At 45.1% G+C, this 115,343-nt stretch carries 106 protein-coding genes and 1 CRISPR repeat array (1 of these 107 running past the window's edge); of the genes, 46 read left to right on the top strand and 60 right to left on the bottom strand.

The features are described from left to right. The 3 genes in view from FW767_RS02425 to tsaB are tightly spaced (at most 43 nt apart) and all read right to left on the bottom strand, a layout consistent with a single transcriptional unit that may run on beyond the window. Nucleotides 1-183: the beginning of a DNA polymerase III subunit gene (locus FW767_RS02425; RefSeq protein ID WP_121698103.1), read on the bottom strand. The gene continues 942 nt to the left of window position 1, outside the view; 183 of the gene's 1,125 nt are visible here — the first part of the coding sequence; its start codon is at nt 181-183; the stop codon falls past the left edge of the window. A gap of 16 nt (nt 184-199) precedes the next feature. After that, nucleotides 200-1,156 carry a methylenetetrahydrofolate reductase [NAD(P)H] gene (gene metF / locus FW767_RS02420; RefSeq protein WP_121698104.1) on the bottom strand — a complete coding sequence of 319 codons (957 nt, stop codon included), beginning with the start codon at nt 1,154-1,156 and terminating at the stop codon, nt 200-202. 43 nt (nt 1,157-1,199) lie between these two features. Continuing rightward, on the bottom strand, nt 1,200-1,892 hold the full coding sequence (gene tsaB / locus FW767_RS02415; protein WP_121698105.1) for a tRNA (adenosine(37)-N6)-threonylcarbamoyltransferase complex dimerization subunit type 1 TsaB: 693 nt from the start codon (nt 1,890-1,892) through the stop codon (nt 1,200-1,202). 93 nt (nt 1,893-1,985) lie between these two features. On the opposite strand from tsaB, the gene FW767_RS02410 reads away from it, so the two are divergent. From FW767_RS02410 to FW767_RS02395, 4 genes are read left to right on the top strand one after another with little or no spacing between them, the layout of a single operon-like run. Then, nucleotides 1,986-2,861, top strand: coding sequence for a YicC/YloC family endoribonuclease (locus tag FW767_RS02410; protein ID WP_121698106.1), 876 nt, complete (start codon nt 1,986-1,988; stop codon nt 2,859-2,861). Nucleotides 2,862-2,869: 8 nt separating this feature from the next. Further along, nucleotides 2,870-3,439 carry a guanylate kinase gene (gene gmk / locus FW767_RS02405; RefSeq protein WP_121698142.1) on the top strand — a complete coding sequence of 190 codons (570 nt, stop codon included), beginning with the start codon at nt 2,870-2,872 and terminating at the stop codon, nt 3,437-3,439. After that, nucleotides 3,436-4,038 (top strand): nicotinate (nicotinamide) nucleotide adenylyltransferase, encoded by a 603-nt coding sequence (gene nadD, locus FW767_RS02400; protein ID WP_235897986.1) that lies wholly within the window; start codon nt 3,436-3,438, stop codon nt 4,036-4,038. Before gmk ends, nadD begins: the two co-directional genes overlap by 4 nt. Continuing rightward, nucleotides 4,016-4,525 carry a DUF5063 domain-containing protein gene (locus FW767_RS02395; RefSeq protein WP_121698107.1) on the top strand — a complete coding sequence of 170 codons (510 nt, stop codon included), beginning with the start codon at nt 4,016-4,018 and terminating at the stop codon, nt 4,523-4,525. Before nadD ends, FW767_RS02395 begins: the two co-directional genes overlap by 23 nt. A 101-nt stretch (nt 4,526-4,626) precedes the next feature. On the opposite strand, the gene FW767_RS02390 is transcribed toward FW767_RS02395, so the two are convergent. Continuing rightward, nucleotides 4,627-4,992: a YccF domain-containing protein gene (locus FW767_RS02390; protein ID WP_121698108.1), complete on the bottom strand. Its 366-nt coding sequence runs from the start codon at nt 4,990-4,992 to the stop codon at nt 4,627-4,629. A 145-nt stretch (nt 4,993-5,137) separates the two neighbouring features. Between FW767_RS02390 and rfbA the strand changes: the two genes are divergently transcribed. The 3 genes from rfbA to FW767_RS02375 are packed head-to-tail and all read left to right on the top strand — an operon-like array spanning nt 5,138 to nt 7,569. Then, nucleotides 5,138-6,022, top strand: a complete 885-nt coding sequence (gene rfbA / locus FW767_RS02385; protein WP_121698109.1) for a glucose-1-phosphate thymidylyltransferase RfbA — start codon at nt 5,138-5,140, stop codon at nt 6,020-6,022. Further along, nucleotides 6,009-7,136, top strand: coding sequence for a DegT/DnrJ/EryC1/StrS family aminotransferase (locus FW767_RS02380; protein ID WP_121698110.1), 1,128 nt, complete (start codon nt 6,009-6,011; stop codon nt 7,134-7,136). The genes rfbA and FW767_RS02380 overlap by 14 nt, the downstream gene beginning before the upstream one ends. Beyond that, the gene (locus tag FW767_RS02375; RefSeq protein WP_121698144.1) at nt 7,126-7,569 is read left to right on the top strand and encodes a sugar 3,4-ketoisomerase; all 444 of its coding nucleotides are present in this window, start codon (nt 7,126-7,128) and stop codon (nt 7,567-7,569) included. Before FW767_RS02380 ends, FW767_RS02375 begins: the two co-directional genes overlap by 11 nt. A 7-nt stretch (nt 7,570-7,576) precedes the next feature. On the opposite strand, the gene tpx is transcribed toward FW767_RS02375, so the two are convergent. Genes tpx through ychF form a run of 3 tightly spaced genes read right to left on the bottom strand, consistent with a single transcriptional unit; the run spans nt 7,577 to nt 10,452 of the window. After that, nucleotides 7,577-8,074 carry a thiol peroxidase gene (tpx, locus tag FW767_RS02370; RefSeq protein ID WP_121698111.1) on the bottom strand — a complete coding sequence of 166 codons (498 nt, stop codon included), beginning with the start codon at nt 8,072-8,074 and terminating at the stop codon, nt 7,577-7,579. 27 nt (nt 8,075-8,101) lie between these two features. Continuing rightward, nucleotides 8,102-9,295, bottom strand: a complete 1,194-nt coding sequence (locus tag FW767_RS02365; protein ID WP_121698112.1) for a hypothetical protein — start codon at nt 9,293-9,295, stop codon at nt 8,102-8,104. A 53-nt stretch (nt 9,296-9,348) separates the two neighbouring features. After that, complete coding sequence (gene ychF, locus FW767_RS02360; protein WP_121698113.1) at nt 9,349-10,452, bottom strand: redox-regulated ATPase YchF; 1,104 nt, start codon at nt 10,450-10,452, stop codon at nt 9,349-9,351. A 312-nt stretch (nt 10,453-10,764) separates the two neighbouring features. Between ychF and FW767_RS02355 the strand changes: the two genes are divergently transcribed. Beyond that, nucleotides 10,765-12,135, top strand: a complete 1,371-nt coding sequence (locus tag FW767_RS02355; RefSeq protein WP_150980316.1) for an SLC45 family MFS transporter — start codon at nt 10,765-10,767, stop codon at nt 12,133-12,135. Nucleotides 12,136-12,205: 70 nt separating this feature from the next. Here the strand turns inward: FW767_RS02355 and FW767_RS02350 are convergent, their stop codons facing one another. Further along, complete coding sequence (locus FW767_RS02350; RefSeq protein ID WP_121698115.1) at nt 12,206-13,819, bottom strand: family 43 glycosylhydrolase; 1,614 nt, start codon at nt 13,817-13,819, stop codon at nt 12,206-12,208. 143 nt (nt 13,820-13,962) lie between these two features. Here FW767_RS02350 and FW767_RS02345 point away from each other — a divergent pair, with 143 nt between their 5' ends. Continuing rightward, complete coding sequence (locus tag FW767_RS02345) at nt 13,963-14,772, top strand: TrmH family RNA methyltransferase (protein WP_121698116.1); 810 nt, start codon at nt 13,963-13,965, stop codon at nt 14,770-14,772. Nucleotides 14,773-15,246: 474 nt separating this feature from the next. Continuing rightward, nucleotides 15,247-17,067 carry an AAA family ATPase gene (locus FW767_RS02340; protein WP_121698117.1) on the top strand — a complete coding sequence of 607 codons (1,821 nt, stop codon included), beginning with the start codon at nt 15,247-15,249 and terminating at the stop codon, nt 17,065-17,067. A 1,010-nt stretch (nt 17,068-18,077) separates the two neighbouring features. Here FW767_RS02340 and rpmA read toward each other — a convergent pair. The 3 genes from rpmA to FW767_RS13105 form a co-directional block, all read right to left on the bottom strand. Next, nucleotides 18,078-18,341, bottom strand: a complete 264-nt coding sequence (gene rpmA / locus FW767_RS02335) for a 50S ribosomal protein L27 (protein WP_121698118.1) — start codon at nt 18,339-18,341, stop codon at nt 18,078-18,080. 21 nt (nt 18,342-18,362) lie between these two features. After that, nucleotides 18,363-18,683: a 50S ribosomal protein L21 gene (gene rplU / locus FW767_RS02330; protein ID WP_121698119.1), complete on the bottom strand. Its 321-nt coding sequence runs from the start codon at nt 18,681-18,683 to the stop codon at nt 18,363-18,365. Between the two features lie 251 nt (nt 18,684-18,934). Beyond that, nucleotides 18,935-19,078 carry a hypothetical protein gene (locus FW767_RS13105; protein ID WP_205523784.1) on the bottom strand — a complete coding sequence of 48 codons (144 nt, stop codon included), beginning with the start codon at nt 19,076-19,078 and terminating at the stop codon, nt 18,935-18,937. Between the two features lie 240 nt (nt 19,079-19,318). Between FW767_RS13105 and FW767_RS13285 the strand changes: the two genes are divergently transcribed. Further along, the gene (locus tag FW767_RS13285; RefSeq protein ID WP_235897984.1) at nt 19,319-21,904 is read left to right on the top strand and encodes an alpha/beta fold hydrolase; all 2,586 of its coding nucleotides are present in this window, start codon (nt 19,319-19,321) and stop codon (nt 21,902-21,904) included. A 22-nt stretch (nt 21,905-21,926) separates the two neighbouring features. Here FW767_RS13285 and FW767_RS02315 read toward each other — a convergent pair whose 3' ends face one another. The 7 genes from FW767_RS02315 to FW767_RS02285 all read right to left on the bottom strand — a co-directional run bounded on the left by FW767_RS02315 (nt 21,927) and on the right by FW767_RS02285 (nt 30,330). After that, nucleotides 21,927-23,573 (bottom strand): tetratricopeptide repeat protein, encoded by a 1,647-nt coding sequence (locus tag FW767_RS02315; RefSeq protein ID WP_147438686.1) that lies wholly within the window; start codon nt 23,571-23,573, stop codon nt 21,927-21,929. 125 nt (nt 23,574-23,698) lie between these two features. Further along, nucleotides 23,699-24,121: a hypothetical protein gene (locus FW767_RS02310; protein ID WP_147438687.1), complete on the bottom strand. Its 423-nt coding sequence runs from the start codon at nt 24,119-24,121 to the stop codon at nt 23,699-23,701. Nucleotides 24,122-24,356: 235 nt separating this feature from the next. After that, a complete protein-coding gene (locus FW767_RS02305) occupies nt 24,357-25,640 on the bottom strand; it encodes an O-antigen ligase family protein (protein WP_205523783.1) in 1,284 nt (427 codons plus the stop codon). A gap of 386 nt (nt 25,641-26,026) precedes the next feature. Beyond that, nucleotides 26,027-27,865, bottom strand: a complete 1,839-nt coding sequence (locus FW767_RS02300) for a transglutaminase domain-containing protein (RefSeq protein WP_121698122.1) — start codon at nt 27,863-27,865, stop codon at nt 26,027-26,029. 149 nt (nt 27,866-28,014) lie between these two features. Continuing rightward, the gene (locus FW767_RS02295) at nt 28,015-28,380 is read right to left on the bottom strand and encodes a hypothetical protein (protein ID WP_147438688.1); all 366 of its coding nucleotides are present in this window, start codon (nt 28,378-28,380) and stop codon (nt 28,015-28,017) included. Nucleotides 28,381-28,465: 85 nt separating this feature from the next. Further along, on the bottom strand, nt 28,466-28,909 hold the full coding sequence (locus FW767_RS02290) for a hypothetical protein (protein ID WP_147438689.1): 444 nt from the start codon (nt 28,907-28,909) through the stop codon (nt 28,466-28,468). Further along, nucleotides 28,906-30,330, bottom strand: coding sequence for a C39 family peptidase (locus FW767_RS02285; RefSeq protein ID WP_121698125.1), 1,425 nt, complete (start codon nt 30,328-30,330; stop codon nt 28,906-28,908). The genes FW767_RS02290 and FW767_RS02285 overlap by 4 nt, the downstream gene beginning before the upstream one ends. Before the next feature lie 418 nt (nt 30,331-30,748). Between FW767_RS02285 and FW767_RS02280 the strand changes: the two genes are divergently transcribed. The 4 genes from FW767_RS02280 to FW767_RS02265 all read left to right on the top strand — a co-directional run bounded on the left by FW767_RS02280 (nt 30,749) and on the right by FW767_RS02265 (nt 34,962). Further along, entirely contained in the window at nt 30,749-31,399 is a 651-nt protein-coding gene (locus tag FW767_RS02280; protein ID WP_121698126.1) for a MarC family protein, read from the top strand. 23 nt (nt 31,400-31,422) lie between these two features. Next, complete coding sequence (locus tag FW767_RS02275; RefSeq protein ID WP_121698127.1) at nt 31,423-32,838, top strand: MATE family efflux transporter; 1,416 nt, start codon at nt 31,423-31,425, stop codon at nt 32,836-32,838. Nucleotides 32,839-32,944: 106 nt separating this feature from the next. Next, a complete protein-coding gene (locus FW767_RS02270; protein ID WP_121698128.1) occupies nt 32,945-33,790 on the top strand; it encodes a DUF3737 family protein in 846 nt (281 codons plus the stop codon). 2 nt (nt 33,791-33,792) lie between these two features. Further along, a complete protein-coding gene (locus FW767_RS02265; protein WP_121698129.1) occupies nt 33,793-34,962 on the top strand; it encodes a MalY/PatB family protein in 1,170 nt (389 codons plus the stop codon). Between the two features lie 95 nt (nt 34,963-35,057). On the opposite strand, the gene FW767_RS02260 is transcribed toward FW767_RS02265, so the two are convergent. The 9 genes from FW767_RS02260 to FW767_RS02220 form a co-directional block, all read right to left on the bottom strand. Next, nucleotides 35,058-37,265, bottom strand: a complete 2,208-nt coding sequence (locus FW767_RS02260; RefSeq protein ID WP_121698130.1) for a HEAT repeat domain-containing protein — start codon at nt 37,263-37,265, stop codon at nt 35,058-35,060. A gap of 15 nt (nt 37,266-37,280) precedes the next feature. Further along, nucleotides 37,281-39,416, bottom strand: a complete 2,136-nt coding sequence (locus FW767_RS02255; RefSeq protein WP_235897980.1) for a HEAT repeat domain-containing protein — start codon at nt 39,414-39,416, stop codon at nt 37,281-37,283. A 52-nt stretch (nt 39,417-39,468) separates the two neighbouring features. Beyond that, nucleotides 39,469-41,022, bottom strand: coding sequence for a DUF6850 family outer membrane beta-barrel protein (locus FW767_RS02250; protein WP_121698132.1), 1,554 nt, complete (start codon nt 41,020-41,022; stop codon nt 39,469-39,471). A gap of 27 nt (nt 41,023-41,049) precedes the next feature. After that, the gene (locus tag FW767_RS02245; protein WP_121698133.1) at nt 41,050-42,312 is read right to left on the bottom strand and encodes a DUF4876 domain-containing protein; all 1,263 of its coding nucleotides are present in this window, start codon (nt 42,310-42,312) and stop codon (nt 41,050-41,052) included. Between the two features lie 12 nt (nt 42,313-42,324). Beyond that, on the bottom strand, nt 42,325-45,147 hold the full coding sequence (locus tag FW767_RS02240) for a TonB-dependent receptor (protein ID WP_150980314.1): 2,823 nt from the start codon (nt 45,145-45,147) through the stop codon (nt 42,325-42,327). 343 nt (nt 45,148-45,490) lie between these two features. Beyond that, on the bottom strand, nt 45,491-46,126 hold the full coding sequence (ruvC, locus tag FW767_RS02235) for a crossover junction endodeoxyribonuclease RuvC (RefSeq protein WP_121698135.1): 636 nt from the start codon (nt 46,124-46,126) through the stop codon (nt 45,491-45,493). After that, nucleotides 46,072-46,350, bottom strand: coding sequence for a DUF4286 family protein (locus tag FW767_RS02230; protein ID WP_205523782.1), 279 nt, complete (start codon nt 46,348-46,350; stop codon nt 46,072-46,074). The genes ruvC and FW767_RS02230 overlap by 55 nt, the downstream gene beginning before the upstream one ends. Before the next feature lie 20 nt (nt 46,351-46,370). Next, nucleotides 46,371-46,925 (bottom strand): CD225/dispanin family protein, encoded by a 555-nt coding sequence (locus tag FW767_RS02225; RefSeq protein WP_121698137.1) that lies wholly within the window; start codon nt 46,923-46,925, stop codon nt 46,371-46,373. A 50-nt stretch (nt 46,926-46,975) separates the two neighbouring features. Beyond that, nucleotides 46,976-47,743: a glycosyltransferase family 2 protein gene (locus FW767_RS02220; protein ID WP_121698138.1), complete on the bottom strand. Its 768-nt coding sequence runs from the start codon at nt 47,741-47,743 to the stop codon at nt 46,976-46,978. 323 nt (nt 47,744-48,066) lie between these two features. Here FW767_RS02220 and cas9 point away from each other — a divergent pair, with 323 nt between their 5' ends. From cas9 to FW767_RS02200, 4 genes are all read left to right on the top strand, one after another. Continuing rightward, a complete protein-coding gene (cas9, locus tag FW767_RS02215) occupies nt 48,067-51,813 on the top strand; it encodes a type II CRISPR RNA-guided endonuclease Cas9 (protein ID WP_121698139.1) in 3,747 nt (1,248 codons plus the stop codon). 2 nt (nt 51,814-51,815) lie between these two features. Continuing rightward, the gene (gene cas1 / locus FW767_RS02210; protein ID WP_121698140.1) at nt 51,816-52,715 is read left to right on the top strand and encodes a type II CRISPR-associated endonuclease Cas1; all 900 of its coding nucleotides are present in this window, start codon (nt 51,816-51,818) and stop codon (nt 52,713-52,715) included. Between the two features lie 2 nt (nt 52,716-52,717). Beyond that, entirely contained in the window at nt 52,718-53,050 is a 333-nt protein-coding gene (cas2, locus tag FW767_RS02205; protein WP_121698146.1) for a CRISPR-associated endonuclease Cas2, read from the top strand. A 106-nt stretch (nt 53,051-53,156) separates the two neighbouring features. Next, nucleotides 53,157-54,435: direct repeats of the CRISPR family, unit length 47 nt; unit sequence GCTGTATCCTATAGTACAAAAGTAATAAAAAGTAAGCAAATTACAAC. Between the two features lie 403 nt (nt 54,436-54,838). Further along, a complete protein-coding gene (locus FW767_RS02200; protein ID WP_121698147.1) occupies nt 54,839-55,063 on the top strand; it encodes a fibronectin type III-like domain-contianing protein in 225 nt (74 codons plus the stop codon). 24 nt (nt 55,064-55,087) lie between these two features. Here the strand turns inward: FW767_RS02200 and FW767_RS02195 are convergent, their stop codons facing one another. Next, nucleotides 55,088-55,759, bottom strand: coding sequence for a hypothetical protein (locus FW767_RS02195; RefSeq protein WP_121698148.1), 672 nt, complete (start codon nt 55,757-55,759; stop codon nt 55,088-55,090). A 141-nt stretch (nt 55,760-55,900) separates the two neighbouring features. Here FW767_RS02195 and FW767_RS02190 point away from each other — a divergent pair, with 141 nt between their 5' ends. Further along, on the top strand, nt 55,901-56,278 hold the full coding sequence (locus FW767_RS02190) for a hypothetical protein (RefSeq protein WP_121698149.1): 378 nt from the start codon (nt 55,901-55,903) through the stop codon (nt 56,276-56,278). A gap of 253 nt (nt 56,279-56,531) precedes the next feature. Beyond that, complete coding sequence (locus FW767_RS02185) at nt 56,532-57,005, top strand: META domain-containing protein (protein WP_205523781.1); 474 nt, start codon at nt 56,532-56,534, stop codon at nt 57,003-57,005. Between the two features lie 18 nt (nt 57,006-57,023). Here FW767_RS02185 and FW767_RS02180 read toward each other — a convergent pair whose 3' ends face one another. The 13 genes from FW767_RS02180 to FW767_RS02120 form a co-directional block, all read right to left on the bottom strand. Continuing rightward, nucleotides 57,024-58,256, bottom strand: a complete 1,233-nt coding sequence (locus FW767_RS02180; RefSeq protein ID WP_121698151.1) for an acyloxyacyl hydrolase — start codon at nt 58,254-58,256, stop codon at nt 57,024-57,026. Continuing rightward, a complete protein-coding gene (locus FW767_RS02175) occupies nt 58,243-59,259 on the bottom strand; it encodes a hypothetical protein (RefSeq protein WP_121698152.1) in 1,017 nt (338 codons plus the stop codon). The genes FW767_RS02180 and FW767_RS02175 overlap by 14 nt, the downstream gene beginning before the upstream one ends. Nucleotides 59,260-59,376: 117 nt before the next feature. After that, nucleotides 59,377-59,955: an electron transport complex protein RnfA gene (locus tag FW767_RS02170; RefSeq protein WP_121698230.1), complete on the bottom strand. Its 579-nt coding sequence runs from the start codon at nt 59,953-59,955 to the stop codon at nt 59,377-59,379. Further along, nucleotides 59,955-60,548: an electron transport complex subunit RsxE gene (gene rsxE, locus FW767_RS02165; RefSeq protein ID WP_121698153.1), complete on the bottom strand. Its 594-nt coding sequence runs from the start codon at nt 60,546-60,548 to the stop codon at nt 59,955-59,957. The genes FW767_RS02170 and rsxE overlap by 1 nt, the downstream gene beginning before the upstream one ends. After that, the gene (locus tag FW767_RS02160; RefSeq protein WP_121698154.1) at nt 60,541-61,152 is read right to left on the bottom strand and encodes an RnfABCDGE type electron transport complex subunit G; all 612 of its coding nucleotides are present in this window, start codon (nt 61,150-61,152) and stop codon (nt 60,541-60,543) included. The genes rsxE and FW767_RS02160 overlap by 8 nt, the downstream gene beginning before the upstream one ends. After that, a complete protein-coding gene (locus tag FW767_RS02155; RefSeq protein ID WP_121698155.1) occupies nt 61,149-62,105 on the bottom strand; it encodes an RnfABCDGE type electron transport complex subunit D in 957 nt (318 codons plus the stop codon). The genes FW767_RS02160 and FW767_RS02155 overlap by 4 nt, the downstream gene beginning before the upstream one ends. Nucleotides 62,106-62,109: 4 nt before the next feature. Beyond that, nucleotides 62,110-63,465 (bottom strand): electron transport complex subunit RsxC, encoded by a 1,356-nt coding sequence (gene rsxC, locus FW767_RS02150; RefSeq protein ID WP_121698156.1) that lies wholly within the window; start codon nt 63,463-63,465, stop codon nt 62,110-62,112. Nucleotides 63,466-63,471: 6 nt separating this feature from the next. After that, a complete protein-coding gene (locus FW767_RS02145; RefSeq protein WP_121698157.1) occupies nt 63,472-64,338 on the bottom strand; it encodes an RnfABCDGE type electron transport complex subunit B in 867 nt (288 codons plus the stop codon). After that, complete coding sequence (locus tag FW767_RS02140) at nt 64,320-64,760, bottom strand: SoxR reducing system RseC family protein (RefSeq protein ID WP_121698158.1); 441 nt, start codon at nt 64,758-64,760, stop codon at nt 64,320-64,322. The genes FW767_RS02145 and FW767_RS02140 overlap by 19 nt, the downstream gene beginning before the upstream one ends. 4 nt (nt 64,761-64,764) lie before the next feature. Continuing rightward, nucleotides 64,765-66,012 carry a DUF1015 domain-containing protein gene (locus FW767_RS02135; RefSeq protein WP_121698159.1) on the bottom strand — a complete coding sequence of 416 codons (1,248 nt, stop codon included), beginning with the start codon at nt 66,010-66,012 and terminating at the stop codon, nt 64,765-64,767. Nucleotides 66,013-66,027: 15 nt separating this feature from the next. After that, nucleotides 66,028-67,296, bottom strand: coding sequence for an adenylosuccinate synthase (locus tag FW767_RS02130; protein WP_148464204.1), 1,269 nt, complete (start codon nt 67,294-67,296; stop codon nt 66,028-66,030). Nucleotides 67,297-67,308: 12 nt separating this feature from the next. Continuing rightward, nucleotides 67,309-67,782 (bottom strand): Fur family transcriptional regulator, encoded by a 474-nt coding sequence (locus FW767_RS02125; protein ID WP_121698161.1) that lies wholly within the window; start codon nt 67,780-67,782, stop codon nt 67,309-67,311. A gap of 126 nt (nt 67,783-67,908) precedes the next feature. Beyond that, nucleotides 67,909-69,402 (bottom strand): potassium/proton antiporter, encoded by a 1,494-nt coding sequence (locus tag FW767_RS02120; protein ID WP_121698162.1) that lies wholly within the window; start codon nt 69,400-69,402, stop codon nt 67,909-67,911. 188 nt (nt 69,403-69,590) lie between these two features. Between FW767_RS02120 and FW767_RS02115 the strand changes: the two genes are divergently transcribed. After that, a complete protein-coding gene (locus tag FW767_RS02115; RefSeq protein WP_205523780.1) occupies nt 69,591-70,982 on the top strand; it encodes a YihY/virulence factor BrkB family protein in 1,392 nt (463 codons plus the stop codon). A 35-nt stretch (nt 70,983-71,017) separates the two neighbouring features. Continuing rightward, complete coding sequence (locus tag FW767_RS02110) at nt 71,018-71,392, top strand: RidA family protein (protein WP_121698164.1); 375 nt, start codon at nt 71,018-71,020, stop codon at nt 71,390-71,392. A gap of 71 nt (nt 71,393-71,463) precedes the next feature. Here the strand turns inward: FW767_RS02110 and FW767_RS02105 are convergent, their stop codons facing one another. Genes FW767_RS02105 through FW767_RS02095 form a run of 3 tightly spaced genes read right to left on the bottom strand, consistent with a single transcriptional unit; the run spans nt 71,464 to nt 73,866 of the window. Next, nucleotides 71,464-72,744: a bifunctional folylpolyglutamate synthase/dihydrofolate synthase gene (locus FW767_RS02105; protein ID WP_121698165.1), complete on the bottom strand. Its 1,281-nt coding sequence runs from the start codon at nt 72,742-72,744 to the stop codon at nt 71,464-71,466. A gap of 7 nt (nt 72,745-72,751) precedes the next feature. After that, nucleotides 72,752-73,279, bottom strand: coding sequence for a chromate transporter (locus FW767_RS02100; protein WP_121698166.1), 528 nt, complete (start codon nt 73,277-73,279; stop codon nt 72,752-72,754). Further along, nucleotides 73,276-73,866: a chromate transporter gene (locus tag FW767_RS02095; RefSeq protein ID WP_121698167.1), complete on the bottom strand. Its 591-nt coding sequence runs from the start codon at nt 73,864-73,866 to the stop codon at nt 73,276-73,278. Before FW767_RS02095 ends, FW767_RS02100 begins: the two co-directional genes overlap by 4 nt. A 160-nt stretch (nt 73,867-74,026) precedes the next feature. Between FW767_RS02095 and dgt the strand changes: the two genes are divergently transcribed. Further along, nucleotides 74,027-75,361: a dGTP triphosphohydrolase gene (gene dgt / locus FW767_RS02090; protein ID WP_121698231.1), complete on the top strand. Its 1,335-nt coding sequence runs from the start codon at nt 74,027-74,029 to the stop codon at nt 75,359-75,361. A gap of 15 nt (nt 75,362-75,376) precedes the next feature. Next, nucleotides 75,377-76,636 (top strand): TPM domain-containing protein, encoded by a 1,260-nt coding sequence (locus FW767_RS13100; RefSeq protein WP_205523779.1) that lies wholly within the window; start codon nt 75,377-75,379, stop codon nt 76,634-76,636. Between the two features lie 169 nt (nt 76,637-76,805). Here FW767_RS13100 and FW767_RS02080 read toward each other — a convergent pair whose 3' ends face one another. Both FW767_RS02080 and rpsA read right to left on the bottom strand, forming a co-directional pair. Beyond that, nucleotides 76,806-77,147 carry a DUF4491 family protein gene (locus tag FW767_RS02080; RefSeq protein ID WP_121698232.1) on the bottom strand — a complete coding sequence of 114 codons (342 nt, stop codon included), beginning with the start codon at nt 77,145-77,147 and terminating at the stop codon, nt 76,806-76,808. 85 nt (nt 77,148-77,232) lie between these two features. Beyond that, the gene (gene rpsA / locus FW767_RS02075; RefSeq protein ID WP_121698168.1) at nt 77,233-79,014 is read right to left on the bottom strand and encodes a 30S ribosomal protein S1; all 1,782 of its coding nucleotides are present in this window, start codon (nt 79,012-79,014) and stop codon (nt 77,233-77,235) included. 484 nt (nt 79,015-79,498) lie between these two features. Here rpsA and FW767_RS02070 point away from each other — a divergent pair, with 484 nt between their 5' ends. Beyond that, nucleotides 79,499-80,545, top strand: a complete 1,047-nt coding sequence (locus FW767_RS02070) for an alpha/beta hydrolase-fold protein (RefSeq protein WP_235897978.1) — start codon at nt 79,499-79,501, stop codon at nt 80,543-80,545. 74 nt (nt 80,546-80,619) lie between these two features. On the opposite strand, the gene FW767_RS02065 is transcribed toward FW767_RS02070, so the two are convergent. Further along, nucleotides 80,620-81,615, bottom strand: coding sequence for a class II fructose-bisphosphate aldolase (locus FW767_RS02065; RefSeq protein ID WP_121698170.1), 996 nt, complete (start codon nt 81,613-81,615; stop codon nt 80,620-80,622). Between the two features lie 162 nt (nt 81,616-81,777). Between FW767_RS02065 and FW767_RS02060 the strand changes: the two genes are divergently transcribed. After that, nucleotides 81,778-82,158, top strand: coding sequence for an START-like domain-containing protein (locus FW767_RS02060; protein WP_121698171.1), 381 nt, complete (start codon nt 81,778-81,780; stop codon nt 82,156-82,158). 261 nt (nt 82,159-82,419) lie between these two features. Beyond that, nucleotides 82,420-82,695, top strand: a complete 276-nt coding sequence (locus FW767_RS02055) for a GlsB/YeaQ/YmgE family stress response membrane protein (protein WP_121698172.1) — start codon at nt 82,420-82,422, stop codon at nt 82,693-82,695. A gap of 76 nt (nt 82,696-82,771) precedes the next feature. Here FW767_RS02055 and rplS read toward each other — a convergent pair whose 3' ends face one another. Continuing rightward, entirely contained in the window at nt 82,772-83,122 is a 351-nt protein-coding gene (gene rplS, locus FW767_RS02050; RefSeq protein WP_121698173.1) for a 50S ribosomal protein L19, read from the bottom strand. A 312-nt stretch (nt 83,123-83,434) separates the two neighbouring features. On the opposite strand from rplS, the gene FW767_RS02045 reads away from it, so the two are divergent. Continuing rightward, the gene (locus FW767_RS02045) at nt 83,435-83,686 is read left to right on the top strand and encodes a GlsB/YeaQ/YmgE family stress response membrane protein (RefSeq protein WP_121698174.1); all 252 of its coding nucleotides are present in this window, start codon (nt 83,435-83,437) and stop codon (nt 83,684-83,686) included. Nucleotides 83,687-83,777: 91 nt separating this feature from the next. Here the strand turns inward: FW767_RS02045 and FW767_RS02040 are convergent, their stop codons facing one another. Next, on the bottom strand, nt 83,778-84,050 hold the full coding sequence (locus FW767_RS02040) for a tetratricopeptide repeat protein (protein WP_147438690.1): 273 nt from the start codon (nt 84,048-84,050) through the stop codon (nt 83,778-83,780). Nucleotides 84,051-84,081: 31 nt separating this feature from the next. On the opposite strand from FW767_RS02040, the gene FW767_RS02035 reads away from it, so the two are divergent. Continuing rightward, nucleotides 84,082-85,335: a histidine-type phosphatase gene (locus tag FW767_RS02035; protein WP_205523778.1), complete on the top strand. Its 1,254-nt coding sequence runs from the start codon at nt 84,082-84,084 to the stop codon at nt 85,333-85,335. 12 nt (nt 85,336-85,347) lie between these two features. On the opposite strand, the gene FW767_RS02030 is transcribed toward FW767_RS02035, so the two are convergent. From FW767_RS02030 to mtaB, 5 genes are all read right to left on the bottom strand, one after another. After that, nucleotides 85,348-86,091: an MIP/aquaporin family protein gene (locus FW767_RS02030; RefSeq protein ID WP_121698176.1), complete on the bottom strand. Its 744-nt coding sequence runs from the start codon at nt 86,089-86,091 to the stop codon at nt 85,348-85,350. A gap of 14 nt (nt 86,092-86,105) precedes the next feature. Beyond that, the gene (glpK, locus tag FW767_RS02025; RefSeq protein WP_121698177.1) at nt 86,106-87,620 is read right to left on the bottom strand and encodes a glycerol kinase GlpK; all 1,515 of its coding nucleotides are present in this window, start codon (nt 87,618-87,620) and stop codon (nt 86,106-86,108) included. Between the two features lie 105 nt (nt 87,621-87,725). Next, the gene (locus tag FW767_RS02020) at nt 87,726-88,724 is read right to left on the bottom strand and encodes a glycosyltransferase family 2 protein (protein ID WP_121698178.1); all 999 of its coding nucleotides are present in this window, start codon (nt 88,722-88,724) and stop codon (nt 87,726-87,728) included. Beyond that, nucleotides 88,721-89,635, bottom strand: coding sequence for a lysophospholipid acyltransferase family protein (locus FW767_RS02015; protein ID WP_121698179.1), 915 nt, complete (start codon nt 89,633-89,635; stop codon nt 88,721-88,723). The genes FW767_RS02020 and FW767_RS02015 overlap by 4 nt, the downstream gene beginning before the upstream one ends. Beyond that, entirely contained in the window at nt 89,632-90,954 is a 1,323-nt protein-coding gene (gene mtaB, locus FW767_RS02010; RefSeq protein ID WP_121698180.1) for a tRNA (N(6)-L-threonylcarbamoyladenosine(37)-C(2))-methylthiotransferase MtaB, read from the bottom strand. Before mtaB ends, FW767_RS02015 begins: the two co-directional genes overlap by 4 nt. A 136-nt stretch (nt 90,955-91,090) precedes the next feature. Here mtaB and FW767_RS02005 point away from each other — a divergent pair, with 136 nt between their 5' ends. After that, nucleotides 91,091-92,761 (top strand): AMP-binding protein, encoded by a 1,671-nt coding sequence (locus tag FW767_RS02005; protein ID WP_121698181.1) that lies wholly within the window; start codon nt 91,091-91,093, stop codon nt 92,759-92,761. Here the strand turns inward: FW767_RS02005 and FW767_RS02000 are convergent. The 5 genes from FW767_RS02000 to FW767_RS01980 form a co-directional block, all read right to left on the bottom strand. Continuing rightward, nucleotides 92,749-94,098, bottom strand: a complete 1,350-nt coding sequence (locus FW767_RS02000) for an O-antigen ligase family protein (protein WP_205523777.1) — start codon at nt 94,096-94,098, stop codon at nt 92,749-92,751. The two genes, FW767_RS02005 and FW767_RS02000, sit on opposite strands and share 13 nt — an antisense overlap. Before the next feature lie 60 nt (nt 94,099-94,158). After that, nucleotides 94,159-94,596 carry a hypothetical protein gene (locus tag FW767_RS01995; protein WP_147438691.1) on the bottom strand — a complete coding sequence of 146 codons (438 nt, stop codon included), beginning with the start codon at nt 94,594-94,596 and terminating at the stop codon, nt 94,159-94,161. Between the two features lie 8 nt (nt 94,597-94,604). Then, on the bottom strand, nt 94,605-95,345 hold the full coding sequence (locus FW767_RS01990) for a bacteriocin fulvocin C-related protein (RefSeq protein ID WP_121698184.1): 741 nt from the start codon (nt 95,343-95,345) through the stop codon (nt 94,605-94,607). Beyond that, entirely contained in the window at nt 95,332-95,694 is a 363-nt protein-coding gene (locus tag FW767_RS01985; RefSeq protein WP_205523776.1) for a DUF1573 domain-containing protein, read from the bottom strand. Before FW767_RS01985 ends, FW767_RS01990 begins: the two co-directional genes overlap by 14 nt. A gap of 1,072 nt (nt 95,695-96,766) precedes the next feature. Further along, complete coding sequence (locus tag FW767_RS01980) at nt 96,767-97,792, bottom strand: transglutaminase domain-containing protein (protein ID WP_121698187.1); 1,026 nt, start codon at nt 97,790-97,792, stop codon at nt 96,767-96,769. 302 nt (nt 97,793-98,094) lie between these two features. Between FW767_RS01980 and FW767_RS01975 the strand changes: the two genes are divergently transcribed. Next, nucleotides 98,095-98,280 (top strand): hypothetical protein, encoded by a 186-nt coding sequence (locus tag FW767_RS01975; RefSeq protein WP_121698188.1) that lies wholly within the window; start codon nt 98,095-98,097, stop codon nt 98,278-98,280. Between the two features lie 243 nt (nt 98,281-98,523). Here FW767_RS01975 and FW767_RS01970 read toward each other — a convergent pair whose 3' ends face one another. Then, the gene (locus FW767_RS01970; protein WP_121698189.1) at nt 98,524-99,393 is read right to left on the bottom strand and encodes an SPFH domain-containing protein; all 870 of its coding nucleotides are present in this window, start codon (nt 99,391-99,393) and stop codon (nt 98,524-98,526) included. Nucleotides 99,394-99,584: 191 nt separating this feature from the next. Here FW767_RS01970 and FW767_RS01965 point away from each other — a divergent pair, with 191 nt between their 5' ends. The 14 genes from FW767_RS01965 (at nt 99,585) to FW767_RS01900 (ending at nt 115,230) form a co-directional block, all read left to right on the top strand. Next, a complete protein-coding gene (locus tag FW767_RS01965) occupies nt 99,585-101,090 on the top strand; it encodes a catalase (RefSeq protein WP_121698190.1) in 1,506 nt (501 codons plus the stop codon). A gap of 139 nt (nt 101,091-101,229) precedes the next feature. Beyond that, entirely contained in the window at nt 101,230-101,940 is a 711-nt protein-coding gene (locus FW767_RS01960; protein ID WP_121698191.1) for a tRNA1(Val) (adenine(37)-N6)-methyltransferase, read from the top strand. A gap of 102 nt (nt 101,941-102,042) precedes the next feature. Further along, entirely contained in the window at nt 102,043-102,612 is a 570-nt protein-coding gene (locus tag FW767_RS01955; RefSeq protein ID WP_121698192.1) for an HdeD family acid-resistance protein, read from the top strand. Nucleotides 102,613-103,301: 689 nt separating this feature from the next. After that, complete coding sequence (locus FW767_RS01950; protein WP_235897994.1) at nt 103,302-103,814, top strand: UpxY family transcription antiterminator; 513 nt, start codon at nt 103,302-103,304, stop codon at nt 103,812-103,814. 86 nt (nt 103,815-103,900) lie between these two features. Further along, nucleotides 103,901-104,770 (top strand): acyltransferase family protein, encoded by an 870-nt coding sequence (locus FW767_RS01945; RefSeq protein WP_150980311.1) that lies wholly within the window; start codon nt 103,901-103,903, stop codon nt 104,768-104,770. A 180-nt stretch (nt 104,771-104,950) separates the two neighbouring features. Continuing rightward, nucleotides 104,951-106,384, top strand: coding sequence for a lipopolysaccharide biosynthesis protein (locus tag FW767_RS01940; RefSeq protein ID WP_121698195.1), 1,434 nt, complete (start codon nt 104,951-104,953; stop codon nt 106,382-106,384). A gap of 12 nt (nt 106,385-106,396) precedes the next feature. Then, the gene (locus tag FW767_RS01935) at nt 106,397-107,509 is read left to right on the top strand and encodes a DegT/DnrJ/EryC1/StrS family aminotransferase (RefSeq protein ID WP_121698196.1); all 1,113 of its coding nucleotides are present in this window, start codon (nt 106,397-106,399) and stop codon (nt 107,507-107,509) included. Continuing rightward, complete coding sequence (locus FW767_RS01930; protein ID WP_205523775.1) at nt 107,506-108,729, top strand: ATP-grasp domain-containing protein; 1,224 nt, start codon at nt 107,506-107,508, stop codon at nt 108,727-108,729. Before FW767_RS01935 ends, FW767_RS01930 begins: the two co-directional genes overlap by 4 nt. Continuing rightward, nucleotides 108,726-109,793: an NAD/NADP octopine/nopaline dehydrogenase family protein gene (locus tag FW767_RS01925; protein WP_121698198.1), complete on the top strand. Its 1,068-nt coding sequence runs from the start codon at nt 108,726-108,728 to the stop codon at nt 109,791-109,793. The genes FW767_RS01930 and FW767_RS01925 overlap by 4 nt, the downstream gene beginning before the upstream one ends. Further along, nucleotides 109,793-111,655 carry a cobalamin-binding protein gene (locus FW767_RS01920; RefSeq protein ID WP_121698199.1) on the top strand — a complete coding sequence of 621 codons (1,863 nt, stop codon included), beginning with the start codon at nt 109,793-109,795 and terminating at the stop codon, nt 111,653-111,655. Before FW767_RS01925 ends, FW767_RS01920 begins: the two co-directional genes overlap by 1 nt. A gap of 55 nt (nt 111,656-111,710) precedes the next feature. Next, nucleotides 111,711-112,661, top strand: a complete 951-nt coding sequence (locus FW767_RS01915; RefSeq protein ID WP_205523774.1) for a glycosyltransferase — start codon at nt 111,711-111,713, stop codon at nt 112,659-112,661. Beyond that, a complete protein-coding gene (locus tag FW767_RS01910; RefSeq protein WP_150980308.1) occupies nt 112,652-113,875 on the top strand; it encodes a hypothetical protein in 1,224 nt (407 codons plus the stop codon). Before FW767_RS01915 ends, FW767_RS01910 begins: the two co-directional genes overlap by 10 nt. After that, a complete protein-coding gene (locus FW767_RS01905) occupies nt 113,847-114,575 on the top strand; it encodes a glycosyltransferase family 2 protein (RefSeq protein WP_121698202.1) in 729 nt (242 codons plus the stop codon). The genes FW767_RS01910 and FW767_RS01905 overlap by 29 nt, the downstream gene beginning before the upstream one ends. Nucleotide 114,576: 1 nt before the next feature. Then, nucleotides 114,577-115,230, top strand: coding sequence for a glycosyltransferase (locus tag FW767_RS01900; RefSeq protein ID WP_150980305.1), 654 nt, complete (start codon nt 114,577-114,579; stop codon nt 115,228-115,230). Nucleotides 115,231-115,343: the final 113 nt, after the last annotated feature.

Genomic DNA, 115,343 nt, shown 5'->3' with positions numbered 1-115,343 from the left:
GCAACTGTCACCATCGGTGCGGTTTTCGCAGTGTATGTATTGGGCAGTAGCGCGTGCAAGAGCGAATTTACCGATTCCGGCCGGACCCTCAAGCAGAACGGCGTGTGGTATACGGTCGTTGTCAATCATTGCCCGCAGACGTTCTTTGGCGGTCTGATGTGATGGTATGTCACTGAATTTCATGGAGAAAATAATTTAATCAATAAACGGCGCGGGCTACGGTCTCTACGCTTTTTGTGGCGTTTAATGAGTAAAAGTGTATACTTGGCACATTGTGGGCAATAAGGTCGGCGGCCTGTCCTTTGCACCATTCGATACCGATCTCCTTTGCCTGTGCGTCGTTTTCGCAGGCTATAAGTTCTTTGGCAAGTTCCATGGGGAGATCGACATGAAAGACTTTGGGCAGAAGGGTAAGTTGGCTTTTTGTCGTGATGGGTTTTAAACCCGGAATAACCGGAACATTTATGCCCGCCCTACGACACCTGTCGACAAAATTGTAGTACTTTTCGTTGTCAAAAAACATTTGGGTCACGATATATTCGGCCCCGTTATCGACCTTGTGTTTAAGATATTGCAGATCTATGTCTGGGTTGGGCGCTTCTTCATGCTTTTCCGGATAGCCGGCCACTCCATACGAAAACTGTTCTCCGGTGACGATGTCCATCTTTGTGCCGTCGATGAAGTAGCCCCTGTTAAACTCATTTACCTGCATCTGCAATTCCGATGCATGGGCATATCCGTTGTCGTTCGGTATGAACCGATTGTCGTGTTTCGCTTTATCACCGCGTAAAATGAGCAGGTTGGTTATGCCGAGAAAGTTGAGGTCTATGAGGGCATACTCGGTTTCTATTTTTGAGAAACCACTACATATTATATGAGGCACAGCCGGTATGCCGTACTTTTGCTGGATGGCGGCTGCCACAGCCACGGTACCGGGGCGGCTTCGTTCACTTACTTTCTGGTAAAGTCCGTCAGGAGTGTTTTTGTACACCATTTCACTGCGATGAGTGGTTATATTGATATACAGCGGATTGAATTCCTTAAGTGAATCTATGTTGCGAAACAATTGTGCTATACCGCGTCCTTTGAGCGGAGGCAGTACCTCAAATGAAAATCCGGTGCGGCCGTTGGCCGCTATGAAATCGGTTATTTTCATCGGTTATATTTTATGATTGGATTGTTTAAGCGGGTGTGACCGGTTAGAAAATCGATTTTGGTTTGGTAGCTTGAAACTCTTTCAGATACTGTGGAGTGGAGTAGGCGAGATCAAGAAAATCGCGGTTTCTGTAGGCACGTTCCGAAAGAGCCGTCATGTTGACAGCCAATGGATGTATCTCTGTTATGAAGTTGGCGTTTTTGTGCTTCTCAAGAAGAGGCTTGGCTTTGTCGCTTCCGTTTCCGAAGAATATTACAGGGCCGCGGTCAAGATACCGGTCATAGCTGTTTTCGTCAAGGATGAGCGGTGTTGGGGCGAGCAAGGTTTCCAACGCATAATTGTAGACGGCCGTATAAACTTCCATACGACGGGCATCAATCATCGGTGCAAACATTACGTCACTGTCAAAAAAATCGCTGAACATCACCGTCACTGCCATTATGGCCAATGTATCGACACCTATCAGGGGCACGTCAAGAGCATAGGCAAGTCCTTTGGCTTCCGAAAGCCCTATGCGCAGACCTGTATAGCTTCCCGGACCTATGCTTACCGCTATGGCGTCAAGTTTCAGGTTTTTGTTCTTTGCTTCATCCATGCAGTCCTTGATGTAACCGCTTAACAGTGTGGCGTGGTTATGTCCGCGATAATCCTCCCGTTGTGCCACTACTTGGCCGTCGTAGGTTAGCGCTACGGAGCATACGTCGGTCGATGTTTCGATATTTAAAATTGCCGCCATTTACTTTTATCATTGAATAATTTATTACAAAGTTACGATTTAATTCCGTTAATGTCGGGAGTTTTTTTTAATTTTGTGAGAAAATAACAGCCCATGATACTTTCCATGACAGGGTTTGGCAAGTCGATTGCCGCTATCCCGAATAAAAAAATAACAGTCGAGATAAAATCGCTTAACAGTAAGCAACTTGATATAACGTCGCGTGTGCCTGCGGCATTCCGCGAAAAAGAGCTGTCGTTCCGCAACATGATAGCGGCGCGACTTGAACGTGGTAAGGTAGACTTTCAGATTTATGCCGAGTCGATAGGAGCGGAGCCTACTGTGTCGCTCAATGTCCCGCTTATGGCCTCATACAAGGGTCAGGTGGAAGAGATGGCTCGTCAGCTTGGTATAGCTTGGCCTGATGATTGGTACAGCGTATTGCTCAGATTTCCCGAGACAATCAAAAGCGAACTTCCGGCAGCGATATCGGAAGAGGATGCCAATGTGCTTTTTGACGCGGTAAGCAACGCTATAGAGGCTCTTATGCAGTTTCGGGAGAAAGAGGGTCGTAAACTTTACGAGTTCTTTACAAAAAAGATTGATAATATAAGAGAACTTCTGACTGCGGTGGAGCCTTATGAAAAGGAGCGGGTGAACAAGATACGTGCTCGAATCATGGATAACCTGTCAAAACTTGATGGTGTGGCATTTGACAAGAACCGGCTTGAGCAGGAGATGATTTTTTATATAGAAAAGTTGGATGTAAACGAAGAGAAGCAGCGTCTTGCACAGCATCTCAATTATTTTATGGAGACTATGGAAAGCGGTTCGGGGCAAGGCAAGAAGTTAGGTTTCATAAGTCAGGAGATGGGGCGTGAAATCAATACATTGGGTTCTAAATCCAACCATGCCGAGATGCAGAAGATAGTCGTTAAGATGAAAGACGAGCTTGAGCAGATAAAGGAACAGGTGCTTAATGTAATGTGATGGAGAGTATGTCCGGTAAGATTATTATTGTATCGGCGCCGTCGGGCTGCGGTAAGTCGACCATTATAAACGCGTTGTTTGAAAAAGGCGATATAGACATGCGTTTCTCCGTATCGGCTACAAGCCGTGCGCCACGAGAAGGAGAGGAGCATGGTGTCCACTACTACTTCCTTACCGAAGACGAATTCAGGCGTAAGATTGATACCGGTGATTTTGTCGAATACGAAGAAGTCTATCAGGGCCGGTTTTATGGCACTTTGCGTAGCGAAATAGACCGGGTGATCAATAGCGGACATAATATCGTGCTTGACATTGACGTTAAAGGCGCCATGAACGTGAAGCGTATATATGGAGACAGGGCATTGTCTGTTTTTATAATGCCACCGTCTATTGATGAGTTGCGTACAAGACTGGAGAAGCGTGCTACAGATGCTCCGGAAGTAATCGAGGAGCGTGTTGGCAAAGCCGCATATGAATTGACATTTGCCCCTGAATATGATGTCACGGTGGTAAATGATGTCCTTTCCGAGGCTATAGCGGAAGTACACAAGGTCATAACCGATTTCTTATCCAAGTGAAAGAAGTTATAGGTGTATTGGGCGGGTCATTCAATCCTATTCATTCGGGGCACCTTATGCTTGCGTCCTACATCGCGCAATACGGTCCTGTCGACAGGGTATGGCTTGTATTGTCACCTCGTAGCCCGTTTAAGTCCGATAAGATGCTGGCCCTCGACAGTCACAGGTTTGCCATGCTTGAAATAGCTTGTGGACTCTCTTCCGTGATAGACAGTTGTGACATAGAGTTGTCGCTCCCGCGGCCATCTTATACTATAACTACTTTGCGAACTCTTGCAACTCGTTATCCAGATAAAAGTTTCAGACTGATTATAGGCAGCGATAATTGGGGCGGTTTCAGCGGATGGAGAGATAGTGAGGCTATCCTTGATGAATTCGGACTGATGATTTATCCGCGTCCCGGTTACGAACTTGGAGATATCGATGACCCGCGTGTGATTCAGATTAAAGCTCCTGTCATTGAGTTGTCATCGTCATTTGTCCGCGAAGGCATATCGGAGGGAAAGGACATGAACTTTTTCTTGCCTTCGCAGGTATATGAATATATCATAAACAACAAACTGTATATAAACAACGATGGACCGGAAATCGATAAATAATAATGCTCTTGCCTTTATTGCGCTTTGCAACGAGTATTGTCAGGCTCTTGAACGGGCTCGTGAAGCTGATCGTGACAATTTTGTGGCTTCGATGTTGAGGCTGTTGCCACGTATATACATTTCGGCGTCTGACCTTAAGATAGACAGTGTGCTCGAGGATGCATATATAGACGGAAAACTCGAAGAAGATTATTATGACGCGATTCGTCGCGGCGTTGAGAATCTGCTTGGTCCTGATGATACATATCTTGAAGTGTTTGAGGAGGATATGAAGTATTCCGACACACCCATAGCCGCATCTATTTCGGAGGGACTTGCCGACATATTTCAGGTGTTTTACAACTTTCTCGAAACCGTGAAGGATGTGCCTGAAGAACTTGTCATTCTCGGCCTTATCGCTGTAAAAGAAGACTTTGAGGTCTATTGGAGCCGTATTTTATGCAACGTATTAAGGGCTCTTAACCAATTGCGCTACTCTGACGTTTAGACAATACGATGTACTCGGCCATACCGTTAGCGTCCTGACTGCACCGTGATGCCGGCGTGTCTGTTGATAAGGCCGTCATGATGTATTTTTACATTGCCTCGTTATACAGTCTTGCCGAAAGGATTCAATGCAAGCCGGGCAAGTTTGAAGTGTTGTACTCCGAAAGGTATACCCACTATGGTGATGAAAAACAGCAGTCCGAAGCCTACATGTGTAAGCGCGATGGGTATGCCTCCGACAAACCACCAGATTACGTTGAGTATGGCGTTCAGGCATCCGTTGGAAGGAGACGACGGCAATACTTTGGTGCCAAACGGCACGAGAGCCACTGCCGCAAGTTTAAGTGTTTGCAGCCCGAAAGGTATGCCGATTATGGTACACATCATCGCCACACTTGATACTATATACTCTATGGCTATGGCGAAGCCGCCGAATACGATCCAGATGATATTTAAAAACAGATTCATTTTCTGATAACGTTGTATGCAAAGATATTGTTTTTAATCGGTATGTACAAATATTGATTTCTGTCGTCTTTTAATTAGTTGCGGCTAATAATGCCGGTTTGATAAAAAATTAGTAAATTGCGCAACAAATACAATAAGTACGAAAATGAAAGGAATAGTTCTTGCCGGTGGAAGCGGTACCCGGCTGTACCCGATTACAAAAGGTGTATCCAAACAGCTTCTGCCGGTCTATGACAAGCCAATGATATATTATCCGATATCGGTATTGATGCTTGCCGGAATTCGAGATATCCTGATCATATCGACTCCCGATGACCTTCCCGGCTTTAAAAGGTTGCTTGGAGATGGAGCAGCTATAGGAGTCAAGTTCAGTTATGCCGAGCAACCCAAGCCGGAAGGGCTCGCGCAGGCTTTTATTATCGGAGAGCGTTTTATCGGAGATGATGACGTATGTCTCGTACTTGGCGACAACATATTTTACGGACAAGGCTTTACCGGCATGCTTCTTGATGCCGCACGCATTACTGCACAACAGAGAAAGAGCGTTATATTTGCTTATAAGGTTAAAGATCCACAGCGTTACGGTGTAGTTGATTTTGACAAAGAGGGAAATGCGGTGGATATTCAGGAAAAACCGGAGTTCCCGGTATCGGACTATGCGGTTGTAGGCCTATATTTTTATCCCAACGATGTCGTGAAGATAGCCAAGGGAGTGAAGCCTTCGGCTCGGGGTGAGCTGGAAATAACTTCTGTAAACCTTGAATATCTTGAACGCAGATCATTGGCGGTTAAGCTGCTCGGGCGAGGATTCGCATGGCTTGATACTGGTACTGTGGACTCGCTGCAGGAAGCGTCGGCTTTTATAGAGTCGGTAGAGAAGCGTCAGGGTTTTCATGTTGCCGCGCTTGAGGAGATCGCATTCAGGAAAGGTTATATAACCGGCTCACAACTGCTTGCTCTTGCCGCACCTATGGCTAATAACGCTTACGGAGCATATCTTATGCAACTTGCTGAAAATGGATTGCAGTAAAAGCGTTCGTAAATATCCTTTTCTTGATCTCGGGCTGGTCAATGAACCCTATGCCGCCCGACTGCGCGATGTATGTTCACATGTTATAGCCGGTGGCCGCTATGTAGGCGGTCGTGAGGTCGAGGAGTTTGAATGTGAACTTGCCGCATTCTGCGGTTGCCGGTATGCTGTAGGCACAGCCAACGGGCTTGACGCATTACGTCTCATACTGCTGTCATATATCGCTCTCGGAGTTATGTCACCCGGTGACGAAGTTATTGTGCCGGCCAATACATATATCGCTACATTCCTTGCTGTGACTCATGCAGGGCTTGTGCCGGTTCCGGTAGAGTCCGACATGATGTCTTACAATATCGATGTTAATGCAATTGCCGATGCCGTGACTCCGCGCACTCGTGCCATAATGCCGGTACATCTCTATGGCAGACCGTGTGAAATGGAGGTCATACGCGAAATCGCCAATAATTACGGATTGAAAATTATAGAGGATAATGCTCAGGCCATAGGCGCCTTTGTCGGAGCAGAACGTACCGGCCATCTTGGCGATGCTGCGGCATTCAGTTTTTACCCTACGAAAAATCTCGGGGCGCTCGGCGATGCCGGTGCCGTGACCACCGATGACGCCGCGTTGGCCGATACGGTAAGGGCCTTGGGAAATTATGGCGGTAATGACCGGTATGACAAGATTTATTGCGGTTACAACAGTAGGCTCGACCCTATACAGGCTGCCATGCTCCGTATAAAACTTCAGGATATAGATGCTTTGAATGAAAGACGGAGAGCTATAGCCGCTATATACCGAAGTAGAATCGTAAATAAGCTTGTGATGCTCCCTGATTATGGCTCTGCCGGACATGTATGGCATCAATATGTCGTGCGTGTTGGCGATCGTGAGCATTTTCGTCGTTATATGTTGCGATGTGGAGTGGAGACAGACGTACACTATCCGGTGCCCCCTCACTTGCAGTCTTGTTATAAAAACGGCGTTTTTAGCCGTTATCCGATAACTGAGGCTCTTGCACGCGAGGTAGTGAGTCTTCCGGTCAATCCGGTATGTATCTCTTTGGCCGATGCCGGTGATATATCTGAAATAATCAATGATTATGCATGCTGATAAAGAACAAGACGATAGACGTATTGCCTCGATTGACAGTTGTCGGCTGATAACTCTTGACACTCACGGTGATTCATCGACCGGTACTATCGCTGTCATCGAAAATGGATCGATAGAAGGATTCGTAATAAAGCGGGTATATTTTATATATGATGTGCCGGCCGGTGTGTCGCGCGGACATCATTCTCATAAAAGCCTTGATCAGATAATAGTGGCTTTACATGGTAGTTTCGATATAACTGTCGATGACGGGTGTAATAAGCGCACTTACCATATGAGCGAGCCTGCCGAAGGACTTTTGGTAGTTTCGGGCATATGGCGTTCTATCGATAACTTTTCGCCCGGAGCCGTGTGTATGGTTCTTGCTTCCGACATATATGAAGAGGCGGACTATATCCGCCTCTACAGTGAGTTTTTAGATACAAAGTGTTAGTCTTGCGTCAGATCATTTTCAATGCTGCCTCATAATCTGGCTCGTGAGTTATCTCGTCGACCAGCTCGCGATATATGACATTGCGGTTCTCGTCTATGATTATGACTGCACGTGCGAGCAGCCCTTTCAACGGACCGTCAACGAGTTCAACGCCATATTCTTTGACAAACTCGGGCGAGCGGAATGCTGATGCAGGATATACGTCGGCTATATTCTCTACAGTGCAGAAGCGCTTGGCTGCAAACGGCAGGTCCATTGACACACATAGTACCACAGCTCCTTTTTTGCCTGCTGCTTTTTCGTTGAATTTTCGTACGCTCATGGCGCATACGGCTGTGTCGAGGCTGGGAAATATATTGAGAACTATCTTTTTGCCGGGAAACGACTCAAGATTGACCTCTTTAAGATCGGCATCAACAAGAGTGAAGTCGGGGGCTTTTGTTCCTACTTCGGGAAGATTGCATGATGTGTGACACGCGTTTCCGGTGAAATATACGGTTTCCATAATTACATAAAGTTTGTTAGATAATTTTTATTTTACGGCCAATGCCGCTTTTTGTATAACAACCGGAGTGAGGTCATTGTTGTATCCGATCACCACGTCGGCTACGGTACCGTCGGCACGTGTTATGACAGTAACCGGAAATGCGGCGGCTCCGCAATCGCGGGCAAGCGACTTGGCGCTGGTCAAGAGGTGTTCGCCCGGGCGCACCGACGGTATCACGCTTTCAATTTCGTCGGTATTGTTGCTTACAAATGCCCATATGACGTCGGCATTATATGGAAGTGAGTCTACGGCCGAACGTATGGCTTTGACTGTGGCTTCAGCAAAAGATGAGGTCGGATCAAGAAGCACAAGCAGGGTAGGGCAGCGAAATGAATCGCCGAGACGTCTTGAGTAACGTTCGCGTGTTGTGGTCGGTAGTGCGAAACCGGGCAGACGTTGTCCGGGAAGATTTTCTATCGCATAATTGCTTTCCCTGTATTTTTCGAAAATTTCAGGGTAAGTGTTTTTAAGGACATCTTCTCCAAGCGTCTGGCATCGTTCTGCTGTATTGCTGTAGGCTGCCGTTATGGTTTGTTCGGCAAGTGCCCCCGGATTATTCTCCAGTTCGATATATACCGGCATCATGGTCGTGTGGTCAAAAGCATACATGAATTCCTTGTATGTGACTCCGCTCATGACCATCTCTCCGTCAACAGCAACACATCGTATGTCATTCACCGTTGTGTCGGTGTGACATGTGTAGCGGAAATCTTCATTTTGTGCTATATTTGACAACTCTTCGGCTATAAACTGCGGAAGCAGTCCGGTAAATTGGGCCTGACGCTGTACTCCGGGCAAGGCGGCCGCCGACATTCCTCTGGGTTTAAACGGTATGGAATCCCATGAATAATGATATTCAAGCAACCGGTCGCCTCGAAAGTTGTAGGCATTGCCATCGAAGTAGGCCGAGAAGCCTGACGTGTTTCCAGATGGAGTCTCTAAGGTCCAATCGATCAGGTAATCGCAAGGCGCGAGAGTGTCGCCTTGCGCCTGCATTGAATTTAACCTGATTTTATAGGCCACATCGTCTTGAAGCGACATCAATACCTGATAGTCGACTGTCGCTTCATAACAATCGGCCGACTTTAAGGCAGCAATAATCTCATCTATCCCCTGAGCTGCCGACCCCAGAGGATAAATGATAAGTATTGCAATAAATATTTGCAATTTCCCGCTCATATCTAAAATCGTTGAAACATTCATTTAAATAACGCGGACTTTTACTGAAAAGTTTACACGTTGAAGCGGAAGTGCATTATGTCGCCGTCTTGGACTACATATTCTTTTCCTTCGATGCCGAGTTTACCGGCTTCTTTAACTCCGTTTTCGCCACCAAGTGTAACGTAGTCGTCATATTTGATGACTTCAGCCCGTATGAACCCTTTTTCAAAGTCGGTGTGTATTATGCCGGCACATTGAGGCGCTTTGGATCCACGCATGAAGGTCCAAGCTCTTACCTCGTCGGGACCTGCTGTAAAATATGTCTGCAGATTAAGCAGCGCATAAGCCGAGCGTATCAATCGGCTGACACCCGACTCTTCAAGGCCTATTTCATTTAGAAATTCCTGACGCTCCTCCCAAGTGTCGAGTTCCGCTATGTCCGCTTCGGTTTGTGCGGCTACTATAAGAAGCTGCGCGTTTTCATCTTTTATCGCCTCTTTTACCGCTTCCACGTAGCTGTTGCCTGTCGCAGCCGATGCGTCGTCTACATTACATACATATAATACCGGTTTGTTGGTAAGCAGAAACAAGTCGCGGGCGAAACGCTGCTCGTCCACGCTGTCAAATGTCACTGAGCGTGCTGGTTTTCCTTGGTCAAGTGACTCTTTGAACCGGCACAGTACTTCATATTGCATCTTGGCCGTTTTATCGCCGCCGGTCTGTGCCTGTTTCTGAGTTTTGGCTATACGCGCTTCTACAGTCTCAAGGTCCTTGAGTTGCAGTTCGTAGTCTATTATTTCTTTATCGCGTACGGGATCCACGTTTCCGTCTACATGTGTTATGTTGTCGTCGTCAAAGCAGCGCAGTACATGTATTATGGCATCGGTCTCTCGTATGTTGGCAAGAAATTTGTTGCCGAGACCCTCGCCTTTGCTTGCGCCCTTTACGAGGCCGGCTATATCCACTATCTCCACTGTCGCGGGTACCACGCTCTTCGGCTGACACATCTCCACAAGTTTTGTAAGACGTTCGTCAGGCACTGTTATCACGCCTACGTTTGGCTCGATGGTACAGAAAGGGAAATTGGCTGACTGAGCCTTTGCATTGGAGAGACAGTTGAATAGTGTAGACTTGCCTACGTTGGGCAGTCCTACTATGCCGCATTGAAGTGCCATAATCGTTATTGTTTCTTATTTTATTAATTCCGGTTGCAAAAGTACATAAAACTTGGGAGATTTTATACCGCTACGGACTGTGGAATAGTATTTTTACATGTTAGAGGTATTAAATGATTAGTTTTTTGTTTTTTATTATATTTAAAAGAAAATATTTCTCGGTTCTACATTGCCGGTTGAACAGACAAATTATAAAATTATGACGTTATGCCGGTTTTTAAATTATAAAATCAAGGATATAAGCAAAAAATGTGTTATATTTGCCGTTAGAATTCTAAAGATATTGTAAAATACAAAACCACTTGTCTACTCATGAAAGCAAAAGTCAAGCCCGACTTGAGTTTCTGGAAGTTATGGAACTTGAGTTTCGGATTTTTCGGCGTTCAGATAGCCTATGCGCTTCAGAGTGCCAACATCTCGCGTATTTTCGCCACTCTTGGTGCCGACCCGCACGAGCTTAGTTATTTCTGGATATTGCCTCCGCTTGCGGGGCTTGTCATCCAGCCTATAGTCGGTACACTGAGCGACCGTACATGGAACCGTTTCGGCCGCCGGTTGCCTTATCTGCTTTTCGGCTCGATATTGGCGGTTGTCGTAATGGCGCTATTGCCTAATGCCGGCAGTTTCCATCTTGCCGTAGGTGCGGCTCTTATATTCGGCGCGTTTGCGCTTATGTTTCTTGACCTGTCGATCAACATATCTATGCAACCTTTCAAGATGCTTGTCGGCGATATGGTGAACGAGCGGCAGAAAGGTCTCGCGTATTCAATACAGAGCTTTTTATGTAATGCCGGTTCGGTAGTCGGCTTTATCGTTCCTTTTGTTCTTGCTTGGATAGGTATCAGTAATGTGGCCGAAGGTAACAAAGTCCCTGACTCGGTAACATACTCCTTTTACGGCGGAGCTGCTATACTTATCGCTTGTGTCATATACACGTTCTGTAAGGTAAAAGAGATGCCGCCCAAAGAATATGCCGAATACCATGGCATAACTCAGAGTGATGACAACGAAAAGAGCGGTTTCATACACCTGCTCATCAAGGCTCCCAAAGTGTTCTGGACGGTGGGTCTCGTGCAGTTTTTCTGTTGGGCTGCGTTTATGTACATGTGGACCTACAATACTGGTGGAGTGGCTGAGCAGGCTTATGGCTGGGACGCCTCACAGGGCACGCAGACAGCCAACTATCAGGAGGCAGCTAACTGGAACGGCATACTGTTTGCTGTACAGGCCATAGGCTCTGTCGTATGGGCTGCCATATTGCCTAATTTCAAGAACCGGCGCATGGCTTATTGTATAAGTCTTGTAATTGGGGGCATCGGATTTATTTCCACTTTGTTTTTCCATGACAAGTGGTTGCTTTTCATCAGCTACTTCTTGGTCGGTACTGCATGGGCCGCTATGTTGGCTATGCCCTTTACCATACTTACCAATTCTATAAGCGGTAAGCATATGGGTGCTTATCTCGGCCTTTTCAACGGTACTATAACCATACCTCAGATTGTGGCTGCTGCTCTCGGAGGTATTGTGTTCGGACTGCTTGGCGGACACTCGCAGCTCAACATGATAGTGCTTGCAGGCGTACTTCTGTTAATAGGCGCGTTTTGTGTGTTCTTTATTAAGGAGACTTATGCGGAGAAGCATGATATAGCTGTCGATTCTTTTGCTGAAGAAGAGCCGTTTTAATACCAAAGATATATAAATAAAGGGGATAGCTGTTACAGCTATCCCCTTTATTTATATATTCAAATGATGATTATTTTGAAAAGACGAAATTGTTAAGCGTACATGTTGACTTACCTTTTGTCGGAGAGTCAAATACAAAGAACAACGCATGCTTGCCTTTGACGTTTTTGCCAATCTTGACAGGAGTGCTTAACTCTATAGCTTCCTGTGGTAGCGCACCGGAAATGTCAAGACGGCCTATTTCCTTGCCCTTTACCGGATCATCTATCATGATTCTGATTGATGAGTCAATGCCTCCCGGTGTAAGGCTTACAAGCAGTTTGGCATTACTATCTCCTGACAGAGCGTCAAAATTGAAGTACTTATATCCTACCGTTGATCCGGCTGTGTTGTTTACTACCGGAGCATGGTTGACACGCAGGTCATAAGGCTTGTCATAGCCCTCTATTTTAGGACGCAGTGCGTCGACATACGAGCCTGTGAACAGGAAGTTGGGGAACGACGCACGCGCAGGCTCAGGGCCTGTGTAGTAGCACGCTATACCTGCCGAGTGGCGTTCAAGCGGGTTCAGGCCGTTGAGCTCAAACCCTTCCGAAGTATATTCACCTTCCGATATCTCCACCTTGCCTCCCGGTCCTTCCGTGACTTTGACCTCTATGGGTGCCACCATGGCCTGACGTGAGAATTCATTTGTGCCGGTCTGACGATGATAGAATACATACCATTGTCCGTTTATTTCGACTATGCTGCCGTGCGTGTTGCCTCCCGGCGTCGCTGTGGCTATGGTCTTTCCGTCAGGGGTCGTGAGCCGTCCTCGTCCGTCTATTATTGTGCCGCCATAAGTGAAAGGTCCGAGAGGATTGTCGGAGTATGCGTAGGCGAGCGTGTAGTTGGATTGAGGTAGCCCGAATTCGCCGTCATTTGTCCAGCGGCTGTATACAAGTACATATTTGTCTTTGATTTTACGCATCGACGATGCTTCGAAAAAGCGGAAGAGTTCATCCTGCTTGTTGCTCGGTATCATGTTTTTGACCGCTTTGGTTCCGGCTTTTACCGTAGCCATATTTTCGGGATCCATCTCTGCTCCCCATGATTCCTCGAAGCCCCAGTAGCCGTATACTTTGCCGTCATCGTCTACAAACACGGCCGGGTCAAAGCGCAGGTCGCCAACTGCGAGCTTCGGGTCATCGCTGCTCCAGTTGCATACTTCAAACGGTCCGTCGGGCCGCGATGACTTCGCTATCATGCCCTGTCGCCCTCCGGCCTGATTGTTTGGATATAAATAATATGTCTTGTTGCCGTTCGCGTCGGTTTTCATAGTCACGTCGGGTGCATAGAGCACATCGCTTTGGCCGTTGGCGTACAACGGTTTGCCGTTCGCATCTCTGCGCGATTCAAATATTATGCCGTCGCAGCGCCAGTTGTTAAGATCCTCGACCGGGGCTGACCACACGACTTGGTCGCGTCCGCAGTATTCGGTCACGAGGTTGTCGTGTGAGCCGTAAAGATATACTCTGAACTTTCCGGGGTTGTCGGGGTCCTCGAATACGTAAGGCTCTCCGTCAGGTATATACTCCCACATAGGCAGAATAGGGTTGGCCGCCTGTGTTTCCATGATAACGCCCGAGGCACTGATCAGTATTACCGCGAGTGCCGCCGTTTTTAATTTACAGTTTGGATTCATTATAATTATATATGTGATGATTAAAATGTATAGTGACAAATTTACTAAATTAACATATACAATCCAAGCCTTAGGTAATCAGGTTGCTTTGTGCCGGATAAAATCGTTATCTTTGCAGCCTTAATAGTAATATATACTTCATTATGCCGGTCATAGAGATATCATCGTTATCGCAGGATGGTGTGGAGGTTTTCTCTGCACTAACCGAGGCGCAGCTGCGCAACCGACTTCATAGCGAGCAAGGGTTGTTTGTCGCTGAAAGTCCTAAAGTAATAGATGTGGCGCTCAATGCAGGCTATGTTCCGGTATCATTGCTTTGCGAGCGTCGTCACATAGCCGGTGACGCTGCCGCCATCATCGACCGGTGTGGTGACATCCCTATATATACCGGCGACCGTCAACTGCTCGCCTCGTTGACCGGTTATAAGCTTACACGTGGAGTATTGTGTGCCATGCGTAGACCAGAACTCCCCTCTGTAGAAGAAGTGTGTCGCGATGCACGGCGCATAGTTGTCATTGACGGCGTGGTCGATACGACCAATATCGGAGCCATATTCCGCTCGGCAGCCGCTCTCGGCATCGACAGCGTGCTGCTGACCCCGTCATCGTGCGACCCTCTTAACCGCAGAGCCGTCAGGGTGTCGATGGGTTCGGTGTTTCTTGTGCCATGGACATGGCTTGACCGACCCGTGGCCGATCTCGGCACTCTTGGGCTACGCACTGCCGCAATGGCTCTGTCCGATGACTCCGTTTCGCTTGATGACCCTGCACTTATGGCCGAGCCGCGGCTTGCTATAGTCATGGGCACTGAGGGCGACGGCCTTGCGGCTCATACCATAGCCTCGACCGATTATGTAGTGCGTATACCTATGGCCCACAATGTCGACTCGCTCAATGTGGCCGCTGCAGCCGCTGTCGCATTCTGGCAACTTCGGTACCGCAATCTCCGATAACCGCCGGTATTTCTGTCAGGATTTTTTATGTAGTGATGATAAAGAAAATTTGGAAATTTATCAGGCATTGGTTATATTTGCCGCATAATCGTCATTTCATGATATGGAATGACCGGTTTTAATTCTTTTTAGATCAACTAAAAACACAAGGTCAACACAATGACACGTAACTCCCTACAACATCTTAAGGTGCAGGATCCGCCTCCTGAGGCAGGTCTTGGATGGGCGTTGCGTTGACAACTCCCCTTAGACATTTTTAATCACCGAGGTCAAGGATGACAGGGTGTGCTGTGTCTGCACGGTTGCAGATGCCGGCGCATGGTCAGCCTCAAGGGAGTACTTTGACATTGTGGACTCGGGGTCTGCGGCAAAGGCGATGCAGGCATCGCGGCAGGACTCCGGTATGTGTGTTAACCGACTGTGACATGCCATGCGTGTCACAGCTCTTATATATTAATCTAAAAAGAAACAATTATGGATATAAATGATAAGATTTCAGTAGGTGACCTCAAGATACGTCCCTACGATTCAACAAGTAAAATCGCTTCCGAAATACCGGGAGCCGAACTGTTTGACAACCGCAATCACTTCATCCTGTTCGCTCACCAGACCCATGTGGCCGTCTATATGTCGATTATCAATAAATTGGCGTTGAAGAGTACCTCTCGCGGCGTAAAGGTAGGCATACTTGCGGTGACTCTCCGCGATATTGATGACGATGACCGCGCGGTGGGTGCACGCAATATCGTTAATTTCGCTATGTCACGCTCGGAGTTCATGCGCTATGAGCGTCTTGACGTTTATGTGCCCGCTACTGATATCAATCCCTACCATCGCTATCGGGTGACGGTAGAAGCCGGCCGCATGGAATTGGAGTCGCGCGAGATACGCTTCTTCGCCCTGAAGGAATTGCGTCTGCCCACCAAGTGGTACTCTCCGTTGAAGGGTAGCGTGCTTATTGGTTGGCCCGAGTACTATGGTGTCGCTTCTCCCGGCTCCGGACTCGGCAATGAGGCTGTTGTAGAGTTTCAGCTCGAAAACATGCTGCCTGTCGAGATCCATAGCCTTCCTGAAGTGGAGATAGCTCTGATACGACCTGACGGAGTGGAAGAGAGGCAGCTGCTCATACCCTCGCGGCTGTCGGCCGATGATGACGACAGGAAGTTATTGTCGGTGAGGTGGAGCTTTGATATAAATCATGAAGTGAAAGGCGTCTATTGTGCGTGTCTTCGTTGTATGACCTATGTTTTTGCCACTTTCCTGTTTTCCAATGAAGGGGCCGTTGTTGAGAATCCGTGGACTGCGGAAGAGCTGAAGCAGCGCACCGTGACCGATGCCTCAATGTTCGGGAGGGCCTTTGGCGATATGGTCGAGAAACACGGTTCCGTTCCTGATGAAATGCCTGACACTACTGAAGAAGCGCCCGATGGTAATAAGGCTCCGGGACTTGACGACCTTGTAGGGCTCGCATCGCTCAAGCAGCGCATGGCGCAGTACACGGCTCTCGTGCGTTTCAACAGACTACGCGAGGATGCCGGATTTTCAAGTCTGTCACTCCCGCTTCATTCCATGTTTCTCGGATCGCCGGGAACAGGTAAGACTACCGTAGCCAAGATACTCGGCAGTAAGCTTCGGGAGCTTGGTGTGCTGTCAAAGGGCCATGTCGTGGTGCGCGAACGGGCTACTCTTATAGGTAAATACTACAGTTCCGAATCGGAGAATACTCTGGCTGCCATCGAGGAAGCTGAAGGCGGCATACTGTTTATTGACGAGGCGTATCAGCTTTGCCAGCCCGATGACCCGAAAGATCCGGGACGTTTCGTCATCGAGACTCTTATGACGGCCCTTGCCGATGAGTCGAAACGCGACTGGATGCTTATATTGGCCGGCTATACCGAGCCGATGCAGCGGTTGTTTGACATTAATCCCGGACTGCGTTCACGCATACCTCAGAGCAATATCTTTACCTTCGAGGATTTTAATGGACCGGAGCTTATGGAGATTGCCGAGGGCTATCTGCGACGTAATCACTTCACTCTTGACGAGCAGGCGCGTCATCGGCTGTGCCGCCGCCTTTCCGCCGATTATGCCAATCGCGACGCCGATTTCGGCAACGCACGTCATGTCATCAATCTGATTACGACGTCGATTATCCCTGCCGTGGCCTCGCGTGTGTCGCAGTTGTCTGATCCTGACAAGGAGCAGCTGACTACTATATTGCCGGCCGACATCCCCGCCGATGTCCCGCAGCCTACATACCTCCGCGCCTACCGGCGCATCGGCTTTGCCGTGTGAGGCTGCCGCCGGTTATTTGATTTATTGAGCGGGTTTTATTAAATATGCATATTCCGTGTATTTACAAAAATATGGATTTATAAGACAATAGTAGCCTTATAGTATGCGAGTAATGTGACCTGATGGAGGTTTTCCTACGCAAAGTTGTGTTACGAATGGTCTTGTCAGGGTGTTTGCAAGGCTATTTGATAGTGTGGAGAGAGTCTGTTATGTCTCTGACATGTGGCGGGATGATAGTGAGTGTATCAGAGGCGCTTGATGTGTGTAGCTCCACGATAAGCGCGTTAGCGCGGTTCGTGGGATAGGTTGTCCGTCGGTCAATGACATCGCGTCGGGGACGCGAGACATGTCCGTAGGGGATTCGCCTGTGAGCCTGCAAAGGCTCCTGCCAAATGTAAGCCGGGGACAAGGCATACGTAGGATGCCGCAGTCTCCGGTTGTCAGGGTCTCATCGCATCAATGATGAGTCTGCAAAGACTCATGCCTGCATCGTGCAGTCAGTAGCCATAAGCACGAGTCTTGTCAGACTCGCAGCCATTTGACACCAAATTTCCAATCCGGACACTTCGTGCCCGGCTAACAAACAGCACGAGCCTTTACAGGCTCGCAGGATGAATAGGGCAATGTTGAATGAGTCAGTTGGTTGTTACTGCTAATGTAGGTAGGGACGCCAGTATCACGGCGTCCGGCTGCGACCGTATGGTCTTCTACAATTGCTCTGCCATAGGCCATCCGGATTTGCGGGCGCCACTATTGTATGTCGTGTTCCGGGTATGCGACCTGTATGGCCATCCGGATTTGCGGGCGCCGTACTACTGGCGCCCCTACCAATCTGCTGTATTTGACACTTCAACCGGTTTTTGCAGCTAATCCCTTATAACGCCCTGCTTGTATGGCCCTCCGGGTGTGCGGGGTGTACTCGCGGGGCCGACGTTGTGTGTAGACATAAAAAAGCAGCTTCCGGATACCGGAAACTGCTTTTTTTGTTGTCGTTGTTGAGCGCTTGGGCGTTATGCCTTTGCGTCGGGAGTGACATTGATGTACTGGCGGCCGCCTTTACCCTCGGTAAAGAGCACTACACCGTCAACAAGAGCGTAGATGGTATGATCCTTGCCCATGCCTACGTTTTCACCCGGATGGTGCACTGTACCGCGCTGGCGCTTGATGATGTTGCCTGCTTTAGCGTGCTGGCCACCAAAAATCTTAACTCCGAGTCGTTTGCTTTCCGACTCACGTCCGTTCTTCGAACTACCTACACCTTTCTTATGTGCCATTTCTTTAAGATTTTAATGGGGTTAAGCTACCAAATCTTTAATCACTATCTTGGTGAAGCACTGGCGATGGCCGTTTTTGCGGCGATAGCCTTTACGTCTTTTCTTCTTGAAGACGATTACTTTGTCACCTTTTACGAGCGGCTCGGCCACTTCGCATACTACTTTGGCTCCTTCAACGGTAGGAGCGCCAACTTTAACGTTACCGTCGGCATCAAGGAGGAGCACGCGGTCAAATTCTACTGCGTCGCCCGCTTTTTTGTCCTCGCCGAGAAAGTGAACATACAAGAACTTGCCGGCTTCTGCCTTGAACTGCTGTCCTTGGATTTCTACAATAGCGTACATTTTATTTGATAATGTTACTTGTTAACTCCGTCAGGCGAGCGGCTCGGGCCACTGCTTCTTCATGCCTGTGCGGAAAAATTGCCCACAAAGTTAAAAAAAATATTCCATATAGCCGCTATATGGAATAAAATTCCATGAAATTATTTTGCTGTTAAGAAAGTCTCAACCGCTTTTAACCGGCCCAAGTTCTTATTGGCGTCCGGTACCGTGGCAATTGAAGCAACGTCCTGTGCCGTGGCATGACGGGTAGTCTATCCAGCTCTTGGAGTCGCTGCCTGTATAGTAGCTGGTATATCTGACTCCATCAAAATGATGTTTTTGGAATCCGGCTTGACCGGCTGATATCCCGAAAGCAGAATTACAACAAGCAATAATACTTTTTTCCAGTGTGCCATAATTTGATTGTTTTATATAGGGCAAAAATACGGAATATTCTTTGTCGGACTGAAATATCGGCCCTGCTATTTGCCGGGTTCGGGTTGAATATCTAAATATTTAACGCTAAGGGAAGAGCATTTTTGCGGTCGGAATATTTTTTAGCGGTCAAACGGGCTATTATTGCGATTTATTGACTAAATTAGTTGGGCCGTTGTATACCGACGGTACGTTATTGATAATTATATAAACCAATCAATATGAATCGATTATTTGTAACATTTATGCTGACACTGTTGACTGTTACAGTGTCGGCAGCGCCGTCAAGAAAAGTCATCGATGACGGTGGAAGCGGCCCTTATAAGGCCGAAGCTGTTTCCGAGGCATCTCTGCCCGGTTTTGTTGTATATCGTCCTTGCGACATGTCTGCCGCAGTGACTCATGAAGGCCCTCTGCCGCTTTTTGTATTTGCCAACGGAGCGTGCAACGACACATCGTTGCCTTATGAACGTATGCTTAATGACCTTGCCTCCTACGGGTATTTTGTGATAGCTCTCGGGGAAATGCAAGATAGTATAAATGACCGCGAACTTCGTAAGTCACCTACCGAGGACATGAAGTTGGCTATGGATTGGGCCGAAGCGCAGAACGGTGATAAAAAGAGTCCGTATTATGGTTATATCGATATGGAGTTTGTTGCACTCGGCGGTCATAGTTGCGGAGGTGCGCAGACGCTTGCCAACTGTGCTGACAACCGGGTGAAAAGCTGTATTATGTTCAATGCCGGCATGGGCGACATGGAGATGGCCGGCGCGAGCCCCGAGTCGCTTAAAAATCTTCATGGCCCAATTTTATATCTTGTCGGGGGTGATAGCGATATGGCTTACCGCAATGCACTGTCGGATTATGACCGTATCGATAATGTGCCTGTGGCGTTTGCCAATCATCTCCGTGCCGGGCACGGAGGCACATTTCATGAACCTTACGGAGGCTCATTCTCCCGCATGCTGAGGGCGTGGCTTAGCTGGCAGTTCAAGGATCAGCGCGCTAATATAGACGTATTTTTGCGTAATCGCCTCAATGACTTTCCCGACTATACGATGAAGGCCAAGAATTTCCCTGACAGTAACGACCCGTTTACCGTCAGGGAAATAAACTGCAAGAGCCGCGACGGTAAAAACATATGGGGAAAGGCGTATATTCCCAATACCGCCGAGGCCAAAAAACCGTTGGTGATAATGGCCCACGGCTATAACAGCAGCCATTATGAGCCGCAGGACTACGCAGCTACTCTGGCCATGCGCGGAGTGGCAAGTTATGTATTTGACTTCTGCGGTGGCGGCAATAATAGCCGTAGTGATGGAAAGACTACCGAAATGACTGTGTTTGCCGAGCAGGAAAATGTGGAGGACATAGCACGTCAGGCCAAGACTTGGGATTTTGTCGACACTACCCGCATGGCTCTTCTCGGATGCAGTCAGGGCGGGCTCGTGGCAGGTCTTACTACGGCTGCCAATCCCGACCTTTTCAAGGCGCTTGTACTGGTCTATCCGGCATTGACAATCCCCGATACCGCTCCCATGATGCTCAAGCGCTTTGACGCCGACGGCGGACGTCCGCAGGATGTTATGGGCATGAAGCTCGGCCGTGTCTACTATGAGAAGATCAACGGCCTCGACATGCTCGATACGATAGGCGCGTTCAAGGGAAAGGTGTTTATTGTCTACGGCGACAAGGATATGATAGCCGTAGGCGGTACTATGGATAAGGCCAAGTCGCGTTACACCGACTGCGAGACGATGACAGTGAAAGACGGTACCCACGGCTTCCCTTCGTATGAGCATCACGAGCAGGCATGCGGAGGCATAGCTGATTTTCTTACTCGCGTGCTTGCCAAGCCCCGGGAGCGGGGGCGCTATGTATTTGACTCTAAGTACCCCGATGTCCATGACCCTGTCATGGCTTATGAGGACGGTAAGTACTACATGTTTACTACCGGATATGGTGTGGGCATGATGTCGTCGCCCGACATGATAGAGTGGAAGCAGGAGAAGGCTCCGCTCGACCCTATCCCCGAATGGCCTAAAAATCCGGTACCGGCCTATGGTGGTCACACTTGGGCTCCGGATATAATTAAGGTGGGTGACAAGTGGTATCTGTATTACAGCTGTTCTACATTCTACAAAAATATATCGGCTATAGGTGTGGCCGTAAACAACACTCTCAATCCCGATTCGCCCGATTACAAATGGGAGGATCTCGGCATGGTCATCATGTCGCAGCCCGGAGTAAATGACTGGAATGCCATCGACCCCAACATCATCATAGACAAAAAAGGCCGTCCGTGGTTCACATTCGGCTCTTTCTGGGATGGCATACAGCTCGTGCAGCTTAAAAAAGACATGAAGACCCCCGTTGGAGAGCCCAAGACTATAGCACGCCGACGCAATCCCGCATCGATGGCGCACTTGCAGCCCACGGCCAACAACAATGCCATCGAAGCGCCATTTATCACGTATCATGACGGTTACTATTACCTTTTTGCCAGCCACGATTTCTGCTGCAAGGGATTGAGCAGCAACTACAAGACGGTTGTGGGCCGAAGCAAAAACGTTACCGGCCCTTATCTTGACAAGGAGGGGAAGGACATGGCCGCTACAGGCGGCACACTGCTTGTTGGCGAAAGCGACAAATACAGTGGAGTAGGGCACTGCAGCGTCTATGAATTCGACGGCAAATGGTACATTGCCGCCCACGCCTACGACAAGAGCCGTAACGGTGCGAGCAAGCTCTTCCTCCGCGAGATACGTTGGGACGACGGCTGGCCCGTCATCCTCGACAAATAAAATTAAGCAGGAAAATATATATTTATAGCCGACAAAGAAACATGTCGCTATCGGCGGCGCGGCTGCGTTCTATCTGGGAGCGCAGTCTGCGCCGTCTGACGTAAAAATTGCCTTTTGACATGCCGGTGAACAAGCACACCGCTTTGGCCGAGAAGCCTGCATATAAGTATGTCAGAAATGCCACGTCGTCAGCATCAAGTTCAGGGAGTTGCGACTCAAGCCGGGCGATTATGCCATTCATATGTTCGTTTACAATATCTTTCAGCTTTGACAGTTCTGACGGGCATCGCAACTCCGTAAGCATCTTGACTATATTGTTATAAACCGACTTTTGTAGTTGTGGCGAAGGCGCATTTAGGGCCTCGTAATACTGGTCGCATAATCTGTTCAGTGTTCTGAACCGTTCGCGAAATAGTGTATCGACCCTGTCATGCAGTCGGGAGGTTTCAGTACGGGTGTCATTGAGCTGACGACTTATCTCGCGTATGTCATTGACATGCTTTCTTATTTCCGCATTTTTCATTGACAACTGTAGTCGCGCCACTGTTGCTACTCCTATTGTCAGCGCAAGCAGTCCGCATGCTATGATTATACCTGTTCGTCTTGCCCGTTTTGTATTGTCGGTCGCAGCTTCAGTCTGTATGTCGGCATACTCGAGTTCTGCCCCGGTCACGGTATGTCGCAGTGCTTCCGACAGTATTCTGTCTTGTCGGCTTACCATGCGCCGGTAGTCGGCTATCATGCTGTCGTGCCGGCCCTCCATGAGGTGCATCTTGTAGCGCGCCATATCCACCTGTATGGCTTCAGCGCTTGCCGTCGAGCCGCGTTCTATGCAGGCTTGGGCTTTTTCAAGATTACCGTTGTGCATATGTATTTCCGCAATGTTGGCATAGTCCTGCCCGGTAAGCGTGTATACCTGACGGTATTTGGCAAGCTCTGTCGCGGTCTCGGCTGCTCTTTGATAGTCATCGGTATATAGCAGTGGTCTTACAAGTGCACTTAGGCAATGGGCCCTGAAAAGAGAGTCGCCTGACGGCAATTCGAGCAGACTGTCGAGCAATGCTATGCTGCGTTGGTGTTGGCGGTCATTGTAGTATGCGATGGCAAGGTCAAGTTCCGCATAGGTGGTCTCGCGCGGCAGTCCCGCCTTGCGGTAATACTCACGGGCAAGGAGGCGATAACGTAGCGCGCGGCTTGCGCTGTAAGTGGCGTTATACAGGTCGGCCATCAGCTCATAGGCCCGTGCGGTCTCGCGGTCATCTGTTATGGCGAGCGCTATGCGCAGGGCTTCTGACGCGGCTTTCATGCTTGCCGCATAGTCACGTGAATTGCACTTTATGCAGGCAAGATAGTAGTACGACATCTCTTTATAGAGGTCATCATTACGGTCGGCATAGTAGTCTATGGATATATTTATGAGCGAGTCGTCGGTAACGTCGATATAGTTCTTGTCAAGTGCGCGGGAGTACATCAGAGCGTAGACGGCACGGTCTCTGTCATCGGTCAGGCTGGGGGAGTCTATACTGTCAAGTAGCGAAAGAGCCGCCTTCGGATTGTCATCCATCAGCCGATCCGCCTTGTCGAGTATTGCACGTTGGCTATCATGGCCTGTGCAACTGTATAGTAATAGCGAAAACAGAGTCAGTAACTTTGCGATATGTAGGTTCATGCCGCAAAGTTACTATATCCTGACGGCATAATCTACCAATATAATACCCTATTATTACATCACCCGATAAAAAATGCAGAAGGACGTTTGGCAACACCTCGGTTTTGTTTGTTGAGATAATTCAGTTAATCAGAAGTGAAGTTTAGAATTGAGTTGTAGTACAAATTTCTAATACACATTCGTGTTGGCGAGATAGAAATAATTTCGAGATTATTGATATAGTTTGCTTTATTGATAGTGACAATGTATTTACCCTGTGGGGTTTTACCGACTTTATTATAATCAAAGTTTGTCACGGGTGCATTTGACAAATAGAAGTTTACAATGCCTTCATGTCTTCCGTTTTCACTGTATATGAAAGATGTGACTTCTCCATTCTCAGAAAATCGCCACCCTTGTTTAGGTGGTATGGGATAGGTGTCAGTAGAAAATTCGGCATACCATTCTTTATTACTAAAATCGGATAAATTGAACGTTTTTGTTTGTGATGTTGCCGAAGTATAAAACCCTATTATTAGGGAAATAATAATTGTTGTAACCTGTTTCATAATTAATGGAAATTAAAGTTTAATGTTTTATGTATGGTGTTAGTTGCAGTTGCGTACTTAATTTCTTGGGATGTGCCAATAATAAGCTGTTGTCTGAAGTATTAAATACCTGATAAATGACTGTGATGTGTTCCCACGGGCTATCAACGGTCAGGCGTGTTTCTTTTTTTGACATTAGTTATTAATAATTTAAGTGATATATAATGTGAAAAAATGATTGATAATAGCTGAATATTCAGCTATTATTGGTGTCAATGAACTGCCGCATTTTCTTTTTTATTGAAAGCGTGTAGGTGCTTTCTATTTTTTCTTTCGTCGATATTATGTCGTGTGCCACTTTCAGCGCCTTTTCCGTCATACCGATGTCGGAATATAATTCCCACAATTTATAACGTGGAATTATCCTGTTTGGCAGCATTGCCGATGCTTGCTTAAAGTAATACTCTGCCGATACGAACTCCAGTTTTGCATAATGAAATGTTCCGATGGCGACAAAATTTTCACAAGAAGGAAATGCGTCGTTAATGCGCGGATTGGATATCATATTTTTATCTCGCGACAGTTGTGCCATATAATAATCATTAAAGTTGCGATTACCGACATATTTATTATATAAATCATCTTCAATGTCTTTTCCTGACTTATATAACTCGTTAACTGCATTGTTGAGTTTTAGTAGACTGTGGTATTCACCTGATGATACTATTATTGCAGAAAGTGATATAAATGTAATGCCGGCTTTTATTGGCATATTGAACTTAAATCTATATATCGAGGGTAATTCCAATCTTCCTGATAATACTGAAATGAGTATTAATAGCGGTAAAGATTCTGACGGGTAAGAAAAACCGGCAAATACCATAAATGCCACAATGCATGACAATAAAAAAGAGTTTTTCTGACCGGATGCTTTGAATGTCAATATAATAACTCCTGCCGTCAGCACTATTCCAAAAAGTCCGTATCCTACAATGATACCTATATATTCATTAAAAGGGTATATTATATTGTCGGCAACGGATATGTAGGGCGATTTCATATGCTCTGTAAAATATTGTGCCTGTACCAACATATATTCCCTGTGAAAGGCTCCTTCTCCAAGACCGAAGACTGGATTCCGGAGCATAAGGGGTATTGATATATCCCATATCATCATTCGGCCTTTAGCCGATGGACTATGGCTTCCGATTATTATAAGCAGCAAAATGCCGGCGCATATTAGCGTTGTTATCACCTTGCCTAATATGACAATTGATCCGACATGCATGTAAATGACGTATAAAATACCGGCTATCAGTGCTGCCCATGCTGCTGTGGAGCTAAGTATATATAACGCCGAGAGCTGTAACAGTATGCATATTGATGTTATGTGTCGATAATGCTTTATGAACAATAGGGAGGCAGTTATACCCAGAACGATATAGCATGCTGCGGGTGCGGGATTGTCAAATGATCCGGTACACGGATATACAATGTTGCCGCTCGGTATTAAGCCTGTGTGTTGTGCAAAAATTATCATTGATTGTAGCATGGATGAGATTAATACGCCGATTACAATTATATTTGTTGATGAACTCATTCGGGAAAATATGTAACACAATGCCACGGCTGAAATCAATAGAAATACGGTATAGTCAACATGCTCTCTGCCGGTCAGCAGTATTCTGATAACATAATAAATGATGCATACCGTAAGGCCTATATCTGTCACGGACAGTTTTATGACTCTGTTGTTATGCCGACTGAAGACCACCACAATCGCGATGCAACACAGTGCTGCTGTAGATATGTAAGCGGCTGCAATCTCCCTGTTCATCGGGGCATTGATATATCCGCATAACAATGGGCCTGTTATTACCATACAAGTGGTAAACAGAGAAATGAACACTCCGGTTTTATTTCTAATTACAGCCATATCTGTTTGCCGTTTCGGATTATAAAATAGCGGTAGCTTTCCATGTCGCGTACAGTATCGCGTATATATAGAGGCGTGTTGCCCGGTAACGATGCTTCTATACTTTGTCCGTGAGCTTTGAAGCGGCCTATCAGTTCATGCGAGCCGTTGATTAGACCGAATATTTCATAAGTACGTCCTTCAACCGGGCGGCAATCCTCTATTCTCGGATGATATGATATCTCTGCGATAGTGCTTTTATGCCCTAAATCAAGTCCGGCCCAAGCATAATCGCCATACCCTTGTGGTGCGTCAAAAGCCGTATATACGTCACCGTCAAAAACTTTGTCACATGTCGAGCCGGAGTTATACCATGAACCTGCCGTACCAATGCATTGCCCGCTCAGCTTATGGCCGGCATCGTCATAAAACATTATTTCGGCTACATTACCGTTGGCACCATTGGGTGCTACATAGCGTACGTAGCGATATTTATTGCAGTCAGGAATTCTTACTCTGCTGAAAGCGGCAGTCGGTATATCGGTTATCGTATATAATACTTTTCTGTCGCTGAAGTCGGCATTGTCAGCGCCTTCAAATACTCCTCCCTGCATCCTGAAAAGCATTGATTGTTCGAAGCCTATATCTTTTATTTCCAATAACTCGTATCCGTTATTGCCTGAAAGCACATTTATGCGACCCGATGCTTCCATCATAAATGGATGTCCGACGATATTGTATTGTCCGTTTATTAGAACCGCCGGAGCGTACAATATATCTTTACCTATATTCCGGAATCGTGCCGTATCATTCTCTGCATTGGTTATTGCTACGGAGGTTGTAGCTCGTTTGCCTGCGGAAAGTAAGTGTATCTCGCTATTACCGTATGATTTGTCTACCGGTACTGATGCCGAATAGCGGCAGTCGTTATATTCATCGGATACATCAGTTGTTGAGGCGAAATCATCACGGTAAACTTTTGCTTTCTTCAGTCGTGTGCCGAGATGCTCTTCCCCCGGAGCATACTCCGTACCCATAAAAGATGTGTGTTTGCCGTCACCGATGTAAACGCTGTTCCATGCGTGGCCTCCGGTACTGTTGGGCCATGCGGGAGTGAAATCGCGGGTAACCGGTATGGCAAGTGCACGCATGGCAAACATTGCCAATGCACACATTTCATCGCAAGTGCCCCGAGGAGTAGCCATGCACATGGAGTAGTTCATCGGCGGTACGGGGTACGTTACCCAAGTGAAGCGTGGAAGCAATCTGTTCACCATAGAGCATGCTTCGGCTATTGTTATGTCGGGATTGGTGTCGAAAAACTTCTGTAAATCGCTGAATGTCATTGTAGCTTTTTGACGCCAGTTTTCAAGAGGCTCATGACCTATGCGGTAGGGCAATATCTCTTCGCAGAATGTCTCGAAATCTATCTGCTCTTTCCACGGCGCTTTATCCCATGAATCAAATGAACGGTCGATGTTGTCAATCAGATATTTAGCTGATATATGCTTTACGTCCTCCTTAATATGCGGTTTCCCTATGCCATGACTGTGCAGCAATGAATCTTTATCCTTAATGTCATACCATCTGTATAGAGCAGCGGCGACATCTTCCCACGGAGCATCGTATTCTTCGGTATATTTACCCGGCATGTTTATGATAAGAAATTCGGCGGCACGCAGCTTCATACTGTCATCTTTGTTTGTCGAATAGTGGTTGAGCACAGTTTCAAGCTCAGTGCGGTTATCTCCCGCAAGCTCAAGAACATATTCGATTTCGGCGGAGTATCGGCCGCCTGAACAGCATGACAATATTGTGGCCAATGCGATAGCAAATATATATCGTAGCATATTTATAGGGCATTATAAGAGGCTGTGCCGTTAACCTTAATTACGACACAGTCTCTTGAGTATAATCAAATTACATGGTAGTCCATAAAAGATGATGATATAATGGATATAGAAATGGCTTGTACTATATCATGATAATTATTGACTCATCATTCTTCTTGACGTATTTTTAGTGTTTTGGGGTATCTTGGATTGTTTATATCAACAATTTGAAGGACAGTGTCATTTAGAACTATTATTTTAAAGACAACGGTAAGTCTTTTCCATGGGTCATTTGGCGTTGGCCTAAATCGTGGATTTGCTATTATGTACTTCCCGTTTTTTGATTTTCCTATTTTTGAATTGTCAAAAACTTTATCAATAGTATCCGATAGATAATATGGTGTAGTTGTCTCTCTTCGTCCATAATAATATGTGAAATATAATGATTCTGTTTCAGTGAAGTGTATTCCTTCTGATGGATGGTTCCCGCTACTGAATTGCAATTCCCAGTCTTTTCCTATAAGTTTGTCCATCGTTGTTTGTGCATTTGTCGGCAAAAACGACATTATGCCAAAGATAATGAAGACAGGCCATTTCATAATAAATGTAAATCAATGTCTAATTTTTAAAGTATGGTGTTAATCGCAGTTGCTGACTTAACTTCTTGGGATGTGCCAATAATAAACTATTGTCTGAAGCATCAAGTACCTGATAAATTACTGTGATGTGTTCCCACGGACTATCAACGGTCAGACGAGTTTCCCAATCGACAATTATATATTTACCTGATTTGTTTTTCCCTACCTTAGACTTGTCAAAAACTGTGTCAGGAGTGCCGGATAAATAATATGGTGCAGAAACTTCAGCACGACCGTCATAATCAACAAACGTATATATGTTTTTATCATCGAATCGGTAACCTTCGTAAAGATTTTCCGATGGTTTTTCAATGAATAGCCATTCATGTTTGGTGAGTTGGCTTGTAGTTATTATTGTCGTTTGAGCCGACATCATTGAGTAGCAAAACGAAATTGCAATTATTAAACAATGTATAGTTTTCATCTTTTTTTGACTTTAGTTATTGTAATGTTTAAATCGTAGAAGTAATCAGTAGGTGCAGTGTATATTTTTGCATCAGTTGGATCGACATATATTAAATGTTGTTTTTCTGTATAACCAATGATTAGTACGCAATGATAAGAATTATCTCCTCCTGATATGGTACCTAATATTGGTATGTTGTTGGTTAGTGCCTCATGAAATGTAAAGAATGGTCGCACCTCGAAGAAATGACTAACAAAATCACGTTCTCTTTCGAAAAAAGAAACCCCCGTTTGATTATAATATGTAGTAATTTTTATAGGTTCGCCATCTGGCCCTTTATAAAATTGTATATAAAATTTGTCTAATTTACCTTGATCCAGAGGGTCTTCTAAAAGTATTGATGCATTGACCATTGAAGTTGAAACGCATGTATTGCTTAGTTGGCTCTCAAATGTCATTGATTCAATATTGGGCCTTATTAGTTTGTCGGTAGAGGACTTTACATATGGCTTAGGCTTACTATCATCTGTCCCGTCATTGTTGTTACCACCGTTACCTATATTTCCGTTGCCGGGCCGATCGTATCCGGGAGGGAATACGGGTGGGGTGTTGTTGCCGCCGGGATATGAGGGTCCGGGAGGCTGATATGGAGGAGGAAGTGTCGGCACCCCACCGCCGGGGTTGGAGCCGCCACCGTTACCACCACCGTTGCCTACTACGTCTACATTGGGCAGTGTGATGCCGGAGCCGAACTCGCCGCCACTTCGGGAAGTGGCAACGAGTTGACGTGAAATGTTTTTTGCTCCGATCATACGCCTCATTTCATCAATAAGCGCGTTATAATCATCATAGGGCTCGTACAGCGACAGACGCCTTACCCCCTTCCCGTCGCGATACTGCTCGATCATGACGGTGTAGTTGGTTGTTACAGTCGCGTACGTTACGATGCCGGAGAAGCCCCGCTCACCATTGTCGCCGCACATGAACATGTCGCTGATTTTTTCGCGGTTCATCGTGGCGCAGTCGGCTGCCGGTATTATTGAAGCGAGGAAGCATGCATAGTATCCGGCGGGGTAGCGGCACACAATCAACCGTTGGTAAATGGCTGTCGAGTATGACTCCTCGCTTACTTCCGGGTCAATGTAGAACGAGCCTGAATACCGGGCCTCGGTAAACAGCGCGACATTGTAGACAGTCATGTCATCGCGCACCACGGTGGTAACGTCGGTCCAGTCGGCGGCGATTGCACCCGGGTGCATGCCGATGAGTTCATACTCGACCTCCTGTGATGCATACTCGTTGAAATACTCGCGCGCCGCCTCGATGTCGGGAGGCAGATGTTCGTCGACTGCCTCGGGCGGCCGCTCATCGGTGTCGCATGCCGTGAACAGCATCAGCGACAGGGCCAAAACAGGCCATAGCTTTTTTAAGTGATACATGATGTAAATAAATTAATGTATTAATAGGCCGCGAAGTGTCGAAAATGACCCTGTCGGACATAGGCAAAGTTATGGCCCGCGCAAGAAATACGACGAAAATCAACCCGATTCAATATTGAACAAGCTCCTTCGCAATTGTTTGAAATACAGAGCGATATGGCGGTGTGGATTTTTAATTTTTGAACAAAAAATAGCCTTTTGCGTAACAGGCTGATTATCAGCGCATTGCTTGCGATGTTATATGTGATGGTATAAGATGTTATGCATGATAAATGCTTCTCTTTGATTATCAATAAGTTAAACTAAGGAGCGGTCAGCCGCCGGCAATTGTTTGGCGCTTGCTGATTCAATGTGCTGATAAAAGTGATATTGTGAAAAATAAGTAGTAACTTTGCGGCGACTATAAACCGATTATTGTATGGACAGTCTGCTTCCGTTCGCATTTATTTGCTTGACGTCGTTTTTTACATTGACCAATCCGCTCGGCACCATGCCGGTATTTCTTTCGATGACCAAAGGCATTGACAATGAACAGCGTGCACGCATTGTCAAGCGTGCCACGATAGTGTCGTTTGTCATTCTCATCAGTTTTACCGTGTGCGGTCAGGTGCTGTTCAGTCTTTTCGGCATTTCGACCAACGGCTTCCGTATTGCCGCCGGCTTCATTATCATGAAGATTGGCTTTGACATGCTTCAGGCCAAGTATTCACATACGAAGCTGAAGGATGACGAGGTGAAAGTGTATGCCAACGACATATCGATAACACCGTTGTCGATACCGATGCTGTGCGGCCCCGGGGCCATAGCCAACGGCATCATGCTCATGGAGAATGCCGCCACATGGGAGATGAAGGCCACGCTTATAGGCAGCATCGCCATCATATATCTGCTGACATACCTCATACTTCGGGCGTCGACACGGCTTGTGCCTATACTCGGCGAGACGGGCAACAACGTCATGATGCGTCTTATGGGACTGATACTTATGGTGATAGCCGTGGAGTGCTTCGTGGGAGGCCTGAAACCTATAATGGTCGACATCATCAAGGCGGGCAACGGACTGTTATGATGCCAGTCATGCAGGTGTGACCTATGAAACTTACTGAAGGCACCGAACTGTTAGGGCTTATAAGGTCGGGTGGTGAACTTGACGGCCGCCGTAAACTGCTCCTTACCGTGAAGCTGAGCGCTCCCGCGATTGTGGCGCAACTGTCGTCGATAGTCATGCAGTTTATCGATGCTTCGATGGTGGGGCATCTCGGCGCCGAGGCATCGGCTTCGATAGGTATCGTGTCGACCACCACATGGCTCTTCTGGGGCATGCTCACTGCGCTTGCCACGGGATTTTCGGTTCAGGTGGCCCATGCCATAGGAGCCGGCGAGTTTTCACGCGCACGCTCCATATTTCGTCAGGCCATAACCTCAACGGTTGTGTTCAGTCTGTTGCTGGCCGCCGTAGGGTGCGGCATAAGCGGCGGTCTGCCGCGATGGCTCGGGGGCGCCGATGACATATGCCACGACGCGAGTCTGTACTTCTTTGTGTTTGCACTGTTTCTTCCCGCTCTGCAGCTCAACTTCTTGGGCGGGGCCATGCTGCGTTGCAGCGGCAACATGCACGTGCCGAGTCTGCTTAACATGCTCATGTGTGCGATGGATGTGGTATTTAACTTCTTTCTGATATTTCCAGCTCGTGACATAGATATATTCGGCGTGAGTATGTCTATGCCGGGAGCAGGTCTCGGAGTGCTTGGTGCCGCGCTCGGCACGGTACTTGCCGAGACTGTGACTGCAGTGCTGATGATGTGGTATGCTTGTGTACGTTCCAAGGACCTGAGCATTTTAGGGGTCAAGGGCGGTTTTCTGCCTACGCGCGACTGTCTGAGAAAGGCTGCGCGTATATCGCTTCCAATGGGTACCGAGCATGCCGTGCTGTGTGGCGCACAGATATTTCTTACAGTCATCGTGGCCCCGCTCGGCACCTTCGCTATCGCAGCCAATGCCTTTGCCATAACAGCCGAGAGTCTGTGTTACATGCCGGGCTACGGCATAGCCGACGCGGCCACCACGCTTGTGGGGCAGAGCCTCGGCGCCGGACGTCGTGAGCTCACCCGCAGTTTTGCGTGGATATCGGTGTGGCTCGGTATGGCGGTCATGACTGTCATGGGTGTAATTATGTATATTGCAGCTCCATCGATAATGGGTGTTATGACCGAGGTAGTGCCGATACGGGAGCTCGGTGCCGCCGCATTGAGGATAGAGGCTTTTGCCGAGCCTATGTTTGCGGCGTCGATAGTGGCTTACGGTGTTTTTGTCGGTGCAGGTGACACTCTTGTGCCGAGTGTGATGAACCTTGGCAGTATGTGGGTGGTACGTATCACTCTTGCCGCCATATTGGCTCCGGCCATGGGGCTTCAGGGTGTATGGCTGGCTATGTGTATCGAATTGTGTTTCCGAGGTGCCATATTTCTTATTCGTTTGCGCTACGGACGCTGGATGCGACGGATTTGACATAACCCTGCAAAAATGGTATGTACTTGAATAAAAATGGTAATCGTACATAGGACCGGAACTTGTAACTTTGTACCCTACGAAAAAATATACAATACTAAATGATATGGAACTTATAAAGGATAGAGAGTTTGGCGGCGAACGTCCGTTGTTCGCATCACACGGTCTGATGCTTGAGAATGTCACTGTACATGCCGGCGAGTCGGCTGTCAAGGAGTGCCGCGACATTACGGCTGTCAACTGCCGGTTTGAGGGCAAGTATCCGTTTTGGCATGTCGACGGTTTTGTTATAAAAAACTGTCTGTTCACTTCGGGCGCGCGTGCGGCGCTGTGGTACTCGCGCGGGCTTCAGATGAGCGATACTCTTGTCGAAGCGCCGAAAATGTTTCGCGAGATGGACGGTATAAGTCTCGAAAACGTGACTATTCCTGATGCGCAGGAGACTTTGTGGCACTGCCGTAATGTGAAATTACGCGACGTGCGTGTCGACAATGCCGATTATCTTTTTATGCATAGCGAGAATATCGATATAGACCGCTACGTACAGAACGGCAATTACTCCTTTCAATATTGCCGCAATGTCACCATACGCAATGCGGTTATAAACTCCAAAGATGCTTTCTGGGGAACTGAAAATGTCACGGTCTATGACTCGGAGATAAACGGGGAATACCTCGGCTGGCATTCGCGTAATCTGCGACTCGTAAACTGCCGCATATCAGGCACGCAGGCATTGTGCTATGCGAGCGGACTTGTTATGGAAAACTGTACGATGGATGCCGACGCCGACCTGTGTTTTGAGTACAGCACTGTAAATGCACGGCTTACCGGACACATTACAAGTATAAAGAATCCGACTTCAGGACACATTGTCGCCGATAGCATAGGCGATATAATAATAGATGGAAACGTCAAGGCTCCGGCCGATTGTATAATCGACATAAGGAAGTGATTATGCGATATGACTTTGACGAGATAGTGGACCGTCGCGGCTCAGGCTCCTACAAGTGGGATAGCGCGGCCGAACGTGACACGCTACCGATGTGGGTGGCCGACATGGACTTCCGTACCGCTCCTGCTGTCGTGGAAGCCTTGCGGAGGCGAGTGGAACACGGAGTATTCGGCTACACGCTGGTGTCTGAGGAGTACTACACGGCTGTCATAAACTGGTTTGGCCGGCGGCATGGACTGGAGTTGAAGCGTGAATGGTTTATCTACACGTCAGGTGTGGTGCCGGCTGTGTCGGCTATAATAAAGGCTTTGGCTTCACCGGGTGACGGTGTTCTTCTACTTACTCCTGTATACAATTGTTTCTTCTCATCGATAAGAAACAACGGTTGCCATGCGGTGGAAAGCGCATTGCTGTATAATGACGGAAAGTATACCGTAGACTTCGATGACTTCGAGCGCAAGGCTTCCGATAAGGCCGTAAAGCTGTTTGTATTATGTAACCCTCATAATCCCGGAGGCCGGGTATGGAGTGCCGACGAGTTGCGTCGGCTCGGTGATATATGTAGCCGTCACGGAGTTATTGTCGTGGCCGACGAGATACACTGTGAACTCGTCTTTCCGGGATATCGCTATGTGCCTTTTGCTTCCTTAGGGCCGGAGTATCGTGACAACTCGGTGACATGTGTGTCGCCGAGCAAAGCGTTCAACACGGCAGGGCTTCAGATAGCCAATATAATAGTTTCCGATACTGCACGGCGTGCGCTTATAGACAGAGCCATAAATGATAATGAAGTGTGCGATGTCAATCCGTTTGGTGTTGTCGGTCTTATTGCGGCATATAACGAGGGTGAAGAGTGGTTGAGTCAGCTTTTGGAGTATCTTTACGACAACTATATGTACATGAAAGAATACATTGAAGCCCGTTTCCCTAAGCTTACCGTAACGCGTCTTGAAGGCACTTACCTCGCATGGATAGACTGCCGGGCACTTGGACTTACGTCTGTTTGCATAGAGGATAGTCTTATGGAGCAAGAGCATCTGTGGATAAACGGAGGCACTCATTACGGCGCAGCCGGTGAGGGCTTCGTCCGCATCAATTTCGCTTGCCCTCGCAGTACTCTCGCATCAGGCCTTGACCGTTTTGCCCGCTGGATCAGTAATCGCTGTCAGTGATGGCTATACTGACTACCACAGTATGTATATCATTAAAAACAAGAACGGAGCCACACGATATTGGTGCGGCTCCGTTCTTGTAAAGGTTATTGGTGTCAGTTTTGCATACGGTTGAGGGTCTGCAACAGCTCGGCGCTAAGAGTGTCGGGTAGATCATCGCGTTTGAGCATATGATTGCAGAAGTCTATGATTTCCTGACGACGTACCGAATGGTTGAACCATCCGAGTGCCTCGGCCATAGTCACGCGCACTGCGTCGGAGTTGGCGGAGTCCTCGATTATGCCAAGGTATAGGTCAAGGTAAGGATGATAAGGATTGTTGCGTACAAAACGTATTGACGATATGCGCTTGTCATCGCTCAGAGTTGTGTCGGCAATCTCGTCGTTGGTGCGCTTCACGAAGTTATTGTGAGTGCGTTTAAGTCCATTGATCACGCGCTCTTTTTCCGCTACCGCATTGTAGCGGTTTGACGAAGCATAGTAGTCCTCAACGGCTTTCACTACGTCGTCTATGGGGAAAAGCGACAGTGAATTGCTGGCGTTGTATGCCGCACGTGCGCGCTCGTTTCCGTCAATGTACAGAAGTATGAGAGCGGGAAGTAACGAAGGATCACCTATGTTTCCGGCATGGTCGGCACTCAGGCGTGCCACCAGTTCATAAGGATCATTGATGCCAAGCCGTACGGCCTCGGTGAAATCGGAGTTATTGTAACGGCTAAGCAGTTTTACAGCTTCCATGCGCACAGTGTTGAAGGGTGAGGTGCGGTAAACCTCAAGCAGCATGGGCGACAAGGTGCGGTCGGTGTCTGCGTCGGCAAGCATACGCAGCGCAAGTGACTGGACGTCGGCGTAGGGTGAGCCGAGCAGACCTTTCCAATAGTCGGTATCGGTCTTGCGCAGAGTGGCGTCGGCTGACATGGTGTTGGCTTCCACAGGAGCGAAGCGTAATGTCGGGTCACCCATCAGATGGCCTTCAAGTGTAGCTACAAGACGGTTATACTGTCCCACACGCATGCCATGAGAGAGCAATCCTATCATCTCGATTGTCCAGCGGTCCTGAAGTACATTGCGGGTGTTTCCCTGAGCGGCGAGGGTACCACCATCGTTGAACAGATATTCTCCGGCAATGTAATCGTCTTCGTGGAACGACCCATTGTAGCATGCGTCAAACATAACTATCTTGGGCCATGTAGTACGGTGGTGAAAGTCTTCGGCCTCGATGTTGATTTCGCTGCTCTCTATAGAGTCGCGGCGCCAGTATTCAGGATTATTCAAATCCTTGAAGAAGTCATCGGTTAGTGCATACTCCTTGGCAAAGGCTTCGACAACTTCGTTCTCCGGATTGCCTTTCTTTATGGCGCGCCGTACCCGTGAGTATATTGATTTTTTGAGCAGATCGTAACGGTCTTTGTCAGACATGGCCGGCTTACTGCCGTTTATGTACTGGGTAGTGGGAGCGCCGTGTTCATGAAACATGAACAGGTCTACTTCAGGACGTTGCAACTCATCAAATAGCTTGTATTTCATTGGGTGCATCATCCTGAAGTTCCAATGCTTGAAGTCGGTTGCGGTGTTGAATGCGAGAGGAAAATTCTCACGATAGGCTTTTTCCTCGTCCATCCATGCTATGAGGCAGTCTGAGTTGTAGCCATGACCGTTGAATGACACTACGCGGTCGAGTCTGTCATTCTTCATTGCTTCCTTGGCTTTGGCAGCCTTGTCAAGAAACCGGGCTACAGCTTCGTATTTGTCGCCTCCACGCAGTTTAGGATAACGTATACGCGCCGAGTAAAATGTAGGATTCAGCCTCTGTGGGGAGTCCTCGGTAAGTTCATAGTAGAACAGATGGGGCTGTTCCTCGTCCTGCTTTAGAAAACGGAAGTCCATGTCAAGACAGTCATAAAAGCGGTCGGAAGGTACCGATGACTCGATGAACGGAAACTTGTCTTCATTCATTTTGAATGCTGTGGTCATATGTTGGGCATTTCTTACCATAGCTACGGGCACATCGCCTACGAGCACTATGCCTTCAAGACCGGGAGCTTCGCTGTATACTTTCTTTATGGCATCCTTGACATCCTGCGGCGACTTCCAGTCGTCGCGTACTATGTAAGCGGCAAGACCGTCATTCTGTACGGCATCGCGGTAACGCATCATTGCGGGCCGTGTGGCTTGGTAAGTGGCGTTGTCGGTTATTATGGCAAACGCCACGGATATGTCTTGTCGGGTCGGTTTTTCCACCACGGGTGCTGCCATAGCGCCCAATGCGGCGCATCCGAGCAGCAGTGTATATATAAATTTCATATCGGTAATACGGTTTTATTTAAGTCGGAAATAAGTACGTCGCGCCTCATCTTTTATAGCTTTTGATGAGCCGGAGGATTTACGCAGACGATCACATGCCGCCATTATCTCGTTGCGGCGGTATGATTTGTCGTACCATGCGAGGGCTTTGATCATGGCTATGCGTACATCTTCGTCCTCGGCAGAATCTTCCATCAGTGCGATGTATTCTGGCAGCGAGGCATGGATGTTATTGTTGCGCAGACTGTTGGTAAAAGCTATGCGCCATGTCTTGTTCGCATTTTTGTCAAGTACGGTGGCGTCACTCTCGGCGCGGTAAGCATAGGCTTTGCGCAGTTTGGATGCAAGTTCTCCTGATTTTCCGTCAAGGGCTTTATCGACGGCTTCGTCACTGAAAGCGCGCAGTATCATTTCGATATTGAACGCCACACGAGCTGACTGATTGTCGGCGAAATATGCATCGACAAGCACAGGCACATACTCGTCATGACCGACGCGGCCCATCCAGTTGGCGGCTTTGCGGCGTATGAATTCATTAGGATCGTTAATGGCTTCGGCAAGTATTTGGTCAAAGTTGGCGTCGCCGAGTTTTTCAAGCAGGCTCATGGCTGTATAGCGCTCCATCGCTACAGGAGATGTGCGGTATATTTCAAGCAGTATGGGCGACAGGCCTTTGTAGCCGTGGCGCCACAGACGGTGCAAGGCCAGACTGCGTACGTCGGGGTGGGTGGTTCCGAGCAGTTCGAGCTCGGCATTCTCGTTATAGGGGCGGCTGAGTATTTCGGTTATGTCGATGTCGTCAGACGACGGTGCAAAACGAAATGTCGGGTCTCCTATTATGTGGCTTTCAAGGATATTTGTTTCCTGTGCCCAATGTCCTACGCGGCTGCCGAGCCATAGTAGTCCGAGCAACTCGTTGGCTTGTTTGTCCTGAAGTACATTGACGCTGTTGGCGAATGTGGCAACGCACTTGCCGTCAGAGAATATATAGCGGGCAGCTATGTTGTCAGGCTCGCGGAAGTCGCCGTTGTAGCAGGCATCAAATATGACCATGCGGCTGTTGGGAGCCGTTTCGGTTATGTCAGCCAGCACGAGACCGCGGCGCAAATCGCTCAGAGAGTCGGCTTTTATCATTTCCGGCTTGTCATATCCGGCCCACCAAGAGGAGTCAAATCCCATATCGGTGTACTTGCGGCTGAAGTCGGCGAGTTTGGCGGAGTCGCCATTGCAGCGTCGGGCCATGTCGCGCATCGATTCCTTTATGAGGTTTATGGCGTCGTCAGCATATTCAACTTCAGGAGTGCCTGACAGATATTGGCGTTCCGGCATGCCGTGTTCATGAAATATCGACAGGTCAAGATCATCGCGGCGAAGCATGCTCATGACATCTTCCTTCGGATACTCGCTGAAGTTGTAGCGCATAAAGCGTGCACGTCCGGGAGCGGTGGGCGAATCAAATGTTCCGGGCATCTGCTGGCGTATGGTTAGAGCCTCTTGTGTCCAAGCCGTAAGGGAATTGGAATAAGAGCCTTCACCGGTGTATGAGAAGAATTGATCAAGTTTATTGCCTGACTGATGCTCTTTTACTGCCTTGTTGAAAAATTTCTTAATCTGCTTATGCGGATCCTCTCCGTTCTTGACGGGTTTTACCCGGGCGGAATAGATATCACATTTTATCTGTTGCGGAGAGTCGGCCGCAAGTTCGTAATAGAAGAATGTCGGTTTTTCCGGGTCCTTCTTAAGAAAATCAAATTTCAGATTGAAGTCATCATAGAAGCGGTCAGAGGGTACTGAAGAGTCAACAAACGGATATTTTTCTTCATCCATTTTGAAAGCAGAGGTCATGTGCTGGGCCTTGCGTATCATGGGGACCGGTATGTCGCCTACCAGAACCACACCCTCAAGATTATGTTTCTTATGTAGATTCTTTATTGCTTTTTTTACTTCTTCCGGTGATTTCCAGTTGTGATGCACGATGAACGTAGGAAGTTCTTCTTCGGCAAGTACGTCGGCATAGTTTTGCAGCTCATCGGCACATGCCTGCCATGTAGGAGTGTCGGTGATTACAGCAAATGACGTTCTGGTTATTTTGGCGGCCGGCTTGACAATGGTCTGTGCCTGAATGCCCAGACACAGACTGCTTAAAGCCATACAACCTATTAATGATCTTAATTTCATTATCGGTAATTTGTGATTTAGATGGTTAGAAATTTATTCCAATGGAGAACAGCACGTTGTTACGGTGATTGAAGATGTCGCCTGAAGCTTTTGTGTAGCTGAACGCCGCGCGTGCAAAGAAATTCATATTCTGTGTGCTGCTGAACTGCTGCGAGTATTCAGCCGATGCTCCGAGACGGTAATAGTCGGTGGTCATATAGGCTTCATCCATACCGGTGAGGTCAGTGACGGTGGGATATTCGGGATTGGCTCCTCCGTATACGTATTGGCCTGACAGATTATTATTGTATCCTCCGTTGAGGCTCACAAGCATACGGCGGCGCAACTGATTGCCGAGTTTGGCGTTGTATCGTGCTGCAAGATGCATATACAGGTTTTCAGAATCCATTGATGATGCCGGCAGAATGTATTTATCGTCCTGCTTCACGTAGTCTATTCCGGCATCCACACGCCAAGCATATTCGGTGTCGCGGTTGCGCAGTAGCGAGTAGTCGGCTGACAAGCGGGTCGTCTTATAGGTCGAGCGTATGGAGCGGTATATGTCAACCCATCCCTGAAACGAATCGGAGTTGTCGTAGGTGCTCACATACTGTATGCCGTCCATGTCGCGGAATTTACCTTTTAATGTCAGGAAATTGCTCCAGTTTCTACCGGTAAGATGAGCTGTCAGGGCAGCGTCCCAGATATGGTCGTTGACTGAGGCATCTTTCTTTGGCACAGTGGGGTTACGGTCAAAATTCTCTACACGGCGAGAGTAGTCGACACTTGCGAGCAGGTTGAAGCCTTGGACACGGTAGTTGTACTGCAGACCTCCACCGAGTTTTGTGCCGTGATAATCAAGACGTTCACCGTCGCCTATCTGCTGCGAAGCCACTCCGAGCCCGTATAGTATGTAGTAGGTCTGTGCTACTGTCACGTTCACGTTTGTCATGCGTGAGTCTTCTTTAAGCGTACAGAACTGGAAGTCGGCTCCGACGCTGTTGTGGTTGTCAATCTTGTAAACCACACCGGGATTGATGTCGAGCTGGAAGTAGCGGGTGTCGACACGCGGGTCAAGCTGCTTGGCGGCGAGCGAAGCCTTGTATACACCCTCTATACCGATGGCGAGGCGGTCCCAATAGAAGGGAGTTCCTACACGGAATTTCATGTCATAATACTGGTTGCGCCAGTTGCTAAGATGAGTGTCGGCCATGAAGTACGGCATACCGCGGTATGGGTCGGTTATCGATGCGTTGAACGACGCATCGTTGATGTTGCGCTGCTCGAAGTTGAATTCGCCCCATGCATATGCGCTGTTCAGGTTGAGGAAGCCTTCGCAACCGACCGATAAGCTTTTCTCCTCGGCACCTTGCTGCGGGCGGTGGAAGTCGCCTTTTGTCATGCCGTAGCCTATGTTGACGAGTGAATAATTCTGCAGATTGTCGAGTGCCGCTCCGGCTGCGTTTGACGAATGAAACCACAGTTTCTGTTCTTTCAGCAACTCAAGCGAGGCCGAGGTGTAGCCTTGTGCCGATACATGTGCCGAAGTCGCGCCTATAAGTATAGCGAGCGCGCCCGCTTTATATATGAAGTTACTCATTTTATTCAGTGATTTAAACTAAGTTACTTATTTGAGAGTGTGATTCCATGCCGGCATCTTGGAGTGGCGGTGAAGCACCGGAGTGACACCTGCTTCGAAGTCGTCGGTTGTGTTGTTGCTGTCCTGATATAGTATGGCGCCGTTGGCTCCATGTCCGTCACCGTCGAGTTTGCGTGTTATGGACTTGCTCAGATAAGCGCCTTCTATGGTTGCAAAACCTGCGTCAAGTACAGCGGGTATATTTTTAGCGTCAACGTACGATGCATTGCGGATACATTCCACAGCATCCACTACATAAGAGACGGGGACTTTCGCCGATATGCCTGACCATTCATTGGCGGCGTTCTTGGCCTGAAGCGACATGTTGTTGACAGGATCCCATACCTCGTCCTCGGGAATACGGAAGATGACATATCCCGTGCCGAACACCGATGTAAGATACTGCATGCCGGTCATTGTAGAGTTGCCGTCGTAGAATACGTGAACCATATCTTCTGCCGGCTGGTCGGGATAGTTGACATTGTTCATGTTAAACTCAAATTCGGCGCTCGAGCAGTCAACAGGCGAAGTGGGATTGTAGATCTCCAACTTGTGGTTGGCGGCAAATTGGGCGATTACACATGACTCTCCGGGTTGCAGGGGATAGTCGGTGCCGTTGCCGGGCACTTTCCATACACGCTCGACATAGATATACTTGTCGCCGTCTTCGCTCGGCCATACGGGGCGCACTTTGTCGAAGTCGATAGTCTCGAGATGGGCAAAGTGAAGTCCGTCAAGATACTGCACCTCGGTGGTATTGTTGGCGATTTCGTAGAACTGGTCGCGGAAGTATGAGAATGCATTTTCAGGCTTGGAGCCGCAGTAATATATTTCCGAGAATACAAGACTGCCTTTTACCGACCCTTTTACGTCGATGATTATGGGCGAGTTTTCGATAAGCGATTTGTTGACGAGATTGCCTGCTACGATAAACTCCTGCCCATCGGCATCATAACCGTGACCTGATATAAGGATGGTATAGATACCGGGCACTACGTTCTCGATTTTGGTCGAGGAGCCGGTAAAGTTTTGCTCGTAATGCAGACCTTCAATATAGTTATCCATCTTGACGGTCATATCGCCGAACGTTATGCCGCCGTCAGCACGGCCGTCGGTGGCTATAAGCGAGTTTAGATCTATGTCTATGGTAAGTCCGTCGACTGTGGGTGAGTCAGACGCTTCATTGAACTGCCCGCATGAAGCAAGCGTCAATGTCAGAAATGCTGATGCTATATATTTTATAATCTTCATGATTCAATATTTTTAAAGAGTCAATGCAAGTTCTATACCGAAGTAGAAGCGATTATTAAGCAAGACGAAGGAACCGGGATATCGCTTTGATTCATGCCGGGGATAGCTGCGGAACATGTTGTTGGCGAAGAACGATACACGCATCATGTCGCCGATTTCCTTTGTTACATTGATGTTGAAGCAGAAGTAGGGACTGTAGCTCTCCTTTACTTCCAGCGGATGAGCCACGTTGGTTTTAAGCAGATGGTTGAGCCCGGCGTCCTTTACATCCTGCACGGTGTTGAAGAGGCCCTCTTCGAAGAATACGGGCTTGGCGTCCTGCAGGGACAGGTATCCGATGGGAATTGTGTCGTTGCCGTATTTACCCCAGTTGGCATCTTTCCATACGGTCTGGGCAGTGAGTGTCACTACGAAACCTATGCTCGGGATGTTGTGGGTGACGCGCAATGCTGTTGAGAAGCGGTCGCTGTAAGAGTGAAGCGTGCCCGGGGCATAGATGGCCACATCGGTTCGCTTGTCGGCTGTTTTATCATTATTAGGCTCATAGAAGGTATATGAACTGTTATTGCTCTTATCGCGTATATATAAACCGTTAAGCGATATGCTGGTGTTGATTTTTTCGATACGTCCGAAGTTGAAGTCAAATTCTATACCTTTTGATGTGTAGTTTATGCAGTTGTCAGGCGTGAACCACGAAGACAATACTGAGTTACTTGACTTGAGTTCGAGTTGGCCGTCGGCATTGCGCTTGTACTCATCCCACATAAACGGCATGAATGTATCTAAAGTCTTGTTGAGTGAATAGCCGTTTTTAAGCTGTTCACGGAATGCGGTGACAGAGAATGTCATCTGGCCTAATTTCATGTCGATACCCGCTTCTGCTTTTCGGTTGGAGGCTATTTTCAGATTTTTGTTTGATACATCGTATACTTTGGTAGTTGTGATGAAGAGTTGTTCTTCTTCAGGTATTTTTGAACTTCCGATTTCATCAAGATTCTTGTACTCGAAGTAGGCCTGTTCAGGATGCAGGTATAACAGTGTCGGCATTTTGGCGGTCACACCGTAACCACCGCGTATCCATAGTTTATTAGGTATCAATTCAAACGAACCGTTGAAGCGGGGCGATACAATGCCGCCTACCTCCGATGCATGGTCGTAACGTACACCGGCCTGAAGGCGCAGTTCGCGTAGTCCGAGCTGCCATGTGAAGTTTTCTTCGGCAAATACACCGACCTGATTTATAAACGGTATGTCGCTGTAATCGCGCGGACGGTATGAGCCGTTGGCAGAAGTAACTTCACGCTCGGGCGGTGCCGTGGGATCCCAAATTTTACCGTGACCTACATTGCCGTCGGTACGGAAGTCGGCGCCGAAAAGTATGCGGTTGTTGACCATACCTGTCTGCTTGAACAGTGTACCTACCACTTTGGCAAATACGTTTACTTCACGTGAATCGATATTATAGCGTGAGAAGTAGTTGGCAGGTAGCTTATAGCTGAATTTGTCTTTGTCTATATCGGAGAAATTCGTGATTTTGTTGCCTTCGGCATCGAAGATATCCTGACCGGCGAAATTGGACAGAACGGTGCCGTCGGTGGTGGTCATTGAGTATGGTGTATTGTTGGACACCATCATTTCCTGATGGAATGATTTCTTCAAGGCGTAGGTACCTGACACTACATAACGGAGTGATTTCAGCCAACCTTTGTTGATGTTCCACGTACCGTTGGTGTTGAGGTTGAAATTATATTCCTCTCCGCGGGACGCGCGTTTGGAAGCCTCGTCATCGGGGTTTAGGTCGCGGGCATCCTTTCCGTAATAGAAGTTGAACGATGTGTTGCTGTTGAAATTGCGCCATAATTGCTTGGAGTACATCGTTCTGGCCGATATGCGCTGATATGTCCTGTAGGACTCCACAGGATCGTTGGTATTGTGAGCGTAGTCGGCGTTGACGTTGAGCGCTCCGCGGTTTTCACCGAGGAGAAAGCCGGTGCCGATCGAACCCATATATACTTTCGGATTGGCCTTGGCCGTAATGCGTAGAGGTTCGCGTCCGGCTTTGGAATTTATAATTACAGCACCGGATGTAAGATCGCCGTGCTCTACCGAGGGTATGCCCCGGATAACTTCGATCGACTCGATATTGTCGGTGGAGACAGTACGCATGTCAATACCGGTAGTTGCCGAAACACCTCCGCCTGTAGCTGTCGTTTTGCCTGCTATGGTGGGGTTTATGGTCGACAGGTTGGCATTGTTGGATAGCGGTGCGCCGTCGCGTATAATAGCGGTACCGAGTGAGTTCATTGAGCCTGAACCGCGTATGTTAGCGGTTTTGGCTGCGCTGAGGTTCGGTTCCGTTGACAATTGCCCCGGCAACAGCGACATGACATCGCTGAGGCTTGTAGCCTGCATGTGGTCCATGGCTGTGCGGCCGATGATTGATGATGTTGACTGCCCTGCTTTTGATGCCTGAGCCGTAACTGTCACTTCCTTGATGCGGAAGTTCTCGTTTTCAAGGGTGAAGTCGAGGACAGTGTTGGCGGTCAGATTGACAGTCTTTTCTACCGGAAGTTTACCTACATAGGTGATTGTGAGCAGTGTCTTGCCCTTGGGTACTCCGCTGAACTCGTAGTATCCACCGATGCGTGATGCCGTGGACATGCCGTAGTCTGGCAGTGCTATTACTGCATACTCTAAGGGTATGGAGTCGGAATTATCTCTTTCGAAGATTGTTCCCGACAGCTTCACCGTGTTGTGATGGGCGTGCTGATGTTGCGCTGTCACTGTCAACACGGAAAAAGCGATTGCAATTAGTAATGAAAGCAGCTTTTTCATACGTTAATGAAATGTGAATGGTTGATAAATTTGCAATTTGTTGTGGTTTGCCAACATTTGCTAACAAAATATTATATAATCTGTCGTAAAGATATAATAAATGTATTAATACTTATTAACTATCTCATTCGTTTTAGCGTTTTTTAACACAAACGGACGTAATTAACTTAATACAGATATCTTCTTTTATAAATACATTATAAAATAATTGTCATTTTGTTGTCACCAAACAATGATATGCAAAATTAGGAATTAGCAACTGCGATGGCAATAGCATCAATCAAGTAAAATGACGAGGTGTCAGTTATGTTTTCTAATTGGTATTAGGTATTATATGGATAGGCTACTTGACGCGTCCGGGATTTTTTGCAATAAATTCTTTCCATGAACGGGGCCCTTTCGCTATGTCGGGCTTGGACGACTCGTAGAAGTGACACAAAGCTGCGCCGAGGGCGTCGGTGGCATCAAGTTCGGGCAATAGATTTTCGCGAGGTATATCAAGTATGCGGCGTAACATTTCCTGTACCTGCTCCTTGGCGGCACCTCCGTTGCCTGTTATTGCCATCTTTATTTTGCGGGGTTCGTATTCGGTGATTGATATGTCGCGGTTTATGGCAGCCGCCATAGCCACTCCTTGCGCACGTCCGAGTTTAAGCATGGACTGTACATTCTTTCCGAAGAATGGGGCTTCGATGGCCATCTCGTCGGGAAGGTATTGTTCCAATATGCCGGTGACGCGTTTGAATATATGACCGAGCCGCAGGTAATGCGACTCAAATTTGTTTAGTTTTATTACCCCCATGGTTATCATGGCCGGCTTGCCGCGTTTTACACCGAGCACACCGTAGCCCATGACATTGGTGCCGGGATCGATGCCGATGATTATGCGTTCCCAATCGCGGAGCGATTCGTTACGAAAGGCGCTCACGGAGCTACCTCCTCCATGATTGTAGTGAAGTACATGACTTTGTCGGCCCATATGGAGGACATTTCGGCCAGCTTGACGGGTTGTTGACATTCAAGCCACTGTTCGGTTGCCTCCACGGAAGCACTTTTAAGTTGTACGGCATAGCCCGTCCCTCCTTCCATATCGGCGAGTATGCGCATGAAAAGAGGGTCGGATAGGCCGCAGTCGACATTGGCGTACGGTATGTAAGTGTTTAATATCCACTTCTTGAAGTCGGGTTCAACTTCGTACGCCACATGAAAAGTAGTATTTATAATCATTCCAAATTGCCTGATACGGCTGCAAATACCATTAAGCCGATATAAATTATGCCTACAACGAATCCGGATATGGCTCCGATTATGGTCCAGCGTTTGGCGTTTGCCGATGATTTTTCAGCTTCATCATAGCGTCCGGCGCTCCACTGACTGTTGACATTGGCAGCGTTAATTATACCTACTATACCGAACGGCAGACAGCACAGCAAGGTGACGAGGATAGACTCGACGAGCCAGCTTTTAGGAGGAGCCATGTAGTTTTGCTGGGGTTGCTGAAGGGGTTGCTGATACGGCTGCTGGTAGGGAGGGGGAGGAGGACATAACGAAGTCGTATTTTCGTTAGGTAGCTGTGGTATGGCCGTTTCGCGATATGCGTCGGCCTGTGTGGTAGGTGCTGCAAGAGCTTCTTTTATTTCATACACACTGTCAGCACGGACCCAAGTTTCATATCCTTCAGCCCATACAAGGTCAGAGCCTTTAAGACCGCGGGCCACGAGTTGGCTTATCTCGAAAGGCCCCACCGGTTTTTCGTTTTCTGCTACGTAAAATTTCATAATACAATGTATTTTGTTTAATTATATAATTATTGTCTTAATGAAGAATGTCATTCAAGGCTGTTCAGCGCGGAGCGCTCTTTACGACGCTGTCTGATGAAGCGTGGAATAAATGCGACATGCCTCGCTATTGTCGGTATCCATCCGTAGTAGTAGCCCATGATGCGCATGCGCTCTATCAGCGAGGCACGGCGGTTGGCTGTCGTAGTGCCTTCGTTGAGGTAGTCGATGATGGTGGCTGGTATATAGACGTTGCGGCGTGAACGCTGCAGACATCTGATGCACCACTCGTAGTCGGCCGAGTACCGGTATTTCAAGTCATAATGCTGGGCCAGTCTGCGATTGACGATGAATGCCTGATGGCATACTACCATACCGTCGGCAAAACTTTTGAGTGTAAGCCGGTCGGGTGCGGTGAGATGACGCGGAGCTATATAGCGACGTTGGCTGTCCACAAGGTCGGTCTGACCATATACTATGCCGGGGAAGTCATAGTCCATTATGGTTTTTGCTATTTTATCCAGAGTGTCGGCGCTATGGAATGTGTCGCCCGCATTAAGAAATATCAGGTATTCGCCGGTAGCAATGTCTATAGCCTTGTTCATGGCGTCATATATGCCCGTGTCCTTGCTTGAGGATATCTTGGCTTGCGGTATGCCTGCATCGATAGCAAGTTTCAGGGTCTTGTCTTTTGACACGCCGTCCATCACGATGTACTCATACAAGCTACATGTCTGCTCCCGCACGCTTTCAAGCGTCGGTGGCAATGTCGATTCGGCATTGTACGTGACAGTTATTATGGAAAACAACGGAGACATTACTGCTTAAGCGATAGATGTTCTTAATGCAAATATACATACAATTCGACTAAAAAACCAAAGACCGTGCAAAATTTAGCGAAATATTTTACATATATAAATTAATACCGATTGAATTTGCATAAATAATAATGCTTGCATATATTTGCAAATGCGGAAGGTATTCTTCTGCGTAGGCCATAAAAACGCATAGTCATAAAAAAAGAAAGAGGGCTTTAGGCCCCCGTTCCAAATGTTTTCACAACGGAATAATCCTTATTGTGATTTGCTTACTTTTATGATGCAAATATAAGGAAAAAATATAAACTTGCAAATTTTTTCATATGGAAAAAGCGCTGAATAATAATATTAGAGTTATTTTGGGATTGGATCTCGGAGTAGGGTCGATTGGATGGGCACTTATCGAAGTGGATGACGCCGACAAGCCTGTACGTATTGTTGATACTGGAGTAAGGGTCATACCATTGACAACCGAGCAATCGGACGGTTTTGTCAAAGGCAACGGTAAAAGTGTGAATCAGGGCCGTACCGAGTGCAGGACAATACGCAAAGGCTACGACCGCTATCAGTCGCGGCGAGCCGATTTAAAAGAGGATATTTCCGGACTGGGTATGGACTATGGTACCGAACTGGTGGCTTTGCCTCCGTTGACGTTATGGAAATTGAGAGCTGATGCGGCTACTCCCGGATGTCGTCTTGCCTTGCCTGAAATAGGGCGTGTGTTGATGCACATAAATCAGAAAAGAGGGTATAAACATGCCAAATCGGACTTGGGCGACCGCAAGCAGACTGAATATGTGGCTTCCGTCAATAAGCGGTATAAAGACATACAGGATGCCGGAATGACTGTCGGGCAGGCTATATATGCACGTCTTGAGGCATCGGCTGTGACGGGTGAGAACGGTAAGGTGCAGTGCACTTACAAGGCTAAGGGTGAGGTGTTTCCTCGCGCGGCTTATGAAGCGGAGTTCGATGCTGTGATGAAGGCACAGCAGCCGTTTTATGAAGATGTGCTGACCGATGAGGCGATAGCGCGGTTGCGCAATATAATCTTCTATCAGCGGCCGCTGAAGTCGTGCAAGCATCTTGTGTCTATATGCGATTTTGAAAAGCGACCTTATGTCGGCGCACAGGGCAGTATCGTTTATTCCGGTCCTAAAGTGGCGCCGCGCACCTCTCCTTTGGCGCAACTATGTGCCATATGGGAGTCGGTCAATAATATCGTTCTGAAAAGTCGTCGTAATACATCTACCGGTGCGCTGTTTGATACCGAGGCTGAAGGACGCTATGAACTGTCGATTGACGAAAAACGCGATATCGTGGCGTTTATGAACACTCATGAAAAGTTGACCGTGACCGAGCTGTTGAAAATACTCGGATTGAGTAAAAAACATGGCTTCTCGGCCGGAGAGGCGGTAGGGAAAGGGCTCAAAGGCAATACTACTTACTGCCGGCTGAAGAAAGCGCTCGGCAATTATAGCGGTGCTGAAGACTTGCTGAGGTTTGAAGTCCATAATGTCGATACCGGCAATGTCGATGAGGAAACCGGCGAGATAATACTCGAGACGAGCAATGACCTCATGGAGCAGCCTCTGTATAAACTGTGGCATACGGTATATTCTATCAACGACAAGGAGGAGTTGCGTTCTGCACTTGCCAAGAAGTTTGGCATAGATGACGATGAGGTAGTGGAGCGGTTGTATGCCATTGACTTTACCAAAGACGGCTTTGCCAATAAGTCGGCGCGATTCATGCGCAGGTTGTTGCCTTATCTTCAGCAGGGACGTATGTACAGCGAGGCATGTACATATATTAATGTGAATCACTCCAATAGCCTTACGTCGGAGGAGAAGCTGCGACGCGAGCTTAAAAACCGTCTTGAGCCGCTGAAGAAGAATGAACTTCGTCAGCCTGTTGTGGAAAAGATATTGAACCAGATGATAAATCTGGTCAATGCCGTGTTTGACCGTTACGGACATGTAGATGAAGTAAGGGTGGAACTCGCTCGCGAGCTGAAGCGAAGCAAGGATGAGCGAAACAAAATGTGGTCTGATAACACCAAGCGAGAGCGTGAAAATAAACAGTATGCTGAACGGATATTGGAAAATAGTATCGCTCCCTCGAAGAACAGGATCAAGAAGTATCGCATGTGGGAGGAGTCGGGCAAGCTGTGTATGTATTGCGGACAGCCTGTCAACTTCAAGGAGTTTGGAGAGGGCAACGGCGCCGAGATTGAGCATATATTGCCGAAGTCGGTATTTTTCGACAACAGTTTCTCCAATTTGGTGTGTGCGTGCCGCAAGTGCAATCAGGACAAGGGCAACATGACTGCATTTGATTACGTAAAGAAGATGCTGCCCGATAAGTTCGACAGTTACGTGGAGAAAGTCGAGGAACTGTATGAGAATCATAAAATATCCAAGACGAAGCACGACCGTCTGCTTATGTCGCATACCGATATACCGGAGGATTTCCTTAACCGCGATCTGCGCGAGACACAATACATATCCAAGAAGGCTAAGGAATTGCTGTTTTCGGTCGTGCGCGATGTCACTGTAACCACCGGTTCGGTTACAGACTTTTTCAGACATGTCTGGGGCTATGATGAAATACTGCATAATCTCAATCTGGAAATATATAAAAGGAGTGACCGCACTCAGATGATGGAATATATCCACAACGGTCAGCGACATGTCGAGGAGCGTATAACTGATTGGTCAAAGCGTCTTGATCATCGTCATCATGCCATTGACGCGTTGACTGTGGCTTTGATGAAGCCTGCCTATATAAACCGGCTGAACCGTCTTAATACTGAACGTGACAGGATGTATGAGGAACTGAAAGAACAGTCGCCGGAGTATCGGCGTAAACATTCGCTACTTGAGGACTGGAGTGCGCGGCAACCTCATTTTTCAGTCAATGAAGTAATGGAAGCGGTCAAGCGCATAGCTGTGTCGTTAAAGGCAGGTAAGAAAGTCGTCACGCCGGGCAAGCGGTTGGTTTATAAAAACGGTAAACGCGTGGTAAAGCAGACCGGTATTCTTGTGCCGCGTGGTGCGTTGACAAAAGAGAGCGTATATGGTAAAATAAAGGTGCTTGAACGAAACAGGCCATTGAAGCAGTTACTCATTTCGCCTGAAGAGATTGTGGATGCTGCTGTACGAGATATCATTATTGATGCGCTCAAACAGAACGGCAATGACCAGAAAAAGACGCTTAATTATTTGAAAAAGCATCCTGTCGTGGTCAATGGCCGGGAAGTTAAGGCTGCTGATTGTTATACCGAACGTTTTGTTATAAAGACCGATATAAAGACTCTTAAATGCAAGGATGTCGAGTCGATAGTAGATGAAGGAGTTAAGCGTGCCGTGCGCCGACGCATGGAGGAGTGTGGCAACAATGATTCTGCGTTTCAGAAAAGTCTTGTCGACCGGCCTGTATATGTAGATAAAAACAACAGATATCCGGTGTATACGGTGAGATTGTTTGACAGTTGGAGAGCCGATGCTGTTGCTCCGGTAAGAAAAGACCTGTCGGGCCGTCCTATCGGTTATGCCGCTAAACGGAATAATCATCATGTGGCCCTTTATAAGTCTTCCGGTGGAGAGATTCACGAAATCGTTGTGCCGTTTTGGGATGCTGTATTGCGGTGCCGTTACAACTTGCCTATAGTCATTGAGACCCCTGATGATGTATGGGATGACATTGCAGGGCGTAGTGACGAGATACCTGAAGAGGTCCTTGCCACTTTGCCGCAGCCCGGTTGGAAGTTGTTTATGTCGATGCAACAAAATGAGATGTTTATTCTTGGGCTTACAGATGAGGAGTTTATGGACGCTATATCGGAGGATAATAAAGCGTTGCTTACGGCCCATTTGTACCGGGTGCAGAAGCTTGCTACAGTAAACTATTATTTCAGACTTCATACACAGACTACTGTCGATGCAAAAAATGAATTAGTTGATAAGGAATCTCGAATGTTGTATGTCGTACAAAGCATGAAGACACTGTCTCTATTAAACCCTATAAAGGTGAGAATTAATTACTTAGGCGAAATTATTCCGATATAAATATGATAAAGCGTACGTTATATTTCGGCAACAGGGCTTACCTGTCGTTGGAGAACCGGCAGATGGTTATCTCTAAATTTGATGATGACAATAAGCCGGTGAAGGTGACGCGCCCGATCGAGGACATTGGAGTTGTCGTTATTGACTGCCCTATGGTGACTATAACCTCGGGATTGATGGAAGCCCTGTTGGAAAATAACTGCGCTGTCATAACTTGTGACAAAAGCCATATGCCGGTAGGGTTGATGTTGCCATTGTACGGCAACTCGACCCAAAACGAGCGTTTTAGAGACCAGCTTGATGCGAGCCTCCCGTTGAAGAAGCAGCTGTGGCAGCAGACTGTATCGCAGAAAATAGCCAATCAGTCGGCTATATTAAAGCACATCGGCATCGAATGCGGCAATATGATGGCATGGTCACGTTCGGTGAAAAGCGGCGATATCGACAATCTGGAAGGTCGGGCGGCGGCATATTATTGGCGTAACATATTTCCCGATTATCCCGACTTTACCCGAGGTCGTGAGGGGGCGCCTCCTAATGCCTTGCTCAATTACGGGTATGCCATACTGCGTGCCGTCGTGGCACGTGCATTGGTGTCGAGCGGCATGCTTCCTACGCTCGGTATTCATCATCATAATCGCTACAATGCCTATTGCCTTGCCGATGACATTATGGAGCCGTATCGGCCTTATGTGGACGAGCTTGTCCTTGACATGCTTAAATCGGGTTATAACGACTTTCTTGATAAAGAGGCAAAAGCCCGGTTGCTGTCAGTCCCCACGCTGGATGTGGTAATCGGGGGACGCCGTAGGCCGTTGATGATAGCGGTCACCGAAACGACGGCTTCATTATATAAGTGTTTTAGCGGTGAATGTCGTAAGATATCTTATCCCGAACGTTGATTGTGGATCGTCTTAGTGAATATCGCATCATGTGGGTATTGGTGTTTTTTGATCTGCCTACCGAGACGAAACGTCAGCGCAAAGAATATGCTAAATTCCGTAAGCTGTTGATATGCGACGGATTCACCATGTTTCAGTTTTCAATATATTTGCGTCACTGTCCGTCGAAAGAAAATGCCGATGTTCATATACGCAGGGTCAAGAGTTTCTTGCCCCCGCATGGAAAAGTCGGAATACTTTGTATAACCGATAAGCAGTTCGGCAACATTGAGCTTTTTCAAAGCGCTGCTCCTTATGATGCCGACTCTCCAACACAGCAGTTGGAGCTGTTCTGATGACAAAAAGTCTGTAAGAATAAAAAACAAGCTCTTTTTAAGAGCTTGTTTTTTATTTCTAAATAGCTGTGCTAAACCTTGACCATTAGGTATTTGCGCCGATTGTGCTGTATCCTATAGTACAAAAGTAATAAAAAGTAAGCAAATTACAACCTGAACCTTCATGGTGTAACGAAGTTCCTGGCTGTATCCTATAGTACAAAAGTAATAAAAAGTAAGCAAATTACAACTAATTGTTATGATGAACATAAATCCCGATTGCTGTATCCTATAGTACAAAAGTAATAAAAAGTAAGCAAATTACAACTGTTACGTTTGACAACGGCCTGGAAGTCGGGCTGTATCCTATAGTACAAAAGTAATAAAAAGTAAGCAAATTACAACTAGACAACTATTTTTAATGTTTCACTTTAAGCTGTATCCTATAGTACAAAAGTAATAAAAAGTAAGCAAATTACAACCCGCCACCTTATGTATTAACCCTCACCATCGCTGTATCCTATAGTACAAAAGTAATAAAAAGTAAGCAAATTACAACGCAGGAACTTTTTTAATCTTTCGCACGAGCGCTGTATCCTATAGTACAAAAGTAATAAAAAGTAAGCAAATTACAACTCAAGCGACCTCTGTTCTGCTAAGCCGGAAGCTGTATCCTATAGTACAAAAGTAATAAAAAGTAAGCAAATTACAACCAGAACGACTACAACACCCCGAAAAAACAGGCTGTATCCTATAGTACAAAAGTAATAAAAAGTAAGCAAATTACAACAAGCAGAAATATTAAACGCTTCCGAAAATGGCTGTATCCTATAGTACAAAAGTAATAAAAAGTAAGCAAATTACAACACAAGCGACCTCTGTTCTGCTAAGCCGGAAGCTGTATCCTATAGTACAAAAGTAATAAAAAGTAAGCAAATTACAACGACGAGGAACAATTCGACGCTCTGACCGCCGCTGTATCCTATAGTACAAAAGTAATAAAAAGTAAGCAAATTACAACTTCGCCGGTATCGTCATAAGACGGCAGCGAGCTGTATCCTATAGTACAAAAGTAATAAAAAGTAAGCAAATTACAACTGCATGATAGGCGCGACGGTCGCCTGCATGGCTGTATCCTATAGTACAAAAGTAATAAAAAGTAAGCAAATTACAACTTTCTTTCTAGTCTTTTTCGTGTTCAAAATGCTGTATCCTATAGTACAAAAGTAATAAAAAGTAAGCAAATTACAACACACCAACTGCCAGCTCGCGCAGCACCCGTGCTGTATCCTATAGTACAAAAGTAATAAAAAGTAAGCAAATTACAACATTTCAATCAATCCCATTGAGGCCACCTCGGCTGTATCCTATAGTACAAAAGTAATAAAAAGTAAGTAAATTGCAACTAATATATACATTTTACCATATGTCCGTCATTGCCTTGAATACATTAACAATCTTGCTCCTGACTGTGACAGCGCAACGTTGTCATTACAAGAATGTCTTAGAATCGAAATCTATAGATATGCAGTGAGATTTTTTATATCTTTGCAATATGAAAATATCAGACAACTTTATACGCAATCTTTTTACTGCTTGGGCAATTTTTTGCGCATTAGTTGTTTTTGTTTTTATTTTTATCGTCGCTTTGATTTGTTTCGGCATTATATGCTAAAAGTTGATAGATAGTGCATATTAACCTAATATGGGTCTTGAGAAATAATGCTGTAGTCTATAGTTCCGAGTAACAAAAATTAAGCAAATTACAACAGCTATACGACATTTGAATACTGGCTTAAGGGCTTGGAAATGTACAATAAAGTGGAACTGAATCCGTTGAATACCAAGAGCGTAAAATTCGAAATAATACCAAACGATCTGAAATTCTTTTATGACAAGGCTCACGGATGGATTGATGAACTGAGAGAATTCAAGGTTTATATCGGCTCGTCAAATACCGACATGAAATCGGCAGTAATTAGGTTGCAGTTATATTATAAACTGATTCATACAAAAGGGCAAAGGCTTGATTAGATTTGTTATGCCACTAATAAACCGTCAATGTCTATGGAAAGCTTCTCTGCCTTTCTTGGCCACCTTCAAGTAGACAGAAGTATTGTCGCCGGGAGGAGTATCTTCTTCAAGTGTAACTGTATAATAGACATAATCGTCTATATTGTGTTTCTCATGCCATTTCCGAGGTTCTACCCCTGAATCGCGCAGCCCGCAATACCAAATCATAGTGTCAATTTCACTGCCAATCTTAATTCCCGAAGAGTAAGCTATGATTGGAAATTCCTCATCACCGCCAGCAGTATAGGTTTCCAGAAGTATTTTATTTTTGTCGATATCCAATGTGTCGGAGAACATCGGCTGACCGGTAGCGGAATGTACACATTCCAATATCATTTTGCCGTCATTAGTAGGTACGGCCATGAAATCAAGCGTTTCCACGCTGTCGACCAGTACGAAATGAATAAAATCCTCCAGCATTTCCTTTTCGGCAAACTCCCCGTTGTGACAAGAAATTCGCTTAATTTTACCCCGTTTACCGTTAAATTCCCCCTTCATAGTGGCACTTATGCTCTGGACTCCCTTTATTCTAAGGTATTGCCGCATAATCTCTGGTAGCGACAGTGTCTTGTCGTTATATTCCATCTTAATCTGCTGGGCACGCACATCAACAATGCAGATAAACGCAATTAAAAATGCGATGAATGACTTCTTCATATTTCTATATATAAATTTTCACGAGGCTATTTCAAGCTATACAAAGATACGGAATATTTCGCTTTATCGCTTCTTTATAAAATCATAATTACTACTTGCCTAACTGGGCGTAAAATACTATTTTTACAAAAAAAAGTACATATGAATAATCTTGCGAAAATAACAATATTATTGATTGTTGTTCTAAGCAGTTCCGCTTTTTTTGCTCAGACAACAAGTAATAAGATAATCAGCAGTGTAGATACATTAGATATAAATGTATCACAGGATTCTTTACCTATGGACACAATAAAGCAATACACATTGGCCGTAAATGGAAATATAGATTCATTTAAAGCTGAACATAGTGCTATCGATACTGCCTTATATCGGTCAATAATGTTATGTCGGGACAGTATTTGCGATAATTTAAAGAAACCATATAATAACGATGTTTTTAAATTGAAATATAATCCATTCAAGGAAAAGATGAAAGAACCATGGATAGGTGAGGTTTTTAAAGAAATTTTTTTGAGATAATTAAGTCATATATTTGTCACTTTTATTATGTCAGACATCTTAATCGAAACATGTTCTTAAGAACATGTTATGTATAATATATAAACATGTCATGAGAAAAATTAGTATTTAATGCCATCGTTGCGGTATCGTTTATGTCGGTTGAGGTGCAATAAAAATTTGTCGCGATTTTGTGCCGGTTCCAATAATTGTTATTAGCTTTGTGCCCTGTTAACAAAAAAGAATGTTTAACTTATATAAAACACAATTAAAGATGAAACAAATTCTTACTGTCGTCGCAGCTACGGCGCTTACGCTTTCTTCATGCGGGAGCAAAAACAATTCACAAAGTGCAGATACAGTAAACGATACAATTGCGGAAGCAGAAGTTGTCTATTCATTGCTCGGCAAGTGGAATATAGAAAATATCGTGGTTAACGATGCTGTTTCGGTAAGGCCTGACTCAATCGACGCATATTTTGATTTTAAAAACGATTCGGCCTATGTCGTAGCGACCGGTTGCAATTCCATTCAGGGCGGCTACGCTCTTGTAGGCGACTCGATCAAGTGGGGCAATTCGCTCAAGACTACAATGCTTTGCCCCGACAATATGGCTGTTGAGGATATTTTGACACAGGTACTTCCCAATGTTGTTGTCGTTGATTTTGAAAATGATACTGTAGCACGGTTAAATACCTCTGTTCCCAATCAATACATAGTGCTGTCCAAAGAGCAGTCAAAGCAATAAGCAACTAACTGCTTATCGCTATCGCTTGTCGTGGAAGCGGTAGCCGAAACCGATCATTAGATTATTGGGATTCTTGAAGCTGTTTAGCTGATAGCCTATATGCAGAAATGCCTGTGGCATTATATGTACTTTCAACGCAAGTATCTGATAGAAATTACGGTTTTCATGACATGCTATGAAGTTGCGTCCTATGCCCATGTTGATTGAAAATATGGGCATTACAAGTTCACCGCGTATCGAGACTCCGGCGCTGATACAATCCTTGAACGGTTGCCGGCGAAATTTTATATTTTCGTCATGGGTTCCTTCAATCCAGTATTTGGAGAGATTGGAACCCTCGTCATATTGTATGTCGGCCGACAGACCCGCACGGAAGTAGCGGTTGAAGTTGTACATAGGTGCGAAGTTTATGCCGGCCACAGCGAAGTGTCCCGGCACCATTTCTGTCTCATACGTTTCTACCGCACGCTTGCGGGCTGCTCCGTATACGACCATGTCATAGCTTATATGGGGCTTCATGCATGCGGCTGTATCGGGCATGGCATAGTTCCTGCGTTCAGGTACTGTGTTGAGTGTGTAAACGACACCGACTCTACCTCCGATTGAATTTACTCCGGGGTTGGGCCACGATGTGTTGCCGTTGGAGTAGTGCGACATGTCTATGCCTGCCGTCAGGTTAATCCGTTTCGATATTCGATATTTAAGCATGAGGCCGAGATTGATGTAGGCATTTACTTTAGAGCCTACCACCAGATTTACGTGAGGGAGTTCGGGATCATATTTCTTCCACCCGAATGTCGCTCCGAAATTCCATTCGTAGTTTAACGACAGTCTGTCAGATAGATGCACTATAGGAGCGCCCTGAAATATATAAAGGCCAATGGGATTTCCTATACGGTCGCTGTTGAAAAATGAAGTATAACCGATGCCTATGCCTTGATATGCCTCAGGATACATGCGGCCGAGTTTGGTTGCGTCCGAGAAACTGAACGACCACTTCATGTGGGCCGACAGTGCGGTGTGCATTTCGCCGGGACGTTCGCCGTCGTCGTAACTGTATGTCGTCGCATTTCGCGATGATGCCACATATGACGGACGCACGTCTGCTCCGATGTGGTGTATTAGCTTTGGCGATACCGTGCATGTGTCATTTTGTGCGGCATATGACGTTATCGCTGAAAAAATCAGTATTGACGCTATAATTTTTCGGCACATAGATGCCAAAACACGCGGTATGTTATTCTTCTTCATAAGGTATATCTATCCATTTAAGATTAAACAAGAAAGGCTGAGATACCCCCACTGTAAACGCGATGTCTATTTCCCTTCCCGACAAGGTGTTGACTGCGCGTATATTGCCGTAGGCCCGGGCTATGCCGAAGTCGGTCCTAAGTATGGCCTGCTTTGAGGAATACGGCTCTACTTCCGTGCTATAAGTCTTGTTGAATTCGGGGTCAAGCGGGTCCATTTTTATCGTTTCAGTAGAAAACCTGACCTTTATACCGTGAAACCCCGGCATGTATATGCCGTCTACTTCGTCTATAAGCGGATAGGTGGGAATTTCTACCTCCGGCATTTCTTCGGTAAATTCTATCGAGCGTTTGTCAATATTAAATAGCACTTGCATGGGCCTGTTTTTACCCGGGGTCACTTTCGTGTATGAAGTGTTGGGAGTGCTGTTTATATACGTAAGTACAGGCGACGTTATAGACCGGGTCTCAAAGTCAATGCCTCTGTCGGAATTGTAGGTTATATCGGTTATGCGGTATAATGACGGTTGGGCCGGACTGATGCTGAATGTGATGTCATCTATCTTGTATTCATATTCAAGTTCTATATGTCCGGTCATACTAATGCCGTATGGATTGTCAAGTTCTGTCAGTGTTATCTCATTGCCGTTCAGTTCCACTTTAAACGACAGGTCATCCTCAGTGGTGACCTCGACATATTTAGTCTGAATATAAGATGCTGTCCTATCTATTATGGGTATGGTATAACCTTCGCTCTCACGCACTACTTTTCCGTCGGCGCTATAATATACCTGATGTGTAAAATCATATGGCGTATTTACATTAAGAGCGGTAAGAAGGTCGGTCTGAAACGTTAACGATGCCGTGGCTCCGCTGCCGTCAAGCGTGAGCTTTTCGGCCGAAGGCTTGGTGTCATCGATAAATACATCGTCGTTGCATGCTGCAATGACTGTCGATAATGCGCAGAGCAACAAGAACTTGAATGGTGCGTGTACTATATTCATGTCAAGGCAATAATGAATGGTTTATGCCTCACAAAGATAGTCAATAGAATTACCTTGTTTATCGTATTTGTTTTATTTTGATTTTTTTTTAACAAATATTTTGATTTAAGCCTGCAATTAGCCTACCGATATACCGGCAAAGCCCATGAATGCCATTGCGAGAAGCCCGGCGCAGATAAGGGCTATGGGGATGCCACGCATCGGTGACGGTACTTCGGTAAGTGCGAGCCGTTCGCGTATACCGGCAAAAAGTACCAGTGCAAGTGTGAAGCCCAAAGCGGTAGCTACCGCATAGACCAGTGACTCACCCAGCGAAAGGCCTTTCTGCGTCACAAGTATGGCTACTCCGAGTACGGCGCAGTTGGTAGTTATAAGCGGCAAAAAAACGCCGAGCGCACTATACAGTGCTGGCGCTATTTTCTTGAGTATTATCTCGAGCATCTGTACAAGTGCGGCTATTACAAGTATAAACAATATGGTTTGCATGTAGCCAAGTCCGAATACATCAAGCACATACTTCTGAAGCAACCATGTCACACAGGTCGCGAGGGCCATGACAAAAGTTACGGCGGCTCCCATACCGGCCGCTGAACTTAGTTTTTTCGACACTCCAAGAAACGGACATATGCCGAGAAACTGGGCAAAAACAATATTATTGACAAATATTGCGGTTATTATTATGGATATGTATGTGATCATGACTTATTGCGGTTACGTACATGGTTTATTATGGCGATGAGAAACCCCAGCGCTATGAAAGCTCCCGGTGCGAGTACGAATACGAGCGACCCGTATGTTTCGGGAAATATGCGTGCGCCAAACACAGTGCCGGTGCCGAGCAGTTCGCGTATGCTGCCGAGCAGTGTCAGCGCTACGGTGAAGCCGCATCCTATGCCTATGCCGTCAAAGACCGAGTCGATGACCGAGTGGCGCGAGGCATAAGCCTCGGCGCGTCCGAGAAGTATGCAGTTAACGACGATGAGCGGTATGAATATGCCGAGGCTTTCGTTGAGAGAGGGCAGGTAGGCCTGCATGAACATCTGAAGCAGAGTGACAAAGGTGGCTATGACCACTATGTAGGCCGGTATGCGTACCTTGTCGGGCACCATATTCTTTATTGCTGATATAGCGGCGTTTGAGCACACAAGCACTCCCGAGGTGGCCAGACCCATGGAGAGTCCAGTTATGGCGGAGCCTGTTGTGCCGAGTGTGGGACACATGCCGAGCAACAGCACAAATGTCGGATTTTCGGTAACAAGACCGTTGTATATGATGCGCAGTTTATTCATTAGATACCGTTTTTTCAGTTTTGTAATATACAAAAGCGTCATAACATTCGCGCAGGGTAGACAGAAATGCCCGCGACGAAATTGTGGCGGCTGTTATGGCATCGATTTCTCCACCGGGGTCCTTGGTGACATACATTGATGTCCTTGCGGGATTCTTGCCTATGACTGACCTGCGGCCCATATCCGTGCGAAACCATTCGTTCATTTTAGCGCCGAGACCCGGTGTCTCGGCATGTGACAGCACTTCGTAACCGGTGATATCGCCAGCTGCATTGAAGCCGTACATAATGCGTACTTCACCAGAGAATCCGTTAAGCGAATAACCTTCTACTGCCGCACCTGCAAAGGTGTTGCCTTTGTATGCCGGAAATATCATAAAAGGCTCCGAGCCGGCCATAGGAGTCCACGTGACCTTTTGTGAGGTGGGGTCGTTGTCAAATTCCGGCAATACCGCCCGTATGGCTTCGACTTGCTTGCGTTGCGCCGCTTCTGCTATAGGTGCGGCGGTTATCTCATGCACCCAAGCGAGCAATGCCCCGGCCACTATCGTGATAACTCCGAGCGATACAGTCATGTATGTAAGGGTTGAGGGTAGCTTTTTCATGACTTCGACCTCCTTTCTCCGAATTTACGTGGTTTTATATATCGGTCTATGAGCGGTACGAAACCGTTCATGAGCAGTATGGCAAAAGATACTCCTTCCGGGTAAGCCCCCCAGCGGCGTATTATGACTGTTATCAGGCCTATCATGACGCCGAATATAAGCATGCCCTTTTTCGACATGGGTGAGGTGACATAATCGGTTGCCATAAAGCACGCCCCGAGCATCAGACCGCCTGAGAGGAGTTCTACCGCGAGATTGCCTCCTATACAGAGGGTAAACAGGGCAACAGTGCCGAGTATTGATACCGGTATATGCCAAGTTATGACTTTCATGCACAACAGATATATGAAGCCTATGAGCAGTGCTATCGCACTCACTTCGCCAAGTGAGCCGCCTATGGCACCGGTTGCGCTGGCCAATATGTCAATTGACGCGGAGTCTGCCTCGCCGAGTTTCAGTATGCCCAGTGTGGTGGCTCCTGTGACTGCGTCGAAGTATTCGCTGCGGTTTACCAACGGCAGTGGCCAAGATGTCATCTGTACGGGAAAAGATATGAGCAGAAATACGCGTCCAACAAGAGCCGGGTTCCATATATTGCAGCCGAGGCCTCCGAATGCCATTTTTCCGATGCCGATAGCCACGACCGAACCGATGATTACCGCCCATACCGGCAGATTGGACGGCAGATTGAACGCGAGCAGGAGTCCTGTCAGTATGGCGCTGCCGTCAGCGAGTGTCGACGGTCGCCGAAGCATCCATCGGTTTATTATGTATTCTGTGGCTGCACATGCCGCTATTGATGTGGCTATGACTATTAACGCGCCTATTCCGAAGAAATACAGTGCGCATGCGGCGGCCGGGAGCAGTGCTATCGTCACATGGCGCATGCAGCCCGCGACGGTGCGCTTTGTATGAATATGCGGCGATGCCGAAACGGTAAGCAGTTGTGCCATACATTTATTTTTTTGACTGTCGGTCTCGTATTATGCTGCCGACGGTGGTTTTACCTAATCTTATATAATCTAGTATGGGACGGGACGATGGACATGAATAGCTGCAGCATCCACACTCGATACAGTTGATGATTTTGTCGTCTTCCGCTTCATCCCACATTTTATGACGTGATAATGTGGCGAGTCGATAGGGTTCAAGCCCCATCGGGCATGCGTCGACACAGGCTGCACACCGTATGCAGGGCTGTACGGCATCACGATGCGATTTGTCATAGGGCAACATAAGTATGCCTGACACACCTTTTATGGTAGGGGCGTCGAGCGATACCACCGCGCGGCCCATCATGGGGCCGCCGAGTATTATTTTACCTGTGTCGGCCGGTACTCCGCCGGCTATGTCCACGAGGTCCGCTATATTCATACCTATAGGTACGTTATAATTGCCCGGTCGTTTTACCGATGGTCCTGTTACGGTTATTATACGTTCGATGAGCGGTTTGCCGAGATACACGGCTTCGTATACGGCATATGCCGTAGCCACGTTATGTACTATGACTCCGGCGGCTATCGGCAGGGCTCCTGATGGTACTTCCCGGCCTGTTACAGCCTTGATAAGTTGTTTTTCACTTCCTTGAGGATATTTTACATCAAGGGCTGCAACCGATATTGAGGGATCGCCGGTTGTAAGCTTTTCGAAAAGCTTTATGGCGTCATCCTTGTTGCGTTCTATACCTATCACGGCTCGGTCTGTTCCGGCCGCTTTCATAAGCAGTTTTATTCCGTCGAGTATCTTTTGGGGAGCGGCTAGCATCAGAGCATGGTCGTTGGTTAGATACGGTTCGCACTCCACACCGTTGATAAGAAGCATGTCGGCGTTCATTCCGGATGGAGGCGACAGCTTCACTTTTGTGGGAAATGCCGCCCCGCCGAGGCCCACTATTCCGGCATTGTCTATTATTTCCACAATATCTTTATCAGACAGTGATGCCACTTCTTTGGCCGTACGCAGCGTTTCTCTTCCGGCTATGGATGCCATGTCACCGGCATGGTCTTCGTCATCAGCTACTATGGTTACTGTGTCGGCAGCATAGCCAAATGCCGTTTTCCATTTGTCCAAGCGTGTCACTGTACCCGATATCGGTGTGTGCACGTTGGCCGATACAAAGCCTGATGCCTTTGCTATCAGATCGCCGCGTTTCACATGCTCGCCTTTGCTACGGCAACAAACGGCCATGGCTCCGATATGTTGTGAGAATGTCACTACAACCTCTCTCGGGAGCTCTACTTCTATTATATGGCACGAAGCTGTAATCTTATTTTCGGGAGGATGCACGCCTCCTTTATGAAATGTATGTGACATGCCGGCTTATTTTTGTTGATGTCGTGTCGCTGCGAGTGCTTCCATCTCCTTTAGCGTGAGCGGGAAGCCGCTGTCTATTATGGAGCCTGTAGGACATACAGCCTCGCACTTTCGGCACAATTTACACTTTGAGGAATCAATATATGACAGATTGTTTTCGACCGTTATTGCATCATGTGGACATATCTTGCGGCATTTCGAACATCCGATACAAGCGGCCTTACACTCTTTAAGGGCAAGGGCTCCGCGTTCTTTGTTGGCACAGGCTACCCATACGCGTCGGCCTTTAGGCCCTTTGTCGCGCAACTCTATTATATGACGGGGACATACGGCGGTGCAAGCTCCGCAACCGGTACACAATTCGGAGTCAATAACCGGCAGACCCGTCAGCGGATCCATGTGTATGGCATTCCATCGGCATGAAGCCACACAGTCGCCTTGTCCGAGACATCCGTATGCGCAGTCGCTTGCCCCGATATAAAGGTTTCCGAGTATCGCACATGATTTGGCGCCGTCATATGTTGAAGTTACCGGACGGTTTGCACAAGAACCGTTGCAATGTAGTACGGCTATCTTTGCTTTGGCTGTCGAGGGAGCGAGTCCTACGATGTCGCCGATTTTTGTCATGACTTCCGTTCCCGCTCCGGGGCATACGAGGTTGTCAAGTGATGAGGCCGCCGCACATGCACATGCGAAATCATGGCATCCGGAACGCCCGCATCCCCCGCAATTGGCTCCCGGCAGCAGTTCTTCTATAAGTGCTATTCTCGGGTCTTCATTTACATAAAACTTTTTGGCCACCGCATATAATATGACTGCTCCTGCTATGCCGGTGGTTCCAAGTACTATAATGGCTATGATAACCGGTGACATATCTTCATTCTGTTGAATCTTTTCCTTAGCTTACGGCGAAAGGCATATAGCAGAGCATAATACGCTACTGTCACTGCGAGTCCGCAACAAGCTGACTTGCCTTCACTGATATCTGCCGCAAGTGCTGTCAGCACTGCCGCTACGAGCAATAGACACGGCAACGCCAATGACAGAATCATGGCTGCCGTCTGTTGCCGTTCGGAACAATATACCGTCACTTCATCACCGATGCTGAACTTATCGGTTGCCGATATAGTAACGTCAATAATATTCCGATTATCTTTATCGTGCTCGTGCGGTTTGCAAAACGATTTTATCGAACATGAGCTGCATTGCCCGCTGTCTTCGTGAAGCGCTATCTTCAATCCATGTAGTGTGATGTCTGCGACAGTGCCGTTATGAACCATGCTGCTGTCCGACATACAGTCAGTCGTCGAGCTTGTGTATGACAAGGCCCGATCTCAACTTAGGTTCAAACCATGTAGTTTTGGGTGGCATGATATTGCCAGTATCGGCAATGTTCATAAGCTGAGCCATTGACACAGGATAGAGCGCGAGCGCCATTTTCATCTCGCCGGAGTCCACTCTGCGTTTAAGTTCTCCGAGACCTCTAATGCCACCTACGAAGTCTATGCGCTTGTCGCTTCTTAAATCATGTATGCCGAGAATATCACGCAGTATCAGGTCGCTTGATATTGTCACATCAAGTTGTCCGATAGGATCGTTGTCATCATAGGTGCCTTCGCGTGCGGTCATGCTGTACCACTTGCCGTCGACATAAAGCGAGAAGTTATGAAGTCTTTCGGGACGATATTCGGTTTCGCCTTTTTCTTCAACGATAAAGTCTTTGTCAAGCGCTTTGATAAATTCAGACGGTGTCAATCCGTTAAGATCTTTGACTACCCTGTTGTAATCTATAATCTTTAGATGCGAAGCCGGAAACGCTACTGCAAGAAAGTAATTATACTCTTCGCTTCCGGTGTGAACGGGATTTTGACGGGCCTTTTCATTGCCCACAAGAGCCGCTGCGGCAGTGCGGTGATGACCGTCGGCTATATACAATGCGGGTATGGCGTCAAACAATTCGGTTATGCGGTTTATCAGCACGTCGTCATTAATGACCCAGAAGTGATGGCCGAAGCCGTCGGGTGCAGTGAAGTCATATTCAGCTTCTCCGGAAGTGACATCGCGTATTATTTTCTCGAGTTCGTCGTTGTCGGGAAAAGCGAAGAATACCGGCTCTATATTGGCGTTGTTGATGCGAACGTGTTTCATTCGGTCTTCTTCTTTGTCACGACGGGTAAGCTCGTGCTTCTTGATACGCCATTCCATATAGTCGTCAACGTTGGCCGCTATGACGAAACCGTACTGAGTGCGTCCGTCCATAGTCTGGGCGTAAATGTAGTAAAGGGGTTTTTCGTCCTGAACAAGCCATCCTTTTTGTTGAAAGGCGTTGAAGTTGTCTACAGCTTTGTTGTATACTTTCGGATCATGTTCGTCAGTGCCGGGTTCGAAATCTATCTCGGGCTTTATGATATGATAGAGCGATTTTTCATTTCCCTCGGCTTCAGCCCGGGCTTCTTCGGAATTCAGTACGTCATAGGGCCGGGAAGCTACTTCAGTCACAAATTTGCGTGGAGGGCGTACTCCTCTGAACGGTCTTACTTTTGCCATATGTCAAGCGATGGTTTAGCGTTTGCGTATTATTGTCTGTTCGCGGTCCGGGCCTATCGACACGATGGTTATGGGTGTCTCAAGCTCTTTTTCAAGAAATTCGATATAATCCTTGAACTGACGGGGAAATTCGTCTTCGCTCTTAAATGCGGTCATGTCGGTTTTCCAGCCGGGCATAGTCACATATACCGGAGTGATTGTGTCATCTTCGATGGAGAAAGGAAAGTCATCCACGCGATTGCCGTTTATTTCATATGCCACGCATGCTTTTATCTCGTCAAAGTCATCAAGTACGTCGCTTTTCATCATGATGAGTTGGGTTACGCCATTGATCATGATGGCATACTTCAGAGCCACGAGGTCAATCCATCCGCAGCGGCGTTCGCGGCCGGTGACAGCTCCGTATTCATGACCGAGATCGCGTATGCGCTTGCCTGTCTCGTCAAAAAGTTCGGTGGGGAAGGGGCCTGATCCTACACGCGTACAATATGCTTTGAAAATACCGAATACCTCACCGATTCTGTTAGGAGCCACTCCAAGACCCGTACATGCGCCGGCACATACCGTATTGCTTGATGTGACAAACGGATAGCTTCCGAAGTCTACGTCAAGCAGAGTGCCTTGTGCACCCTCGCACAGCACGCTCTTGCCATCTTTCAAAGCTTTGTTTATGAAGTGTTCGCTGTCGATTATGTCGTAGCTTTTGAGGTATTCCACCGCGTCAAGCCATTTAGCTTCGAGCTCACTGAAGTCGGGGTTCTCTCCCATGGAGTTAAGCATGGCCACATGACGGTTGCGCGCGGAGTTGTATTTTTGGTCAAAGTTATGGCATACGTCGCCGAGTCGCAGACCGTTGCGGCTCACTTTATCGGTGTAAGTCGGGCCTATGCCTTTGCCTGTGGTGCCTATTTTGGCTCCTCCTTTGGCTTTTTCGTTAGCTGCGTCAAGAAGGCGGTGTGTAGGCATGATCAGATGGGCTTTCTTGGACAGTTTGAGCACTTCTTTCAGTTTAATACCGCTCTTTTCGAGAGCTTCAGCTTCTTCGCGGAAGAGAACTGGGTCAAGTACCACGCCGTTGCCTATTATGTTGGTCTGTCCGTGTTGAAATATTCCCGACGGTATTGAACGGAGTACGTATTTCTTACCTTCAAACTCAAGGGTGTGACCTGCGTTTGGACCGCCCTGAAAACGGGCCACTACGTCATAACGCGGTGTAAGTACGTCAACTACTTTTCCTTTCCCTTCATCGCCCCACTGGAGCCCGAGCAAAACGTCAACTTTCATTTCTAAGATTATTTAATTTTTATTTTTACACAAACGTTTGTTACGGCGGGCACATGCCGCGCATGTACCGTAGACATAAAGGCAAAACCAAGCGTTGTGAAATGCCGAATATTTGCGTGAGTTCATGAACTTTACAAGTTCGGGGTCCTTGGCCTCCTTTATTTTGCCACATTGCTGACAGATGAGATGCAGGTGATTGGATAATCCGGCTACGCGTTCATACTGCATTGGCTGGTTGCCGAACTGATGTCTGCGCACAATGCCGCAGTCGGTAAACAGCTCCATAGTATTATATAGTGTAGCGCGGCTTACATGAAACCCGTCTTCTTCGATAATATCGTACAACATGTCGATGTCAAAGTGGCGGTTCATTTCGCACACTTTGTCAAGTATAGCGTATCGCTCCGGGGTCTTGCGCAGTTTTTTTATGCGAAGATATTCGGTAAGCGCCGCTTTAGCCGTTGTCCGCGATTTCTCGTCTATCATAGCAGTGCAAAGATACGAATAAGTAGAGTGCAAAACAAATATTTGAGTTTTGCCAAGCGAAAGTATCTAAAACATAGTCAAAGATATGAATAATGAATTTAGGCTATGGCCTCTTGTATGGCTATTTTACGGCCGGTCGGAGTCTTCTTCCTTTATGATGAGCAGCGAATCGCCCTTCTTTAATATAAGTGCTCCGTTTGGTACCATGTATTTTTCACCGCGACGTACCATCATCACAAGTGAGCCTTCGGGCAGGTTCATGTCGCGGAGGGTATTGCCGGACGATAGTTCGCTGTCGGTAAGTGTCAGGGTGGTGAGCGATGTAGGTAGTTCTTCCGGCAATTCAACTCCGAAATCGGTAAAATCGGTTGTAGGAGAGATAAGGCCGAGACGCCGTGCACTGGTAATTACAGTTGTGCCCTGAATGAGCAATGACAGCAGGGTCACGAAAAATACGATGTTGAATATCTGTGACGCTCCGTCAATGTCGGCTATGACCGGATATGTGGCGAAGATTATAGGTACGGCTCCACGCAGTCCTACCCATGACACGAAGCTCTTGGCCTTTAGGGATATGCCACGAAGGGGCGCAAGGCATGCAAATACGCTTAAAGGTCGTCCGATAGCAATCATGAATGCGCCTATCAGCAGCGACACAGGTGCTACTTCGAGCATTTCGTGGGGATTGACAAGAAGGCCAAGCATAAGAAAGACCACTATCTGTGCGAGCCACGTCATGCCGCTCATGAACTTGCTTATGCCGCGGTTGCTTATGCCGCGGGCATTGCCAAGCATGATGCCGCATATGTATACGGCGAGATATCCGTTGCCTTTAAATGCGGTTGTAAGTGCGAATGTTAAAAAAACCGATGCGAGCATGAGTATGGAAATCATGGATGATGCCTGATCGACATCCTCTTTTGTCGATGCGCCGCGTCCTATGTTTTTGTACATCTTTATTAACCATATGGTGGCGCGTCCCATGAGAAGTCCCATGGCGGTGCCTATGCCGAATTGAAGCGAGAGGTCAAGCAGCAGTCGTCCGGCAGAAAGATGGCCTCCCATGACGATGGTCTCGATAAGTATTATGGTAAGCATATAGGCCATCGGGTCGTTGGAGCCGCTTTCGAGTTCCAGCATGGGGCGCAGATTTTGTTTTAGATTAACTTTCTGTGTCCCGAGTATGCCGAATACCGATGCCGAGTCGGTAGATGACATTGTGGCGGCAAGTAAAAGAGAGGGTAAAAAAGCAAAATGTATATTTGTCCATGACATGCCCGAGAGCCACCATACAAAAAGTCCTGTAAGCAGAGCTGTCAGCATGACACCTGCGGTTGAAAGTATCAGTCCCGGTACTATTACCGGCTTTATGGCTGATAGCTTGGTGTCCATACCGCCCGCAAATAGAATTATACATAGTGCTATCATGCCAATGAATTGTGCGGTATGCATGTCGTTGAACTGTATGCCCAGACCGTCGGAACCAAATAGCATACCCACAATGAGGAATATCAACAGCAGCGGGAGTCCCATACGGTAGCTTGTCTTGCCTATAAGCACTCCGGCAATAAGCACTGTCGAGCCTACAAGAAGTATGTTTTCAGATGTGATAAAGTCCATAAATATAAATTGGTGTTACAAATATACGAATAAGTCGAGTGCAATGACAAATTATTTGATAATTTACAAGCTGAAGTATGCAGCATTTAAACATGACTTTTTATATGGGGGTTCAGTTTTTTGAACTGAATTTGGGCTTTTCACATATAAAATTTGTTATTTTGCAAAACGGTTTTAATCCACAGGTGATGAAAAAGGATAATACATCGACCCCTTCACGGTTCACCCGGTACGTATCGTCCCGGGTCGAGCGGCTGCGTGCGTTGTGGCTTTACTGCAGTGAAGGTGTGTGGAACGATACTCGCCGTACATGGAAAGTAAACACGATAAAGACTATAAACCTTTCGGTGAAGTCATTTCTTAACAGTGACCTGCAGAATCGCGCGTCGGCACTTACTTACAATACATTGCTGGCTATCGTGCCGGCGTTGGCGCTATTGTTTGCCATCGGGCGAGGATTCGGATTTCAGAACCTTTTACAATCGCAACTATTTACGTTCTTTCCTTCGCAGGAAAATGCTTTGCGTGCTGCTCTCGGTTTTGTCGACCATTATCTCGCTCAGGCGTCGCAAGGTGTATTTGTTGGAGTAGGTCTTGTGTTTTTATTGTGGACTATGATATCGCTTATGGGCAATATCGAGTCGGCGTTCAATACAGTATGGGGAGTCAGAAGTGACCGCACCATGACCCGAAAGGTTATAGATTATACGGCCATATTGTTTATGCTGCCGATATTGATGGTATGCTCAAGCGGAATATCGTTACTGATGTCGACGGCGATAGTTGACAATCCGCATTTCAGTCTGTTTTCTCCGGCGGTAAAGGTCGTGCTTGATTGTGTGCCTTTTGTACTTACATGGCTTTCGTTTACCGGTATGTATATGCTTTTCCCAAACACCAAAGTAAAGTTCAGAAATGCGTTGTATTGCGGTATATTTGCCGGTACCGCATTTCAGATACTTCAATATCTGTTTGTATCGGGACAACTGTATGTGTCAAAGTACAATGCCATATACGGTAGCTTTGCATTTCTGCCGTTGCTGCTCATATGGCTTCAGCTTGTATGGATAATAACCCTTGCCGGTGCCGTGTTGTGTTACTCCTCGCAGAATATATTTCAGTTTAGTTTCAATGGCAACATAAACAATATATCGCTCGATTACAAGCGCAAGGTAGCTATAGTGATCATGACTATTATAGTGAAGCGTTTTGAGCAGCAGAGTCCGCCGCTTACTCTCCCTGATTTTGCCGCGTTGTATCATATGCCGTCAAGACTTGTCACGGAGCTTATATCTGAAATGTCCGAGGCGGGGCTTGTGTCAATAGTTTATTCCGAGACAGACAAGGACCAGCATGCGTATCAGCCGGCGATGGATATAAATAAAATTTCGGTGGGTCTGGTGCTTGATCGTCTTAATAAGTTGGGGACAACTGAGTTTATACCTAACTTTAAGACGGAGTTTGCTCCTGTTATAAAAGTTGTGGCCGATGCCGTTAAGGATATTATCGATAAAGAATCGGAGATTCTACTCATGAATCTGCCGGTAAATATTGACGGAACTCCAACAAAAATAAAATAGTATAAACCAATTAAAAAGTAAAGAGGATCAAAACGATGAAAAATCCAGTTTCAACTACCGCGGCTCCGGGTGCCATAGGGCCATATAGCCAAGCTATCGATACCGGTTCAATGTTGTATGCGTCAGGACAGATACCCATCAATCCTATCGACGGTACCATTCCCGAAGGGATAAAGGCTCAGACTGCACAGTCGCTTGCCAATGTCAAGGCTATTCTTGATGCGGCCGGTCTTACTCTTAACAATGTGGTGAAGACCACTGTATTTCTTGCCGATATGAATGATTTTGCCGCAATGAACGAGGTGTATGCCGAGGCCTTCAAGGCTCCTTATCCTGCACGTTCGGCTGTGGCTGTACGTGAATTGCCCAAAAAAGTACTTGTAGAGATCGAGGTCATAGCAGTTCGCTGACATATATCGGCTCTCTTAATTAATATAGCAGACATCCTTACGGGGCGGTCTGCTATATTATTATGTCTGTATTATTGCATATATGTAAGAAAGTCGGCTACGACAAAAGTGCTGCCGCCTATGAATATGGTGTCATCGGACGTGGCATGTTTTAGAGCCGCTTTATAGGCTCCTTCAACGGAGTCATATGTTTTGCCGTGCAATCCGGCGGCTTGGGCGAGACGTGCGAGTTCTTCAGCGGGAAGCGCTCTGCTGACCGATGCCTGAGTGAAGTAATACAGGGCGTTGTGCGGCATCATGTCAAGAATGTGACTTACGTCTTTATCATTGACGAAGCCGATTACCATGTGTTTCTCTCCGGGTGTTTTGGCGAGTTGACTTGAAAGGTAGCTCCATCCGCCTTCGTTGTGACCTGTGTCGCACACTGTAAACGGTTTTTCATACAGTTTCATCCAACGGCCGGCAAGACCTGTTGTCTCGCATACCCCGGCGAATCCTCTTTTTATTGCTTCAGGCGTTATGTGCATGCCTGTTTTTTTTAGTTCCGACACAGCGGCAAGTATTGTAGCGGTGTTTTTTAACTGACACTCGCCGGTAAGTTGTCCGGTTATGTTGCCGTACAGTGTGCCACTATAAAGTATGCCATCAGGAGAAAGTGTTGCAGACGAAAATGCCATGTTATCGTCGGCATATACTATCGGCGATGACATTTCAGCCGCTTTTTCCGCAAATACACGTCTTACAGCTCCTTCCGACTCGCCTATGACGACAGGGACACCATGTTTTATTATGCCTGCTTTTTCCGATGCTATTTCAGGGAGCGTGTTGCCTAAAAATTGCATGTGATCGCGCGATATATTGGTTATCACACTTAGAGCGGGGGTGATTATGTTGGTGCTGTCAAGACGCCCGCCAAGTCCAACTTCTATTACTGCTACATCGACGTGCTCCTTGGCAAAAAAATCAAAGGCCATGACCATAGTCAGTTCAAAGAACGACGGTGCTATAGATAGATTTTTATATCTGAACCGCCTGACAAAATCCACAACGTCATCTTTGGGTATCATTTTGCCGTTGACTCGTATGCGTTCACGGAAATCCACAAGGTGAGGCGATGTATAAAGTCCGGTTTTGTAACCTGCTTCCTGAAGTATGGCTGCGAGTGTATGTGCCGTCGAGCCTTTTCCATTTGTACCTCCTATATGTACGGTAGGGTAGTTGTTTTGCGGATTGCCGAAAGCGGCGGCCAAGGCTTCAGATGTATCCAGTCCCGGTTTGTAGGCCGGGGCGCCTACTCGCTGAAACATGGGAAGTTGAGTATATAGAAAATCGAGAGTTGCGTTATAGTCCATAATAGAATCAATATACTATGAGGCCGACCAATCCGGCAAGACAGATTATAAATATCGGGTGTATTTTGGTAAAATAAACTAGGCAGAATGATGCCGCACATATAGCTATGCTTATTGTGTAATCGGGAAAATTCTGCTTGTTCATCAAAAGGAGAGCGGCCGATGCTATAAGGCCTATCACCACCGGTCGAAGACCTGCGAATATGCCTTTTATCACGGTCGACTCACGATGACGCCTTATATAGTGGCTGGCATAAAGGACAAGCAGAAAGGATGGCAGTGTCACGGTTAGTGTGGTGATGATTGAACCTAACACACTGCCGGTCACCACATAGCCTATATAAGTGGCGCTGTTGATGCCTATCGGTCCCGGTGTCATCTGCGATATGGCCACGATGTCGGTAAACATCTGCTTGGTTATCCAGCCCGGAGCCACGACTTCGCGTTCGATTAGAGCAAGCATGGCATAGCCTCCGCCGAAGCCGAAAAGGCCTATTTTCAGGTAGGCCCATATGAGTTTCAGATATACTGTCATTGTCGGTCGTTGTCGTTATTTCGTTTGTTTAGCTCGTCGTGTGCGAGTTTCTGTTTGTGGCTCAGCCACAGATATCCCCCGAGTCCGCCGATAATTATGAATACAATAGGGCTGCAGCCGACATATATGAGTACCGCCACAGCTATAGGTATCCATACTGTCTTCCATGTTATTTTGGCCGCGCGGGCCGAAGATAGTACCGGAGCTATTATCAGTGCTACAACGCAGGGACGTATGCCCATGAATATCTTGGATACGACAGGATTGTTTTTTATTATGTCGGGCGTAAGAAATACGGCTATGGCCAGTATTATCAGAAACGACGGTAGGATAGTGCCTAATGCAGCTACTATGCTTCCTTTAAGGCCTCGGAGCCTGTCGCCTATCGACACTGATATGTTTACGGCAAGGATGCCCGGCAGAGACTGTGACACCGCAAGCAGGTCGAGAAACTCTTCTTTGTTGATCCACCGGTGTTTGTCTACAATCTCCCGTTCGATAATGGATATCATGGCCCATCCTCCGCCGAAAGTGAAAGCTCCGATTTTCAAGAATGTCCAAAATAGTTTAAAATACAGATTGTTCATCACGAATATGCTGATTTTTTGAGTTGCAAATTTACTAAAAAACGTTTAATGCTGAAACTATGTTGTAGCAGTTGATATTGATATTGCCGTAAATTTCGTTATATTAAGAAAAAATGGTAACTTCGGGTAATAATTGTATATGAAAGAGATGAATGAACAGATGTCGTGGGACCGGCTTATCAATGACAAGCGGTTTGGACTTGAGGATTTTCATGACGCCCGACGTGGTTCACGCAGCGATTTCCAACGCGATTTCGACAGGCTTGTGTTTTCGTCGCCGTTTCGTCGTCTGCAAAACAAGACGCAGGTGTTTCCGCTGCCGGGCAGTGTGTTTGTTCACAATAGACTGACACACTCGATGGAGGTCGCGTCGGTAGGCCGATCGCTTGCTAACGAAATAAGTTCGGCTCTTTCGGCAAAGTATGCCGACGAGCCGTGGCGCGGCAAACTCGATGCTCTTGACGAGATAGTCGGAGCTGCATGTCTTGCCCATGATTTGGGCAATCCTCCTTTCGGTCACTCGGGAGAAAAAGCCATATCTACTTTTTTCAGCGAAGGTGCCGGAGCTGTGCTGCAGAAGGATATGACCGAAGCGCAATGGGCCGATTTTACGCATTTCGAAGGAAATGCCAATTCGTTTCGACTTCTGACGCATCAGTTCAAAGGACGCCGTCAGGGTGGATTCGCTATGACTTATTCAATGCTTGCATCCATAGTCAAGTATCCTTATGAGTCGCGTCTTGCCGGTAAGAAAAACAAATTCGGTTTTTTTAGCTCCGAGACCGATACGTTCAAGCGCATAGCCGATGAGCTTGGTTTGTTGCCTCGTTACGGAGCCGGCGGAGAAATATGTTATGCACGACATCCGCTTGTATATATCGTGGAAGCTGCCGATGACATATGCTATCAGGTCATGGATATTGAAGATGCCCATAAATTGCGGGTGCTTCTTACCGATGAGGTGATCGGGCTTTTCATGTCGTTTTTCGACGTGGCAAAGCGTGACCATATGCACCGTGCCATGAGTCATGTCGATGACCCGAATGAAAAGATAGCTTATCTGCGCAGTTGCGTCATCGGTACTCTGGTAAAACAGTGTGCCAAGGCTTTTGTTGAAAATGAACAGACTATACTGTCAGGCGATTTTGCCGGAACACTACTCGACCATGTCGACGAGACGGAGCGTAGAGGTTATGCGTGTTGTTCGGCCAAGGCTTGGGAGAAGATATATTGTGCAAGTGACGTGGTCGATGTGGAACTCGCCGGTAATCGTATAATATCGTTTCTTATGGAAAAACTTATTCATGCCGTGCGTTATCCTGAACTTAACTATTCGGCCTTGTTGTTAAATAAAGTACCGAAACAGTACGATATCGCGGCACCCGACCTTTATGGAAAGGTACAGGCCGTTCTCGATCATGTTTCGGGTATGACTGATGTGTATGCCCTTGATTTGTACCGTAAATTGTATGGTATGAGTCTGCCGGCGGTTTAATAATGAAAATACTGGATGATGAAACGAATAAAACTATTGTTGCTCTTATTATTGTCAGTCGCGTTACAGATGTCGGCTTCGTTATATCGGCCTTCCGATGTGCCCAATGTTCACGTTGCCGATCGTACCAAGTATGTGTCCAATCCTGACGGCATACTTTCGCAGGAGGCTGTGACGCGGATTGACTCAATGCTTGCCGATGTCTGGCGCAAGACTTCTGCCGAAGTGGTCGTGGTTGTCGTCGGGAGTGTTGACGGAGATATCGATGACTTCGCTACCCGGCTGTTTACTGACTGGGGTGTGGGAAAGAAGGATAAAAACAACGGACTTCTGTATGTGATAGCCAGCGATGACCGTAGAGCTGCCATACGTACCGGTTATGGCATGGAGGGTGTGGTGCCCGATATACTTGCCGGACGAATTATCAGGAATATTGCCGGTCCGCGGTTCAAAGCTATGGATTATGACGGAGGGGTCATGGCATCGGTAGGGGAGATAGCGCGCCTTGCCACAACCCCCGGTGCGACGGAAGAACTGATGTCTAAGTATCGCAACGACAGCAATCGCGATACTTCGGGTGCCGACCACCTATTTTCGGCATGGTTGTACATTGGCTGTGTGCTTGTGGCATTTATGGCTCTTATATACATCGTCAATATGTTCAAGACCCGACGTCTTGACCGCTACGACCGCTATCAGTCATTGAAAAAACTTCTTATACCATCGGTGATTGTCGGTTTCATAGGACTTGGAGTGCCGTTTGTGATGGCGTTGGTGATATGGCTTACAATGCGATATATGCGTTTACGCCGAAGAAAGTGTCCTAACTGTCATCACAAGATGCGTCGTCTCGACGAAAAGTCTGACAATGCATACCTTACTCCACAGCAGGATGTCGAGGAGAAGATTGATTCTGTGGACTACGATGTATGGCTTTGCGACACATGCGGGGAGACCGATGTATTGCCGTTTGTAAATACGGCATCGACTTATAAAGTGTGTCCACATTGCGGAGCGCGTGCGAGTTCGTTGCGAAGCGACCGCATAATAGCTAATCCCACAACGACCCGTGAGGGGCAGGGAGTGAAAGACTATATGTGTCGCAATTGCGGTTATCAGACCCACGTGCCGTATAATATTGCCAAGCTCCCTCCTGTCATTGTTGTCCCCGGGCGATTTGGCGGGGGTGGAGGCAATGGATTCGGCGGTGGTTTTGGAGGAGGCTCCTTCGGAGGAGGTATGACCGGTGGAGGCGGCGCTTCCGGAGGGTGGTAATTTATAGGGGATTATTCAGATCCGTTCCGAAGCCTGATAAGATGTATTGGAATTGTGTTATATTTTTAGAGCCATCTATAATACGATGGCTCTAAAAATAAGTGCGATTCTAATAATTTGTTTATAAGACGGCCGGTCTATGGAATGTTCGGTAGACGGCGGGTGAATGTTATTTTTGTTCAGGATTGTCCCATGGGTAGGTGCGTCGCGGGTTACGAGGAAACCAGCCTTTGCGCACTCTCTCCTGCTGTTCGAATATCTCCTTTATTGTCCAGTATGACGAGAAGCCGGCCACTCCAAGTATTGATGACCATAGTACGTCATATAGCATTATGGATAGTGCGAGGCATATCGTGCCGAGGACGAGAAACCACCACCAGCATCTTACTCCGAAATGATATTCGCACTTGATTACCACCGGATGAAACAGGCCGATGATAATAAATGTGCTCAAGCCTATGACAAGCCCCAAGGTGTGGCTCTCTTCAAGTAATTGTGTAAGTGTCGACATCATGCATGTTATTAAATTATAAAGGCTGTGCCAATTTTGTTGACACAGCCTTTGCCTTTGCTATTGAATTGATTTCTCTTTAGAATTAATTCTTGCCTGAAAGTTTTTCTTTCAGAGCTGCGAGTTCCTCAAGGTCACCGAGAGTAGTGCGCTCAATGGTTGTATTGAGTACGGGCTGCTCTTCTTTCTTGTTCTGACGACGGGCTTTGCGAGCTTCGTTCTTTTCTGCCTTTGCTTCGTCCTCGAAGATGCGGCTGTGAGAAAGGAATATGCGCTTGTTGTCTTTGTTGAACTCTATTACCTTGAAGTCAAGTTCTTCATTGACCTGAGCCTGAGTGCCGTCTTCCTTGACGAGGTGTTTGGGGGTTGCGAAACCTTCAACACCGTAGGGGAGAGCCACTACACCGCCCTTGTCCTGCATTTCGATGATCTTGCCTTTGTGGATGCTGCCTACGGTAAATACCGATTCGAGTTCATCCCAAGGATTGTCTTCGAGTTGCTTGTGGCCGAGGCTGAGACGACGGTTGTCCTTGTCTATTTCGAGAACCTGAACATCGATGTCAGCACCTACGTGGGTGAATTCCGACGGATGTTTGATTTTCTTGGTCCAAGAGAGGTCGCTGATGTGGATAAGACCGTCTACGCCCTCTTCAATCTCAACGAATACTCCAAAGTTGGTGAAGTTGCGCACTTTGGCGGTGTGCTTGCTTCCGATGGGGTATTTGGTTTCGATGTTTTCCCACGGGTCGTTTTTGAGCTGCTTGATGCCGAGTGACATTTTGCGCTCGTCGCGGTCGAGGGTAAGGATTACAGCTTCTACCTCGTCGCCTACCTTCATGAAGTCCTGAGCCGAGCGAAGGTGCTGTGACCAAGACATTTCCGATACATGGATGAGGCCTTCTACACCCGGAGCGATTTCAACAAATGCGCCGTAGTCAGCCATAACGACAACTTTGCCTTTTACTTTGTCGCCCACTTTGAGATCGGCGTCAAGAGCATCCCACGGATGGGGCTGAAGTTGCTTCAGACCAAGGGCTATGCGCTTGCGTTCGTCATCGAAGTCGATGATAACGACGTCAAGTTCCTGATCAAGTTTAACCACTTCTTCGGGATGGCTTACGCGGCCCCAAGAGAGGTCTGTGATATGGATAAGACCGTCAACACCGCCAAGGTCGATGAATACACCGTAAGTGGTGATGTTCTTGACAACACCTTTGAGTACCTGACCGCGCTCAAGCTTGGAAATGATCTCTTTCTTCTGCTGCTCAAGCTCGGCTTCGATAAGAGCCTTGTGCGATACAACAACGTTCTTGAATTCCTGATTGATCTTCACGACCTTGAACTCCATAGTCTTGCCTACAAAGATGTCGTAGTCGCGGATGGGTTTTACATCGATCTGAGAGCCGGGGAGGAATGCCTCGATACCGAACACGTCAACAATCATACCGCCCTTGGTTCGGCACTTGATGTAACCCTTGATGATTTCATCGTTTTCAAGAGCCTGATTTACGCGCTCCCATGAGCGTGACATGCGGGCCTTGCGGTGCGACAGGATAAGTTGTCCTTTCTTGTCTTCCTGATTCTCGATGAATACTTCCACTACGTCACCTATTTTGATGTCGGGGTTGTAGCGGAATTCGTTGACGGGGATTATACCGTCGCTTTTGTAGCCGATGTTAACCACCGCTTCGCGCTTGTTGAGGGCGATGATGGTACCTTCGATTACTTCTTTGTCTTTTACGGTGTTGAGCGACTCATCATAAGTTTTGGTGAGTTCTTCGCGGCTCTTTTCACCGACGGCGTCGCCTTTTTCATAGGCGTCCCAATCGAAGTCTTCGATGGGAGAATTCTTTAATTCTTCGTTCATTTAACGGGTTAATAAATAAGTTAATTAATTATGAGCGCCGACACAGCGGCTCTCAATCGTGCAAATTTACAATATAATTTTCATTCTCACAAGATTAGCATGAAAAATCGTTCTGCAAATTAATATTGTATGTTTGTATTTAATGAAACCGTTGTATACAGTTTGCGCTTCGGATACGCCTCTATTATTTATTGAGTACATGGTAAAAAGGTTAGCGGTTATTTTGCACAAATATAATATATAAAGTTGTCGTTTTTATGTAGAATCCGGCATAGGTAATTTGTTTTTGTCCTAAGAAGTTGTTGTTGTGGGTATTATGTCGCCTATTTGTGTTTGTTGATGTGAAAAATATTTGAAATTTATATGAAATTGTTTAAATTTGTAATAATAACCTTAATAACCAACTAACTAACATTCAATCATGATTAATCCGTTATTACGAATTTCAACGAGTGCTCTGTCTGTTTTATTAGGCGCGGCACTAATGGCACAAGACTCTGTTAAAGAGGATTTTGTGCCGTCAAGTAAAAACCAGCCCGGTAAGGAGTACCCTATGGTAAACTCTCAAGGTTACGCCCGCTTCCGTGTGGAGGCACCCGAAGCCAAGTCTGTAACTGTAACTCTCGGTCTTGGCGGTCGGGGAGGTACAAAACTTGAAAAACAATCTGACGGCTCTTGGATGGGGACTACCGAGGGGCCTATGGACGAAGGTTTCCATTACTATCACCTGATTGTTGATGACGGGGCGTTCAATGATCCCGGAGCACTTAACTATTATGGCTCGTGCCGATGGGAGAGTGGTATTGAGATACCCGCTCATGACAAGGATTTCTATGCCCTTAAGGATGTGCCTCACGGCAATGTGCAGCAGGTGCTGTTCAGTTCACCGAGTACCGGCGTAGAGCGCAGGGCGTTTGTTTACACTCCTCCTGAATATGGAAAGACCGATAAGAAGTATCCTGTTCTTTATCTGCAGCACGGATGGGGTGAGGATGAGACCGCATGGTCAAACCAAGGTCATGCCAATCTTATTATGGACAATCTTATTGCCGAAGGCAAAATCGAGCCGTTTATAATCGTGATGACTTACGGTATGACCAATAACGTGAAGTTCGGTACGATAAATCAATTTGATGCAAAGGAGTTTGAGACTGTTCTCGTAGACGAACTCGTACCTTACATTGACAAAAATTTCAATACCGTTCCTGACAAAAAACATCGCGCTATGGCAGGATTGTCAATGGGTGGTGTGGAGACTAAACTTATAACTATGCGCCGTCCGGAGACATTCGGATATTACGGACTCCTAAGTGGGGGCACTTATGCGCCCGACGATCTTAAAGACAGTGGAGTTGGGCTTGTGTTTATCAGTTGTGGAAGCAAAGAAAATCCTGACAGGGTTACGTCGGCTGTCGAAGCTTTGAAAAATGCAGGTTATAACGCGGTGTCATATGTTTCTCCCGATACGGCTCACGAGTTTCTGACTTGGCGTCGCAGTCTGTATCGGTTGGCTCCATTGCTTTTCAGATGATAGCATTTTATAAAATTAATAGAGGAGACCCAGCTGGGTCTCCTCTATTAATTTTATAAAGCTGTTGTGTTATATTATGCTTTATCCTTGCTGCCAAGCACGTTTTCGATTTTGTGCTTGTAGAGTTTTTCCATTTCGTCGCGGGCCGGACCGAGATATTTGCGGGGGTCAAATTCTGCGGGTTTCTCAGAGAGGACCTTGCGGACGGCAGCAGTCATGGCAAGACGACTGTCAGAGTCGATGTTGATCTTGCATACGGCGCTCTTGGCTGCTTTGCGGAGCTCTTCTTCGGGTATACCGATAGCGTCGGGCAATTTGCCACCGTAGTGGTTGATCATGTCTACATACTCCTGAGGAACTGATGATGAACCGTGGAGAACGATGGGGAAGCCGGGGAGTTTCTCCATAACGGCGTCGAGCACTTCAAATGCCAAAGGCGGGGGAACGAGTTTACCCTCGGCGTTGCGGGTGCACTGCTCGGGAGTGAACTTGTAAGCTCCGTGAGAAGTACCGATTGATATAGCGAGGCTGTCGCAACCTGTACGAGTAGCGAAGTCGATAACTTCTTCGGGGTCGGTATAGGTGTGGTGGTCGGAAGAAACTTCGTCCTCAACACCGGCAAGTACGCCAAGTTCGCCTTCTACAGTAACATCAAACTGATGAGCGTATTCAACGACTTTCTTTGTAAGAGCTACGTTTTCTTCATAGGGGAGATGTGAACCGTCAATCATAACCGATGAGAAGCCGTGGTCGATGCAGTCTTTGCAAATCTCGTAGCTGTCACCGTGGTCGAGGTGAAGGCATATCTGGGGATTTTCCCATCCGAGGCTCTTTGCATATTCTACGGCACCCTGTGCCATGTAGCGGAGCAGAATGGGGTTGGCGTAGTTGCGTGCGCCCTTAGATACCTGAAGGATAACTGGTGAACGGTCTTCAGCAGCAGCCTTGATGATGGCCTGAAGCTGTTCCATGTTGTTGAAGTTGAAAGCGGGAACGGCATATCCGCCCTTGATGGCTTTAGCAAACATCTCACGAGTGTTGACCAAGCCGAGGTCTTTGTAACTTACCATGAATTTTTTAGTATTTTGGTGAATAAATCTATGTATGCCTCTTAATGCCTTTAGGGCATTTTACGGGTGCAAATATACATAAATTCCGTAAGATATTTGTCAGTATCGCGGGAAAATATTTATTTCGCATCTGTGGATTAAGCTTATCATAAAACGATAGTTATGGAAAAGCAGAAATTTCGTCTTGAGTTTGCCATGCGCAGTGTGCCGGTAAGCCTTTTGTGGAGTTATATATCTTCGGCTACAGGGCTTAAGGAATGGTTTGCCGACGCTGTGAGTGTCGCAGGTAAGAAATACGTGTTTGAGTGGAACGGACAGGAGCAGTGTGCTACTGTCATAGGCAGACGCGACGGTTTGTCTATACGTTTCAGGTGGGATGACGAGACGTCGCGTGCATATTTCGAGATGAGCATCAGTGTCAACGAGATGACCGATGATACCACTTTGATTGTCACCGATTATGCCGAACCTGATGAACTCGATGACAGCAAGGAGCTGTGGGAGACTCAGGTGGACACTCTCCGCCGTGCTATAGGTTGTTGATCTTATCGGGTTTTACTCTTACTTCTATGGTTGAAAAACTATTGGGCGCTGCGATTGTTATAGATTTAAAGTGTCAGGCTTTCGGCCGGCACTTTAATCGACTATTTAATTGTGGTAACTATGAAGAGAGAAAAGCAAGATCGCGTGGCCGTTTGGCTTTGGATAGGGGTAAGCATACTGATTGCTCTGCTGCTGGTGTGGCTCACCATATTTGAGTACTGGAGCGCTTGATATCATGTGAGAAATTAAAAAAACAGAGTTATGGCCGGATCACTTTGGATTGTATGGACAATCATCGGTATTATAGGCGGTTTCATGGTAGGCCGTCTGGTGCCTAAGATAAGAAGCACCGCCTTTGCGGTGTGTGTAGGTATATGTGGTGCATTGTTAGGCGGGTGGGTGTTTATTTTGATTGGCGACTCGTCTGCCATGCAGGCCGTATCGCTTGGTGCCGCGGCTGTCATGTGTGCGTTTTTCTTATGGATATTGTATGTCGTATCGCCTCGTCGCGATGATGATGACGATGATATCGAGTAATATGCTTTTAAAGTATATAACAATGCCCGACTTTATGAGCCGGGCATTGTTATATGTGATTTGGCAATGTCGTTGATTACTTTATGCGACGCTCTTTGATACGAGCTTTCTTGCCGGTAAGGTTGCGGAGATAGTAAAGTTTAGCACGACGTACTTTACCGTATTTGTTTACGGTTATAGAGTCGATAAACGGAGATTCGATAGGGAATATACGCTCTACGCCGATGTTGTCGCTCATCTTACGTACAGTGAAACGCTTCTTTTCTCCGTCGCCTGAGATGCGGATTACTACGCCGCGGTATTGCTGGATACGCTCCTTGTTACCCTCTTTGATACGGTAAGCTACGGTGATGGTATCGCCGGGACCGAATTCCGGATGCTGCTTGCCGGTGGCAAATGCTTCTTCAGCAACTTTGATTAAATCCATTTTTGATTGAATGTTAAAATGTTAATAATACGCAATATAGCAAGCTGCATGTCTTGCCAGAGATTACGAAAAGCGGTGCAAAGGTAGTGATAATTTACTTAATGGCAAAGGTTTCGCCGAAAAAAACTTAAACAAATCGTTTATTGTTAGGAATTTCCATAGCTATTTAATGTGTTGTGACGGTGTCGGTTCAAAATTATTAGGCTGATGCCGTGAACAAGTTTAAATGTAGGGTCGTTTCGATATAGAACATTGCCGGGTGCGGGGGCGCCTTACTGACAGACCGGAACCGGCCTTAAAAATTTAGAGAATATGAATTTTATCTGGTACATTCTTATTGGAATAGTCTCCGGCTTCGTTGCTGGCAAGTTAATGCGTGGAGGCGGATTTGGCCTTATAGTGAATCTTATAGTGGGTATAATAGGCGGTGTGCTCGGCGGATGGCTGTTCAGCCTTATTGGCATTACCGCAGGCGGCATTATCGGTAGCCTCATAACATCGGTGATAGGTGCTATAGTGCTACTGTGGATTGTCGGGCTTATAAGCCGATCGTCGTCACGTTAGCGTCTATTGTCATAAAGTATACTGACATCGGCCTGCCGGAGTATTGATTCTTTCTTCCGGCAGGCTGCCTTATATTATATCCCGGCGCAGGTTACGGATTGTAAAGATCCGTGTTATAGAAGTTCATGATTGACATGGAAAGGCGCAGGGCTTCGCGGGCCGGACTGGCAGAATCTATGTCGACTGCACGGTGGTAGTCGTTTATGGCCTCGCGACGGTGGCCTGCCTGCCAGTGGAGTTTGCCACGCTGAAAATAGGCCTCGGCTGAGTCGCCCGATTCCTCGATAAACCTGTCTAGCGAAACAATAGCTTCGTCGACAGCGTTATTCTCTATGAGATTTAATATATGAGAGGGTATGCTCATGGATGCAGACTTTTTTGCAAATTTAAAAACAATGAAGAGTATAACTGTACTGTTTGCGGCAATAATTTCGGTTACTTCAGTTTTTGCCGGTGATTTTAACTATACTATGACGGAGTATGCAGGAAGTGCCATGCCATATTCTATACCGTCGGCAAGAGCGGCATATCCCGACACATTGAAGCCTGTTATGATCAGTCATGTAGGTCGTCATGGTGCACGGTATCCTTCTTCAGACGCACGTGCCATGAAATTGAAGAGTGCTCTTTTAAAAGCCGACTCGCTCGGAAGTATAACGCCTGTAGGCCGTAAGTTGCTGTCGATAGTCGATGATGTGCTGACCATGTGCGAAGGCCGATGGGGCATGCTTGATTCTCTGGGTATGGCGGAGCAGGAGGGTATAGCCCGCCGTATGTACCGCAGCTTTCCCGAACTTTTTGTACGCGGTCGCGTCACAGCTATGGCTTCTTATGTGCCCCGCTGTGTGATGAGCATGGATGCGTTTACCCATCAATTGGCTATAGAGCACCGCCGTATGAATATATACACCGAGTCGGGACCTGTGACTTCGCGGCTGTTAAGGCCTTTTGAAGTCGACAGCAGTTATGTGCGCTATCGTGAGAGGGAGCCGTATCATGACATATATGAACGCTTTTTTGATGATAATGCTCCTGTGACTCCGGCTGTACGGGCGCTTGGTGACGGATGTTGCGCTACCGAAAAACAGCTTCGCGACTTCGCGCTGACCGAATACGGTTTTTTGTCATCGCTCGGCGCTATGAGTTACAATGTGGACATTGCCGAGTTCATGACAGAGGAGGAGTATAGCCGTCTATGGTCATGCAATAATCTGAGTCAGTATCTTACGCGTACGGCGTCGACCGTGTCCAAGTTGCCGGCCGACATCGCGTCTCCGCTTCTTGGCGAGATTATAAACAGTATTGATAGCGTTATTACCGGACACAATGATGCGTATGTGCAACTGCGGTTCGGACATGCCGAGACTCTGATGCCTTTGTTGTCGCTTATGCACTTGCCGGGATGTTACTATATGACCGATGATTTTTCGCTTGTGTCACGTCATTGGTGTAACTTCCGTGTTGTACCGATGGCTTCTAATCTGCAGCTTATTCTGTTTCGTTCCGACAGCGGGCGTATGTACCTCCGCACCGACCTCAACGAGGTACCTGTAGACTTGTTGGTCGGCTCGGAAGAAATATACGTACCATGGGAAAAAGCCCGGAAGTATCTTGTCGATTGTCTTCCGGGCCGTATGTTGGGCGATTGATGCTATGTAGTGCTACATCATAGCCTTTATGGCGCAATATAGGAGTGCGGCGATGACTCCGCCAAGAAGCGGTCCCACTATGGGAATCCAGCTATAACTCCATTGACTTGAGCCTTTTCCTTTTATGGGGAGCAATGCATGGGCTATTCGCGGTCCGAGGTCACGTGCCGGATTTATCGCATATCCGGTAGTGCCGCCGAGCGACATGCCGATAGCCACGACAAGTAGAGCCACAGGCAGGGCGCCGATACTGCCGAGCCCGACCTGCGAGGAGTTGCCTTCATCGCCTATGAACAATATGACGAGTACGAGTACAAATGTACCGATGATTTCGCTTATAAGATTGCGGCTGTGGTTACGTATGGCCGGAATGGTGGAGAATACTCCGAGTTTTGACTCCGCATCTTCGGTGGCGTCGAAATGGTCTTTGTAAAATACATATACCAACATGGCGCCTAGCATGCCTCCGAGTATCTGAGCCACTATAAACGGTATGACATAAGTCCACGGAAATTTTCCCGCGGCCGCCAGTCCGAGTGTGACAGCTGGATTAAGGTGTGCTCCTGAATAAGGACCGGCAATGAGCACTCCGCACATTACGGCAAGGCCCCACGCGAGTGTGACTACAATCCATCCTGCACTTTCGCCTTTTGATTTTCGCAGGCTTACACAAGCCACTACACCGCATCCGAGAACAACAAGTATGAGTGTGCCTAAAAATTCAAATACACATTGTATAAACAGTGGTACTTCCATGACTGCTCCTTTTGTTATTTCTGTGAATACTCTGAGAGTACGCGGTTAACTGCATTGTGCCAGCCGTTGATTTTCGATGTCACCTTGGCCTCGTCACCCGACGGGTCAAACGTGCGTTCTACCTGCCATTGGGCCTTTATTTCGTCAAGGCTCGGCCAGAACCCGATGGCAAGACCCGCAAGATATGCGGCTCCGAGAGCGGTGGTCTCAGTAATGCGTGGACGCAGTACCTCGGTAGCGAGAATATTGCTTTGGAACTGCATGAGTAGATTGTTGCGCGATGCGCCGCCGTCGACTTTGAGGTTGGTTATGGGCAATCCGCAGTCTCTCTCCATAGCCTTTACAATATCATAGGTCTGGTATGCTATGCCTTCGAGTGCCGCGCGTGCTATATGGGCGGTAGTGGTGCCTCGGCTTATGCCGCTTATGGCTCCACGGGCATATTGGTCCCAATATGGAGCGCCAAGTCCGGTGAGAGCTGGTACGAAATATACACCGTCTGTATCATCAACCGATGCGGCAAGAGCTTCGACATCGGCTGAACTGCTTATGCACTTGAGCCCGTCGCGGAGCCATTGTACTACGGAGCCTCCGACAAATATGGATCCTTCAAGGGCATACGAAACTTTGTCGCCTATCTTCCACGCGATTGTGGTCAGGAGCTTGTTTTTTGACTCTATGGGGCGGTTGCCTGTATTCATAAGCAGGAAGCATCCGGTGCCGTAGGTGTTTTTTACAGAGCCGGGCTCGATACACATCTGCCCGAAAAGCGCGGCCTGCTGATCGCCTGCGATGCCTGCAATAGGTACTTTGTGGGCGAAAATGGTTGTGGTAGTATAACCGTATACTTCACTTGACGATTTTACTTCTGGCATCATTGACAGCGGTATGTCGAAGAGTTCCAGAAGTTCTTTGTCCCATTCAAGCGAGTGTATGTTGAAAAGCATAGTACGTGATGCGTTGGTTACGTCTGTCACGTGTACCTCGCCGCGCGTAAGTCGCCATATGAGCCATGAGTCGACGGTGCCGAACATCAGTTTGCCCTGTTCGGCACGTTTACGGGCTCCCGGCACATTGTCAAGAATCCATTTTATCTTGGTGGCGCTGAAATAGGCGTCAAGGATAAGACCAGTTTTTGAACGTATCATCTCGACGAGGCCCTCCTCGCGCAGCTGGTCGCAGTAATCGGCTGTGCGTCGGTCCTGCCATACGATAGCGTTGTATATCGGTTCGTCTGTGTCACAGTCCCATACTATGGTGGTCTCGCGTTGGTTGGTTATACCTATCGCCGCAATGTTTTTGCCGTTGATGTCTATCTTCGAAATGGCTTCGGCGATGACAGAAGCTTGTGAAGCCCATATCTGGTGGGGATCATGCTCCACCCACCCCGATTGGGGAAATATTTGTTCAAATTCACGCTGGGCCACGGAGCAGATTGAGCCCGAGCGGTCAAATACGATAGCGCGGGAACTGCTTGTCCCCTGATCGAGGGACAGTATGTATTGCCCCTTTGTGTTATCAAGTGTCATAATGATATGAAATGATTTAAAGTAACTAAATGTGTTTACGTTATGAAGTTATAACGGGGCCGGTGTGGGTTTTGTTTTATGGCAAATTGTTATATGTTGTTATATTTAGTGTTTTAATTGGTTGAAATATCGTTTTCTATATAAAAAGTAGTCTCGGATTATATTAGGACGCGATGGCAACAGATTTTTATCAGGATGTGACCGATAGTTTTTTGACATCTTTCTGAAATCGCGGTGGGCCCGCAGTATGGCTCCGGCATTGGCAAAATCAAGGGTAAGTACGTACTTGCCCCATGCCAAGGTGTCGTATAGTCTGCGTATGACAAGTCGGCGGCGTCTGCATGAATCGGGGAGGTTTTTATGCAACAGGAGGAGGTTATTTCGGAAGTTGAGGTATGTTTTGTGCGGATTGGATGCCGGCAGGGTTCCTCCTCCGAGGTGGTATACGGTAGATGCCGGTATGGCCGCTATGTCGTGGCCGGCGAGTTTTATACGCCAGCACAGATCTATCTCTTCCATATGGGCAAAGAATTCAGGATCAAGCCCCCCGGTGGATTCATATACATCGGTACGTACCATCAATGCGGCTCCGGTAGCCCAGAAAACCGATACTGTGCTATCGTATTGTCCTATGTCTTTCTCTACAGTTTCAAAGAGTCGTCCGCGGCAATATGGATAGCCGTTGCAGTCTATATATCCACCGGCTGCACCAGCATATTCAAATGTATCTTGTCGTATATAAGATAGAATCTTGGGTTGTACGGCGGCAGTCTCGGTTTTTTCTTCAAGGTAGTCATACAACGGACGAAGCCAGCCGGGTGCTGGTGCCACGTCGCTGTTCAGCAATACGGTATAGCGGTAACGCGTGGCGGCTATGGCGCGATTGTAACCCTCAGCAAATCCATAGTTCCTGTCAAGTTTGACGGTTTTGATATCAGGAAACGTTGTTTCAAGCATGGAGAGCGATGCGTCGGTACTGCCGTTGTCGGCGACTATTATGTCGGCTATGTCGGTCGGGGTCGTCAGTATCACAGCCGGAAGAAACGTGCGCAGCATCGCTTCACCGTTCCAATTAAGTATTATTACGGCAATCGGTTTTTTCATCGTGGCATGTCGGCAGGGTATTCTACTTTGTTTTTCCATCTCTTGTGGGTCCACAGCCATATGGACGGCTGACGTGTAATGGTGTCCTGCAGCATCCTGACATAGGTGTCGGTTATGGCGTATTCAGGCATTTCCGAAGCATTGTCGGTTATGACGCGGGCATTTAAACGATAGTGTCCGCGCCCGGTCTTTTCCATATCCCAGTATACAGCCACCATGTCAAGTTTACGTACTACGGTTTCGGTGCCTGTTATTACGGCAGTGGGATGGTTGAGAAATTTGACTATGTGCACCGGATCATTATGACTCGGTTTCTGATCGCTCATGAAGCCGGTTATGCTCTGTATATTGTCGCGGCGCAACATAATCAGATGGCGAAATACCATTCGTTTGTCATATGATACCGAGCCGAAGCGGCTTCTTAGTTTAAGAAAATATGAGTCAAACCATTTGTTGGTCAACGGACGATATACTTGAGCATATACCAAGTCAGATGATGGTTTATGGCGCATCCAGAGGGTCAGGGACGTAGCCCACTCCCAATTGCCGCAGTGCGAGAAGTAAACCACCATAGAGCGTCCTTGGTCGAAATACTTGTCGAGAATTTCGCAGCCAGTAAATTCTATGTGGCGTTTTATTTCGTCGTCCGATATATGTCCGAGTTTTACTGTCTCTACGATATAATCCGAGAAATGACGGAAAAAGTCACGACATATTTTTCTGCATTCTTCAGGTGACTTGTCGGGAAACGATTCCGTTATATTGGTCATCGCGACGTTACGCCGGTATCTGACAATATGGTACATGACTACAAACAGTATGTCGCTGAATATATATAGTACTTTCAGCGGCATACGGGCAAGTGCGTTTAACAACCACCCAAGCGGTATGTAACTACGGTATCCTTTCATTGTACTATGTCACCTTTGATTAATCCCGGGTCGTTATCTGTCATCTTATCCAGCATAACCGGTATGATAGTGTTGGCAATCGAGTCTTCGGGTGCGATTTCTACTTTCAGATAATTGTCGGTGAAACCGGTCATCGGACGGTTGCCACGCCGGTGTTCGACGAGTACGGGCCGTACTGTGCCGATGAATCGTGAAGTGAAATCGGAGAGTTTTTTTTCCGAAACTTTGAGCATGATGTTGGTGCGGCGATGTTTTTCGGCTTGTGTGACTACGTGGTCGATTTCAAGTGCACGTGTGCCGGGACGTTCTGAGTAGGGGAACACATGCAATCGTGATATATCGAGCGACTCGACGAAATCAAACGATCGGTCAAATAGTTCATCGGTTTCACCACGTGCGCCTACAATAATATCTACTCCGATAAAAGCGTGAGGCATCACGTCTCTTATTTTCTCCATGCGATGACGGAACAGTGTCGTGTCATAATGACGGTGCATTAATGACAGTACTTTGTCGCTTCCGGCTTGTAACGGTACATGAAAGTGGGGCATGAAGCGGCGTGAAGCGGCGACGAATTCTATTATATCATCGGTAAGAAGATTGGGCTCAATCGACGAAATACGATAACGTTCTATGCCGTCCACCTTGTCAAGCTCCTTTATAAGATCGAGGAATGTGTCATCGCGCCCTTTGCCGAAATCACCTATATTGACTCCGGTTATCACTATCTCCTTACCGCCTTCTTCAGCTACGCCTCGGGCTTGGGCCACGAGATTGTCAATAGTGCCGGACCGGCTACGTCCGCGAGCCTTGGGGATAGTACAGTAGGTGCACCAATAGTCGCAGCCGTCCTGCACTTTGAGAAAGTAGCGTGTGCGGTCGCCTCGTGAACAGGAAGGGCTGAATTCTCTTATGTCCTTGGTGGGGGTCACCATGCTGCTCGGCTGTCTTGACTTCATCCAGTCTTCAAGATACTCTGTGAGCCGGAGTTTACGGTCAGTTCCTGCCACAATGTCTACGCCGGGCATTGCTATTATCTCGTCGCTTTTAAGCTGGGCATAGCAACCGGTCACTATTATGGCGGCTTGTGGATAGCGTGATGAAAAACGGTGTATGGCCTGACGACATTTTTTGTCGGCCATGTCAGTCACGCTACATGTGTTTACTACTATGACGTCTGGAATTTCTCCGGCTTGAATGCGACGTATGCCTTTTTCGGCAAAAATACGGGCTATGGTGGAAGTCTCGGCAAAGTTCAATTTGCAGCCCAATGTGTGAAACAGGGCTTTCGCATTGCCAAATGTCATCTCGTCAATCATTCTGCAAAATTACTACAGATAATTTATTTATCATAACCATAAACTGACTATAATTGATTGTAAAAACAAATTATAGCATTTAATTGTACTAAGTAAGTACAAAATATTGTAATTTTGTCAAAATGACATGATTTTTATGAGTGCTTCCAACGACCTGAATGAAATATATGCATCGAGTTTTCGTGATAATTGGACATTGCCGGCTATTACCGACTATGGCACTGGCAAAACATATCTGTACTCCGACCTGTCTTATGAGATAGCCAAGATACACATGACTTATGAGCTGGCTGGAATAACTCCCGGCGATAAAGTGGCTCTTATCGGTAAGAATTCGCCCGGATGGATAATGGTGTTTATCGCCACGATAACTTATGGCGCCACTATAGTGCCTATACTGCAGGAATTTAATCCCACCGATGCCCAGCATATAGTAAATCACTCCGGGAGTGTGATGTTGTTTGTCGAAAATAACATATGGGAGACCTTTGAGTTTGAGAAGATGCCGCGTCTGCGCGGTGTCATATCATTGACTGACGGTAAGATTCTTGCCGAGCATCCGCTTAACGACGGGCGCATGCAGAAACAACTTAAAAATATAAACCGCAAATTCAGCCGCCGTTATAGGGGAGGGCTTAAGCCTGATGATGTCAGGTATCCTGTGCCTGACCCTGATAATGTGGCTGTGCTTAATTATACTTCTGGAACGACCGGATTTTCAAAAGGAGTCATGCTGACTTACCGTAATCTGTGGGGCAATGTCACTTTCGGTATACATTCGCGTCTGCATTATCAAGGTTCGCGTTGTCTGTCGTTTTTGCCGCTGGCTCACGCCTATGGCTGCGCTTTTGACATGCTGGTGCCGCTCGCCGTGGGTACGCACATAACCGTGTTCGGCAAGCTTCCTTCGCCTAATCTTCTTCTGAAGGCTCTCCATGAAGTCAGACCCAATCTTGTCATATGTGTGCCGCTTATACTTGAGAAGATATATCGTAAGCAGATACTGCCTATGATTACCAAGAAGGGCATACGGTGGGTCCTCTCCATGCCGGGTATTGACAAGGCGTTGTACGCTCTTATAAGGCGCAAGCTGGTCGATGCGTTTGGCGGGGAGTTTGAGGAGGTTATTGTGGGCGGCGCTCCGCTTAACCATGAGGTGGAGGAATTTCTGCACCGCATACGCTTCCCGTTTACGGTGGGATACGGCATGACCGAGTGCGGGCCACTTATCAGCTACACTCCATGGCGTCAGTTTATTTCCGGCTCCTCGGGCCGTACTCTGCCTGTCATAATGCACAGTAAGGTCCTGAGCGACGATCCGGAAAACATACCCGGAGAGATATGTGTCAAGGGCGTCAATGTCATGAAGGGCTATTACAACAATCCCGATGCTACGGAGGCTGTGCTCGATGCCGACGGCTGGCTTCACACCGGCGACATGGGTACACGTAGCGCCGATGGCACGATATTTATTAAAGGGCGTTATAAGACCATGATATTGTCTTCCAACGGTCAGAACATATATCCGGAGGAGATAGAGGCCAAACTGAACAATATGCCGTATGTGGCCGAGAGTCTTGTTATAGAACGTAACGGGCGGCTTGTAGCCCTTGTGTATCCCGATTATGAGGCTATGGATAAATTTGGAGTCACCAACGAGGAGTTGCCTAAGGAGATGGAGCAGGTGCTTGTCGAACTTAACAAACTTGTGGCTCCTTACGAAAAGGTAGATAAGATACAGCTTATAGCCAACGAATTTGAAAAGACCCCCAAGCGCTCTATCAAGCGTTATCTCTACAATGCCTGATCTTCGAGACTGTCTAAACAGGCTTGTGCCTCTTTTCGCATCAAGGCCATGCTTTCGTTGTTGACATCCGGATTAAGCATCATTATCGTCTTGGCTTCCAATCTCATTAAGTTTATATTGTTGTATCCCGGTGTGCCATATAATTTCATTAGTAAATAGTGTGGATATAATAATTTGGGCATTCGATGAGATGCTCTTATATAGTATTTTTCAGCTAAATGGTATTGTTTTAAATCTTCATAGTTCCGACCTATTATGTTTAATGGCATAGGGTCGCTACTTATTTCTGTCGTTTTGAGCATTATGATATTGGATTCGTATAGTCGTTTATTTTTCCGTAATATCATCCCATAATCAAACAAAAACCGTGGATTGGATGCCATATGTGAAAATAGATTCTCATATTCAGAAATTTCAGTGCATATGAAATTGTTATATTTTCTAATATTTGAATTACGGGTGTATGTATTGTATATTCCTGTAATGCCAATTATACAAATAATGATAATTGATAAGTAATAATACGTCTGTGCTTTTCTGGGCGATAGCAGGACTAATGACGATAATATACATATAAGTATTATGAATTGAATAAATTGGAGTGGATATGAAGCAAATGCAAATATTGCAAATGTAACAATGCTTCCGGCTATTCCGTAATTTTTGTCCTTTAATGCGGATTTAATTAGAAATATTATACTTGCTAATACCGCTATAGCTGTCGGAATACCCCATGAAATAGCTATATGTATATATTCATTGAATGCATATTGTGGTATTCCGATGGCATTGTATTCTGATACGGATTCAATATTATTTCTGAAAAATTCTTCTTGAGCATTACCTAATGCTCCTGCAACATGATTCCAGCCAACACCTGCAAAGGGTGCGTTTAATACAGCAGATATACCAATACGCCATAAAAATATTCTACCTGCAGCAGATACCGGTTTTAAATACCATAAAAGATATAATAATAAAGGAAACAAAAGGGCACCGATAAATATATAGAGCGAATTTTGCTTTTTCTTTAAATTAAAATTATAGATGTGCGATAATACTAACGCACTTCCGGTGATTGCAGATATCCAGCCAATTCTACTCGAAAGAAACGGTAAGATTATAATTGCGATGATGATATATGTTTTAGCCAGATGACGTATGTACGGTTTATCGGCAGAAAATGACAACCATAATGCTGTCGGTATAATTGTGGATAGAAAACCACAATAAGGTCCCGGATTAAAAAATGATCCGGTGACCTTGTATAAAAAATTATTGTTTTTGATGAATCCGAATAACTGGAGATAACCTATAAAAAGTTTGAAGAGCCCCACAAAATTAAGCAGATTAAAAGATTTTTATAGATTATTTGCCTGTTTACTTTGTGCAATGCATTAATCAACATTGTTCACTATAAACCAAAAGTAAGGTTCTTGAACGATGACAATGGCTAGCCCGATTATGATAAAGCTGCCTAATACCAGTAATCTTTTACGATAGGATGATTTATAGAAAAGAAATGCGGCGATTATAGCTGCCCATCTACATAAAAAATCGAGCATTGACACCAACGACCCCGGCATATGTGTTATTGAGGTGACTAAATCCCATGAACTGCCGATAAGCAGCAATGCCAATATCTCGGATAGTTTTATTTGTCGCGAGTAGCGGTTGAGAATGAATAGCGTAAGAGGGAAAAACACAATCAAGTATCCGATATCGGCCATCTGGAAGCTACTAAGAGTACTGATGTTGAGATAACCACCTCGCAAGGGTATAAGAATGGCAGTCGTCAGTACTGCTGTAAAAAATATGATCAGTTTTTGTTTCATGACAGTTTCTAATTTTTGCGTGCTATGCATTGCCCATTGCAATCATAATTAAACATCCAACCGCAACCACTCTTTACTTGACATCCATTTTTGACACAATCAAATTTAATAGTATTCGGGTTCACAATTTCGAGTATGAAGTTGCAATAATCGTCTGGGTCATTACAAAAGCAATCTCCGGATTGTTCATCCGGTACCGACAACTTTTCTATAGCATATGTCTTCTCCGGCAATTCAATATCTCCATCTTTAGACAGCATTTTTTCTCCTGCCCCAATTATTGCAAATATAGTACGGTCACTCCAATTAAGGTTGTCTTTTGCGTCTTGTGTCCAAGTATACATAAAGACATCAAAAGTATCCTCTAATTCTTCATCAATTGTCTTATTTTTAAAATTGTCAGTGAATATCTTATCGTATTCATCAATAAAATTTATTAGAGTATCAATATGTTTTAATTCTTCAGAATTCCAGTCAAGCATTTTTACTTCCTTTAATTTATCATGCCAAAATTTATGTTTTTGTTCCGAAGTAAAACCACGATAGGTCGCTATTTTTTGGCCAATTGTTTTAATTGTTAACCATTGTTGTCTGTTTAATTGGTGTACCGTCTTTAAATTGGTTTCGACCCAATGGTTTATATGTTCGTCACAACTGAACAACGGTTCATTTGCGGAATCACATGATGTAATCAATAAAATGATAAGCAAGATGCTATATCTTATGTTGTAAAAATTAATCGGTAACATTTCCTGAAATTTTAATTAGTTCAACTCTATTTTTTGCTGTCGTTTTTAAATAAACTTTTTTCTTAAACGGACCTTCTAACTCTTTGGTCTCAATACTGATTGATAAATATGCAGTTCCTTTAGGCGGAATTTCGTCATTTTCAAAATTTGTTTTTACGCATTTACAAGATGTATCAGCTTTAAGGATTAATACTGGGGTCGTTCCTGAATTGTACAGTCCTATTTTTACCGTTGCTATAGATTTGCTGTTTTTGTCAATTTGGCCAAAGTCAAATTGATTAGTCCCAAGTAATAGCTGCGAAACTTCTTTTGTCGTATCCTTAATTGCGGAACAATGGAACGTGGTCAAAAGCAATGCAATAAGTGACGTTGTGCATCATTTTAACAGGAAATCTGGAAATGCTTTAATGTTAGGTAATATTCTCATGATGTCTAAATTGTTTTTACAAAAATAAAAATAAAATAATGTAGATTGAGTTAATTTAAGTTAAAATAAATGGGTTGTGGCATGATATTTTCGTGTAGTAAGAATTTATATGAAAACTTGTTGCCCGTTTAATAGGTAGAAGCATCTTTCCTCTTTGCCACGAGTATGGTCATGTAGCCATAAAACTGAATTTTGGGGGATGTTATCATAATAAAGACTGTTTGAATTAGCCTTTTGTCTGCCCAATGATTTCCATCCTTTAGCTCCTGCATGGTAAAATAATTCATATTCATCCCCGAAATGGATAAAATTGTCATCATTTCGAGGAATAAATAGAATGCTGTCTAAATAGATATTTTTACCGAAGTCGAATATTAGTTTTTCTCCATTACGGTCTGACATATAAAATGAGCTCCAATCATCGTCATTTATGAGGTTTAAGTTTTTTCGATGGATTATACTCAAGCGGTGATTTGCCCATATCGTATCAGGAAAAATTTCTTGCCCACAATTTATAGAAACGAAATTCACCTAATTCGATACGTTTATCCTTTTGTGCAGAATATCGGAGATATCTTAAATTTATTCTTTTATTAAATTTAATCAATAACGTGTTTGTTGTCATTGTATGTTTGAAATGCTTGACAATATCCGTTTCTGTAAAATCTTTAAATTTTGAAATTTCAATAGTGCTCCCAATCACCGTTGAAAGGAATTGAATATTATTGCGAATAGGATATTTCCTAATTATTGGGGCCGAAACTGTTTGTGTATATGAGGGAACGAATCGGTGTATTCGATTCTTATTGATTAAAAGAGGATAATCGACTGCAATCATTTTTTCTTGAATGCATTTAGTCGGAAAGTATATTACCCCCGGTTCAATATTGTTAAATTGATTATTATATGCATAAGATATATCAATAGGGTGATAAGTATTCCCATTAAATTGATAAATAGATGAATGGTTCCTTAAACATGCAGTAGCTGTCTATTACAATTGAATTGTATCCAAAGTACTCATGGGTAACATCGGCAATATCTTGTCTTTTAAAAAAAGCGGCACATTAGATGTCGTGATGTAATTTACTAATTTAGACTGGTTGCTATAGTAGTGCCTGTATACTTTTCCCTTTTTTCGTGTACCTGTGGCATTATCTCTGTTTATAGGAGCTTCTGTGTAATTAAATGCTATTGATTTTCGAGGATAGCATGTGTCAATTATTGCGGTCCAGTAATGTCGACTGTTATAACTTGGTGACGATTCATAAAAATCCATAGCGACAGGTATTCCTAATGAGCGCAATATGTAAATGGCGATATCACAATTTTCTCTACAATAGCCGGCCCTTTGTTTATATAAAAATGAAGCTCCTAAATGAGGAAGTTTAACATCGGTATAATTGTCGAAGCCCTCATGTTTTACATAGGTCATTATTTTTTCGGCAGCTTCTACAGGATCATTACCGTCATATAAAGAATCCAATATGCACGCATATCTATTATAGTATAGTGTACGCCAATCTTCTAATGGTTCATCCCCGATTCTATATGGTAGAATATATTCGCAAAATTCATCAAAATTATATTTGTTATGCCATGGTCGAGACTTCCAAACGTCCACAGCCATGTTGATATTATTTATTAGTAATGATGCTTTTATTTCTTTTAAATCATATGATTTAGGTAGCTCAAGATAATTGAATTTGGCATATTTCGTTTTATCACTATCATTTAAATGCCATTTTTTATATTTAATTTCTTTAATTTCGTCAAGTTCTGGACTCGTTATAGAAAAATGACCGGGCATGTTTTGTATCAAAAATTTTGCTGCATTATATTTGATTGAGTCATTCTTGAAATAATTTAATACAAATTCAAGTTCGAGTCTATTTTCACCAGCCTTTTTTAGTGCAGCATCTATAGAGTAATCAATTGCTTCTCTTGTGTTGTATTTAAAAAATATGAGAATAAAACTGATCGTTATAATTGCAATAATATATTTTTTGACGATATTCATTTGAGATTATAGATTGTCGTTATGGATAGATTGGTATGCAAATTTAAAATATTAATATGATTTATCCGCTAAAATATCGAGTAATACGAAAATATGAATATTTGGTAGTTATATTGAGTTAAAACGTGTTAATTTGGTGCGATTATGTTGTGTCAAATTCATTTTTTCACTAAAAAAGCATCAAAAAATATCTTAATATTGATGTATAAAATAAGTTTTTTTGTAGTTTTGCAACCGAATTTACGAGTTTATCACTCGCAAAGTTCAACATTACGTTTTTGTGCAATTAGTTTAGGCGAATTATGGAAGAAACTGCAAAAAAGCGAGGCGGACGCCGTCCCGGTGCCGGTCGCAAAAAATCGACAGTAAAGCGCTATGGCTTTAATGCTCCCGCAACAGTGCATGCAGTTCTGGAACAAGTGGATAGCATCACCGATTTTATCTGTGAAGCTGTTCTTAAGCATGGTCAAGACAAAGGACTTTGCTGACATAACCACCCATTTTAATGCATGCATAGACTAATGAAAGAGTTGCCCCGCCTAATTAGGCGGGGCAACTCTTTCATTATATGGCTTATTAATGGTTCAGTCTCAAAATGGATAGACACAAATTCCGGCAGATTGAACTGCTAAAATACAGCAGGCGGGTCGGGGCGCCAATAGTCCTACGGCGCCCGCATATCAGGATGGACATAAGGGCAGGGCGTCGTTTAGCAACAGCGTTTTCCCTTATCAGTTGCCGGCATTTACAACGGGTTGGGCGGCCTCATCGGCACAGAGTACCACAAGAAGATTGCCTATCATGGTGGCTTTGCGTTCGTTATCGAGTTTTACTACGTTTTCTTCGTCAAGGCGGTCAAGAGCGAGCTTAACCATCGTCACTGCGCCTTCTACAATCTTTTCACGCGCCGAGATGATGGCTGATGCCTGTTGGCGGCGCAACATCACGGCCGCTATTTCTGGCGCGTATGCCAGATAATTTATGCGGGCTTCCACCACTTCTATACCTGCCATGGCGAGACGTTCATTGAGCTTGCGTTCGAGTTCTTCATTGATTTCTTCACCTCCTGACCGCAAGGTTAGTTCTTCGGCGTGGCTCGACTCGTTGTCATAGGCGTATTTTCCGGCGACCTCACGCAGGGCTGCATCGCTCTGAATGGCAACGAATGACTGATATGTGGCTGATCCGGAGTCGAGATCAAATACGGCACGATATGTGTCATTGATTTTCCATACGAGCACGAGACCGATAAGTATAGGGTTGCCTACTTTGTCATTGACCTTTATCGGTTCGACATCAAGGTTTCTTATGCGGAGCGATATGCGTTTTTTAGTAAGTAGGGGATTGATCCAGTTGAAGCCGACTTTACGGTATGTGCCGCTGTATTTCCCGAAAAACACCAATACACGCGATTCGTTGGGCTCCTGCTTTATATAACCTGATGATAGAAATACCCATATTAAACTTAGGATGGCTGCCGGTACAATCCATCCCAGAATTAATATTAATGCCATGATGAGCAGAGCAAGCAAAAGCTGGAAAAACAGCATGATAAAACCGTTTATACTCAAACCTTTGTAAGGATATTCATTGTTTTCCATAAATATGTGTTTATTATGTTAATGATATGCAAATATAATCAGAACTTTTGAATAAATACTAACTGTTGTAAATTATTTGTGCATAAATCTGCATATTACAATTATGACGGTTGGCCGCGTCGAAAAACTTTTTTAGACTTATAAATGTTCAAATTACAATATTTTACTGATTATAAAACTCGATTGATTGTATGGATAAGAAAAGACTTACCGCTGAAAACGGACGCCCTATCGCCGACAACCAAAATGTACAGACAGCAGGTCGTCCCGGCCCGTTTACAGCCCAAGACCCGTGGTATCTTGAAAAAATAGCTCATTTTGACCGCGAAGTGATACCTGAACGGCGTATGCATGCTAAAGGTTCCGGTGCTTTCGGCACATTCACTGTAACAGAAGATATTACAGAATTTACCCGCGCTTCGATTTTTTCGGAAGTGGGTAAGAAGACCCCTTGCCTTGTCCGGTTTTCGACTGTGGCGGGTGAGCGTGGTGCTGCCGATGCTGAACGCGACATCCGCGGCTTCGCAATGAAGTTTTATACGGACCAAGGAAATTGGGATCTTGTTGGCAACAATACTCCTGTATTTTTCTTACGTGATCCTCTTAAATTTCCCGATCTGAACCATGCGATAAAGCGCGATCCTCGTACGGGAATGCGTAATCCGACAGCTAACTGGGATTTTTGGACTCTGCTGCCTGAAGCTCTTCATCAGATAACAATCACAATGTCGCCGCGTGGTATTCCTGCTTCTTTCCGCAATATGCATGGTTTCGGTAGCCATACTTATAGTTTTATTAACAAAGATAATAAGCGCACATGGGTTAAATTTCATTTCCGTACTCTTCAGGGTATAAAAAATATGACAGACAAGGAAGCGGAGGCAATTATAGCAAAAGACAGGGAGTCGCATCAACGCGATTTGTTTGAGGCTATCGAACGTGGCGATTTTCCGCGATGGAAACTTCAGGTACAGCTGATGACCGAAGATGAGGCCCGGAAGTACCATATAAATCCTTTTGACTTGACGAAAGTGTGGTATCACAAAGACTTCCCTCTACGTGATGTGGGTATACTTGAACTTAATCGTAATCCTGACAATTTCTTTGCCGAGATTGAGCAGGCGGCGTTTAATCCGGCCAATATTGTTGACGGTATAGGCTTCTCGCCCGATAAAATGCTTCAGGGGCGACTTTTCTCTTACGGTGATGCGCAGCGATATCGCCTTGGCGTGAATCATAATCTGATTCCTGTTAACCGTCCGAGGTGTCCGTTTCATTCATATCATCGCGACGGCCAGATGCGTACTGATGACAATTGCGGAGCCACGATTGCATACGAGCCCAATAGCTATGGCGAATGGAAAGATACTCCATCGCTAAAAGAGCCTCCAATGGAGTTACACGGCGATATGTATAACTATGATGAACGTCTTTATGATGATGATTACTATACGCAGCCGGGCAAGTTGTGGAGGCTTATGACCGCTGAAGACAAAAAGGCGACATGTGATAACACCGCTGCGCAGATGGAAGGTGTGCCTTTGTTTATCAAGCAACGTCATGTACGGGCTTGTCATAATGCCGATGCGGAATATGGACGTATGCTTGCCGAGGCGTTGGGTATAGGTCTTGCCGAAGCTCTGGTGGCGGAGGACCCTGCCCATCCGTCATGGGACAAGCGCACGACCGCCAAATAAATATTATTAAAAAAAGGTTCTTATGGTTCACATAAGAGCCTTTTTTTGAAAGTTTTTTCTTTTCAAAGATTTAGTGAAGAATGTATGTGCAGATGGCTCGAATTATTGTAAATTTGTATCGCCGGAAATAGTATTGGCAATGGGAATAAACCGTAATAGAGAATCTGTATTTCGCTTCAAACGGTTTGAGGTGAGAAATGAGCTTGCAGCTATGAAGGTGGGCACCGACGGTGTACTGCTCGGAGCGGTGTGTCCGGTAAATGGCTATGTCAATGCACTCGATGTAGGTACAGGCACCGGACTTATAGCTCTGATGCTTGCGCAGCGCAATCAGGCATTGAGTATCACGGCTGTGGAGATTGATGCCGATGCGGCTTCTGAGGCCCGGATGAATGTGGCGGCATCGCCGTGGCATGACCGTATAACCGTTGTCGAAGGCGATTTTAATAAAATGTTGTCGGACGGTTTGGCCGGACGTTATGATATCGTTGTGAGCAATCCGCCTTATTTCGCGACGACTCTTAAATCGCCCGACTCATCACGTGCCATGGCTCGCCATGAGACCGGGCTGTCCTATGATACTCTTGTAAACTCTGCTTCGGCTCTGCTCACTGCACAGGGAGCCATGGTCTTCATATCGCCTGCCGACAGGGAGGATGACATAACTATGTCGATAGCTCTGCGTGGACTTCACGTAACTCGATTGATCAGTGTATACACAAAAATCGGAGCCAAGACGCCTTCGCGACTTATCTGGTTTATTTCGACCCGTCCGGGCACGATGTGTCGCGAAGCCGTTTATATAGGGTCGCCGGAATATCGCGAACTGACGTCGGATTTTTATCTTTAGGAGATGACTCGGCCGGATAATTTGTGAGAATTTTATAAACTTTCAACAAATTAACGGTTTGGGTGTTTTATAATTAAAACATCAACTAAATTTATTAAAGTTATGAGTCTCACGAAATTTAACTTTTTAGGCTACTCCAAGAGCTGGTGGCTCGTTTTGTTGGCCGGTATTTTAATGGTAATATGCGGTTTCGCTTATTGGTTCTGGCCGAGTGCAGGTTTTGCAATCGCATCGCAGATTTTCGGATGGGTGCTTATCCTTGTCGGCATTGTACAACTTATCGTGGCAGCCGGTCCGCGTTATCCCAAGGGATGGGGATGGTGGATTGCCGGAGGCATGATTGACATGTTTATAGGCTTCCTGATGGTAAGAAGTATTATGTTATCAGAAATGGTATTCCCGTATTTCCTTGCCTTGATATTCCTTTACTGGGGCATCACGATGATAATAAGCTCTGTAAACGGACACAAAGGCAAATACTGGTGGCTCTATCTCGTCAACGGTATATTGCTGATGCTTATCGGATTTTTCTTTATAGAGGCAGGCTGGGTGCAGAATATGATGATGGTCAGCTTCCTTACTTCACTTGCATTTATCTACTGGGGCTTCTCGATATGTATGGTGGCATACGATATCAAGCCCGCTGCCGACAACGGCGGCCTTGAAAAGTAAAACCTTGCCGGATTGACATAAAAGGAGGGTATCGTCCAAGCGGCGATACCCTCCTTTTATGTTAACATTACATCTGTGATATTGCATTTTTACAATTAGTCCTATTTTCTATATATTGACCTATGAACTCCGAGAGGGACACGGGTATAAAAAAGAGCCCACATTCCCGAGACGGGAACGGGGCTGAGAAGGTTATCGTATTTTGTGATTCGGCTTTTTAATAACGCCAGAAAAATGCCTTCTCGTACCAATATAACATCCGATAGAGAAAAAGGTTGTCATTATTGCTGTGAAAATATGACATACCATGTCATATTGGGGTCATATACACAATATAAAATTTATGTTTTCCTAAAAAAATTCGCAATTATATGGTACAGTTAATATAAAATCGCTAAATTTGCAACGGTATCGACTGCCTTTCTCGGCATTTTCGTTATCAATCAATGTTAGCATAACAATGCAGACTTGATGAAACATTGCATTGTGAAATACAGTCCAACTTTCATTGTTGGTGTAGTTAACTGCTTAGAGTACAGAGGCATATAGTACGAGGCAGGATTAGGAGCTATTGTCGATTATTCATCATGCTTTCCGAAACATCACTTTCCGACACGGCTACGGCCGAGGTCTCTGATGACTGTCACAACGGCGTTGAAGTCACCGAGGATGGCACGCAATGGTATGCCATGCGTGACCTCAAACGTGCCAATGCCAAAATGCCCGCATATAAGCTCCTGCGGGAATCCGGCTTTGAAGTATTTACTCCCATGCGGTGGCGACTTGTCACCAAATCCGGGCGCCGTGAGCGCGAAGAGGTGCCTTGCATTCCCGACCTGCTCTTTGTTCATGCATGTGCCGATGAGCTCGACCCTGTGGTTGAGGCTACTCCCACACTACAGTACCGTTACGAACGCGGCCGCGGCTATCGCACACCCATGACCGTCCGCCGGGTCGACATGCAGCGCTTCATACTTGCCGTGCGCGCCACCGAAGAGCCCCGCTACTACAGTCCCGATGAGATAACCCCTGACATGTACGGACGCCGTGTCCTCATAGTCGGCGGCCCTCTCGACGGTCTCGAAGGACGCCTGCTCAAGGCCCGCGGCACCCGTCGCCGCCACCTCCTCATCGACCTCGCCCAACTCCTCACCGTCGCCGTCGAAGTCGCCCCCGAATTCATCCGCCTCCTCCCCGAATAACCGTACGTTTTCACTTGTGATATACCTTTATTCATAACAAAGGGCATCTTCTTTCTGGCTTAAATCGATTTATTAGATATTTCAAAATGGCACTGGAAATAAAGCGTCAGTCTAATATTGAACTTCTGCGTATTATAGCAATGTTCATAATTGTGTTGCACCACTATTGCGTAAATTCCGGTTTTGTAGAATTGATTAATCCAAAGATATTAACCGGGAATATGTTATTTGTACAATTTATGTCTATAGGAGGTAAAGTCGGAGTAAATATATTCTTTTTGATATCGGGCTACTTTATGATTAATAGTTCTATGAAGTGGCGAAAAGTATTTCAGTTGGTATTTCAGATTTTATCAATAAATATTTTGGTATGTATATTTTTAAGCGCAATAGGTTATTCATATGGCTTTAAGGATTATTTGAAAATAATACCTCTTATTTTTGATGTGCCAGAATCATTTATATCTAATTATATTGTAGTTTATTTGTTATCGCCATTTATAAATAAGGCTTTAAAATCCTTTAATAAGAAGGAGTATAGTTATTTGCTATTGGTTCTGTTGATATATTTTTGTATGCTCCATACGTTTTTTAATCAAAAAACATGGCATTATATGGGGTGGGCATTTACGATGTATTGTGTTGGAGCATATATACGTAAATATGACTTGTCAAAGTTGAATTGGCATTTTGGTTGGATTTCAATTGGTTTTGTAATACTGACGTGGGTAGAAATATTATTACTCGATTTTATTGTATTTAAATTTGATAAATCTCAAAGTATATGGTGCTTTGCAATAGGTGATGCAAATAAAATAAATATATTCTTGCTGGCAGTGTCAATATTCCTTTATTTTTTACGGCTAAATATAAGATGCATAAAATCAGTAAATTATGTGGGGGGGGGGGTATTGCATTCGGCGTATTGTTATGGCATGCCAATAACGATATCATGAGGCAGTGGCTTTGGAAAGATTTCTTAAAAAATACAGAGTACTTGACCCATGATTATTTATGGCTACATTGTCTTCTTTCTGTAGTTTCAGTATATGTGATCTGTACTATGCTTGAATTGCTACGGTATTATTTTATTGAGAGACCAATCTTCTCCAAGATTAAAGGATATAAAAAAGTAAATGTCTGAATCTCTTAAACAAAAGACATTCAAAGGTACTGTATGGAGCAGTATCGAGCGCTTTTCTGTACAAGGAATATCTTTTATTGTCATGGTTATCATGGCAAGGGTCCTTACGCCTGATGACTATGGTCTTATAGGAATGCTTACTGTGTTTATTGCTGTGTCGCAATCGTTGGTTGACAGTGGTTTCTCTCAAGCACTCATCCGTAAGCAAGATCGGTCTGAGGTTGACAATTCTACCGTGTTTTATTTTAATATATGTGCCGGGATTGCTCTATACATCATCCTTTATTTGTGTGCTCCTATAATAGCCCGATTTTATAATGAGCCAATTCTTACTCCGCTTACTCGTCTTATATCATTAAGTGTCATAATCAACTCTTTCGTTGTTGTACAGCGGGCACTGTTGACGGTTAATATTGATTTTAAGACGCAAGCAAAGGCTTCGCTTATAGCAGCGGTGGTTTCCGGAGTAGTCGGCATAACGATGGTCTATACTGGCTATGGAGTCTGGTCTATAGTCTGGTATCAACTGTCTAATTTGGCCGCCAATGTGGTATTACTTTGGGCCTTTTCTAAATGGCGTCCGCAGTGGATATATTCATGGAATTCTTTTAGAGAGCTTTTCGGCTTCGGTTCAAAGCTTGCCATTTCTGGTATAATTGATACTATATACCGCAATGTTTATTTGATTGTTATAGGGAAAATTTTTAATGCATCAGACCTTGGGTATTATACTCGGGCGCAGCAATTTGCAGACTTTCCGTCATCAAATGTATCCGGTATAATACAGAGGGTTACGTTTCCGGTCCTGTGCACGATACAGAATGATGATAATCGGTTGAGAGATGTATACAGGCGCTTTTTGCGGCTTTCGGCATTTGTCGTTTTCCCGTTGATGATAGGGCTTGCGGCTGTGGCTCATCCGTTTATTGTAGTTGTTCTGACTGATAAATGGAGTTTTGCTGCGATACTGCTTCAGATTATATGCTTTAATATGATGTGGTATCCGATACATTCAATAAACCTCAACTTGCTTCAGGTAAAAGGGCGTAGTGATCTTTTCCTTAAACTTGAGGTGTGGAAAAAATGTATAGGTGTGGTCATCCTATGTGTCACTGTGCCGCTTGGGCTTGTAGCTATGTGTTGGGGTACGGTAGCGAGTTCTTTGATATGTCTTATAATAAACACCCATTATACCGGTAAATTGCTTCAAGTCGGTTTCTTGACTCAGATGCGCGATTTACTGCCGTCGCTTGCTTATTCTTTATCAATGGGAGCGGTTGTCTGGATAACGGTCGGTTTGTTACCCGACAATAAGACAAGCCTATCCGTCGGTATAATTACTGGTATATTTTATTTCTTCATTGTAACAAAACTTACACGTTCGTCAGATCTGCGCGAGCTTATGTCATTTGTCAAAACAAAGTAAATAAATTTATAAATGAGCTGTAATGAACAGATTACGGTCACATCACCGTTGCTCCCTCCGTTAGAGGAGTTTATTCCGTATCTTCAAGATATATGGAGTCGTAAGTGGATTACTAACAACGGATACTATCATCAAGCCCTTGAAAAGGCTCTTTGTGAATATCTTGGTGTCGAGTACATAAGTGTATTTACCAACGGTACACTGCCTCTGATAACTGCGCTTCAGGCCTTGAGAATAACCGGCGAGGTAATAACCACTCCATACAGTTTTGTCGCTACAACACATTCCTTGTGGTGGAACGGAATAAAGCCTGTATTTGTCGATGTCGATCCATCGACCGGTAATCTTGACCCCAATAAGATAGAGGCAGCCATAACGCCTAAAACTACAGCCATAATGCCGGTTCATGTCTATGGTAATCCGTGTGATACGGAGGCTATTCAGGCCATTGCCGATAAGTATGGACTTCGGGTTATCTATGATGCAGCCCATGCTTTTGGTGTCAGAGTTAACGGTGAGTCTGTATTGAAAGCAGGCGACATATCCACACTTAGCTTTCATGCAACCAAGACCTACAATACCATTGAGGGGGGAGCGCTGGTATGCCATGATGCCAAGACCAAACAGCGCATAGATTATCTTAAAAATTTCGGTTTCGCCGGAGAGACCGAAGTTGTAGCTCCCGGCATTAATTCAAAAATGGATGAAGTGCGTGCTGCCTATGGTCTGCTGAATCTTCGTCATGTCGATTCTGCAATTGAAGCGCGACGTAAAGTTGACACCATGTACCGTGAAGGATTGGCTGATGTAGAAGGCATTTCCATGTTTGAGCACCGTCCCGACGTAACGTACAACTATAGCTATTTCCCCATATTTATTGATGCTGAAAAGTATGGTATGACGCGCGACGAACTCTATTTCAAAATGCGTGAGCATGACGTACTTGGTCGCCGCTACTTCTATCCGCTTATTAGTGAGTTTTCGACATACCGTGGTCTCCCGTCCGCCGGTAAAAATAATCTTCCTGTTGCCACCAGTATGGCTGCAGAAGTAATTTGCTTGCCGATGCATCATGATTTATCGGACAAGGATATTCAATGCGTAATAAAAATAATAAAAAAATGAAGAAAGCTATTGTTTTAGCTGGAGGCTATGATCAGATTGCGCTTATTAAAGAACTTAAGAAACGGGGATATTATGTCTATTTAATTGATTATTATGAAAATCCACCGGCAAAGAACTATGTTGGTAGGCATTTTGTTGGAAGTACCTTAGATTTAGATTTTGTTAGAGCGATTGCTAAAGAGATACGTCCAGATTTAATTACTACTGCATGTACTGATCAAGCTTTATTGACATCGGCTGAAATTTCGGAAGAATTAGGACTGCCTACATATATATCGGCAGAAACGGCAAAAGAAGTAACGAATAAATCGTATATGAAAAAGAAGATGTGGGAGGTTGGAATTCCTACATCCAAATATTACATTATTAAAAATATACGAGAAATAGACGATATAGAGATTAGCTATCCAGTAGTTATAAAACCGGCAGACTGTAATAGTTCGAAAGGAGTGAAAAAAGCTCAAAATATAACTGAATTAATAAATGCACTTACAAATGCTTTAAAAATTAGTAGAACAAATACAGCTATTGTTGAGGAATTTAAGCATGGTAAAGAATTTTCAGCAGACTTTTATATAGAGCATGGTAAAGCACAACTTCTATCAGTTACGGAATCAAAAAAAATACCTGACAATGGCGCTTTTACAATAGTGCAAAGTGTATATCCGGCAACAACAGAGCTTCAAAATAGAGATATAGAAAATATAGGACAACGAATTGCTGATTCCTTTGGCATAGACAATTCACCTCTTTTAGTACAATTTATAGAAGATGATGGACAATTTTTTGTAATAGAATTTAGTGCTCGCATGGGAGGCGGCTCAAAATATAAACTTATTGAAGTTATATCTGGAGTCTGCATAATGTCTAAATATGTCGATTTGGTAACTGGGGTTGATTCAAAAAAGATTGAAGTTAATCAATCGGCTGAAAATATAGAGGTTGATTATATTTATTGTAAAAATGGAATATTAGAATCGGTTTACGGTATAGAACAGTTATTACAAGATAATACGATTGATTTCTATTTTCAATATAAAATGCTACCTTCGAAAATTACACAATCTTTAACAAGTGGTGATAGATTAGGCGGTGTCTTGATTTCAGGCAAGAATTCTATCGAAGTTTTACAAAAAAGGAATAAGTTTAATCGGATAATAAGGGGAATAAGTGCTGATGGTGTAGATATTGTTAATCATGAAATCATAAATCAATTATGAATGTTGCAGTAATAGGAGCGGGCAATGGTGGTCAGGCATTGGCTGCATGGATATCTAATTGTGGTCATAATGTTAAGATTTATGACCGTAACGAGAGTAGAGTTAAGCAGTTAAAGAAAAAAGGATTCATCGAGCTTGTTGGAGAAGCTAATTTTAGAGGCTTCTTTGCTAAAATATCAACCAAAATAGATGAAATTGTATTTGATGCTGATTTGATAATGGTTGCAACTACTGCAATAGCTCATAATTCAATCGCACTACAAATCGCTCCCTATCTTAAAGATAATCAAATTATAGTTTTGAATCCGGGTAGAACGGGAGGGGCCTTAGAGTTCAGAAATACTTTAAATAAAGTTGGCATTTCAAAAAAGATTTTTATAGCAGAAGCACAGACTCTTGTTTTTGCGTGTCGTTTAATTGAAAATGGCAAGGTAAATATAATTGGTATAAAAGAAAAAGTTTTGATATCTGCGCTCCCTTCTTCTGATACATCGATTGTTATTAAAACCCTAGAATTATTCTTCAAATGTTTCTATCCAGCAAAAAATGTCTTAGAAACGAGTTTTGAAAATATTGGGGCAATATTTCATCCATGTGTTGTACTTTTTAATGAGGCGGCTATTGAACGAGGAGATCAGTTCTATTTTTATCGTGATATGACAAGCGGTCTTGCTCGCTTAATAGAACAGGCTGATAACGAGCGTCTTGCTGTAGCTAAAGCATATGGTTATAGCCCAATCTCTGCAAAAGATTGGGTTGCAGATGCATATGTTGGAGTATGTGGTGATACATTGTGTGAGAGAATGCAGAATAATCCCGCATATTATGATATCTTAGCTCCTAAAACTATAAACTGTAGGCAAATAACTGAAGATATACCTACTGGTATTTTGCCCCTTTCTGAATTAGGTAAAGTAGCTGGGGTTCCTACTCCTATTTTTGATGCATTAATCACGATATGTTCATTTTTGCTAGACCAAAATTTTAGAAAAGAAGGAAGATCTTTAATAAATTTAGGTTTAGAGAAATATTCAGTAAATGAGATAAAAAAAATAATTATGTAATGGAGCAGATTAATTCTAAAGATAAATTTGGATTTCTCAAGACGGAGGTTGACGTTCATACTATGGGGTTGGCTTCTATGTCAAATCTTTTGCGTGAATGTGGTTTTGAGATTAATATTGCTCCCAAAGAGGTAATGAGGGCAGTTGAGTCTCCTGAAAAATTAAATAATTTAAGCCGAATAACTAAATGGCTCAAAGGAAATAATATTACGGTATTATCTTTTAGCTATAGATTAGATCCTAAAGATGGATTGGAATATTTTTGTCGTTTATATCATTTATTAAATAGCGAAAAACTTACAATTAGAGAGGGCGGATTTCTTAAATTAATAGTTTTTTCAGGTTTGCCTGATACGTGTGAATTGATTAAACAAAAAATCAAGGATGATATTGTCTATTTTATAGGAGGAGAATCTTCTATTGAATCTTTAAAAAAGTATTATATTCCAGAAGCTTTATTTCCAAAATCATTATTATACAGACATCCTTATGATAATGCCCGGCAAGAGTTCGCGTATAAATTTATAGAAAACTATTCTTATAAAGATACTCCTATAATTGATCATTACGGTTATCCGGAATGTGGGAAAAATGATGATACTTTTATTCGTAGATTACAATATTGTAAATTAAAAGGTACTTTACCATTGATTCGAGTTCATGCAGGTCCATATTCTTCTAATAGGAATGAGGCTCTAAAAGAATATAGCTCATGGGTTGTTCAATTGGCAAAATCAAGATTATTGGATGTATTATCAATAGGCTCTTCTCAATTAACGCAGCAGCATTTTGGCGAAGATTGGGATGGAATGTCAAACGGAGGAGGTGTCCCGATTAATACTGAGTTGGAGTATAAGGAAATTGCTGATTTGGCTAAGCCTATGCTTGTTAGGACATATGCAGGGACAAAAAATGTGCCATGGATGGCTTGTATGCATGAACGATGCTTGAATATATCGTGGCATGCACTATCATATTGGTGGTTCTGTAAAATAGATGGTCGTGGTAATAATTCATTAATAAATAATCTAAAAGAACATATCGAGGCGATAAAATATATATCTACTACAGGTAAGCCATTAGAACCAAATGTGTCTCACCATTTCTCTTTTAGAGGTGGAGATGACGTGACATATGTTATTTCAGCATATCTTGCCGCAAAGACTGCCAAGAAATATGGGATAAAGCACCTTATTTTGCAAAATATGTTAAATACTCCGAAGCAGACATGGGGTATTGAAGATTTGTCTAAAGGTCGGGTTATGTTGAAGCTTATCCGAGAACTGGAGGATGCTGGATTTCATGTGCATCTTCAATTAAGGGCTGGATTGGATTATTTCGTGCCGAATCTTGAAAAATCAAAAGTTCAGTTGGCTGAGATTACAGCATTAATGGACGATATAGAACCGAATAATCCTAATAGTCCAGAAATAATACATGTCGTAAGCTACTCAGAAGCTGTACGATTAGCTACTCCTGATATAATAGAGGAGAGTATAAAAATTACGCTTGGTTCTTTAAAAGCATATAGAGATTTAAAATCAAAAGGAAAAACATTTGATACAATGCATGATTTAGAGATTATGAATCGATATAATCTTTTATTGGAAGAGTGTAGAGAATCAATACAGATTTTAGAAGCAAATATTCCCAATCTATATACTCCTGAAGGTCTTTATACAGTGTTTAAGAATGGTTTTTTCCCCGTTCCATATATTCTTGATGAAAAAAAAGAATATCCGGAAGCTACTCGTTGGCAAACAGCTGTAATAGATGGAGGAGTAAAGGTTGTTGATGACAAAGGAGAGGTTATATATACGCCAAGCAGATATAGAAGTATCCTATCATCCATTAATATGTAATGATGTTACTATACAATATTTCGAAAATATAGAGTTAAAATTAAATTCGAATTGGATGAAGAAGCCTTTGGTTGCTATATGGACAATGACGTATAATCATTGTAATTATATAAAAAAATGTTTGGATGGAATTGTACAACAAAAAACAAATTTTAAATTTGTTGCATTAATTCATGATGATTGTTCAATAGATGGTACTATTGAGATAATTAGAGAATACGCTAATAAATATCCACAAATTATAAAGCCAATTTATGAGGCAGAGAATCAATATAAAAAACATGATGGATCTCTAGATATTATAAAACGCAATGCTCTTGTTGACATTGATGCAAAATATATTGCTATGTGTGAAGGAGATGACTATTGGACTGATCCATATAAACTTCAAAAGCAGGTTAGTTTTCTCGAAGCACATCCTGATTATGCAATGTGTTATACTCGCGTAAAGCAATATAAGCAATGTATTTCAAAATATATAAATGATTTTGGGGGGCCACTGGAAACGTTTGATGATATATTGCAAAATAATACGATTCCAACTCTTTCTGTCCTGATGAGATTCGATGTTTATATGTCGTATCTTAAAGAAATTAAGCCAGAATGTAAAGGATGGAGTATGGGGGATTATCCTGTATGGCTGTATTTTTCTGCAATGAGTAAGATTAAATTCATACCTGATACCACTGGGACATATAGAATTTTACCAAATTCGTTAAGTCATTGCGAAGAAAAAATTAAGATGATTAATTTTGGGTTATGTTATCGTGAAATTGCGCATTATTTTTCTTTGACGTATTCAAACAAACAAATGCAAAAGATAACAAAAAATAATCTTGATTGGATTCTATTTATAAAATATTGTTTTATCAATGAATGTGATAATGCTAAAAAAGTCGCACGAGATGCACTATTTAGTAAGCAAAATAGTTATCTGAAGAATATTTTATTCTTGATTGGTATTTTTTCTCCGACGATTGTAAAAAGAATATATTCATGGCACTAAGCCATATATTAAAATATAAAATTGTTGATATTGCTGTTGTATTGATGTTTTTTGCAACAGTTATTGATTTGGGAGGAGGATTGGGCATAAAATATGCATCTTATACATTTGCATTATTTGTAATATTATTAAAACGAAGATTTCCGTTTAATAAAAGTCTAATTTCATTTGGCATATTATTTATTATATGTCCTATATTATCGTTTATTTGGGGGATCTGTAATAATGCAGAATTAAATAGCGCAATAATTCAAATAACGCCTTTTATTCCTGCTTTTTTTTTACTTTTATTATTGGATAAAAATAATATAAATATAGCCCTTTATGTATTTAATAATTCGTTGTTGATAATTGCAATATTAACAATCGTAATATATTTATTACTAATAGTAAATCCGTCTCTTATAGAATTGATAAGTGGATTTATGATAAACCATAATATGGGATTTTTTGGTAATAAAGATATTGAAGGCTCATATTTTCCTAATGTATACTTTAAAAGTGTATTATTCCTTAATTTTGCATTTATAATTTTCTATAGCAAAAAACAATACTATAAATCGTTAATTATATTTGTCGGCATATTATTAAGTTTTTCAAAATCGGCAACAATTGGTGCTATAATATGCTGGATATTTTTAGAAATAAATATTTTTCATCGTAAGAATAATCATCTATATATTAAGCCTCAAAAAATGAAGCTAATTATGATTATTTTGTCTTGTTCAATATTCTTAATTGTATCTTATTGGCACGAATTGGATGTGTTTTATAATTATTTTGTAAACGCTCTAACCGGCAAATCTGCAACAACAATCGTAAGAATAAAACATTTTGAATCCGTAATTCAATTGTTTAGTGATAATCCTCGTTTTATTATTACAGGACAAGGATTAGGTACTCGTTTTTATACATCCGGTTTTGGAAGATTAGCAGATAATATTGAAATAGATCATATTAATACGATTCGTAAATTTGGTTTTATATGGTCGACTTTTTTTTATTATATAATAATTTGGGAAATTTTGATTTTGCAGAAATCAAAGTTGAAGCAGTATAAAACATTGTGTATTGCTTTCTTTTCAACATTTATATTGGTCGGAACTAATCCGTTGCTAATAAGCCCTCTGTTTTTGATGTTAATGGTTCTGGTTTATAAAATAATACATTACAATATACAAAAAAATGATTTCAGTTTGTATTATAACATATAACGGTGAAAAATTCATCAAGGCTCAAATCCAATCGATAATATCACAATTGGGTGATAATGATGAGGTTGTGATATCTGATGATGGATCAAGCGATAGTACATTAGACATTATTTCTGCATTTAATGATTGTCGAATAAAAGTTTATCATAATCCGGCTAAAAGTGGTGGTTTTAGAGATACTATGGAAATTTGTTTCAGGGTGGGACGGAATGCGGAAAATGCTTTAAAACACGCAAACGGTGATTATATATTTTTGGCAGATCAGGATGATATTTGGTTACCAAATAAAGTCACGGAATGTGTTAAGGCATTAGAAAAATATGATTTGGTGATTACTAATCATATACCTGTAGATGAAACTTTGCAAAAAATGGATATGTCTATAAATTTAGAGCCGATTAAAACACCAACACTAATTAATACTTTAATAAGAACACCGTTTTTAGGTTGTTGTATGGCATTTAGTAAGAACCTACTGCAATATATTTTACCATTTCCGAAACAACCGTTAATGCATGATATTTGGATTGGATTAATGGCTCTTAAACATGGGAAAATTGGCCTTATTCAAGAACCATATTTATTATACCGTAGACATTCTGATAATGCATCAATTAATATCGGTCAGAAGTCGACAAATTCGTTAGGCTATAAATTGATGTATCGTAAATATCTATTAGAAGCTTATATCAATAATTGATATGAAGAGAGTTTTGTTTGTCGCCAATCATAAGGGGTTTTCAAAATTCAATGCTCCATATATGGAATGGTTTAAAAAGCAGGGATGGATTGTGGACAATGCATCTCCTGGGATTGAAGTAGGTATAGTTGATAATCAATTTGATATTGAGATTCAGCGAGCTCCATTTTCTCTAAAGAATATCAAAGCATATATAAAACTAAAAGAAATAATTAAGTGTAATAATTATGATATAATTCATGTTCACACGCCAATGGGTGCTTTTTTAGGTAGATTAGCTTCTATTAAAGCTCGAAAGAATGGGGCAAAAGTTGTATATACAGCCCATGGGTTTCATTTTTTTGATGGAGCTCCATTAAAAAATTGGGTTATATATTATTCTATAGAGAAAATATTGGCACGTTTTACTGATACTCTTGTGACAATTAATATGGAAGATTATTATAGGGCTCAAGAAAGTAAATTATCAAGTGGAGATATATTTCTAATAAATGGAGTTGGTGTCGATTTGCTTAAATTTCATCCGCTTAGTCAGCAAGAGCGAAAATCCAAAAGGCAACAACTAGGTCTTGACTCTTCTGATTTTATCGGCTTATATACCGCACAATTTATTCATAGAAAAAATCATAGGTATATTTTAGCAATGATTCGGTAAAATTTGAGGTTGTTCAGCCTTGGCTAAGCCGCTAACTGAGTCAACCGATGATTTATTTTCTGAATTATTTTGAGATGCGGAGATTTTCCGCAAGTCGAAATAATTGTTGAGGC

It is taken from the genome of Heminiphilus faecis (assembly GCF_008728965.1).
GTDB lineage: Bacteria > Bacteroidota > Bacteroidia > Bacteroidales > Muribaculaceae > Muribaculum > Muribaculum faecis.
Note: the sequence above shows the minus strand (reverse complement) of the source record. Positions and strands in the feature narration are given on the sequence as shown.

Coding starts and splice junctions, on each gene's coding strand:
- metF (WP_121698104.1), bottom strand. CDS start 1,156: ATGAAAATAACCGATTTCATAGCGGCCAACGGCCGCACCGGATTTTCA.
- tsaB (WP_121698105.1), bottom strand. CDS start 1,892: ATGGCGGCAATTTTAAATATCGAAACATCGACCGACGTATGCTCCGTA.
- FW767_RS02410 (WP_121698106.1), top strand. CDS start 1,986: ATGATACTTTCCATGACAGGGTTTGGCAAGTCGATTGCCGCTATCCCG.
- gmk (WP_121698142.1), top strand. CDS start 2,870: ATGTCCGGTAAGATTATTATTGTATCGGCGCCGTCGGGCTGCGGTAAG.
- FW767_RS02395 (WP_121698107.1), top strand. CDS start 4,016: ATGGACCGGAAATCGATAAATAATAATGCTCTTGCCTTTATTGCGCTT.
- FW767_RS02390 (WP_121698108.1), bottom strand. CDS start 4,992: ATGAATCTGTTTTTAAATATCATCTGGATCGTATTCGGCGGCTTCGCC.
- rfbA (WP_121698109.1), top strand. CDS start 5,138: ATGAAAGGAATAGTTCTTGCCGGTGGAAGCGGTACCCGGCTGTACCCG.
- FW767_RS02380 (WP_121698110.1), top strand. CDS start 6,009: ATGGATTGCAGTAAAAGCGTTCGTAAATATCCTTTTCTTGATCTCGGG.
- FW767_RS02375 (WP_121698144.1), top strand. CDS start 7,126: ATGCATGCTGATAAAGAACAAGACGATAGACGTATTGCCTCGATTGAC.
- tpx (WP_121698111.1), bottom strand. CDS start 8,074: ATGGAAACCGTATATTTCACCGGAAACGCGTGTCACACATCATGCAAT.
- FW767_RS02365 (WP_121698112.1), bottom strand. CDS start 9,295: ATGAGCGGGAAATTGCAAATATTTATTGCAATACTTATCATTTATCCT.
- ychF (WP_121698113.1), bottom strand. CDS start 10,452: ATGGCACTTCAATGCGGCATAGTAGGACTGCCCAACGTAGGCAAGTCT.
- FW767_RS02355 (WP_150980316.1), top strand. CDS start 10,765: ATGAAAGCAAAAGTCAAGCCCGACTTGAGTTTCTGGAAGTTATGGAAC.
- FW767_RS02350 (WP_121698115.1), bottom strand. CDS start 13,819: ATGAATCCAAACTGTAAATTAAAAACGGCGGCACTCGCGGTAATACTG.
- FW767_RS02345 (WP_121698116.1), top strand. CDS start 13,963: ATGCCGGTCATAGAGATATCATCGTTATCGCAGGATGGTGTGGAGGTT.
- FW767_RS02340 (WP_121698117.1), top strand. CDS start 15,247: ATGGATATAAATGATAAGATTTCAGTAGGTGACCTCAAGATACGTCCC.
- rpmA (WP_121698118.1), bottom strand. CDS start 18,341: ATGGCACATAAGAAAGGTGTAGGTAGTTCGAAGAACGGACGTGAGTCG.
- rplU (WP_121698119.1), bottom strand. CDS start 18,683: ATGTACGCTATTGTAGAAATCCAAGGACAGCAGTTCAAGGCAGAAGCC.
- FW767_RS13105 (WP_205523784.1), bottom strand. CDS start 19,078: ATGGCACACTGGAAAAAAGTATTATTGCTTGTTGTAATTCTGCTTTCG.
- FW767_RS13285 (WP_235897984.1), top strand. CDS start 19,319: ATGAATCGATTATTTGTAACATTTATGCTGACACTGTTGACTGTTACA.
- FW767_RS02315 (WP_147438686.1), bottom strand. CDS start 23,573: ATGAACCTACATATCGCAAAGTTACTGACTCTGTTTTCGCTATTACTA.
- FW767_RS02310 (WP_147438687.1), bottom strand. CDS start 24,121: ATGAAACAGGTTACAACAATTATTATTTCCCTAATAATAGGGTTTTAT.
- FW767_RS02305 (WP_205523783.1), bottom strand. CDS start 25,640: ATGATAATTTTTGCACAACACACAGGCTTAATACCGAGCGGCAACATT.
- FW767_RS02300 (WP_121698122.1), bottom strand. CDS start 27,865: ATGCTACGATATATATTTGCTATCGCATTGGCCACAATATTGTCATGC.
- FW767_RS02295 (WP_147438688.1), bottom strand. CDS start 28,380: ATGGACAAACTTATAGGAAAAGACTGGGAATTGCAATTCAGTAGCGGG.
- FW767_RS02290 (WP_147438689.1), bottom strand. CDS start 28,909: ATGAAAACTATACATTGTTTAATAATTGCAATTTCGTTTTGCTACTCA.
- FW767_RS02285 (WP_121698125.1), bottom strand. CDS start 30,330: ATGTATCACTTAAAAAAGCTATGGCCTGTTTTGGCCCTGTCGCTGATG.
- FW767_RS02280 (WP_121698126.1), top strand. CDS start 30,749: ATGGACAGTCTGCTTCCGTTCGCATTTATTTGCTTGACGTCGTTTTTT.
- FW767_RS02275 (WP_121698127.1), top strand. CDS start 31,423: ATGAAACTTACTGAAGGCACCGAACTGTTAGGGCTTATAAGGTCGGGT.
- FW767_RS02270 (WP_121698128.1), top strand. CDS start 32,945: ATGGAACTTATAAAGGATAGAGAGTTTGGCGGCGAACGTCCGTTGTTC.
- FW767_RS02265 (WP_121698129.1), top strand. CDS start 33,793: ATGCGATATGACTTTGACGAGATAGTGGACCGTCGCGGCTCAGGCTCC.
- FW767_RS02260 (WP_121698130.1), bottom strand. CDS start 37,265: ATGAAATTTATATATACACTGCTGCTCGGATGCGCCGCATTGGGCGCT.
- FW767_RS02255 (WP_235897980.1), bottom strand. CDS start 39,416: ATGGCTTTAAGCAGTCTGTGTCTGGGCATTCAGGCACAGACCATTGTC.
- FW767_RS02250 (WP_121698132.1), bottom strand. CDS start 41,022: ATGAGTAACTTCATATATAAAGCGGGCGCGCTCGCTATACTTATAGGC.
- FW767_RS02245 (WP_121698133.1), bottom strand. CDS start 42,312: ATGAAGATTATAAAATATATAGCATCAGCATTTCTGACATTGACGCTT.
- FW767_RS02240 (WP_150980314.1), bottom strand. CDS start 45,147: ATGAAAAAGCTGCTTTCATTACTAATTGCAATCGCTTTTTCCGTGTTG.
- ruvC (WP_121698135.1), bottom strand. CDS start 46,126: ATGGGCCGACAAAGTCATGTACTTCACTACAATCATGGAGGAGGTAGC.
- FW767_RS02225 (WP_121698137.1), bottom strand. CDS start 46,925: ATGAAATTTTACGTAGCAGAAAACGAAAAACCGGTGGGGCCTTTCGAG.
- FW767_RS02220 (WP_121698138.1), bottom strand. CDS start 47,743: ATGTCTCCGTTGTTTTCCATAATAACTGTCACGTACAATGCCGAATCG.
- cas9 (WP_121698139.1), top strand. CDS start 48,067: ATGGAAAAAGCGCTGAATAATAATATTAGAGTTATTTTGGGATTGGAT.
- cas1 (WP_121698140.1), top strand. CDS start 51,816: ATGATAAAGCGTACGTTATATTTCGGCAACAGGGCTTACCTGTCGTTG.
- FW767_RS02200 (WP_121698147.1), top strand. CDS start 54,839: ATGTACAATAAAGTGGAACTGAATCCGTTGAATACCAAGAGCGTAAAA.
- FW767_RS02195 (WP_121698148.1), bottom strand. CDS start 55,759: ATGAAGAAGTCATTCATCGCATTTTTAATTGCGTTTATCTGCATTGTT.
- FW767_RS02190 (WP_121698149.1), top strand. CDS start 55,901: ATGAATAATCTTGCGAAAATAACAATATTATTGATTGTTGTTCTAAGC.
- FW767_RS02185 (WP_205523781.1), top strand. CDS start 56,532: ATGAAACAAATTCTTACTGTCGTCGCAGCTACGGCGCTTACGCTTTCT.
- FW767_RS02180 (WP_121698151.1), bottom strand. CDS start 58,256: ATGAAGAAGAATAACATACCGCGTGTTTTGGCATCTATGTGCCGAAAA.
- FW767_RS02175 (WP_121698152.1), bottom strand. CDS start 59,259: ATGAATATAGTACACGCACCATTCAAGTTCTTGTTGCTCTGCGCATTA.
- rsxE (WP_121698153.1), bottom strand. CDS start 60,548: ATGAATAAACTGCGCATCATATACAACGGTCTTGTTACCGAAAATCCG.
- FW767_RS02160 (WP_121698154.1), bottom strand. CDS start 61,152: ATGAAAAAGCTACCCTCAACCCTTACATACATGACTGTATCGCTCGGA.
- FW767_RS02155 (WP_121698155.1), bottom strand. CDS start 62,105: ATGGCACAACTGCTTACCGTTTCGGCATCGCCGCATATTCATACAAAG.
- rsxC (WP_121698156.1), bottom strand. CDS start 63,465: ATGTCACATACATTTCATAAAGGAGGCGTGCATCCTCCCGAAAATAAG.
- FW767_RS02145 (WP_121698157.1), bottom strand. CDS start 64,338: ATGTCACCGGTTATCATAGCCATTATAGTACTTGGAACCACCGGCATA.
- FW767_RS02140 (WP_121698158.1), bottom strand. CDS start 64,760: ATGTCGGACAGCAGCATGGTTCATAACGGCACTGTCGCAGACATCACA.
- FW767_RS02135 (WP_121698159.1), bottom strand. CDS start 66,012: ATGGCAAAAGTAAGACCGTTCAGAGGAGTACGCCCTCCACGCAAATTT.
- FW767_RS02130 (WP_148464204.1), bottom strand. CDS start 67,296: ATGAAAGTTGACGTTTTGCTCGGGCTCCAGTGGGGCGATGAAGGGAAA.
- FW767_RS02125 (WP_121698161.1), bottom strand. CDS start 67,782: ATGATAGACGAGAAATCGCGGACAACGGCTAAAGCGGCGCTTACCGAA.
- FW767_RS02120 (WP_121698162.1), bottom strand. CDS start 69,402: ATGGACTTTATCACATCTGAAAACATACTTCTTGTAGGCTCGACAGTG.
- FW767_RS02115 (WP_205523780.1), top strand. CDS start 69,591: ATGAAAAAGGATAATACATCGACCCCTTCACGGTTCACCCGGTACGTA.
- FW767_RS02110 (WP_121698164.1), top strand. CDS start 71,018: ATGAAAAATCCAGTTTCAACTACCGCGGCTCCGGGTGCCATAGGGCCA.
- FW767_RS02105 (WP_121698165.1), bottom strand. CDS start 72,744: ATGGACTATAACGCAACTCTCGATTTTCTATATACTCAACTTCCCATG.
- FW767_RS02100 (WP_121698166.1), bottom strand. CDS start 73,279: ATGACAGTATATCTGAAACTCATATGGGCCTACCTGAAAATAGGCCTT.
- FW767_RS02095 (WP_121698167.1), bottom strand. CDS start 73,866: ATGAACAATCTGTATTTTAAACTATTTTGGACATTCTTGAAAATCGGA.
- dgt (WP_121698231.1), top strand. CDS start 74,027: ATGTCGTGGGACCGGCTTATCAATGACAAGCGGTTTGGACTTGAGGAT.
- FW767_RS13100 (WP_205523779.1), top strand. CDS start 75,377: ATGATGAAACGAATAAAACTATTGTTGCTCTTATTATTGTCAGTCGCG.
- FW767_RS02080 (WP_121698232.1), bottom strand. CDS start 77,147: ATGTCGACACTTACACAATTACTTGAAGAGAGCCACACCTTGGGGCTT.
- rpsA (WP_121698168.1), bottom strand. CDS start 79,014: ATGAACGAAGAATTAAAGAATTCTCCCATCGAAGACTTCGATTGGGAC.
- FW767_RS02070 (WP_235897978.1), top strand. CDS start 79,499: ATGGCACAAGACTCTGTTAAAGAGGATTTTGTGCCGTCAAGTAAAAAC.
- FW767_RS02065 (WP_121698170.1), bottom strand. CDS start 81,615: ATGGTAAGTTACAAAGACCTCGGCTTGGTCAACACTCGTGAGATGTTT.
- FW767_RS02060 (WP_121698171.1), top strand. CDS start 81,778: ATGGAAAAGCAGAAATTTCGTCTTGAGTTTGCCATGCGCAGTGTGCCG.
- FW767_RS02055 (WP_121698172.1), top strand. CDS start 82,420: ATGGCCGGATCACTTTGGATTGTATGGACAATCATCGGTATTATAGGC.
- rplS (WP_121698173.1), bottom strand. CDS start 83,122: ATGGATTTAATCAAAGTTGCTGAAGAAGCATTTGCCACCGGCAAGCAG.
- FW767_RS02045 (WP_121698174.1), top strand. CDS start 83,435: ATGAATTTTATCTGGTACATTCTTATTGGAATAGTCTCCGGCTTCGTT.
- FW767_RS02040 (WP_147438690.1), bottom strand. CDS start 84,050: ATGAGCATACCCTCTCATATATTAAATCTCATAGAGAATAACGCTGTC.
- FW767_RS02035 (WP_205523778.1), top strand. CDS start 84,082: ATGAAGAGTATAACTGTACTGTTTGCGGCAATAATTTCGGTTACTTCA.
- FW767_RS02030 (WP_121698176.1), bottom strand. CDS start 86,091: ATGGAAGTACCACTGTTTATACAATGTGTATTTGAATTTTTAGGCACA.
- glpK (WP_121698177.1), bottom strand. CDS start 87,620: ATGACACTTGATAACACAAAGGGGCAATACATACTGTCCCTCGATCAG.
- FW767_RS02020 (WP_121698178.1), bottom strand. CDS start 88,724: ATGAAAAAACCGATTGCCGTAATAATACTTAATTGGAACGGTGAAGCG.
- FW767_RS02015 (WP_121698179.1), bottom strand. CDS start 89,635: ATGAAAGGATACCGTAGTTACATACCGCTTGGGTGGTTGTTAAACGCA.
- mtaB (WP_121698180.1), bottom strand. CDS start 90,954: ATGATTGACGAGATGACATTTGGCAATGCGAAAGCCCTGTTTCACACA.
- FW767_RS02005 (WP_121698181.1), top strand. CDS start 91,091: ATGAGTGCTTCCAACGACCTGAATGAAATATATGCATCGAGTTTTCGT.
- FW767_RS01995 (WP_147438691.1), bottom strand. CDS start 94,596: ATGAAACAAAAACTGATCATATTTTTTACAGCAGTACTGACGACTGCC.
- FW767_RS01990 (WP_121698184.1), bottom strand. CDS start 95,345: ATGTTACCGATTAATTTTTACAACATAAGATATAGCATCTTGCTTATC.
- FW767_RS01980 (WP_121698187.1), bottom strand. CDS start 97,792: ATGAATATCGTCAAAAAATATATTATTGCAATTATAACGATCAGTTTT.
- FW767_RS01975 (WP_121698188.1), top strand. CDS start 98,095: ATGGAAGAAACTGCAAAAAAGCGAGGCGGACGCCGTCCCGGTGCCGGT.
- FW767_RS01970 (WP_121698189.1), bottom strand. CDS start 99,393: ATGGAAAACAATGAATATCCTTACAAAGGTTTGAGTATAAACGGTTTT.
- FW767_RS01965 (WP_121698190.1), top strand. CDS start 99,585: ATGGATAAGAAAAGACTTACCGCTGAAAACGGACGCCCTATCGCCGAC.
- FW767_RS01960 (WP_121698191.1), top strand. CDS start 101,230: ATGGGAATAAACCGTAATAGAGAATCTGTATTTCGCTTCAAACGGTTT.
- FW767_RS01955 (WP_121698192.1), top strand. CDS start 102,043: ATGAGTCTCACGAAATTTAACTTTTTAGGCTACTCCAAGAGCTGGTGG.
- FW767_RS01950 (WP_235897994.1), top strand. CDS start 103,302: ATGCGTGACCTCAAACGTGCCAATGCCAAAATGCCCGCATATAAGCTC.
- FW767_RS01945 (WP_150980311.1), top strand. CDS start 103,901: ATGGCACTGGAAATAAAGCGTCAGTCTAATATTGAACTTCTGCGTATT.
- FW767_RS01940 (WP_121698195.1), top strand. CDS start 104,951: ATGTCTGAATCTCTTAAACAAAAGACATTCAAAGGTACTGTATGGAGC.
- FW767_RS01935 (WP_121698196.1), top strand. CDS start 106,397: ATGAGCTGTAATGAACAGATTACGGTCACATCACCGTTGCTCCCTCCG.
- FW767_RS01930 (WP_205523775.1), top strand. CDS start 107,506: ATGAAGAAAGCTATTGTTTTAGCTGGAGGCTATGATCAGATTGCGCTT.
- FW767_RS01925 (WP_121698198.1), top strand. CDS start 108,726: ATGAATGTTGCAGTAATAGGAGCGGGCAATGGTGGTCAGGCATTGGCT.
- FW767_RS01920 (WP_121698199.1), top strand. CDS start 109,793: ATGGAGCAGATTAATTCTAAAGATAAATTTGGATTTCTCAAGACGGAG.
- FW767_RS01915 (WP_205523774.1), top strand. CDS start 111,711: ATGAAGAAGCCTTTGGTTGCTATATGGACAATGACGTATAATCATTGT.
- FW767_RS01910 (WP_150980308.1), top strand. CDS start 112,652: ATGGCACTAAGCCATATATTAAAATATAAAATTGTTGATATTGCTGTT.
- FW767_RS01905 (WP_121698202.1), top strand. CDS start 113,847: ATGATTTCAGTTTGTATTATAACATATAACGGTGAAAAATTCATCAAG.
- FW767_RS01900 (WP_150980305.1), top strand. CDS start 114,577: ATGAAGAGAGTTTTGTTTGTCGCCAATCATAAGGGGTTTTCAAAATTC.